This window comes from Pseudoxanthomonas sp. PXM03, assembly GCF_014852005.1.
Lineage (GTDB): Bacteria > Pseudomonadota > Gammaproteobacteria > Xanthomonadales > Xanthomonadaceae > Pseudoxanthomonas_A.
This window is the reverse complement of record NZ_JACVAU010000001.1, coordinates 327,672-443,014: the sequence shown is the minus strand read 5'-3', so window position 1 is coordinate 443,014 and position 115,343 is coordinate 327,672. Positions and strand designations below refer to the sequence as shown.

90 protein-coding genes and 2 pseudogenes (2 of these 92 cut by a window edge) are annotated in these 115,343 nt (G+C 65.2%); 37 read left to right on the top strand and 55 right to left on the bottom strand.

Going from position 1 to position 115,343, the window contains the following annotated elements:
- The 5 genes from IB223_RS01980 to IB223_RS01960 form a co-directional block, all read right to left on the bottom strand.
- Window positions 1-658 carry the 5' portion of a cupin-like domain-containing protein gene (locus IB223_RS01980; RefSeq protein WP_343227162.1) on the bottom strand. The gene continues 359 nt to the left of window position 1, outside the view, so only the first 658 of its 1,017 coding nucleotides appear in the window; it begins with the start codon at window positions 656-658; its stop codon lies off the left edge, out of view.
- On the bottom strand, window positions 645-1,352 hold the full coding sequence (locus tag IB223_RS01975) for a SapC family protein (RefSeq protein ID WP_192200013.1): 708 nt from the start codon (window positions 1,350-1,352) through the stop codon (window positions 645-647). The genes IB223_RS01980 and IB223_RS01975 overlap by 14 nt, the downstream gene beginning before the upstream one ends.
- An 11-nt stretch (window positions 1,353-1,363) precedes the next feature.
- Window positions 1,364-2,917 (bottom strand): tryptophan halogenase family protein, encoded by a 1,554-nt coding sequence (locus IB223_RS01970; protein ID WP_192200012.1) that lies wholly within the window; start codon window positions 2,915-2,917, stop codon window positions 1,364-1,366.
- 129 nt (window positions 2,918-3,046) lie between these two features.
- On the bottom strand, window positions 3,047-6,091 hold the full coding sequence (locus IB223_RS01965; protein WP_192200011.1) for a TonB-dependent receptor: 3,045 nt from the start codon (window positions 6,089-6,091) through the stop codon (window positions 3,047-3,049).
- A 352-nt stretch (window positions 6,092-6,443) separates the two neighbouring features.
- Window positions 6,444-7,454: a LacI family DNA-binding transcriptional regulator gene (locus tag IB223_RS01960; RefSeq protein WP_192200010.1), complete on the bottom strand. Its 1,011-nt coding sequence runs from the start codon at window positions 7,452-7,454 to the stop codon at window positions 6,444-6,446.
- Window positions 7,455-7,863: 409 nt separating this feature from the next.
- Here IB223_RS01960 and IB223_RS01955 point away from each other — a divergent pair, with 409 nt between their 5' ends.
- Both IB223_RS01955 and IB223_RS01950 read left to right on the top strand, forming a co-directional pair.
- Entirely contained in the window at window positions 7,864-9,273 is a 1,410-nt protein-coding gene (locus IB223_RS01955) for a glycoside hydrolase family 30 protein (protein ID WP_225590892.1), read from the top strand.
- A gap of 24 nt (window positions 9,274-9,297) precedes the next feature.
- Window positions 9,298-10,134, top strand: coding sequence for a polysaccharide deacetylase family protein (locus tag IB223_RS01950; protein WP_192200008.1), 837 nt, complete (start codon window positions 9,298-9,300; stop codon window positions 10,132-10,134).
- 38 nt (window positions 10,135-10,172) lie between these two features.
- Here the strand turns inward: IB223_RS01950 and IB223_RS01945 are convergent, their stop codons facing one another.
- Together IB223_RS01945 and IB223_RS01940 are read right to left on the bottom strand one after the other, a co-directional pair.
- Window positions 10,173-11,189 carry a hypothetical protein gene (locus tag IB223_RS01945; RefSeq protein ID WP_192200007.1) on the bottom strand — a complete coding sequence of 339 codons (1,017 nt, stop codon included), beginning with the start codon at window positions 11,187-11,189 and terminating at the stop codon, window positions 10,173-10,175.
- 58 nt (window positions 11,190-11,247) lie between these two features.
- Window positions 11,248-11,451 carry a hypothetical protein gene (locus IB223_RS01940; protein WP_192200006.1) on the bottom strand — a complete coding sequence of 68 codons (204 nt, stop codon included), beginning with the start codon at window positions 11,449-11,451 and terminating at the stop codon, window positions 11,248-11,250.
- Window positions 11,452-12,012: 561 nt separating this feature from the next.
- On the opposite strand from IB223_RS01940, the gene IB223_RS01935 reads away from it, so the two are divergent.
- Entirely contained in the window at window positions 12,013-12,732 is a 720-nt protein-coding gene (locus IB223_RS01935; protein ID WP_192200005.1) for a response regulator, read from the top strand.
- Window positions 12,729-14,141 (top strand): ATP-binding protein, encoded by a 1,413-nt coding sequence (locus tag IB223_RS01930; RefSeq protein ID WP_192200004.1) that lies wholly within the window; start codon window positions 12,729-12,731, stop codon window positions 14,139-14,141. Before IB223_RS01935 ends, IB223_RS01930 begins: the two co-directional genes overlap by 4 nt.
- Window positions 14,142-14,165: 24 nt before the next feature.
- On the opposite strand, the gene IB223_RS01925 is transcribed toward IB223_RS01930, so the two are convergent.
- The 4 genes from IB223_RS01925 to IB223_RS01910 all read right to left on the bottom strand — a co-directional run bounded on the left by IB223_RS01925 (window position 14,166) and on the right by IB223_RS01910 (window position 18,449).
- Window positions 14,166-16,292 (bottom strand): TonB-dependent receptor, encoded by a 2,127-nt coding sequence (locus tag IB223_RS01925; RefSeq protein ID WP_192200003.1) that lies wholly within the window; start codon window positions 16,290-16,292, stop codon window positions 14,166-14,168.
- A gap of 95 nt (window positions 16,293-16,387) precedes the next feature.
- Complete coding sequence (locus IB223_RS01920; RefSeq protein ID WP_192200002.1) at window positions 16,388-16,594, bottom strand: hypothetical protein; 207 nt, start codon at window positions 16,592-16,594, stop codon at window positions 16,388-16,390.
- 182 nt (window positions 16,595-16,776) lie between these two features.
- Window positions 16,777-17,370 (bottom strand): cytochrome b/b6 domain-containing protein, encoded by a 594-nt coding sequence (locus tag IB223_RS01915; RefSeq protein WP_192200001.1) that lies wholly within the window; start codon window positions 17,368-17,370, stop codon window positions 16,777-16,779.
- Window positions 17,367-18,449 (bottom strand): catalase family peroxidase, encoded by a 1,083-nt coding sequence (locus tag IB223_RS01910; protein ID WP_192200000.1) that lies wholly within the window; start codon window positions 18,447-18,449, stop codon window positions 17,367-17,369. Before IB223_RS01910 ends, IB223_RS01915 begins: the two co-directional genes overlap by 4 nt.
- A 153-nt stretch (window positions 18,450-18,602) precedes the next feature.
- Between IB223_RS01910 and IB223_RS01905 the strand changes: the two genes are divergently transcribed.
- The gene (locus IB223_RS01905) at window positions 18,603-19,127 is read left to right on the top strand and encodes a sigma-70 family RNA polymerase sigma factor (protein ID WP_192199999.1); all 525 of its coding nucleotides are present in this window, start codon (window positions 18,603-18,605) and stop codon (window positions 19,125-19,127) included.
- Window positions 19,124-19,882: an anti-sigma factor gene (locus IB223_RS01900; protein WP_192199998.1), complete on the top strand. Its 759-nt coding sequence runs from the start codon at window positions 19,124-19,126 to the stop codon at window positions 19,880-19,882. Before IB223_RS01905 ends, IB223_RS01900 begins: the two co-directional genes overlap by 4 nt.
- Before the next feature lie 87 nt (window positions 19,883-19,969).
- Here IB223_RS01900 and IB223_RS01895 read toward each other — a convergent pair whose 3' ends face one another.
- From IB223_RS01895 to IB223_RS01815, 17 genes are all read right to left on the bottom strand, one after another.
- The gene (locus IB223_RS01895) at window positions 19,970-21,370 is read right to left on the bottom strand and encodes an ATP-binding protein (protein WP_192199997.1); all 1,401 of its coding nucleotides are present in this window, start codon (window positions 21,368-21,370) and stop codon (window positions 19,970-19,972) included.
- Between the two features lie 82 nt (window positions 21,371-21,452).
- A complete protein-coding gene (locus IB223_RS01890) occupies window positions 21,453-22,472 on the bottom strand; it encodes an OmpA family protein (protein WP_192199996.1) in 1,020 nt (339 codons plus the stop codon).
- A gap of 11 nt (window positions 22,473-22,483) precedes the next feature.
- On the bottom strand, window positions 22,484-25,894 hold the full coding sequence (locus IB223_RS01885) for an Ig-like domain-containing protein (RefSeq protein ID WP_192199995.1): 3,411 nt from the start codon (window positions 25,892-25,894) through the stop codon (window positions 22,484-22,486).
- Complete coding sequence (locus tag IB223_RS01880; RefSeq protein ID WP_192199994.1) at window positions 25,891-35,409, bottom strand: SdrD B-like domain-containing protein; 9,519 nt, start codon at window positions 35,407-35,409, stop codon at window positions 25,891-25,893. Before IB223_RS01880 ends, IB223_RS01885 begins: the two co-directional genes overlap by 4 nt.
- A 239-nt stretch (window positions 35,410-35,648) precedes the next feature.
- Window positions 35,649-36,356, bottom strand: coding sequence for a response regulator transcription factor (locus IB223_RS01875; protein WP_192199993.1), 708 nt, complete (start codon window positions 36,354-36,356; stop codon window positions 35,649-35,651).
- Window positions 36,357-36,510: 154 nt separating this feature from the next.
- Window positions 36,511-38,046 (bottom strand): PepSY-associated TM helix domain-containing protein, encoded by a 1,536-nt coding sequence (locus tag IB223_RS01870; protein WP_192199992.1) that lies wholly within the window; start codon window positions 38,044-38,046, stop codon window positions 36,511-36,513.
- Entirely contained in the window at window positions 38,043-38,318 is a 276-nt protein-coding gene (locus IB223_RS01865; RefSeq protein WP_192199991.1) for a hypothetical protein, read from the bottom strand. Before IB223_RS01865 ends, IB223_RS01870 begins: the two co-directional genes overlap by 4 nt.
- Complete coding sequence (locus tag IB223_RS01860) at window positions 38,308-38,586, bottom strand: hypothetical protein (protein WP_192199990.1); 279 nt, start codon at window positions 38,584-38,586, stop codon at window positions 38,308-38,310. Before IB223_RS01860 ends, IB223_RS01865 begins: the two co-directional genes overlap by 11 nt.
- A gap of 36 nt (window positions 38,587-38,622) precedes the next feature.
- Window positions 38,623-40,908 carry a TonB-dependent receptor gene (locus tag IB223_RS01855; RefSeq protein ID WP_192199989.1) on the bottom strand — a complete coding sequence of 762 codons (2,286 nt, stop codon included), beginning with the start codon at window positions 40,906-40,908 and terminating at the stop codon, window positions 38,623-38,625.
- 261 nt (window positions 40,909-41,169) lie between these two features.
- Window positions 41,170-42,198, bottom strand: coding sequence for a carbohydrate kinase (locus IB223_RS01850; RefSeq protein ID WP_192199988.1), 1,029 nt, complete (start codon window positions 42,196-42,198; stop codon window positions 41,170-41,172).
- A gap of 3 nt (window positions 42,199-42,201) precedes the next feature.
- Window positions 42,202-43,434, bottom strand: coding sequence for an L-fucose:H+ symporter permease (fucP, locus tag IB223_RS01845; protein WP_343227125.1), 1,233 nt, complete (start codon window positions 43,432-43,434; stop codon window positions 42,202-42,204).
- A 129-nt stretch (window positions 43,435-43,563) separates the two neighbouring features.
- Window positions 43,564-44,721 (bottom strand): LacI family DNA-binding transcriptional regulator, encoded by a 1,158-nt coding sequence (locus tag IB223_RS01840; protein WP_192199986.1) that lies wholly within the window; start codon window positions 44,719-44,721, stop codon window positions 43,564-43,566.
- Window positions 44,722-44,797: 76 nt separating this feature from the next.
- Entirely contained in the window at window positions 44,798-47,245 is a 2,448-nt protein-coding gene (locus IB223_RS01835) for a GH92 family glycosyl hydrolase (RefSeq protein ID WP_192199985.1), read from the bottom strand.
- A 221-nt stretch (window positions 47,246-47,466) separates the two neighbouring features.
- Window positions 47,467-50,553 (bottom strand): TonB-dependent receptor, encoded by a 3,087-nt coding sequence (locus IB223_RS01830; RefSeq protein WP_192199984.1) that lies wholly within the window; start codon window positions 50,551-50,553, stop codon window positions 47,467-47,469.
- 345 nt (window positions 50,554-50,898) lie between these two features.
- Window positions 50,899-54,051 (bottom strand): GH92 family glycosyl hydrolase, encoded by a 3,153-nt coding sequence (locus IB223_RS01825; protein ID WP_225590889.1) that lies wholly within the window; start codon window positions 54,049-54,051, stop codon window positions 50,899-50,901.
- A gap of 199 nt (window positions 54,052-54,250) precedes the next feature.
- Window positions 54,251-55,534, bottom strand: coding sequence for an AGE family epimerase/isomerase (locus IB223_RS01820; protein WP_192199982.1), 1,284 nt, complete (start codon window positions 55,532-55,534; stop codon window positions 54,251-54,253).
- Window positions 55,531-58,245: a glycoside hydrolase family 2 protein gene (locus IB223_RS01815; protein WP_192199981.1), complete on the bottom strand. Its 2,715-nt coding sequence runs from the start codon at window positions 58,243-58,245 to the stop codon at window positions 55,531-55,533. Before IB223_RS01815 ends, IB223_RS01820 begins: the two co-directional genes overlap by 4 nt.
- Window positions 58,246-58,596: 351 nt before the next feature.
- Here IB223_RS01815 and IB223_RS01810 point away from each other — a divergent pair, with 351 nt between their 5' ends.
- Entirely contained in the window at window positions 58,597-60,951 is a 2,355-nt protein-coding gene (locus IB223_RS01810; RefSeq protein ID WP_225590755.1) for a GH92 family glycosyl hydrolase, read from the top strand.
- On the opposite strand, the gene IB223_RS01805 is transcribed toward IB223_RS01810, so the two are convergent.
- From IB223_RS01805 to IB223_RS01790, 4 genes are all read right to left on the bottom strand, one after another.
- Window positions 60,948-61,679, bottom strand: coding sequence for a copper homeostasis protein CutC (locus IB223_RS01805; protein WP_192201200.1), 732 nt, complete (start codon window positions 61,677-61,679; stop codon window positions 60,948-60,950). The genes IB223_RS01810 and IB223_RS01805 overlap by 4 nt on opposite strands.
- A 14-nt stretch (window positions 61,680-61,693) precedes the next feature.
- A complete protein-coding gene (locus IB223_RS01800; protein ID WP_192199980.1) occupies window positions 61,694-62,704 on the bottom strand; it encodes a N(4)-(beta-N-acetylglucosaminyl)-L-asparaginase in 1,011 nt (336 codons plus the stop codon).
- Window positions 62,701-63,711 (bottom strand): glucokinase, encoded by a 1,011-nt coding sequence (locus IB223_RS01795; RefSeq protein ID WP_192199979.1) that lies wholly within the window; start codon window positions 63,709-63,711, stop codon window positions 62,701-62,703. Before IB223_RS01795 ends, IB223_RS01800 begins: the two co-directional genes overlap by 4 nt.
- 423 nt (window positions 63,712-64,134) lie before the next feature.
- On the bottom strand, window positions 64,135-65,070 hold the full coding sequence (locus tag IB223_RS01790; RefSeq protein ID WP_192199978.1) for a LysR family transcriptional regulator: 936 nt from the start codon (window positions 65,068-65,070) through the stop codon (window positions 64,135-64,137).
- Between the two features lie 99 nt (window positions 65,071-65,169).
- On the opposite strand from IB223_RS01790, the gene IB223_RS01785 reads away from it, so the two are divergent.
- The 4 genes from IB223_RS01785 to IB223_RS01770 all read left to right on the top strand — a co-directional run bounded on the left by IB223_RS01785 (window position 65,170) and on the right by IB223_RS01770 (window position 68,925).
- Entirely contained in the window at window positions 65,170-65,499 is a 330-nt protein-coding gene (locus IB223_RS01785) for a nuclear transport factor 2 family protein (RefSeq protein WP_192199977.1), read from the top strand.
- Complete coding sequence (locus tag IB223_RS01780; protein WP_192199976.1) at window positions 65,496-66,278, top strand: SDR family oxidoreductase; 783 nt, start codon at window positions 65,496-65,498, stop codon at window positions 66,276-66,278. Before IB223_RS01785 ends, IB223_RS01780 begins: the two co-directional genes overlap by 4 nt.
- A 145-nt stretch (window positions 66,279-66,423) precedes the next feature.
- Window positions 66,424-67,215 (top strand): alpha/beta hydrolase, encoded by a 792-nt coding sequence (locus IB223_RS01775; protein WP_192199975.1) that lies wholly within the window; start codon window positions 66,424-66,426, stop codon window positions 67,213-67,215.
- A gap of 120 nt (window positions 67,216-67,335) precedes the next feature.
- Window positions 67,336-68,925 (top strand): GMC family oxidoreductase N-terminal domain-containing protein, encoded by a 1,590-nt coding sequence (locus IB223_RS01770; RefSeq protein WP_192199974.1) that lies wholly within the window; start codon window positions 67,336-67,338, stop codon window positions 68,923-68,925.
- Window positions 68,926-69,316: 391 nt separating this feature from the next.
- On the opposite strand, the gene IB223_RS01765 is transcribed toward IB223_RS01770, so the two are convergent.
- Together IB223_RS01765 and IB223_RS01760 are read right to left on the bottom strand one after the other, a co-directional pair.
- A complete protein-coding gene (locus IB223_RS01765) occupies window positions 69,317-69,667 on the bottom strand; it encodes a VOC family protein (protein WP_225590888.1) in 351 nt (116 codons plus the stop codon).
- 20 nt (window positions 69,668-69,687) lie between these two features.
- Window positions 69,688-70,257, bottom strand: coding sequence for a TetR/AcrR family transcriptional regulator (locus IB223_RS01760; protein WP_192199972.1), 570 nt, complete (start codon window positions 70,255-70,257; stop codon window positions 69,688-69,690).
- A gap of 106 nt (window positions 70,258-70,363) precedes the next feature.
- Between IB223_RS01760 and IB223_RS01755 the strand changes: the two genes are divergently transcribed.
- The 3 genes from IB223_RS01755 (at window position 70,364) to IB223_RS01745 (ending at window position 75,085) form a co-directional block, all read left to right on the top strand.
- Complete coding sequence (locus IB223_RS01755) at window positions 70,364-71,071, top strand: hypothetical protein (protein WP_192199971.1); 708 nt, start codon at window positions 70,364-70,366, stop codon at window positions 71,069-71,071.
- Between the two features lie 38 nt (window positions 71,072-71,109).
- Window positions 71,110-71,607, top strand: a complete 498-nt coding sequence (locus IB223_RS01750) for a GrpB family protein (RefSeq protein ID WP_192199970.1) — start codon at window positions 71,110-71,112, stop codon at window positions 71,605-71,607.
- A 304-nt stretch (window positions 71,608-71,911) separates the two neighbouring features.
- Window positions 71,912-75,085, top strand: a complete 3,174-nt coding sequence (locus IB223_RS01745; RefSeq protein ID WP_192199969.1) for a sensor histidine kinase — start codon at window positions 71,912-71,914, stop codon at window positions 75,083-75,085.
- 12 nt (window positions 75,086-75,097) lie between these two features.
- On the opposite strand, the gene IB223_RS01740 is transcribed toward IB223_RS01745, so the two are convergent.
- Entirely contained in the window at window positions 75,098-75,727 is a 630-nt protein-coding gene (locus IB223_RS01740; protein WP_192199968.1) for a response regulator transcription factor, read from the bottom strand.
- 2 nt (window positions 75,728-75,729) lie between these two features.
- On the bottom strand, window positions 75,730-76,512 hold the full coding sequence (locus IB223_RS01735) for an alpha/beta hydrolase (RefSeq protein WP_192199967.1): 783 nt from the start codon (window positions 76,510-76,512) through the stop codon (window positions 75,730-75,732).
- A 151-nt stretch (window positions 76,513-76,663) separates the two neighbouring features.
- On the opposite strand from IB223_RS01735, the gene IB223_RS01730 reads away from it, so the two are divergent.
- Together IB223_RS01730 and IB223_RS01725 are read left to right on the top strand one after the other, a co-directional pair.
- Complete coding sequence (locus IB223_RS01730; protein WP_192199966.1) at window positions 76,664-77,518, top strand: VOC family protein; 855 nt, start codon at window positions 76,664-76,666, stop codon at window positions 77,516-77,518.
- Between the two features lie 45 nt (window positions 77,519-77,563).
- Window positions 77,564-77,989 (top strand): putative quinol monooxygenase, encoded by a 426-nt coding sequence (locus IB223_RS01725; protein ID WP_192199965.1) that lies wholly within the window; start codon window positions 77,564-77,566, stop codon window positions 77,987-77,989.
- A 355-nt stretch (window positions 77,990-78,344) separates the two neighbouring features.
- Here IB223_RS01725 and IB223_RS01720 read toward each other — a convergent pair whose 3' ends face one another.
- From IB223_RS01720 to IB223_RS01710, 3 genes are all read right to left on the bottom strand, one after another.
- Window positions 78,345-79,019 carry a L,D-transpeptidase gene (locus tag IB223_RS01720; RefSeq protein WP_225590887.1) on the bottom strand — a complete coding sequence of 225 codons (675 nt, stop codon included), beginning with the start codon at window positions 79,017-79,019 and terminating at the stop codon, window positions 78,345-78,347.
- Window positions 79,020-79,182: 163 nt separating this feature from the next.
- The gene (locus IB223_RS01715; RefSeq protein WP_192199963.1) at window positions 79,183-79,452 is read right to left on the bottom strand and encodes a hypothetical protein; all 270 of its coding nucleotides are present in this window, start codon (window positions 79,450-79,452) and stop codon (window positions 79,183-79,185) included.
- A gap of 407 nt (window positions 79,453-79,859) precedes the next feature.
- Window positions 79,860-80,789 (bottom strand): LysR family transcriptional regulator, encoded by a 930-nt coding sequence (locus IB223_RS01710; protein ID WP_192199962.1) that lies wholly within the window; start codon window positions 80,787-80,789, stop codon window positions 79,860-79,862.
- Between the two features lie 98 nt (window positions 80,790-80,887).
- Here IB223_RS01710 and IB223_RS01705 point away from each other — a divergent pair, with 98 nt between their 5' ends.
- From IB223_RS01705 to IB223_RS19005, 11 genes are all read left to right on the top strand, one after another.
- Entirely contained in the window at window positions 80,888-81,757 is an 870-nt protein-coding gene (locus IB223_RS01705; RefSeq protein WP_192199961.1) for an NmrA/HSCARG family protein, read from the top strand.
- Window positions 81,758-81,790: 33 nt separating this feature from the next.
- Window positions 81,791-82,264 carry an AtaL-like protein gene (locus IB223_RS01700; protein WP_192199960.1) on the top strand — a complete coding sequence of 158 codons (474 nt, stop codon included), beginning with the start codon at window positions 81,791-81,793 and terminating at the stop codon, window positions 82,262-82,264.
- Between the two features lie 128 nt (window positions 82,265-82,392).
- The gene (locus tag IB223_RS01695; protein ID WP_192199959.1) at window positions 82,393-83,814 is read left to right on the top strand and encodes a hypothetical protein; all 1,422 of its coding nucleotides are present in this window, start codon (window positions 82,393-82,395) and stop codon (window positions 83,812-83,814) included.
- Between the two features lie 442 nt (window positions 83,815-84,256).
- Window positions 84,257-85,114: an MlaA family lipoprotein gene (locus tag IB223_RS01690; RefSeq protein WP_192199958.1), complete on the top strand. Its 858-nt coding sequence runs from the start codon at window positions 84,257-84,259 to the stop codon at window positions 85,112-85,114.
- Window positions 85,092-86,381, top strand: a complete 1,290-nt coding sequence (locus IB223_RS01685) for an efflux RND transporter periplasmic adaptor subunit (protein ID WP_225590754.1) — start codon at window positions 85,092-85,094, stop codon at window positions 86,379-86,381. Before IB223_RS01690 ends, IB223_RS01685 begins: the two co-directional genes overlap by 23 nt.
- Entirely contained in the window at window positions 86,378-89,473 is a 3,096-nt protein-coding gene (locus IB223_RS01680; RefSeq protein WP_192199957.1) for an efflux RND transporter permease subunit, read from the top strand. Before IB223_RS01685 ends, IB223_RS01680 begins: the two co-directional genes overlap by 4 nt.
- A gap of 98 nt (window positions 89,474-89,571) precedes the next feature.
- Entirely contained in the window at window positions 89,572-90,558 is a 987-nt protein-coding gene (locus tag IB223_RS01675) for an aspartyl/asparaginyl beta-hydroxylase domain-containing protein (protein WP_192199956.1), read from the top strand.
- A gap of 77 nt (window positions 90,559-90,635) precedes the next feature.
- A complete protein-coding gene (locus IB223_RS01670) occupies window positions 90,636-91,316 on the top strand; it encodes a response regulator transcription factor (RefSeq protein ID WP_225590885.1) in 681 nt (226 codons plus the stop codon).
- Window positions 91,309-92,649, top strand: a complete 1,341-nt coding sequence (locus IB223_RS01665) for a HAMP domain-containing sensor histidine kinase (protein WP_192199954.1) — start codon at window positions 91,309-91,311, stop codon at window positions 92,647-92,649. The genes IB223_RS01670 and IB223_RS01665 overlap by 8 nt, the downstream gene beginning before the upstream one ends.
- Before the next feature lie 158 nt (window positions 92,650-92,807).
- Window positions 92,808-93,602 carry a MipA/OmpV family protein gene (locus IB223_RS01660; RefSeq protein WP_192199953.1) on the top strand — a complete coding sequence of 265 codons (795 nt, stop codon included), beginning with the start codon at window positions 92,808-92,810 and terminating at the stop codon, window positions 93,600-93,602.
- Window positions 93,603-94,108: 506 nt separating this feature from the next.
- Complete coding sequence (locus IB223_RS19005) at window positions 94,109-94,432, top strand: tyrosine-type recombinase/integrase (RefSeq protein WP_343227124.1); 324 nt, start codon at window positions 94,109-94,111, stop codon at window positions 94,430-94,432.
- A gap of 725 nt (window positions 94,433-95,157) precedes the next feature.
- On the opposite strand, the gene IB223_RS01645 is transcribed toward IB223_RS19005, so the two are convergent.
- From IB223_RS01645 to IB223_RS01590, 12 genes are all read right to left on the bottom strand, one after another.
- Window positions 95,158-95,589 carry an ester cyclase gene (locus IB223_RS01645; protein ID WP_192199951.1) on the bottom strand — a complete coding sequence of 144 codons (432 nt, stop codon included), beginning with the start codon at window positions 95,587-95,589 and terminating at the stop codon, window positions 95,158-95,160.
- Between the two features lie 237 nt (window positions 95,590-95,826).
- Complete coding sequence (locus tag IB223_RS01640; protein ID WP_192199950.1) at window positions 95,827-96,387, bottom strand: ester cyclase; 561 nt, start codon at window positions 96,385-96,387, stop codon at window positions 95,827-95,829.
- A complete protein-coding gene (locus tag IB223_RS01635; protein WP_192199949.1) occupies window positions 96,384-97,337 on the bottom strand; it encodes a zinc-binding dehydrogenase in 954 nt (317 codons plus the stop codon). Before IB223_RS01635 ends, IB223_RS01640 begins: the two co-directional genes overlap by 4 nt.
- Window positions 97,338-97,455: 118 nt before the next feature.
- A complete protein-coding gene (locus IB223_RS01630; protein WP_192199948.1) occupies window positions 97,456-97,899 on the bottom strand; it encodes a DoxX family protein in 444 nt (147 codons plus the stop codon).
- 41 nt (window positions 97,900-97,940) lie between these two features.
- The gene (locus IB223_RS01625; RefSeq protein ID WP_192199947.1) at window positions 97,941-98,711 is read right to left on the bottom strand and encodes an SDR family oxidoreductase; all 771 of its coding nucleotides are present in this window, start codon (window positions 98,709-98,711) and stop codon (window positions 97,941-97,943) included.
- Window positions 98,708-99,256 carry an ester cyclase gene (locus IB223_RS01620; protein ID WP_192199946.1) on the bottom strand — a complete coding sequence of 183 codons (549 nt, stop codon included), beginning with the start codon at window positions 99,254-99,256 and terminating at the stop codon, window positions 98,708-98,710. The genes IB223_RS01625 and IB223_RS01620 overlap by 4 nt, the downstream gene beginning before the upstream one ends.
- A gap of 34 nt (window positions 99,257-99,290) precedes the next feature.
- On the bottom strand, window positions 99,291-99,725 hold the full coding sequence (locus tag IB223_RS01615) for an ester cyclase (protein ID WP_192199945.1): 435 nt from the start codon (window positions 99,723-99,725) through the stop codon (window positions 99,291-99,293).
- A 62-nt stretch (window positions 99,726-99,787) separates the two neighbouring features.
- Window positions 99,788-100,387, bottom strand: coding sequence for an NAD(P)H:quinone oxidoreductase (gene wrbA, locus IB223_RS01610; RefSeq protein WP_192199944.1), 600 nt, complete (start codon window positions 100,385-100,387; stop codon window positions 99,788-99,790).
- Between the two features lie 71 nt (window positions 100,388-100,458).
- Complete coding sequence (locus tag IB223_RS01605; RefSeq protein WP_192199943.1) at window positions 100,459-101,121, bottom strand: hydrolase; 663 nt, start codon at window positions 101,119-101,121, stop codon at window positions 100,459-100,461.
- Window positions 101,122-101,266: 145 nt separating this feature from the next.
- Entirely contained in the window at window positions 101,267-101,932 is a 666-nt protein-coding gene (locus IB223_RS01600; protein WP_192199942.1) for a response regulator transcription factor, read from the bottom strand.
- Between the two features lie 73 nt (window positions 101,933-102,005).
- Window positions 102,006-104,960: a sensor histidine kinase gene (locus tag IB223_RS01595; RefSeq protein ID WP_192199941.1), complete on the bottom strand. Its 2,955-nt coding sequence runs from the start codon at window positions 104,958-104,960 to the stop codon at window positions 102,006-102,008.
- A gap of 95 nt (window positions 104,961-105,055) precedes the next feature.
- Window positions 105,056-105,943, bottom strand: a complete 888-nt coding sequence (locus IB223_RS01590) for a LysR family transcriptional regulator (protein WP_192199940.1) — start codon at window positions 105,941-105,943, stop codon at window positions 105,056-105,058.
- Between the two features lie 95 nt (window positions 105,944-106,038).
- Between IB223_RS01590 and IB223_RS01585 the strand changes: the two genes are divergently transcribed.
- Genes IB223_RS01585 through IB223_RS01570 form a run of 4 tightly spaced genes read left to right on the top strand, consistent with a single transcriptional unit; the run spans window position 106,039 to window position 108,823 of the window.
- On the top strand, window positions 106,039-106,899 hold the full coding sequence (locus IB223_RS01585) for a pirin family protein (RefSeq protein WP_192199939.1): 861 nt from the start codon (window positions 106,039-106,041) through the stop codon (window positions 106,897-106,899).
- A gap of 59 nt (window positions 106,900-106,958) precedes the next feature.
- On the top strand, window positions 106,959-107,378 hold the full coding sequence (locus tag IB223_RS01580; protein WP_192199938.1) for a DoxX family protein: 420 nt from the start codon (window positions 106,959-106,961) through the stop codon (window positions 107,376-107,378).
- A gap of 51 nt (window positions 107,379-107,429) precedes the next feature.
- Window positions 107,430-108,023, top strand: coding sequence for an NADPH-dependent F420 reductase (locus IB223_RS01575; protein ID WP_192199937.1), 594 nt, complete (start codon window positions 107,430-107,432; stop codon window positions 108,021-108,023).
- 11 nt (window positions 108,024-108,034) lie between these two features.
- The gene (locus IB223_RS01570) at window positions 108,035-108,823 is read left to right on the top strand and encodes an SDR family NAD(P)-dependent oxidoreductase (RefSeq protein ID WP_192199936.1); all 789 of its coding nucleotides are present in this window, start codon (window positions 108,035-108,037) and stop codon (window positions 108,821-108,823) included.
- Window positions 108,824-108,932: 109 nt separating this feature from the next.
- On the opposite strand, the gene IB223_RS01565 is transcribed toward IB223_RS01570, so the two are convergent.
- The 4 genes and pseudogenes from IB223_RS01565 to IB223_RS01550 all read right to left on the bottom strand — a co-directional run bounded on the left by IB223_RS01565 (window position 108,933) and on the right by IB223_RS01550 (window position 110,678).
- Window positions 108,933-109,334 (bottom strand): carboxymuconolactone decarboxylase family protein, encoded by a 402-nt coding sequence (locus IB223_RS01565; protein WP_192199935.1) that lies wholly within the window; start codon window positions 109,332-109,334, stop codon window positions 108,933-108,935.
- A 26-nt stretch (window positions 109,335-109,360) separates the two neighbouring features.
- The gene (locus tag IB223_RS01560; RefSeq protein ID WP_192199934.1) at window positions 109,361-109,648 is read right to left on the bottom strand and encodes a DUF1330 domain-containing protein; all 288 of its coding nucleotides are present in this window, start codon (window positions 109,646-109,648) and stop codon (window positions 109,361-109,363) included.
- 33 nt (window positions 109,649-109,681) lie between these two features.
- A pseudogene (locus IB223_RS01555) lies at window positions 109,682-109,912 on the bottom strand (Atu4866 domain-containing protein); the annotation flags it as partial.
- A gap of 28 nt (window positions 109,913-109,940) precedes the next feature.
- Window positions 109,941-110,678, bottom strand: coding sequence for an SDR family oxidoreductase (locus tag IB223_RS01550; RefSeq protein WP_192199932.1), 738 nt, complete (start codon window positions 110,676-110,678; stop codon window positions 109,941-109,943).
- 273 nt (window positions 110,679-110,951) lie between these two features.
- Here IB223_RS01550 and IB223_RS01545 point away from each other — a divergent pair, with 273 nt between their 5' ends.
- The 6 genes and pseudogenes from IB223_RS01545 to IB223_RS01520 all read left to right on the top strand — a co-directional run.
- Complete coding sequence (locus IB223_RS01545) at window positions 110,952-111,914, top strand: AraC family transcriptional regulator (RefSeq protein WP_225590752.1); 963 nt, start codon at window positions 110,952-110,954, stop codon at window positions 111,912-111,914.
- A gap of 5 nt (window positions 111,915-111,919) precedes the next feature.
- Window positions 111,920-112,828 (top strand): helix-turn-helix domain-containing protein, encoded by a 909-nt coding sequence (locus IB223_RS01540; protein ID WP_192199931.1) that lies wholly within the window; start codon window positions 111,920-111,922, stop codon window positions 112,826-112,828.
- Window positions 112,829-112,949: 121 nt separating this feature from the next.
- Window positions 112,950-113,696, top strand: a complete 747-nt coding sequence (locus tag IB223_RS01535; protein ID WP_192199930.1) for an SDR family oxidoreductase — start codon at window positions 112,950-112,952, stop codon at window positions 113,694-113,696.
- Window positions 113,697-113,756: 60 nt separating this feature from the next.
- Window positions 113,757-114,089 (top strand): putative quinol monooxygenase, encoded by a 333-nt coding sequence (locus IB223_RS01530; protein WP_192199929.1) that lies wholly within the window; start codon window positions 113,757-113,759, stop codon window positions 114,087-114,089.
- Window positions 114,086-114,649 carry a flavin reductase family protein gene (locus IB223_RS01525; RefSeq protein WP_192199928.1) on the top strand — a complete coding sequence of 188 codons (564 nt, stop codon included), beginning with the start codon at window positions 114,086-114,088 and terminating at the stop codon, window positions 114,647-114,649. The genes IB223_RS01530 and IB223_RS01525 overlap by 4 nt, the downstream gene beginning before the upstream one ends.
- Window positions 114,650-114,790: 141 nt before the next feature.
- Window positions 114,791-115,343 (top strand): annotated as a pseudogene (locus tag IB223_RS01520) (IS30 family transposase); it runs 608 nt beyond the window's last position.

The following is a 115,343-nucleotide window of genomic DNA, read 5'->3' as shown; positions in this document are numbered from 1 at the left end:
TCGCCTCGGCGAAGCGCGGGAAACGCGCCAGGTCCGGCGCTGCGAAATCGACCAGGCTGACGGCCTGCCCGGCAGGCGTGAAATCCAGCGGGCCGATGTAAAGGTTGCGCAACTGGTCCGGCGGGAACAGGGTGACGCGACGACGCCCCGCCACCACGCACGCGATGTTGTCGGGTACGTCCTGGTGCGCGGCGATGCGGGTGCGGTTGCCGATCCATATGCTGGCCAGAGGATCCCGTCCTGCGAGGAACAGGTCGTTGTGGTCACGGAAGCCCGGCAACCACGTGTCGAGCGTGGTCGATGCGACATAGATCATCGGCGGCGACGCGTGCCCCGCGTACTTGAGCAGCGTATCGAGCACCGTGCGCAACGGAATCTGCTCCTGCCGGAAATTGAATCCGCTCAGGTCATCGTTGTAGAAGACGCGGCCCGCGGCCTCGGGCGCCGCCACCGTGGCGACGACCGGCGGCGCATCGGCGCGCTCGAAGCCATGCAGGTACGCCACCGCCGCCTGCATCGACTCCCGCGCGGCCGCGACCACCGGCCAATGCGCGACGAGGCCCCGCAGCACGATCGGTCCGGACGATGCCGGCAATGCGCCGGACAGCGCATCGCCCACATCGCCGCGACACTCCCGGATGGGGTTAGCGTCCGCCAGCACGGCTCCGATTCATCCTGTCGATCAGGGCACGGAAGTTCGAGATCGATGCCACCGCCATGAAGATCGGCTCCAGGTGGCCATCGGCATGCAGCTTGCCCAGCGCCGCGGGGTCGAGGCCACGGAGCCGGTCCTCGTTGATGGTGTAGTAGCCCGCCAGCCGGTTGAGCGAGCCATCGTCCAGTTCCACGTCGAGCGCGAAGGATTCCAGCAGGTCGAGCGCAAGCAGTGCGTTGACGAAAGCCGGCACGCGCTCCAGGCCGTTGTGCAGGGTGAGGAGCACCGACGCGACCCGGTCCAGGTAATCGGTGTTGCCGCCGTGCTCGCGGAACAGCGGCTCGCCCGTGTCACCCGCTACCCTGGGATGGTCGAGGTCGATGTGCACCGTCATCTCGTCCCCAGCTCGCCCGATCAGGAACGGATGCCGCTCGATGGCCAACGGCAGGTAGTGCGCATCCCAGCGATCGCCATCGAGGAACAGGTTCCGTCCTTCCTCGAACCCAAGCAGGGCAACCGGCGACAACGCGCCTACTGCATCCTTGCGGAAGACGATGGGATAGTACGCCTGCAGGTTGCGGAACTCGGCGGGAAACGTGGCCGCAAAACCGACATCGTCGCCCAGCCGGGCGCCGCGACGCGTATCGATTCGCAAGTCCTTGTGGTCGATGTTGTTGACCTGGGCGTGTCGGGGCATCGTGGGTCGTCCTAGATGCGCGGCATTCCGCGCGTCATCACATGATCGAGCATCTCGCGATGCCCAGGCAATGCCGACAGCATCTTCCTCGCGATATCCGCGGACTCGTGGAAATACGCTTCGGCGCGACGGACATCATCCATCCGTCGCGTGGTCGGCCGCACATCGGGCATGAATCCCATGCCGTAGAGGATGAACTGGTAGCTCGCCGAGGGAAACACTTCCTCGACCCGGCTGAGGTCGTACCGGGAAGGCGGCTGGTGACGCCAAAACTCAAGCAGGTCGAGCAGGCGGTCCGGAATGGTTTCAGGCCGGCGGTTGTCGTGCCAGTACGCGCTGTCTTCCCGCCTGCTCAGCACGTAGTGCAACTTGAGGAAGTCGACGATGCGATCCCAGCGGTAGCCGAAGGTGTCGTTGTAACGCTTGGCGACAATATCCACGGCGGTGCGCGTCGCGGGCATCTGGTCTGCGAGCATGCCCGCGGCAAGCTCCACCATGACCAGCGAAGAAGCCTCGAGCGGCTCCATGAAGCCACTCGACAATCCGATGGCCACGCAGTTCCGGTGCCAGGCGCCCCGCCTGAAACCAGGGCGGATCACGATCTTCGGCAACGTGTCGATGTCCTGCTCACGCCCCCCAGTTGCCACGATGTAGCGGCGCAGTGCCGCCTCGGCGGCATCGTCGGTGGTATGCGTGCTGGAGTACACGTGGCCGATGCCGCGACGGCTCTGCAACCCGATGTCCCAGATCCAGCCCGCTTCCTGCGCCGTCGAGATGGTCTGGCAGGCGATCTCGATACCGGGGTCCGCATAGGGCACCCGCGTGGCGATCGCGCGGTCGTTGAACAACACATTCTTCTGCGATTCGATCTCGACGCCGTAGTGCTGGCCGATCAGCAGCGCGCGCATGCCGCTGCAGTCCACGAACAGGTCGCCTTCTATCACGCCGTGTTCGCGCGTCCGCAGCGCGGCGATGTCGCCGTTCTCGTGCGCCACCACCTCGACCATGTGGTCTGCCACGTGGCGCACGCCGAGCTTCTCGACGCAATGCCGGCGCATGAACACGCCGAGCTTCGCAGCATCCAGGTGATAGGCATAGTTGGCCACGGACGCCCATTCCGGGGTGGCGAACTGCTTGGGCGATTTGCCCGCCTCGCACAGGTGCGCCTGGAAGCACGTCAACATGCTGAAGGGCACGTCGCGGTGCGCCATCCAGCCGGCGGCCAGGTGGGTCTCCAGGAAACCCGGGGGCAACACGAAGGGATGGTGGTAGTAGTCGCCGTCGACCTCTTCGCGCCAACGGACGAACTTCGAGCCCTGCTTGAATGCCGCATCGCACTCGCGGATGAAATCGGTCTCGCTGACGCCGGTCCTGCGCAAGGTGTCGCGCATCGTCGGCCATGTGCCTTCGCCCACGCCTACCGTCGCCACGTCCGGCGATTCGATCAAGGTCACCCGCAATCCGGTTTGCAACGCGGTCTGGTGCTCGGCCGCCAGCACGGCGGCCGTAAGCCAGCCGGCTGAGCCGCCTCCGAGAATGACTACATGTCTGACAGGAGAATTCACGCCGCTACCTCGTCTTGGCAGTCGCCTGGCGGGACTTGCGGGTCCGCCCCGAAAACCAAAGCCGCTGGAAACCAGCGGCTTGGGCGATGCTGCACGGGTCCGTGCCGGACCCGGGCATGTCGTCGAACGTCAGCGGAAGTTGTAACGGAAGCCGAGCATGTAGCGCGGGCCGGTCTGCGTGCCGTAGAACAGGGTGTTCTTGTTGCGCTCGCTGAGCCGCGCGGTCTCATCCGTGAGGTTGACACCCTCGAACTGGACCGTGAAGCGGTCGCTGAACTTGTAACCCACGCTCAGGTCCCACTGGCCGTATTCTTCCACGTACACCGGGTTGTTCTTCGCAGGGTCGGCCGCATCGCCGTCGTACTGGCCGTTGAGGAACTTGTCGCGCCAGTTGTACGCCAGTCGCACCTGCCACGGGCCCTTGTCGTAGAAGCCCACCAGGTTGGCCGAGTCGCTCAGGCCGATCAGCACCTGCTGCGGGCCCTTGGCGTTGTTGTCGTAGGACAGGCTGTCGCTGTCGACGATGGTGTAGTTGGCCGCCACACCGAAGCCGCTGTCCCCGAACATGTGCTGCACGGCAAGCTCGAAGCCGTTGAGCTTGTGCGAACCCGCATTGCCCGGAATGGTGACGTTGTACACCGTCAACGGATCCCCGGCGATGCCGGTGATCTCGCCGTTGGATCCTGCGGTGCTGTCCACGCCCGGCTGGCCATCGAAGTTGTCGAAGATGAACTGGCGGATGCACCCCACGTCGGCGCTGCCGCAACCGCCGGCGATGGCCGCATTCCAGTACGCACCCCCCACCGGCGTGGGCAGGCTGAACAGCGTGTCCTGGAACGAACCGGCGCCACTGTCGATGTAGTTGGAGATGTTCTTGCGGTAGTAGCCGACCGAGAAATAGCTGGCGTCGGCGTAGTACCACTCGTACGACAGGTCGATGTTCTTGGACAACAGCGGCTTCAGGTTCGGGTTGCCCGAATTGCCACTGCCTCCATTGACGCGCAGCAGCGGGCTGACCGTCTGCCCGCCCTGGATGTCCTGCCAGCCGGGGCGACCGAGCGAGTGGCCATAGCTGGCGCGCAACACCATGTTCTCGGTGATCTCGAAGCTGGTATCGATGCTCGGCAGGAAGTAGTCGTACTCACCGGTCATGGTGGTGAACGTCTTGTCGCCCATGTCGGTGAAGAACTCGTTGTCCGCCACCCAACGCACGAGCACCGGGGTATCGACCTGGGCCGCGGATTCGATCTCGGTCTTTTCGTAACGCACGCCTACGGCCAGGTTGACCGGGATCCGCGTTTCCCAGCTGGTGCTGTACTGCAGGTAGGCGCTGCGGGTCTTCTCGGTGGTCCGAAGGTCGGCGCGGTTGTAGTTATCCGGGCGGCGGGCCAGGTCCGGCCGGCCGGTGAAGTTACCCACGGCCTGGCGCATGCGCTCGTAGTCGAACACCAGGAACTGGCTGCTGAAGCGCGGATCGTTGTGGCCCGGGAACGCGTCGAAATACCGCGCCATGTCGTCGATCTGCCACAGGCTGTCGTCGAAGTCGGACGCGAGCCCGATGCCACCCCAGTCGGCGGCTTCGTTGATGCCCCATGCAGTGCGGTTCTTGACCTCCGTGTTGGCCACGCCGAATTTGAGGTCGGAGTAGTCGCCGAACTTGAAGGTACCGCTCAACTGGCCCTGATCGACTTCACCGCGCGAATAGCCATTGACGAACTGCCGCCCGGTCGCACGCGCCTGTGACGGGTCGACACCCGTGACGCCCGGCGCCAGCGTGTAGTTGAGGATCGGCAGCTCGCCATCGAAATACACCGTGGTGTCGCCACGGATCCACGCGGCGGTACCGATGTTGCCCTGCGAACCCCACTCGCTGTCCGGCGACAGCTCGGCGGTCGAGCGGTGGTAGTCGAACGCCAGGTCCAATGCGTCCGAGACTTCCCATTCGACATTGAAGCCGACCGACTCGTTCTCGGCTTTCGTCGCGCTGATGCCACCGGCCATCGCCAGGTCGCTGCAGCCCTCGTAAGTGCCGTTCGGGTTCTGCGTGCCGGTGCACGGGATGAGTTCGCGGTAGAAGATGGGCCCGGCGGCGGGACCATCGGTCCACGCACTTTCCACGCCGACGAAGTTGAACCACACCGACATTTCGTTGCGGCGCTGCTGGATCTTGTTCTCGGAGTACGTGTAGTCCAGCGTCGTGGTGACGCGATCGGAGGGCGCCCACTGCAGCGTCACCTGGCCATTGGTCCGTTGGCGCTGGATGCCGTTGACGCTGTAGTTGAGGTTCTGCGGCACCGAGTACAGATCGGTCGGGCCCGGCAGGTTGTCGTTGCCCGGCGTGCCGGGTGCGATCGCACCCCAGCCGCCTTCGCCACCGAAATGGGTACGCCAGCCGGCGGTCACGCCGACCTGGCTGAAACCGCTGTCGCGTTCCTGGTAGCTGCCGTTGACGGCGATACCGAACTTTCCATCGGCGAAGGTCTGGCTGAAGATGCCCGACATCTCACCGGTCCAGTCATCGCCCTGCATGATCTTGGGCAGGTTGCCGTTGGACGTGTCGTGGACGGTCTTGACGCCCAGGTTGAGGAGTGGCGCGCTTTCCAGCGGCCGTGCCGTCTTGATGTTGATCGTCGCGCCGATGCCGCCGGTCGGGTTGGACGCCAAGCCGGTCTTGTAGACCTCGATGGCCGACACGGCTTCCGACGCTAGGTTGGCGAAATCGAACGCACGCGAGTTGGAAGCGGAGAAACCATTCAACAGCGCGCCGGGCATCTGGCGACCGTTGAGGAGCACCAGGTTGTGATCGGGGCCGATGCCGCGCACCGTGACCTTCGAGCCTTCACCACTCGGTGTGCGATCGATCGACACACCGCTGATGCGCTGGAGCGATTCGGCCAGGTTGGTATCGGGGAACTTGCCGATGTCCTCGGCGACGATGCCATCGACGACGCCCTGCGCATCGCGCTTGAGGTTCATCGACGATTCCAGGCTCGCGCGGATGCCCTTGACCACGACAGTGTCCAGCGTGGCGGGATCCACCTCACCGGTGGTTGAGGGCGCCGGATCGGCATTGCCCTGGGGCTCGACCTGCTGGGCCCATGCGGGTCCTGCGAGTGCGAGCAACAATGCGGATGTAAGCACCCGCTTCCTTGGAACGGATTGCACTTGCTTCATGGACTTTCCCCTCTCCGGAAATTCACGAATGGCGTTGGTGTGTGTGCTCGAGGCCCCTGTCCCCTTTCACGCTGGGCCGAATTGGACGCGCGATTGACAGCGTTGTCAACTTTCTGTGATTCCACGATTGATTTGAAGAAAAAGGCTTGTTTCAAGCACTATTCTTCATGCTGCGTCGCAGCTGAAACCGTTTTCTTTCCTGCGGGTCGCCGCAAGGAAACTGAAAAAAATTCCTGCGCAACCACACGGAAGGTTTTCTATTGGTATGGAATGCGCGCGCGGCATCCATCCTTCCGGACGCGCGTAGCGCCACTGGAATCCAGGGCCGATGCAAATGAGGAACTCGCCCGCTTCAGCGGCGCGCGGGTGGCTGTGTCGATTCGCGGAACAGCACTTCATGTTCGACGTGCACCATGCTCCCCGCGTCCGCCGTGCGGATGCGCGCCAACAGCTGCAGCGTGGCCAGCCTGCCCATTTCCGACGTGGGCTGACGCACCGTCGTCAGCGCAGGATAGATGTGGCGCGCGATGGGCGTGTCATCGAAGCCGCACACCGAGATGTCGCGCGGTACCGCCAGCCCGCGCTCGCAGGCCGCACGGATGACGCCGGCGGCCATGTCGTCGTTGGCCGCGAAGATGGCGGTCGGTGGCCGGCGCAGGTCGAGCAGCCGATTGCCGGCCTCGATGCCGGACTCGAACGAGAAGGCACCCTGCACCACCAGATCCGCGTCGTACTCCAGGCCCGACGCACGCAACGCGTCCTTGTAACCCTTGTAACGCCACTGGCAGGCGCCATGCGCAGGCGGGCCTTTGATATGGCCGATGCGGCGATGGCCCTGTGCCACCAGCCCTGCGATGAGTTCGCGCACGGCGGCGGTCTCGTCCATCATCACGCCGATGCGATCGTCCGGGTGCTTGGGCGCGATGCACGCGAACGGCACCTCGTGCTGTTCGAGGAATTCCAGCACCACGGGGTCGTCCGTCAGCGGAGGAATCAGCACCACGCCGTCCGGCGCAAAGTGCTCGAACACCACCTTCAGGTCGTCGGCCTTGCGCTGCTTCGGTGCACCGACGGGCGCCAGCACCAGGTTGTAGTGATTGTCGCGACAGGCATCCAGCATGCCGCTCTGGATCTCCATCAGGTAGTTCCGCGACGGGTTGTTGTAGACCAGCGCGATGACATACGAACGCTGCCCGGCCAGGCTGCGCGCCGACAGGTTGGGGCGGTACTGCAGCTGGTCGACCGCCTTCATGACCCGCTGGCGCATTTCTTCGCGGACGTTCGGCTCGTTGTTGAGCACGCGCGACACGGTCTTCATGGACACGCCTGCCACCGCGGCCACGTCTTCGATCCGACTACGCATTGGGATGCTCCTGATCCACTCCGCCCACCCTCCCGGCACGACGCCGGATTCTGACAGCGATGCCCGCCGCTTGGATACCGCACGGTGCGACCCGCTGCAGGTACGACATGCCACAAACCTCACGGGTAGACACCAGCGGCTGCCGACGATCACGCGCAAACCGTTGCTGCATGGCAACACACATCCGATGCCCACGCACAAGGAACGCGCTATGCATCCCGTCTTTCCGGCAACCGACGCACAATCGGTTGACAGCAAGATGTAGCAACGCTATGACAGCGCTGTCAACTACCGTGCATCCGATGCCGTCCAGCGGGGCGCCCGGCTGCACTCTTCTCCAAGAGGCACCGACATGCATTCCATCCGATTGTTCTCCGCCGCCACGCTCGGCGTTGCCATGGCTGCCGGAATGGCGGGCGCAGGTGCCGCCGGACCCCGGGAGACCTCCATGCAACCCGCCTCCAAGGTGACCATCTACACGACCGCCCAGGACTCCCGCCAGCGCCTCAGCGAGACGGGCACCGCCGTGCTCAAGCCGGGGCACACGCTGACGGAAGTGGAGACATCGGTCTTCGTGGATCCCGCCGTGCGGTTCCAGTCATTGCTGGGCATCGGCGGCGCCATCACCGACTCCACCGCCGAGGTCTACGCCACGCTCCCGCCCGCGAAACAGGCCGAGTTCATGCGTGCCTACTACGACACGCGGGAAGGCATCGGCTATTCGTTGGCGCGCACCACCATCCACAGCTCCGACTTCAGCTCGGCCAGCTACACGTACATCAAGGAAGGCGACAAGGCGCTGGAGACGTTCTCGATCGATCATGACCGCCAGGCTCGCCTGCCGATGATCAAGCAGGCCATCGCGGCCTCCGGCGGCAAGCTGCCCTTGTTCGCCAGCCCGTGGAGCGCGCCCGCCTTCATGAAGACGAACAACCACATGCTGCGCGGCGGCGCGCTGCTGCCCGAGTACCGGCAGGCATGGGCGAACTATTTCGTCAGGTTCATCCAGGCCTACGAGAAGGAAGGGGTGCCGATCTGGGGCATCACTGTGCAGAACGAGCCGATGGCCACGCAGACCTGGGAATCGATGCTGTACACGGCCGAGGAAGAGCGGGATTTCCTCAAGCAGCACCTCGGCCCGACCATGCACGCGGCCGGCTATGCCGACAAGAAGATCATCGTGTGGGACCACAACCGCGACATGATGCTGTACCGCGCCCAGGTGATCCTCGGCGACCCGGAGGCGGCGAAGTACGCCTGGGGCCTCGGTTTCCACTGGTACGAGACGTGGGCGGGCTTCGACCCGATGTACCGCAACGTGGCGGCGGTGACGCAGGCGTTTCCCGACAAGCCGGTGCTGCTGACCGAGGCGGCGGTCGAGAAGTTCGACCCCGCGCGCTACCAGCACTGGCCGAATGCCGAACGCTACGGGACCTCCATGATCCACGATCTCAACAACGGCGCCGTCGGCTGGACCGACTGGAACATGCTGCTGGACGAGAAGGGTGGCCCCAACCACGTGGGCAACTACTGCTTCGCCCCGCTGCATGCGGACACTCGCACCGGGGAGCTCATCTATACGCCCAGCTACTACTACATCGGCCATTTCTCGAAGTTCATCCGGCCGCAGGCGCGCCGCGTCAGCGTCGCCACCAGCCGCAGCACGCTGCTCGCGACCGCCTTCGTCAATCCGGACGGGCGATTGGCCACGGTGGTGATGAATCCCACCGACAAGGAGATCACGTACAACTTCTACGTGGGCCAGGCATCGGCGATGGTCACCATCCCGGCACGCGCGATCCAGACACTGGTGAACTGACCACACGGCTGCGGGGAGTCCGACATGCGTCCGTTGCTTGTCCTGTTGTTGCTGCTGCCGGGCGCACCCGCCTCCGCCGCAGATGCTTTCGCGTGGCCCGACGGACGTCGTGCCGCCGTGAGCCTGGCTTACGACGATGCGGCTCCGTCGCAGTTGGACAATGCGATCCCCGCACTCAACCGCCACGGCCTGAAGGGCACGTTCTACCTGACGCTGTCTTCCGACACGGTGCGTACGCGGCAGCAGGAGTGGGTGTCCGCCGCACGCAACGGCCATGAGCTCGGGAACCACAGCCTGTTCCACCAATGCTCGGGCGCCCGCCCTGATCGCGGCTGGGTGGAGGCACACCGCGATCTTGACAGCGTCACCGTGGCGCAGATGCGCGACCAGGTGCTGCTGGCGAATGTCATGCTGACCGCACTGGATGGCCGGCACGAACGGACCATGACCGTGCCCTGCGGTGATACGCAGGCGCGCGACGGAAACTATGTCGACGCCGTCGCATCGGCATTCGTGGCGATCAAGCTGGGACAGGGCGGCGTGGTCGCGGACATGGCGACACTCGATCCGATGGCGGTGCCGGTCGACGTCCCGGTCGAGGTGACCGGCGAAGCGCTGATCGCACGCGTCGAAGAGGCGGCGCGACGGGGCACGATGGTCAACTTCACCTTCCATGGCATCGGCGGCGACCACCTGGCCGTCTCCAACGACGCACACGAAGCGTTGCTGCGGCACCTGGCTGCCCATCCTGACGTGTACTGGGTGGCGCCCTTCATCGACATCATGCGTCACGTCGCATCGGAACGCCCATCGCCTGCGCATGCGTCGCGATCCGGCAGCACGCGGGCTGCCACGCCATGAACTTCCGCCTGCAATAAACGCTCGACGAGGCATCCCGTTCAGCGCGGGCATGACGACAACATCACGCGCGCATGCCAAGCGGCGCGGCGCGCCAGGTTGTAGGCCATGTCGGCCTCCCGTGGCAGCAGGTGTTCCGCGCGTGTCGGATCGGCTCCGTTCGCGAACGCATGCTCGACGCGCTCCAACTGCGACAGGTGCTCCTGGATGGGCCGCAGCAGTTCTGCATACAGCGACTGCCGGCAATGCGGAAAATCCGCACCGAGCGCCGCCAATTGCGTCCTGATCGCGCGGCTCGCGGCCCCCTCCAGGCCAGGAGCCGGTTCGGACGCGATGGGCGCCGCCTTGTAGGCGTCCCCTGTTGCTTCGCTGCCGAGATCCGCCACTCGCTCATGGTATGCGGGATTGAAGCGGACCTCCGGCGGTGGGCGCGCGCGTGCGGGCTGGTCGCGCGTCCCCAACGGAATGACCACCGTGCCGGTGACGGTTCCGTGCGCGTTCTCCAGCAGGCTGTCTCCGGCGGTGCCTTTCCCGAGCCAGGCCTTGTCGAACCGGGTCTCCCGGTAATCAACGGGATTACGACGGTCGAAGGGACCCGGCGCGTTGTTGCGCGCCGCACCTTCGGCCGTGCCGGGTGGCGGCCGCACCGGCACGGCGCGCCCTGCCGCATCTTCCGGCAGAAGCAAGCGTCCATCGCGGCCGTACAGCACGAGTGGGGCGCGCTGGTCCGCATGGACCCGCACGGAGGACGTGACCGGTGACGCAGTCCCTTGCAGTGCAGACGGCAGGTCCTGCTCGTCCTGGTCCGGGCGGAACGGACGCGCTGACACGTGCGGGGTCCGTGTCACGGTCGCGCGTGCAATGAAGCGTATCTGCAGCGTGGATTCGGATGCCTCCGCACGCACAACAGGACGGTGCAGCATCAGCACGCGTGCGGTCAGCGCCAGGACGATGACGCTCACCAGGCAGGCAATCAGGCGGTCCTTGGCATCTTCCGGCGCCTGCCACACGCGACCCGCGGCGCGCGGGCGCGGACCTGTCGCGGTTGCGCCAGTCAATGCACGAGCTCACGCGGTGGTGTCCGGGGCATGCCGGACAGCCTATGCGGCGGCAGGATCAAACCGGGTCGTCCCCGTGACTCTTTGCCGGCGGGAGTGGTGGATACCCTTGGTCTTCCAGGCATGCGTCCAGCAGGTCGTGCTGCTCCGGATCAAGCAGGGGCGGTTCATGCGAGGCATCTGCGGCGGGTAACGGCAGGTCGAGCTCGTCGGCGCAGCGCGCGATCGCGTCCCTGAGCTCCGGATCCGGCATCGGCGGCATGCCATATCCATCCGCATGCGGATGTGGCGGTCCGTCGTGACCGAAAGGTGCGGGCGGCGGTGGACGATGCAGATGCGGCGGCGAGCAGCAGGCGGCGAGGCCGAAGGCCAGCAAGCCCAACAGGGCGGCACGAGAGGGCGTGGCGTGCAACAAGGAACCTCCTTGAGAAGGGTGGTTGGCGGGCATGGTGCCTGCAGGCTCCACAGCGGATGAATCCGTCGCATGAATGGAACAGCGGCCGCCGCCACAAGGCCCTGCAAGGCGCAAAGATGGCATGGGCGAACACCGGCGGCGGGGAGTGGTGAGGATGGACGCGCCGTGTCGCTTGCCTATGTCGTCGTGTGTCGCCCCGTGCCGGGGGCAGTGCCACGTCGCGACACACGACGACATACCGGCGCGAAGAACGCGCTGCACCCTGCGGTGGCGTTGGCGACAGACCAACCTTGTACTCTCCCCTGGAAATCCCCTGCCGCCATCCCTCATGGCGGCTCTTTTCCCCTGTGTCGGGAAGAACCGGGGAATGACGCATACTTCTCACGGACGCTGCACGCCCCCCGCGCCATGGACCTGAGCTCCCACATCCTGGTGGTCGACGACGACCCCGAACTGCGCACGCTGATCGGCGGCTTCCTGCGCGAGCACGGTTATCGCGTGGACGAGGTGGGCGATGCGGCCGCGATGCGGGATGCCATTGCGCGGCGGCGACCCGACCTGATCGTGCTGGACGTGATGATGCCGGGCGAGGATGGCTTGGCCGCCGCACGCCGGTTGGCCAGCGAGTCCGGCCCTCCGGTGATCATGCTCAGCGCGCTCGGCACGGATACCGACCGCATCATCGGCCTGGAAGTCGGCGCCGACGATTACCTCGCCAAACCGTGCAATCCGCGCGAGCTGCTGGCCCGCGTGCGCGCCCTTCTGCGCCGTCGGTCGCCCGCCGGCGATGGCGGTACCGGCACCAACGGCGCTACCGTTTTCGGTTTCGATGGCTGGAGCCTGGATGTGGCCCGCCGTGAACTGCGCGATCCTGCGGGCACCTACATCAATCTTTCCGATGGCGAGTTCGCGCTGCTGCGCACCTTCATCGAACATCCGCAGCGCGTGCTCAGCCGTGACCAGTTGCTGGACTACGCGCGCGGCCACAACGTGGACGTCTACGACCGGGCCATCGACAGCCAGGTCAGTCGGCTGCGCCGGAAGCTCAACGAGCGTGGCGGCACGGAAATGATCCGCACCGTGCGCAACGAGGGCTACATGCTGCTGCCTTCCGTCGTGCGCCGATGACGAACCGTCGGCGCCTGCCGCTTTTCGCACGGACATTCCTCCTCCTGCTTGTCGCGCTGGTGGTCGCGTATACCGTCGGCATGGCGGTACTGCTGTACCGGCCGCCCGCGGATGGCATCGCCTTGAGCGAGCTGACGGCGTTGCTGTCTTCGCGCATGCCCGCAACCAGCCCCGACCTGCAGGTTTCCTACGCCGACCAGGCGCCGTTACCCGACGCTGCGCGCTACCGTGCCTCGCCGCTGTTCTCCGCACTGCTCGCCCAATGGCTGGGCAGCGAAGTGGAACGGGTGCGCTTCTTCCACCTGCAAGGCCCCCGGCCACCCTTCTCGCTCGCGCCGTTTCCCGCGCCGCCTGCGGCAGAACTTCCCGTTCCTCCGCCCGGAGGCATGCCAGGGGAAGGACGAGCGCAGGGAGCCGTCGACGTGAAAGGCGGACCGCCGCCGTTCCCGCCCAACTGGCGCCCCGACGCTCCCCTTCGCGGCGATTTCGTGGCGGCCTACCGTCAGGCTGACGGGCGCTGGCGGGTCGTCGAGAACACGCGCAATCGTGCTTCCTTCATCGCAAGGCTGGGCACCTTGTTCCTCGCGGGCGTGCTGGCGCTGACGCCGCTGGCATGGTGGTTCTCGCGTGCACTGGCGTCACCGATCCACCAGTTCACGCGGGCTGCCAACCGGATGGGCCGTGACGCCGATGCCCCGCCCCTCCCCCTCACGGGTCCCAGCGAGATCGCCAGCGCCGCCACCGCCTTCAACGCCATGCAGGCGCGACTGAACCGCCTGCTGAAGGAACGCAGCGAGATGGCGGGCGCCATCGCCCATGACCTGCGCACACCACTCGCACGGCTGGCGTTCCGGCTGGATTCGCTGCCTTCCGATGCGCGCGTCAAGGCATCCGCCGACATCAACGAGATGTCGCAGATGATCGATGCCACGCTGGAGTTCATCCACGACCAGAATCGCCTGCGCACGCACGAATCACTCGATCTTCGCCTGCTGGTGGAAAGCGTGGTCGACAACCTGCGCGATACCGGGCACGACGTGCAGCTTGCGGACGGATCGCACGCGCCGATGAAAGGCGACCCGTTGTCGCTGCGGCGCATGGTCGCCAACCTGGTCGACAACGCGCTCAAGTACGGACAACGCGCGCAGCTCACGCTGACGGCGGAGCCCGAAGGTTATCGCCTGCAGGTGGACGACGAGGGGCCCGGCATCGATCCCACGCAGGAAGAGCAGTTGTTCATGCCCTTCGTGCGCGGGGATGCCTCACGCAACCGGAGCACGGGCGGCATCGGGCTGGGCCTGGCATCCGTGAAATCCACCGTGCTCGCTCACGGTGGCGATGTGACGCTGTCGAACCGCAGCAACGGAGGCCTGCGCGCCAGTGTCCATCTTCCCCATCGATCGGCGTAGGCGCGCCAGGAGACCGATGCGCCGTCAGCGGTCCGCCCAATGCCAGCGCAGCCCCACGGTGAACGTGCGCCCGGCACCGGGCTCGTAGAAGCGGCCGTTGCCTTCGTTGACGATGACGGAACCGATATGGAAACGGTCCAGCGCGTTGTCGATGCGGGCGAAGCCCTGCAGGCGCCCGCCGCCCGCCGGCCAATCGCGCGCGAGTTCGAGGTTCAGCAGGCCATGGCCGGGGGCGCGTTCGCTGCCGGTATCGTTCACCGTGACGGAGCCGACGCCCAGCACCTGGACGGCCGCGCTCCACTGCTCGCCCTGCCAGCCCAGGCGCACCGATGCCTGCTGCCGGGCGACCCCGGGGATGCGCGTGCCGGCCGCAACCTGCACTCCCGGCGTGGTGCAACCGCTCGAGGTGCAGATGGGGAAGCCGTCGCGGAACGTCGCGTCCAGCCACGTGTAGGCCAGCTGCAGCTGCCATGCGGCGTGCAGCTGCAGGCCTGCCTGCAGTTCCACGCCCTGGCGCCGTGCAGCGCCGGCGTTGCGGTAGCTGCTCCGGCCGCCCACGTTGCGTGCGACCGCCAGCTCGTCGTCCGTATCGGCGCGGAACAGCGCAGCGTCGATGCGCGCGCCTTGCCCGCCCCGCCACTTCATCCCCAGCTCCATGTTGCGGCTGATCGCCGGCCGCAGATCGAACGCCAGCCCGGCCCCGCCATCGGCGCGATAGCCGATCTCGTTGAACGTCGGCGTCTCGAAGCCGCGCCCGGTCGATGCGTACAACCGCAGCGCATCGACTGGCGCGTACACCAGCCCCGCCACCGGCGTGGTGCGCTCGTACGTCACCTGGCCACTATCGTCGGGATTGGTAGCCGTGATGTAGGCATCCCGCGAGCGGAATGCGATGCGGCTGTGGCGCGCGCCGGCCAGCACGGACCAGCGGGATGCGAACTGCCACCAGGCTTGCGCGTACTGGTCGACATTCCACACCTGGTTGCGCTCTTCGCGACGCAACGCGCCCCGCACGCCCAGCGCCGGGCCGACGAAATTCTCGTAGCCGCGACGACGCTGGCGCTGCCGATCGGCATTCGCGCCTGCGCTGACCTCGAACGCACGCCCGGCAAGCTCGCCGGTCCATGACCAGCGCAGGTCGGCTCCGCCGTAGTCGTTGTCGAGATCGATCACGCCGCCGGCGTTGAGGGGATTGGCCTGCGCCGCGCCCGGCAACGCGAGATACTGCTCGACGTCGCGGCGTCCACCATAGGCCATCGCCCGCAGCAGGTGTCCGCTGGCGAAAGGCCATTCGTACACTGTACCCAGCTGGTCCTGCCGGACGGATTTGCGCGTGTCGAACTGCGTCGCCACCGATGTTGCCTGGCGCGGATCCTGCCAAGCCTGCGCGCGTGTGAGGCCGAGCGGGTCCTTGGCGTTGGGCGCGTCGAAATGATTGAGGACCAGGTCCAGCGTGGCACGGCCGGGCTTCCACCGGACTTTCGCATTCAGCGATTCGCGGCGCGCGGCGCTATGCGCGCGGTAGCCGTCCGTCTCCAGCATCGACGCCGCCACGCTGTAACCCGCGACATCGCCGGCACCGCGCACCCGCGCACCCAGCACGCGGTTGCCGTGGCTGCCCGCGCTTGCCTGCACCCGGGCCTCATGGCCCTCCCCGGGAATGTCGCTCCACAGTTGGATCACGCCGCCTGAAGAGTTGCCATGCAAGGCGGAGAACGGACCACGCAGCACTTCCACGCGATCCGCGCCCTGCATGTTGAAATGGGATACCTGGCCCTGCCCGTCGGGCATGGTCGCGGGCACACCATCGGCGTACAGGCGCAGTCCACGCACGCCGAAGGTGGAGCGCGCGCCGAAGCCGCGGATCGAAAGCTGCGTGTCCTGCGCCAGATTCTGCCGTTCGCGCGCACGCAATCCGGGGATGCCGTCCAGCGCTTCCGACAATGCGGAAAGAGGTCGCGCACCACCATCGCCCAACACCACGGTATCGACGGAGGCCGGCACGTCGAAGGCATCCACCGATTCGAGGCGCGTGGCGGTGACCACGATGCGGTCAAGCGTCTCCGCAGCCATCCGCTGCTCATCCGCCGCCACGGCGGCGGCCCACGGCATGAGCAGCAGGGTGCCGGTTTTCCAACGGATTCGCGACATCGCTTGCATGCATGGACCGGAAGGCGGGGCGATGGCGCGGGGCACAGGCCAGCGAAAAGTCCGCTCCGCCAGCGCCAGGCGCGGAATACGCACGTTCAGCCCATCCTGTCGCTGCTGACCATCCACCAGGGATTGGTAGGCCTGCAACCGGATGAATCTGGCAGGCCGTTGCGTGTTCCGACATTCATCCGCGCATGAGACGTCAGTGACTCGCTTGCGGACGCACTTTCTGCTTGAGAAGGATCACGCGGAACATCTTCGTACAGCCCCACGCCTTCCTGCAACAAGGCGGTCTCATCCATCCATTCAATCCGCACACAAGGGCAGACACCGGCGTGTACCTGCCATGCCGCGCATGGGCATCAACGCGTGATGCCCGGTCTGCTGTTCCGGAGAGCATGCGAAGCATCGGGGCCATCGCCAGCGTGCTGGTCATGAATCCCGGGCCTGCGCTGCCCTCCGGATGGCGGCGCCGTGCGGGAATTCAGTCTTCCGCGACATCGGGTTTCCGCATCGCCGTCGCGACCTGTGCCGGCACCGTCCGTGGCGCACCACTCCGCGCCATCGCGTCGAATACGCCATCACGACGTACCCAGGCGTGATACAGGGCGGCGCCCAGGTGCGCCATCACCAGTGCGAACAGCGCGTAGCCGAGCACGCCATGCGCGCCGCGCAACCAGGCGTAGAGCGTCGGGTCGTGCGGGATGAGCGCAGGCAGTGCCAGCGCGCCGACCATCTGCACCGGATAACCGCCTGCCGACACCGTCGCCCAGCCCAGCAGCGGCATGGCCAGCATCAATGCGTACAGCAACCCGTGCGAGGCCTTCGCGGCGATCGCCTGCGGACGTGGCAGGTCCGCAGGCAGCGGGGGCGGCGGACTGCGCCAGCGGTGGTACAGCCGCACCAGCGCCAGCAGCAGGATGGCGATGCCGAGCGGCCGGTGCAGATCGATCAGCACGGGGCGCAGCGCCAACGAGGCGACCATGCCCACACCGATGAACAGCATCGAGAGGATCAGGACGGCCATGCCCCAATGCAGCAGGCGGGCAAGCGCATCGAAATGTCCGTGGCGATTCATCGCGCGGCCTCCCCGGCATCGCCCCGGGCGGTCTCGCGCTCTCGACGGTCGAACGACACCGCATAGGCCGCCGCGCGCGCCGCGAGGATCGGATCGCCGGAAAGCGCGATGCCTTCCGGCACCACCGTCGGATCGTAGTTCACGTCGCGGCACGGGCCGGTGGCCTGCGGCTGGCTGCGCTCCAGCACCAGGACGCCGGCGACGTGCTGCGGGCGGTCTTCGGGCCAGGCCTGCGATGGATCGTCGACCGGATCGCCGGCTGCCGCCTCGGTGACGACCAGGTTCCAGCGCAGCGGACCTTGCTGCAGGCGCGCCTGGAGATCCTCATGCAGATAGTCCGCATCGGCGTGCTCGCGTTCTGCATCGCCCAGGCGCTCGAAGGGCGCCTGTGGCTGCATCGACCAGCGCACGAAGCGTTCGCGTCCGGCCGCATCGATGAAGCGGAACGCGTTGACCCCGTTGTAGGCCGTGTTCGCCCAACTGCTCGACCAGGCGGCGGATTTCGCCCACGCCTGGAACCGCTTCGCCTCCGGATACTCGGCAAGGAACGCCGCCATCCTGGCCGGATCCGGCTTGCCCGTTGCAGGATCCGGACGCGATGCCAGCAACTGCGCGTGGAATCCGGCCGGCGTGGCCACGGCGAAGAACGGGAAGCTGTTCATCGCCATGCGCCACTCCTGTCCATCGTCGGTCTTCAGCAACAGCGCCAGGCTGCGTACCCGCGCCTGCGCGTCGAGCGCATGCGGATCGGCGCCCCCGATCGACAGCCGGCCCTGCACCGCCGTGCGTGGCTGATGGAACACCCGTGCACGCGACAGCCGCGCGGCTTGCGCTGAAGGTTCGAAATAGCCGGCCACGCAGACGCCTTTGCTGTGCGCGCGACGGAAGCCGGGGTATGGCTTGCCGCCCTCGATGGCGTCCACCAGGCGCGGCGCTGTCAGGCGATCCCTCCCGATCCAGCCTCCCACCCATGCGAACGCCGTGGCCAGTATCAGGAGGAGCGTGGCGATGGCGACCAGGGCCGGCCACGGCGCGGTGGAGGTTGTCGGCGGGAGCGGATCGGGGGGAGGGCTCGACATGGGCAGTTCCTGCAGCGTGGGATGGCGGTAGGACGCCGCGTGGCGCGATTTATTCCCGCTGCCGCTGATGACGCACACCCCTGTCACGGGCCATGCGGAATAATCCGGCCTGCCCATGCGTCCCACCCCGGACCCCGCACCCCGTGCTTCCCCATGCCTGCTTCGCCACCACTGGATGATGACACCCTGCGCGTGCTGATCCCGCGCCTGCGCCGGTTCGCACGCTCGCTGGCGACCGACCCCGCGGCGGCCGACGACCTGGTGCAGGCCACGCTGGAACGCGCGTTGACCCGCGGCGATACCCGGCGCGACGAAGCCGCCTTGCAGCCCTGGCTGTTCTCGGTGCTGTACCGCCAGTTCGTCGACGACCATCGGCGCGCGGCGCGCTGGAAGCGCATCGCATCCCTGTTCGCGACCGAAGACGCGCATCGCCCGCCAACGCCGGATCAGGTCTTCGACGCTCGCACGTCGCTGTCCGCGTTCACCCGCCTGCCAGCGGACCAGCGCGCCCTGTTGATGCTGGTGAGCGTGGAGGGCCTGGGATATCGCGAAGCGGCCGAAGTGCTCGGCATCCCCATCGGCACGGTGATGTCGCGCCTGTCGCGAGCGCGGCAGGCATTGCGTGCGATGGACGACGAACACGAAGCTGCCGCTCCCGTGCTGAGGGCCCTGCGATGAACATCGATGCACTGCACCCCTCCCCCGACGACAGCGAGCTGCACGCCTACGTGGATGGCAGGCTCCCCCCTGCACGCCGGGCCCAGGTCGAAGCCTGGCTCACCGCCCACCCGGCGCATGCCGTCCAGGTGGAAGGCTGGAAGCAGGATGCCGAGCGGCTGCGCACCCTGCATGCACACCCGGAGCACTGGAGCTCGAACGCGGCGCTGGAACCGGCCCAGGTGCGCCGCCGTCTCGGCGCGCGCAGGCGTGCCCGCCTGGGCATCGCGGCGGCGATGCTGCTGGCCTTCGGCCTGGGCGGCGGCGCGGGCTGGCAGGCGCGCGACATGCGGCCGGGGCAGGCCGCGTTGCCGATGGCGGATGCCGTCGCCGCATATCGCCAATACGTGGATGCCGATGCGCCGCCGATGGAGTTCGACGCCAGCCGCGCCGACGATCTGCAGCGCTGGCTGCACCGCCATTTCGGCGAAGCGGGACGGGTGCCCGACCTGAGCGCGGCCGGCTACCGGTTGATGGGCGGGCGATTGCTCTCCACCGAACAGGGCGCCGCCGCGATGCTGGTCTATCAGGATGGATCGGGCGCACGCGTGGGCTTCTACCTGCGTCCGCGCGGCCAGTTGCGTGGCCAAGGCCAGCGCCGCGATGGCGACCTGCTGGCGCGGTACTGGTCGGTGCGCGACACCAGCTTCGCACTGGTCAGCAATGCAGCCGACGCCGCGGCCTCCGGATTGCCCCGCCTGCTGGACAACGGATGAAGACGTTCCGCAGCGTCTAGGGGCGACGTCCGGCCCGGATTCCACTGGCCGGGGCCAGCACCTGCCGGGATCGCCCCGGCAGGCGTTTCATCGTGCCGCTGCGGGGAGTACGACCCTGAACGTGGTCCCGACGCCCACCTGGCTTTGTGCCGTGATCGCACCGCCTGCCCGTGTCACCAGGTCGCGGATGACGGAAAGGCCAAGGCCGGTGCCCTCGCCTGCCGGCTTGGTGGTGAAGAAGGGGTCGAAGACACGCGCCAGCACCTCTTCCCCCATGCCGGCGCCGGTATCGGCGAACTCCAGCACGCTGCCACCGTCGTCACCTTGCGCGACGCCGATGGAGAAGACGCCGCCATGGGGCATCGCATGATCCGCGTTGGCCGCGATGTTGAGGACCATGAGCTCGAACCGGTCCCTGTCCATCCGGATCGGCGATGGGGCATCGCCCAGGGCGAACCGCAGTTCCACCTCGGGCTTGAGCAACTGGCGCAGCATGGACTGGACGTCCGCCAGGGCGCTGGCGGCATCGAAGGTCTCTTCCGCGTAGTCATCCTGCCGCGCGAACGTCATCAGTTTGTGGGTCAGCAGCGTCGCCCGGCGCGCCGCCGCCTCGATGCCTTCGAATGATGTCCTGCCGTCTTCGACCTGGCCCGCCCTGAGGCCCTTGCGCGCATAACCGCTGATCACGGCCATGATGTTGCCGAAATCGTGCGCCACACCTCCCGCCAGTCGACCCACCGCCTCGACCTTGCGCGCGTGGATGAGTTGCTCCTGTGCGAGCTCGCGATCGTTGATCTCCTGCAGCAGGCGCTGGTTTGCCGCCGCGAGCTGGTTCCCGCGCTCCGTGGCTTCGCCCAGGCTCTGGCGCAACGTGGCCGAACTGCGATCGAGCACGATGGCGATCATCAGGAACATGGCGGCACTGAACGCGGCGTCGCCGTACAGCGCGGCGGCGTCGCCCTGGCGGGACACATCCACCGAGATGCCCAGGAAGAACGCGGCCACGATGCAGGCGAACATCAACCAGAGCGCCGCCCTGCCCACCACGAGCCCCGCGATCGCCATCCAGATGACCAGCACGGGCTGTTCGAAGCGTTGGGCACCGAACCCGGTGGCCAGGTAGGCGGGCACCACGGAGGCGGCGAACACCACCAGCAACAGCCGCGAAGCCCACGCGAAACGTCCATGCCGGATCAGCGCGAAGCTGATGGCGGCGGCGGCGCACACCGACAGGCTCAGCGCCATGCTGGTCAATTCGCCCGGCCGCCACGGGATATCGACCGCAACGGCGCGATACGCCCACGCCAGCGCAGGAAGCACCGCCAGCAGCGACGAGATCAGTTGCAGCATCGGCGCATTGCGCCTGTCGACCGGGTCGGCGATGGGTACATCGCGCCACCAGCCCATGGGCGCGCGCCACAGGCGGGCCAGACGCGACGCCGGAACACCCTGGCGCTCGCGGGCGACGAGGATGTCGCCCTCACTCATGAATCCGCTCTCCGGACGACCGGACGACGCGCAGGTTTCCCATCACTCCACTCCATCCACGAAGACGGGTGAAGTATAGGCGTTACTGTGAGTCGACCCGAGCGGACTGGACGAGCAACCGCACCTCGACGCGGCGATTGGGGATCAGGCATTCGCGCAGGGCCGCCTGGGGCTTCACACCGTCGCACTGCTGGACCTGCTCCACGTCACCCTTGAAGGTGTACGCGATCATGGACGGATCAATGCCCCGCTCCATGAGCAAGGCCTGCACGGTCTGGGCACGCCGTTCGGAGAGCGCCTGGTTGTAGTCGAATCCGCGCCCCTGCAGACGGTCGGCGTGGCCAACCAGTTCCACGCCCGTCAGCGTCAGTCCTTCCTTGGGCAGGCGGGCCAGTTCGCGATCGAGGCTCCACAGCGAGTAGACCCGGATGTCGTCGCGACCGGAGCGGTCGAACTCGAACAGCACGTTGACGGTCAGCGCGGTGCCGGCGGGCACTGCGGCGGGTGCGTCGGGAGCGGCGCCGCATTGGCGCGCCATGGCTTCGGCGTCGCTGATCCAGTCCTCGGCGATCTGGATGTAGGGCTTGGCGTGGCGCCACTGCTGCTGGTTGAACTCGTTGCCCGCGTGCACCAGTTCCACTTCGCCACAGGCCACGGCCTGTTGCGCGCAGCTGAAGCCCGGCGTGCCGTGGATGGCACGCAGGCGTTGCCACAGGTCCTCGCGCACGCGTGCGGCACCGTTCACCAGCGGGGTGTCGGTCGGCAGCGGTGACACGCCCTGTTCCATGCCGACGATGAGCTTCTCCGATTCGGTCAGCGCTTCCTGCGGGAAGTCGCTGCGGTCGTTGCGGCTGTATTCGTGGAAGGACACGTCCAGCCAGCACTGCGCCTTGGACAGGTGGTAGTCGCGCACGGGGCGGCCGGCATCGTTGAGCGCCTTGATGCGCCCCTGCGTGTGCTCGTAGCCGGACAGATCGGCGTGGATGGCCTCGTCGGTGATCCGGTCGCGTTGCGGGGTGAGCACGGTCTGTTGCGCGCTGGCGCCGATGGCCAGGGTGGCGAGGACGGCGGCGGCGAGAAGGGTGGGCTTGGTGATGGTCATGTCGTGTTTCCTCAGCGCACCGGGTCGCGGTAGCGGACGTCGTCTCTACGGAAAAGGTCTTCGTCGAACTTGAAGCGCAGGCGGATGAACGCGCCCTGCTGCGTGTACTCGTAACCGGTCAGGTCCTCGTCGCCGCGGAAGCCGGTGGCGTTGTAGCCCGCCGACAGCCAGAGGTTCTGCCGCAGCAGCCGCCCCACTTCCACGCCGAACGCATACTGGTTGGCGCCGTCCTGGCCGCGGAACGCGGAACCCAGCACGCCGATGTCCCAGTTCTCGGTGATGTCGTAGACCACGCGGCCGGAGACCAGCACCGCGTTGAAGTCGTCATCGACGCGGCCGGTGTCGGCGTAGAAGAAGCTGTCCTGCTGCCACTTCGCGGCCACACGGCCGGTCAGCCACCACGGCCGCGACGGATGCCAGTCGGCATGCGCCGAGACGATGTGCGCACTGGTGCGGATGTCCTGGCCCGTATCCGAACCGAAGCCCGAACCGTCCATGCCGCTCTCGTCCTTCTCCAGCTTGTACTCGTAGCGGGCCAGCGCATTGACGCGGTTGGTGTCCGTGTCGCGGTACGCCGCGCCGATCTGGAAACGGTCCTGCAACACGTCGCCGCGCGCGTCGTACTCGGTGCGCAGCAGGTAGTTGCGTGCCAGCAGCGTCCAGTCGCGGCTCAGCTTGCGGGCCGCCAGGAACTGCAGCAGCGTGGTGCTGTAGCCCTCGTTGGTCGGCGTGCCGGCCACGTCGTCGGAGATACGATGCTCCACGCGCACGCTGCCCCGCCACATCGGATTGGCGGTGTAGTCCAGCGCGACGCCGATGCCGGTCGAATCGCCGACATTGCCGGAGATCACGTTGGTATGTTCCAACGACGTATCCAGGCGCAGGCCCTCGCGCAGGTCCCAGCGGTTGCGGATGCCCGACGCGGCCTGGATGTCGCGGCCCGCGATGGCGTCACGCAGCCGGTACTCCGAGAACAGCTGCGTATCCTTGATGAAGCTGGTATCCACGCCCAGCGCGAGCGTATCCGCCTCGCGGCCATCCTGGGTCAGGCCGTTGACGCCGCTGATGCCGGTCTGCTTTTCGTAGCGGCCATACACGCGACTGCGTTCGCGCAGCTGGTAGTCCATGCCGAGCGCCACGCGGTTGCGGTCCTCGCCATGGATGTCCTGCTCCACTTCGCCGCCCAGGCTGAAGCGGTCGCTGGCGCGATAGCCCACGCCGATGCGCAGCATGTCCGAGGACAGTTCGGTGCCCACCGGCAGGCCGCTGGCCACGTCGTTCGGATTGCCGCTGCTGATGATCGGCAGGCCGGTCAACGGATCGAGCGGTTGCTGGCCATAGCCCAGCGCACCGCCGCCGGCGCCGGTGGCATAGCCGCCGGACAATCCGCCGATGTTGCCGTAGCCGCTGTTGGTGGCCCAGGTGTAGTAGGCGCCCACAGTCTCGCGGATGGCGCGGTAGCCGACATCCAGCGTCAGCTTGTCGGTGAGCTTCACCCGCGTGCCGGCGCTGGCGGCGTTGCGTTCGCCACCATCGGGATTGCGGTCTTCGCTGCGCAACCCTTCGGCATACAGCTCGAACCGGTCGTTGAGACGCCAGCGCGTGGTCAGGCTGTACTCGCCGCGGCCGCCGTACAGCGGCGAAGCGGGATTGTTGAACTCCGGATCGGACTGGCCGGCGAACAGCTTCAGGTCCACGTCCTCGCTGGCGTGTCCCAGTTCCACCCGCCACGCGTTGCCTTCCACCAGCCCGCTGAGGCCCTGCAGCGCGGGCGTGCCGTACTGGTTGACCGCGTTGGTGTTCACTTCGCTGCGCGTGCGCGCGGCTTCGGCCACCAGCCACGTGTTCGCGCCCAGGCGGTAGCCGATGTTCGCGCTGCCCATCTCGAAGGCGGCGAACGGATTGCGGTCGTCCACGTACGAGCCGCCGATCTCGCCGTGCTCGCCCACGCGCAACTGCGCATCCGCGCCCAGTACCAGGAACTTCTCGGTGCCCTGGTCCAGTTCGTAGGTGATGCGCAGCGAAACGGGATTGAGGTCGCTGTCGAACGACGGCAGGAAGCTGTTGAGCAGGATGCGGCCGGAGAACGGCTCGAAGCTGTAGTCCACCAACCGCCCCAGCGGACGCACCGAGACGATGCGCGAAGGCTGGTTGCGGTCGCGCACGACCACTTCCACGCGCTCGCTGCCTTCCAGCACCGCGTTGTTGCGCAGGCCGTAAGGACCGCTGCCGGAAGCGGGAAGCTCCTCGATCACCTGGCGCAGCGAATCCTCGATGGCGAAGACGTTGCCGCGCACGCGTGCATTCTCGAAGTGCCAGCCCAGGCCGGTGGCGGTGCGGTTGTAGGTGCCCAGCACGCGCGGCGCGCTGCGGGTGCCGGCATCCACGCCGGTCTGCGTCGCGAGGTTGTCGCCGGTCTGGAAATCGCCGTACAGCAGGTAGCTGCGGCCCTTGTCCACGCGCACGTACAGGCGTTCGGCCGAACGCGCATCGAAGCCTCGCAGCGAGGCGTCGCCGTATACGGGGTAGAACTCTTCCGGCTGGATGTCGCGCAACAGGCGGGCACGCACCTCCTTGTCGGAATCGTAAGCTGCGGTGAGAAGGTATTCACCCTTGATGGTGCCCTTGGCGAAGAACGCCGCACGCGCCGCACCGTTGGCCTTGCCGCTGTTGAACTGCTTCTCCCAGCGACGGATCTCGCGCTCGAAGCCATCGCCGCGCTGGGTGCCGTTGATCAGCCCGTCGCCGTTGCGGCGGAAATTGATCACGCCTTCGATCAGGCCGGTGGCGATCATGTCGCGCATTTCCGGCACGAAGCCGACCACGCCTTCGGCACTGTGCGCGCCCGACGTCACCCGCAGCAGCACGTCCTGCGGATCATGCGGCGCAAGCAGTTCGAATTCGGCCCTGCCATCGCGCACGGGAAGCTGCACACCGGGCGTGACCTTGTCGGCATCGAGCCGGCCGGGACCGAGTTCGTCGGTGCGTCCGTCCGGCAGCTTGATGCGCCCACCGGTGTGCTCGATGGTGGCGAACGCGTCACCCGCCATCGGCTTGCCGTCGGCATCGAACAGCTGCACCACCACGCGCACCGGCGACTGGCCGTCGGCCGGGACGCCGTCGCGGTCGACATCGACCACCACGCGGTCGACGCCCGCATTGACGCGGTAGTCCACGTTGCCCGGCTGCGCGTACAGCGGTTGCGATGCGGTGTCCTGCAGCTGCGGGGATTGCGGGAACAGTGGCGCGCCCTGCCCCAGCACGGGCGTGAAGCGCTGGTCGCCGGACACGGTCTGCGCCGTCGCCAGCGTGGGCACGAGGGCCAGCGCGAGGGCGAACGCCAGCGGATGATGGGAGTGACGCGTGACACGCATGGGCTTGGCTTCCGACAGGGATGAGGGGCGGGAGGGAATGCGGCTCATGGCTGCACCTCCTTGCCTTCATCCCCATCCGTGGCGGTCGGCCTCGGCGCGACGATCGGCTGCTGGTTGGCCGAATCGGTGGCCTGCTGCGGTGCGCGCGCCGGCTTGCTGTCGAAGCGCAACGGTTGCTGGTTGCGTTCGGTCTCCGGCGCGCGGATCTCGCCCTGCGTGCGGCGCGCCTTCACCTGTTCCATCACCGGGTTGGAGCAGCTGCCCTCGATGAAGTCCGCGCGGTGCAGCTCGCCGTTCTTCAGGTCGATGAAGAGGCTGTCCGCATCGCCCAGGTTGCGGTTGCTGCTGGTGGTCAGGCGCGAGCCGACCGGCAGCGTGGACGCATCGACCTTCAGCGTGTGGCTCTTCGGCGGCAGGCCGCAGTAGCTGTACTTGCCTTCCGAGTCGCTGACCATCCAGGTGCCGTCCTCGAAGTACATGCGTACGCCGGGGATGCCGATCTCTTCGCGGTCCTGCACGTGGTTGACGTTGCAGTCCACGAAGATCTTGCCCAGCACGCAACCTTCGTCGGTGAACACGCCACCGCTGACGATCACGCGGTACTCCGCCGGATTGGACGGCACCACGCCGCCGTTCGGGTACGGCGCCAGCGTGGTCGGATCCACGCAACCGCCGTCGATCGAGCAGCCGTAGGCACGCGCCCGGTTGATGCCATCGCCCTGCATGCTGCCAACGCCAACGCGGACGCGATAGCTGAGCGTCTTCTGCGCGCCGACGGCGAGCGGACCGACATCGAACACCAGCGTCGGGCCGGGCTTGCCCAGCGGATTGGCGATGCCCGCACCATCGACACGCGCGGTGCCGTCGATGAAGGTGAACCCGTGCGGCAGGCGATCGACCACGTTGACCGTGCCCATCGACGCACCTGCCGTCTGGCGGATGGTGATGGTGTAGACCAGGCTGTCGCCCACTTCCACCGTCTTGCGGTCGCCGGTCTTGGTGATGACCAGGCCCGGTGCGACCTGCGGGTCGAGCGGGATGTGGTTGTGCACCGGCACCGCCACGCCCGAACCCAGCGTCAGCTCCAGGTAGTAGCGGGTTTCCGTGCCCACCGGCGCCGTCGGCGCGGTGGCATTGGTCTGCACCGGATGCCCCACGCCCGGCGTGGACGGCGGCGACAGCGGCGCGGTTTCCGCCGGGATCATGCCGGACTCGAACGTGTAGCCGGCCGGCGGCGTCACTTCCAGCTGGAAGCGGCACGAGGCAGGCGCATCCGGACCGAGCAGGAACTGGTAGAAGCCTTCCGCACCGACCGTCATCGACACCGACGTGCCCTGCACGGTGTAACCGCCCAGCGCGGCGTTCAACACGTGCTGCTCGGGCGCATAGCCCGCGCACGTACCCACCGGCGTGAGCGTGACGCGTGAGCCGGGCACCGGCGTGCGCGTAGTCGCGTCGTACACCACGCCACCGGGATTCAGCGGCAGGCTCTGCTGCGGCAGGTTGGCGCCCGGCGCCAGTACCACCGCCAGATGCGTGAAGCCGCTGTCGCTGCTGCGGCACGAACTGGCCGTGCCGTTGGCGACGGCACTGCCCGCATCGCACGGCACCGGCGGACCGGTGACGGTTTCGCCACTGACCGGCAGGCCCCAGACCACGCCCGTCGCCGGGTCGCGGAAACGGATGGCCAGCGGGATGCCCGGCACCTGGTCGGCGATCGAGTACGTACCGTCCGCGCCCGTGGTCGCCGTGCCGACGACCTGGCCGCTGCCGTTCACTACTTCCACCACCCAGCCGGACAGGCGACGGTCGCCGCCATCGATCAGGCCGAACTCGCTGCCCTGGTCGAACCACACCGTGCCCGACACCGACGCAGACAACTGCACGGCGGTGGGCAGGCGGCATGCGTTCTGCGTGATCGCCGGATCGCACACCGGCAGATCGGCCGGATTGCCTTCGAAGTCGGCGCGCTCGTCGGTGGTCGGCGTGCGGAACTCGTTCTCGCCGCCGCCTTCCACCAGCACGGCGTTGTTGACCGGCGAACCGGTCGCCGCCGACGCATCCACGCGGACCTGCGCGACGATGGCATCGGCCAGCGTGGCACCCGCCGCGATCACCGCGCTGCTGCTGCAGCGGAAGCGGTTGTCGCCGGAAGCGCCGGTGCAGGTCCAGCCGTTGCCGGTCGGCGTGGCCGCCAGCGTGAGGCCGGCAGGCAGGCGGTCTTCCACCACGTATTCACCCGCACTCGGCTGCTGGCCGATGTTGCGCACACGGATGGTGTAGCTGCCCGGGTTGTTGACGGTGAACGTGGTGGGCGTGGCGGTCTTGCTGACCACCAGGTCCGGCGAATCGCCGATCTCGCCGAAGTTGTTGTCGATGGAATCGCCGCCCGGCGGCAACACGATGCCGCTGATGGCGGACGGCGTGGTGCTCACCGGCGTGGCGACGCCCACCGACGTGCCATCGAGGGTACCCGGCGTGGTGATGCCGTTGAGGGTCTCCGCCGGCTGGGTGGGCTCGGTCACGGTGTAGGTGCCCGGGCGCAGGTCGTCGAAGCGGTAGCGGCCTTCGCTGTCGGTGGTGACGGTGACGTCGACCGTTTCGCCCAGCTCATTGGTGCCGGTCAGCACGACCTGCACGTTGGGGAAGCCGCCTTCGCCGGCATCGATCACGCCGTTGTTGTTGCCGTCGTTGTAGACGCGGCCGGCGATGCTGCCGGAAGGCACTTCACCGAAGTTGTTGCCGCTGGCCTCCTCGCCCACGCCCAGCACGACAGTGCTGATCACCGACGGTGTGCTGGTCGGCGGCGTGGCGGTGCCGCCACCCGTGCCGGGCACGGTGGTGCCGTTGAGCGTGCCGGCCGGCTGGTCGGGTTCGGTGAGGGTGTACGTGCCCGGCGGCAGCTCGGTGAAGGCATAGCTGCCATCCGGCTGCGTGGTCACCTCGCGGGTGATGGTGTTGCCGGCCAGGTCGGTGCCGGTCAGGCGCACGACCACGTTGCCGATGCCCTGCTCGGACGGGTCGATGACGCCGTCGTTGTCGGTGTCTTCCCACACGCGGCCGCTGATTGCGCTGTTCAGCGGAATCTCGCCGAACAGGTTGTCGACCGATGCGCTGCCCGGCGTGGTCAGGTCGATGGTGCTGATCGCGCTGGGTACGGTGGTGATCGGCGTGGCGGTGCCGGTCGACGTGCCGCCGACGGTGCCCGCGACGGTCTGGCCGTTGCTGGTGCCGGTGGGCTGCTGCGGCTCGGTCACCGTGTAGGTGCCGGGACGCAGGCCGTCGAAGGCGTAGTCGCCGTTCGCATCTGTGGTCGTGGTTACCGACACCGACGCGCCGGTGTCATCGGTGCCGGTCAGGGTGAGGGTCACGCCTTCGATGCCGGTTTCGGCCGCGCCCGACTGCACGCCGTCGTTGTTGGCGTCGAAGAACACGCGTCCGGACAGCGACACGCCCAGCGTTTCACCGAAGTTGTTCTGTACCGAATCGCCGCCTGCGGGCAGGACGATGCCTGCGATGGCGCTGGGCACGGTCGTCACGGGCGTGGCGGTGCCGCTGCTGCTGCCACCGACAGTGCCGGCCACCGTGATGCCATTGAGCGTGGTGACGCCCCCCACGACGGGCTGCGCAGCCTGCTCGGTCACCGCATAGGTGCCGGCCAACAGATCGCCGAAGCGGTACTCGCCATTGGCGTCGGTCACGGCGGCAGCGACGGCATTGCCCAGCGCATCCAGCGTGCCGGCAGGCAGGCTGACGCTGACTCCGGCGATGCCGTTCTCACCCGCTTCGCGCACGCCGTTGTTGTTGGCATCCAGCCACACACTGCCGGACAGCGATGCCGCCAGTTCGCCGAAGTCGTTGCCGCTGGAACCGGCGGCCGGCAGGTTGGTCAGCGTGATGCGGTTGGAGGTGTTCTCCTGCCCATCGGCCAGGCCGGTAGGCTGTGTCTCGACGATGCGGTAGTTCTGGCCCGTGATCGCGCCGCCGTAGCTGTAGCCGCCATTCGCATCGGTGGTCAGCGTGACCGGCGGCAGATCGTCGCCGGTGCCGAACACGCCATCCGGGCCGGCGCCTTCGATGACCACGGTGACGCCGGGGATGCCGGGTTCGCCACCGTCCTGGTCGCCGTTGTCGTTGCGGTCCAGATAGACCGTGCCGCTGATGACGGCATTGGCGAGTTCGCCGAACAGGTAGCCCGTGGCCGCCTGGCCCGCATTGATCGCGATGCCGTCGATGACGTTCGACGTGGTGGCGCTGCCCGGTGTGGCGGCATTGCCCGGCGTGTGCCGGCCATCGATGTAGCCGGTGGGCTGGGTCTCGGTGATCGTGTACGTGGTGCCGGCCTGTGGCGGCAGCAGGTCGCGGAATATGTACGCACCGGCCGCATCGGTCTGCGCGGTGACATTGACCGCATTGCCCAGCACATCGGTACCGGTCAGCGTCACGGTCACGTTGGCGATCGGATTCTCGCCACCGTCGAAGGTGCCGTTGTTGTTGTTGGCGGCAGTGGCCGAGAAATCCTCGAACACCAGGCCCGCCAGCGAACCCAGCGTTTCACCGAAGTCGTTGCCGGCGGAACCGGCCGGCGGCAGGTTGGCGATGTCGATGGCGTTGGTGGGATTTTCGGTGCCATCGGCATAGCCCGCGGGCTGCGTTTCGCTGACGCGGTAGTCCTGCCCGACCACCAGATCGGCGAACTGGTAGGCGCCATTGGCATCGGTCTGCACCGTCACCGGCGCCGGATCATCGCCATTGCCGAAAATGCCGTCGGCGCCCGCACCGGTCAGCGTGACGCTGACGCCCTGCAATCCGCCGTTGGGACGCGAATTGACCGTGCCGGCGTCACCGCCGTCGAAGTTGCCGTTGCCATTGCGGTCCACGTAGACGCTGCCGGAAATACCGGCCACGGCGTCTTCGCCGAAGTTGAACACGGTACCGTCGGTACCCGCACCCAGATCGATGCCGCTGATGCGGTCGGTGGTGGCGGCATCACCCGCCACACCGGTGCCCGGCGTACAGCCCGTGGCGCACGGCGCGCCGCCGACCTGGCCGGGATTCACCGCCGTCGGACGGTTCTGGTAGCTGCCGGTCGGCAGCACTTCGCGCAGCGTGTAGACGATCAGCGGATCCAGATTGCTGAAACCGTAGGCACCGCTGCCATCCGTCGTCGTCGTCGCGATGACGGCACCAGTGCCAGCGTCGAGCAGTTCGACCGTGGCGCCGCTGATGGGCGCATCGCCCGCGTCGCGGATGTCGTTGAAGTTGCCGTCGATGTAGACGAAGCCCGACAGCGCCGGGCGGCGCACTTCAGGGAAGTCGTAGCGCACGCCGGCCTGGTCGGCGCCGACCGGGATGGCGGCGATGACCGAGTTGGGCGAACCGGCGGTGTAGGTGCCACCCAGCGAAGGCTCCGCGCCGCCGCTGGTGGGCAGGGCCACGGGACTGTTGACGAAACCGGCAGGCTGCGTCTGCGTCAGTGTGTAGCCGGCGGCATCGGCCGGCGACAGATCGGTGAAGCTGTAACTGCCGTCGGCAGCGGTGACGGCGCTGCGATTGACGGCGTTGCCGTACGCATCGATGCCGGTCAGGGTGATGGTCACGCCCGCAATGGCCGGCTCGGTGGCTGCACCCTGGTGGGTGCCGCCGTTGGCGCCGGTGCGGTCACGATCTTCGAACACCACGCCCGCCAGGCTGGAGCGCGTGATGCCCAGCGGCACGGTGGTCGTGTTGTTGCCCGGGACCGGATCGACCTGTTCGGTCGCGATGGTCGCGGTGTTGTTGCTGGTACCGCCCGCGGGATACGCATCCCAGCGCGCGGGCACGATGATGCGTGCGCGACCGGTGACCGTCATGTCGCCCAGGTTGCAGGTGACGGTATTGCCCGCCTGGCTGCAGGTGCCGGTCCCGACGGGCTGTTCGTCGCCGCCCGGATCGGGGCCGTCCTTCCGCCAGGTGATCGGACCGGTGACGATGAGGTTCGCCGGCAATGTGTCGGTCACCACCGTGCCGGTGCCATTGAGCGGACTGGTACCCGTACGGTCGCGCGAGAGACTCGCACCCGGACCGTTGTTGACCCCGCCGATCACGTAATAGAACGGCTGTCGCAGCGACACCGAGCCGATGGTGGGCGGCAGCGCCACGGCGGGATCCGGGTCGGGTGCCAGCGCGACCATGGTCTTGGTGACGGCCAGGTCGGCGCGCGACCGGATCGTCGTGTCCTGGTCCGCGGTGTTGTTGGCGAGGTTGGTGTCGGTCTCCGCCGAGCTGGCGGTGGCCGAGTTCAGCAGCGTATCGCCGGAGGCGCCGGGCGGCGTCTCGTAGGCATAACGCAGGTAGAGCGTGCTGGTCTGGCCGGACGCCACCACACCTGGGAGGTTGGTGGAGAAGCCGATGCCGGGCATCACGCAATCCAGCACCAGCGGCGCCCCCGTCGTGGGGTTGCTGCCCGCAGTCACGCTACAATCCGTGTCGACGAACGGCCCCGTCGTCGACGCGGACACGCCCAGGAAGCGCACGGTACGGCCCGCGAGCGGCGTCAACGTATCGCTGATGCGGACGTTCGTCGCCACCGACGGTCCGTTGTTGCGCACGGTGACGCGATACGTGATGGCGTTGTTGGCCGGGGTGACAGCGTCGTAGCCCAACGGATCCACGCCGCCGGTGAAGCCGGTATCTACCTTGTTGGTGATCAGGTCCACGCTGCCGCTGTTGAACGGCAGGCTGGCGCTGCGCTGGTCGTCGCCGGCGCTGTCGTCGGTATTGAAATCGAAGCTGCCATTGGCGTCCGAACCGCTGGCGGGATCGGGCGTACCGTCGTTGTTGCGGTCGAAGAAGAAGTCCGCCACGTTGGTGAACACGCGTCCGGTGTTGCCGACGTTGACGTTCGGACGAATCACCACGGTCAGGCTTTCGGTCTGGCCATTGGCCAGCGACAGCGGCACGCAGGTCAGCGTGACCTGTGCGGTGCCCGCCGTCGGATTGGCATACGACACGCCACCTGCGGCAGGCGCCGTGGTGATGCCGGGACCGGGCGTAGCCGTGCAAGCGGCGGTGCCGCCACCGGTCCGGGTGGCCGACATCAGCACGAAGCCGGCATCGTCGGCGGGCAGCGTGAACACATCGCGGAACACCACGCCCGGTACCGTCGACGGCCCCTGGTTGCGGAACGACATCACGTAGGTCGTGTTGACGCCGGCCTGGCCGGTCGCGCCCGAGGTGATGCTCTTCGCGGTGGTCTGCACGTTGGCGACACGATCGATCTGCAGCCAGTCCGATGCGTTGTTGTTGGCCGCGTTGATCTCGCCGACCGACCCCGCCACGGCGGCATCGATGCCGACCCCGGCGGTATTGCAGAACGCATTGGTCGTGGGCACGCCACCACAGGTTCCTGCCCCAAGGCCGGCACTGTCGAAGAGCGCGCGCTGCACGGTCAGCACGATGCTGGCGCTGGCGCCATTCGCCAGGGCCGTGGTGCCGGAACGGCACACGACCGACGCGCCGGTCGTGCAGTTCCAGCCCGCGGGTGCATTCGCACTGACGGTGGTGCGGCCGGCCACGAAACCCGGGATCGCATCATTCACCACGATGCCGGTGGTGCTGTCCGGGCCGTCGTTGGTGATGGTGAGCGTGTAGGTCACCGTGTCCTGCGCGGCAGTCAGCACGTTGTCCGCATCGCCCGGGCCATTGGTCTGCTTGGCGATGCGCAGGTCGGCGCGCTCGTCGGTGGTGCGGGTGCCGGCGCCACTGCAGTCGTTGCCGGTTTCCGGATCCTGGTTGATGCCGCCGGCCGTCAGCGGTTCGACCGAACCGTTGGAGCCGCCGGTGCACGCGGTATTGGTCAGCGCGCCCGCGGCACGCGCGCGGCTGATGATCTGCAGCTGCGGCGAGTTGGTGTTCACCGCCAGCGGAAGCGAACCGGCATTCAGGTCGCAGGTCACGCGTTGCCGCGCGGGCGGCACGGCGTACGGATTGTCGACCGCGCAGGTCCACGGACCGGACGCGGACACGAACTCTTCACCCGCTGCGAGTTCGTCGACCACCTGCACCTGTCCGCTGGCGGCGCGCGGCCCCAGGTTGCGCACGCGGATCAGCGAGGTCATTCGACTGTCGGTGTCGGCGCCGATGCCATCCCACACCGCGACCAGCGCCGGCGACTTGCTCTTGGTCATCGACAGGTCGGCACCGTCGGCCAGCACGGTGAAGGTGACGCTGCCATCGTTGTTGTTCACGCCCAGGACGGGACCGTTCGGATCCGGCGTGGTGGAGGTGATCGTCGCCGTGTTGGTGACGTCGCCGCTGCTGTTGGCGCCCGTGGAGGGCACGGTGGCGACGATGGTGAGTGTTTCCACCGCGCCGACCGGCATGCCCGCCGCGCGCGTGCATGTCCGCGTGCCGTTGGCGCCATCGTTGCTGCAGTTCCAGCCACCCGGCTGGGTGCCGCCGGTGATCACGAAGCCCGCCGGCAGCGCGTCGGTGAGGCTGACGTTCTGCGCCACGCTCGGGCCGAGGTTGCGCGCGGTCAGGGTGAAGGTGACGGACTGGCCCGCGATCGCGGGCGCGGGTGCCGCGGACTTGCTCAGTGCCAGGTCGGCACCCGGCGTGATGCTGGTGGTGACGTCGGCATCGTTGTTGCTCGGGTCAGCATCCGGCGTGCCGATGGCTTCCACCGTCGCCGCGTTGATGATGTTGCCGCTGCCGGCATTCACGCGGGCACGGAAGGTGAAGCTGCTGCTCGACCCCACCGCCAGCGTGCCGGCGTGGGTCGCGGTCATGGTGCCGCTGTTGAACGTCCAGCCAGGGCCATTGAAGCTGCTGGCCACGTACGTCGTCGCCGCCGGCAGCGTGTCCACGACACGGAAGTTGGTGGATGCGCTCGGGCCGTCGTTGAAGACCGTCAGCGTGTAGGTGACTTCGGCACCGCCCACAACGGGATCCGGCGTGGCGCTCTTGGTCAGGCGCAGGTCGCCGGCAGTCGTCAGCGTGGTGGCTTCGTTGCGCTGGTTGTTGGCGGTGTTGGTATCGCTGGCGAAGAACGCATCGCCCGGCGTGAGCGCCGTGATCGGTGTGCCGGCCGGCGGTACCGCGGAACCGAATCCGATGGCGCCCCGCATCGTCACCGTGCCCGGCGCCTGGCCGCCCGTATCGACGCCGAGCTGGAAACTGACCGGCGCGCCCTGCGCCGTCTGCGTACCCACCAGTTCGCCCACCGCGCACACCACGCGCGCGGGCACGCCGGCGTCGGCGCTGCAGAACGCCGGCAGCGTGCCGGCCACGGTGCCGGCAGGCAGGTCGAAGATGACCACGGCGTTGGGCACCGTGTCGGCGGCACCGTTCTCGACCGTGACGTTGTAGACCACCTCGCCGCCAGCCGGCGTCGGATCGTAGCCCGTGTCGGACAGGTCCGTGATCTGCAGATCGGCGGCCAGTGCGGCAGGTGCCAGCAGCCATGTCGCCAGGGTCATCCAGCGCCACGCCCGGCTGCGATTCCGCAGCGACCACCCTGTCGAACCCGCGCGCGCGCGCGCGCATCCGCCGATCAACGTCGGCTCACCCTGCTTGTTCACTGACTTTCCCCTGTTCCGGCCGGATCGAATCCGGCAAGCCATCAGGACGGCCTTGCCCGCGTCACGGCGTAAACCGTGGCGGGGGGGCGACCCTCGGGATGGCGAGACGACATCACCGCTCGCGCGGTGCGGTTCCGGTACCGATGTCGGCACCGGATGTGAGAAAAGTCTCTATTGCGCCGGGACGCGCATCAATGACGGCGGCTCACCCAAACTCACCGTTTCTCACCGAAAGGGCATCAGGGTGCGAATACGTAGCCGATTCCACGCACGGCGCGCAGCGGCAGCGGCTGCGAAAAACGGCTGTTGACCTTGCCGCGGAGACGATGGACCAGAACGTCCAGCCGATGGGGATCGAAATCCCAGGGCTGATCGGTCAGCACGTCGATCAGGGCCGTTCTCGATACGGGTGTGCCAGGCTGCTCCAGAAGCCGTGCCAGGATCGTGCGCTCGGCCTCGCTGAGCGGCAGCGTCCTGGCATCGGGTCCACGCAACGTCCAGCCCGCATCGGACAACGACCAAGCCAGCGCGCGCGGGCCATGCGATGGCCCGCCATTCATGGCAGGCGCGAGCCGGCGATGGAGATTGGCCACGGCCACAGCCAGCACGTCGTAATCGACGGGCTTGGTCAGGAACAGATCGGCACCTACCGCAAAGCTCTGCGCCATGAGCTTTTTGCCGCCGCGACCAGTCAGCAGGATGATGCCCACCGACGCAAGCTGCCGCAGGTGCGATGCGACCCCCAGCCCACTCTCGCCAGGCAGGCCGATGTCCAGGACCACGATGTCGAGCGCCTGGACACTCATGTGGCGATACAGGGCTTCCGCACTCGCCAGCCCTACGACGTCATAGCCGCGCTCGCTCAGCTCCTCAACGATCAGGCCTCGCAGTTCGTCTTCATCTTCGACAACGGCAACGCGTGGAGACGGCAAGTCGTGTTGGCTCATGGAGGGGGAAGTCGACGGCTCAAATGTAGCGTAACTCACATTTCACGGGCGATGTCGACCCCCACGGGAGGAAATCGCGCCCGGTAGCCTCCCCGCGCAACGCGGACCAGGCTGACGCCTGTCCCGAGTCCAAGCGCGCCAACGGCGCGCGCTCCTACTGCAACGACCACACGCTATGGGGATCGCCTTCACGGCCCCGTCGCAGCGTCGCCGCCGCCATGCGCTGGAACGCCAGCGCCATGGCCAGCGCCGTTGCATCGGTCAGGGCGCGGTGCCAGTGGCCGTTCCACAGGGCGCCGAACAGGTGTTCACCCGACCCGATCCAACCGGCGACCGGGATGGCGGCGGTCAACAACGCGCACAACCACAGCAGTTCGTGCGCTGCGCGTGCCGGCGGCCTCAGGAATGCCCATGCGATGGCCGCCACGAAGACAACGGCATAGCTGCCCGCGATGGATACGCCTGGCAGCAGCGCGGCGACCAGGAACACCGCCGATATGCCGGCGACGCAACCCAGGCACACGCCGATGGTGAGGCCGGCCACGAAGCGCGTTCGCCCGGGTTGCTCCACCTGCCGCCGCTTGCGCCGTGCCTCGATCCACAGCAGGTTGCCGCTGTAGAACAGGAACGCACCGGCGAGACCGAGCAGGAAGTACAGCCACTTCACCGCGAACCCGCCGAAGTTGCCGTAATGCAGCGTCTGCAGGCCACGCAACATCGACATGCCGGGCGGAAAATCCTTCGGCCCGACGGCCGCGATGACCTCGCCGGTCACCGCGTTGACGGCCACGCCGCCGAATCCGTTGAGTCGACGTTGCGGCGCTTCGCCGTACGCCGTCACCTGGGCATTGGCATCGCCTGCGTCATGGTAGAAGAGACTTTCGGCGGTCATGCCGGGCAGTGCCGTCTCGACCCGCCGCACCAAGTCCGCGACAGGCAGGAAGGGTCTGGCGACCCCGGCCGGCTCGACATGCGGGGCGATCTCGAAATCCTGCTCCAGCACCGTCATCAATCTGTTGTCGAACACCAGGAACTGGAACGGCGCCAGCATCAGGAAGCCGATGGTCAGCACCGCCCCGCTCCAGGCGAAAATCACGTGGAAAGGCAGCGAGAGCACGCCGACCACGTTGTGCGCGTCCTGCCACAGCCGCTTGATGTTGCGGCCCACGCGCAGCGCGAACAGATCCTTCAGGAACACCGGCGCATAGATCACCACGCCGCTGACCAGGGCCAGCCCGTACAGGATGGACACCACGCCGAAGAGATACGTCCCCCAGGTGCGAGGCAGGCCGGCGGTGAAGTGCAGATCGTAGATGAACTGGACGAACCCGCTGCGCCCGGGCATCTGTTCGAGCTCGCCATCGTCCCTGAACACGAACTTGTGCTGCGTGTCCGTCGCCGTTTCGTACCAGTACGCCGAGGGTCGTGGGCCGTGGTCGTCGGGGAGCACGAGCGTCAGTCCCTCCGCCGCCTTCGGTTGCTCGCGCAGCACGCGTTCGACCAGCGCCTGCGACACGTCCATGGCCTCGGCATGCGAAAGCGTCGTCTGCGGCGCGCGTTCCCACCCCTGCAGCTCGTGCACGAAGACGGTGATGGCGCCGGCATAGAACGCGATGAACAGCAGCATGCCCGAGGCAAGCCCGACCCAGGTATGCACCGAGAGGAAGATCCTCAGCGTCGTCGCCTTCATGCCGGCAACTCCGCCGCCCAGCCCACGGACTTCGCCACATGGATCAGCGCGAAGCACAGAAACGTCGCGCCTCCCATCCACATCCAGGCGCGCCAACCGGACCTGGCCAGGAACGCCAGCGACATCACCCCTACCCAGAGCGGGAATGCCAGCAACAGCCACGGCAGGGTGATGCGTTGCAGTTCCCCCGGCCATACCAGCACCAGCAGACCGATGACGCCAACGGTCAGGGGCAACCCCAGCAATGCTGCGGCGAACGACTTACCCCACATGGGCCACCCCCTTGCGCGTGCGGCGCCAGGCATCCAGATAAGGCAGCGCCACGACGCCGGACATCCAGGCGGTCAGCGCGGAAAACACGCCAGCCCAGACCCCCAGCGCCGCGATGCCCATGGCAAGCGCCAACACGGCGGACAGCCAGGCCGTTGCGCGCGCCAGCGTGCGGTGCGCCGACATGCGCGCCCACAGCTGCTGGTGCGGGCTCGCCAGATAGAAGGCGCTCGCGGAGAACAGCGAAAGCAACAGGTAGAGCAGGGTCATCGCAAATGCCTCGTCGTCATGTCCGGATACCGCGCGCTACCAGCGCGCCTCGAATCCGATCCCCAGCACACGCGGTGCGCCGAGGATGCCGTGGGTCAGGTCCAGGCTCTGGTCGGTGTACCGGTACTGGATGTACTCCTCTCCGAACAGGTTCTCGACGAACAGCCAGGCGCTCCAGTCCAGCGCTTCGTAGCCGAAACGGCCGTTGACCAGCGTGCGTGATCCAAGCTGGTCCTGCACGGTGCCGGTGGTGCCATAGATCGCGCTGCGGTGATTGGCATTGAGGTTGGCCACCCAGTTTTCCGCGAAGCGCCAGTTGGCGCCGACGGCCAGCGTCCAGTGCGGTGCATACGCGAACTCGCTGCCGGAGTAGTCGTAGATGTTGCCGCCCAGGACCGGTTCGAAGTCATCGAACTGCGTGCGCGAATGACCGAGCGAGGCGTACCAGTCGAAACCGTCGGTGGGACGGTGCGTCGCTTCCAGTTCGAAGCCGTACAGGTGCGCGCGCCCGGCGTTGACGGTGTGGTAGTCGAAACTGCCCTGGCCGAAGTTGACGCTGACCTGCTTGTCCTTCCAGTCGATGTAGTACGCATTGGCATTGGCCGTCAGCCGGCCATCGAGCCATTGCGAACGCAGCGAGACTTCGTAGTTGTCGGTGTATTCCGGGTCGTAGGCGACCACCATGCTGCGTGCCAGATTGAAGCTGGAACCGCCCGACCGGTAACCCCGCTGCGCCACGAAAGCCAGCGAAACATCCTCGCTGATGTCATGGCGCAGGCCCAGCTTGGGCAGGAACGTGTCGAACGTGCGCGTGGAGTACGGTGAGGTGCCGTTGGCCGCGCCGACGAAGCCGAGCACGGCCTGGTTGATGCCCGCGATCACCGGCGCAAGCTGCGAGCCGAACGTCGCCGGATCGGGCAGCGTGCCGGTGAAGACAGCCGAGGTCCGGCTGCCGAAACCATAGCTCTGGCGGTCGTAGCGGAAGCCACCCAGCAGCGTAAAGTGCGGAGCCAGGTCGAACTCGACATCGGTGAACAGCGCCTTGTTCTCCGAATGCGAGGGGGACGCACTTCGGTAGTCCACCGGGATCACGGGCAGCGCGGCGACATACTGCTGCGCGATGGCGCCGGCCGTTGCCGGATCCAGCCCGATCGATTGCAGAAGGCCGGCGATGGTTTCGCCGGGCGTGTCGACGTTGGTCAGGCTGGCCGTGGCGTTGCGGGTGTCGCGCTCGGAGTAGTAGAGCCCTGCCAGGGCGCGCAGGCGCGCGCCTTCGTAGCGCACCCGCAACTCCTGCGACAAGGCTTGGGAATCGAGTTCCGCGCCACCGGCCGCACCGGGCGTGGCGGTGTAGTCGTTGTCATAGCGCCGATGGCTGTCGGCATCGCTCCAGGCGGTGACGGAATTGAGCGACCACCGGTCACCGAGACCGTAGTCGACTTCCAGCGTGGCGCTGTTGGTGCGGGTGTCGTCGATGTTGGGTGCGTCGGAAAGGTTCACCCGGTTATCGAAGTAGTCCGGCACATCCAGGCTGCTGTAGGTGAACGAATACGGGCCCGTGCGATCGAAGTGGTTGAGACTCAGCCGTGCCGTCAGGCCCGGGATTCCCGCGGGCGTCCACAATACCTTGGCGCGCACCAGCACCGACTCCAGCGCATCCTCGCCGACACCGCGGGTCGGGTTGTCGACGAAGCCGTCGAAATCGCGCCGCTCCACGGCCAGGCGCACACCGAGCTCATCCTCGACGAGAGGTCCGCCGACCGCGAAAGCGAGCCGCTGGTCGGAGGGGTCCGACAACAGCAGGCGGGCCCGCCCACCCCACGCGTCGAGGTCCGGGTCCTGCGTGCGGAGCACGACCGCACCGGCCAGCGCATTCTCGCCCTGGATGGTCGATTGCGGGCCGCGGAAGATCTCGACCTGGGACAGGTCCCACAGCGTGCTCGGACCGGTGGCCGTCATGAAGTGCGACATCGCCGCCCCATCCAGGTAGATGGTGGACAGCGGCGATCCTTCGCCGTCGTTGTTGTTGATGCCGCGCAGGGTGAAGCCCGAATCGCCATAGGTCTTGCTGACATTGGCGGTGCGGTCGAACACCTGGTAGAGGCTCACCAGGTTTTCCTGCTCCATGCGTACGTCCGTAGTGACCGCCACGCTGGTGGTGGTGTCCTGCAGGTCGCGATCGGACTTCTCGCCCTTGACCACGATGGTGTCGAGCGTGGCAGGGCCGGTACCGCCGCTGTCGGGAGCGGACGTCTGGGCGTGGGCGAATGAAGCAGGCAACAGGGCCGCGCACAAGGCGGCGGCCAGGCGTGTGACGCGCATGCGAATCTCCGGCAAGCAGGTGGGAGGATTGGCATGGCGGCAGCTGTGCCGGCCGCGGAGCGGCCACGACCGATGGGATCGTGGCGGGGATTCTAGACGTGTTCAACGTCGTGATGAAACCCCGGTGCACGCCAGCGGTGTGATTCGCCGGGTGTGCACGGGTCTTCCTATGGTCCGGGCGACTGTCCCTGACGGGCCGGCCGCCGACATGGATCTACGTACCGCCGCAGGGAATCACGACGCTGCTTTCCTGGAGGCGCGTCAGCCTTCTTCTCTCAGAGCGAGGGCGGCGGGTTCGTGGTGCTGCTCCTGGAGAAGCTGGTTCACTTCGGCCAACGACGGCATGGCGGCGAATGCGCCCTTCCGTGTCACCGCCAGCGCGCCCACGGCGGCGCCGAAGCGGATGGCGTCTTCGAGACCTTCCTGATGCTGGCAGAAGGCATGGAAACCCCGGCCATCGCCACCGAGTTCTCCCAGCCGGAACAGCAGCCCGCCCACGAAGGCATCACCGGCCGCCGTGGTGTCGCGCGCTTCGACGCGGAAGCTAGGCGCGTGTCCGGACGCCTGCCGCGTGAACCACCGGATCTGCGCGGCGCCATCGGTGACGATCAGCCAGTGCGCCTTGCCTTCGAAGATGCGCGCCCGCACGGCCGCCTCGCCGTCGGCGCCGCCACCCAGCGGCTGCGCCAGGTAATCCAGTTCCTCCTGCGAGAGCTTGACCAGGTCGGCAGCCGACAAGGCCTGCCACAGGCGCGGACCCGGATCCACGCCTTCGGGCCACAGCGCCGGACGCAGGTTGAGATCCAGGCTCACCATCGCCCCCGCATCCCGTGCGCGTGCCATGCCATCAAGGGTCGCTTCGGCGACACCGGCTTCGGTCAGGCTATTGGAGCAGACATGGAAACTGCCGGTGCCACCAAAGCAGGCAGGCAGGAAATGCGCGCTGCGGAACAGCAGGTCGGCGGCGGGCGGCCGGTAGAAACTGAAGCTACGTTCGCCGTGTTCGTCCAGCGCAACGAAGGCCAGCGCGGTCTTGGCGGCGTTGGTACGCACGATGCAATCCGTCGCCACGCCGGCAGCGATGAAACTCTGCAGCAGGAAGTCGCCGAACATGTCGTGACCCAGCATGCCGGCGAAGTGCGCATCGGCGCCCAGCCGTGCTGCGGCCACGGCCACGTTGGCGGGCGCGCCGCCGGCATACTGCAGGAACGCGCGCGGTGTATCGGCGGTGGCGGGGGGCTGGGCCAGCAGATCAATGAGGGCCTCGCCGAAACAGACGATCTTCGACATCGCTTACGCTCCCTGCGCCTGCGTGGCCGGTGCCGGGTGCGAACCCGACAGGCCGTAGAACACGATGTAGCCATAGCACAGCAACGGCAGCAGGAAGGAAGCCTGCACGCCCACGCCATCCGCGAGCACGCCCTGCAAATAGGGCACCACGGCGCCACCGACGATGGCCATGATCAGCAGGCTGGAGGCCTTGTTGGTCAACGGTCCCAGGCGTTCGATGCTGAGCGCGAAGATGGTGGGGAACATGATGGAATTGAACAGGCCCACGGCGACCACGCTGTACAGCGATACCTTGCCGCTGCCCAGCAGGGTGGTCGCCAGCAGCACCACATTGATCACGGCGAACAGCGCCAGCAGTTTGCGCGGCGAGAAACGGACCATGATCGCCGATCCCGCAAAGCGGCCCACCATCGCCAGCGTCCAGTACGCGGCGACGTAACGCGATGCCTCCTGCTCGCTGAAGCCGCCGATGGCCGGCATCGACAGGTAGTTGATCAGGAAGCTGCCGATGGCCACTTCCGCGCCGACGTAGAAGAAGATGGCGAGCACGCCGAAGCGCACATGGCGGTGGCGCAAGGCTTCGCCCAGCGTATGTCGCACCGGACTGGCCTGCTCGGTGGTCTCGCTCAGCGTGGGCAGGCGGAACAGGAACACGAACAGCGCCAGCAGGAACAGCACAACCGCGAGCCCCACATACGGCCCCTGCACCGCCTGCGCCTCCTGCGCGCGATACGCGACCTGCTCGACCGCCGGCAGCGCCGCGATCTGATCGGCGCTCTTCACCGTATTGCCCAGGATCAGCAGGCCGCCAACCAGCGGCGCGATGGCGGTGCCCAACGAGTTGAGCGCCTGTGCCAGCGTGAGGCGGCTGGAACTGGTCTGTTCGGGCCCCAGCAACGCCACGTACGGATTGGCCGCCACCTGCAGCACGGTGATGCCGGTGGCCAGCACGAACAGCGCGCCCAGGAAGGCTTCGTACACGCGCAGTTCCGCCGCCGGCCAGAAGCCCAGGGCGCCCACGCCGGCGATGGCCAGACCCGCCACGATGCCTTTCCTGTAGCCCAGGTGCGCGACCAGCCGGCCGGCCGGCAGCGACATGAGGAAGTACGCACCGAAGAAGGTGAATTGCACCAGCATCGCGCGTGCGAAATTCAGTTCGAACACGGCCTTCAGGTGCGGGATCAGGATGTCGTTGAGGCAGGTCAGGAAGCCCCACATGAAGAAGATCGTGGTCACCACGGCCAGCGCCGCGCGCGGCGTGACGGCCGAGGCGGACCCGCGGGAGGTCACTGTGGGTGGGGATGATGCGATCGGCATGCGGTCGTAGACCTCAACGGGCGTATGGGAAAGAAGAATGGGGAAGCGTCATGGGCGCGGTACGCCGCTGCTTTCGCGGATGCACAGACGCACGGGCGCGATCGTGCGCATCGGGGCAGCATCGGGATCGGCCACGCGCTGCAGCAGCATGCGCGCCGCCTGCCGGCCGCGCTCGCGCGGATCGACCGACAGCGTGGTCAGCGGCGGCGTGGTCATCGCCGCTTCGGGAATGTCATCGAAGCCGGTGACGGCGAAGCCCCGGCCCGGCTGGATGCCGCGCGAGGCCAGGCCCAGCATCAGGCCCAGCGCCACCGTATCGTTGTAGCAGACCGCGGCGGTCGGACTGGCGCGCTCACCGAACAGCGCACCGGTGCGCGTGGCCGCTTCCAGCCGGTTGGGCGCCGATTCGATCAACCATTGCGGCTCCACCGGCAAGCCCGCCGCGGCCATCGCCTGCGCGAAACCCGCGCGCCGTTGCCGGCACGAACTGGAATCGGCATGGCCGCCGAAGAACGCGATGCGGCGGTGGCCCAGGCCGATGAGGTGTTCGGCCGCCATGCGTGCGCCGCGTTCGTTGTCCAGCGCCAGGAAGTCCCATGCGTCCGCGCCGGCCAGTTCCCGGTTGAACAACAGCACGTGGCTGCGCGCATCCAGCACGGTGCGCAGTTCGGCGGCATCACTGCCTTCGGCGGGGGACAGGATCACGCCGGCAGGCGTGTGCTCCATCAGCGACGCAAGTACCGCCTGCTGGCGCTGCGGCGATTCGCCCGTGCTGCCGAGCAGGGTGACGTAGCCCTGCCCGCCCAGGGCTTCATCCACGCCAGCGGCGAACTCCGCGAAGAACGGGTTGGACAGGTCATTGATCACCAGCGCGACGCTGGATGACGTGCGCCTGCGCAGGTTGGCCGCGCTGCGGTTGTAGACGTAGCGCTGGCGCTTCAGTTCGGCCTCCACCCGGGCGCGCGTGTCGGCATGCACCAGCGGACTGCCACGCAATACCAGCGACACGGTCGCGCGCGACACTCCGATGGCATTGGCGATATCGGTGACGGTGACCACGCGCTGGTTTTCACGCTTGCGCTCGGGTGCGGCCGGCCTGGCTTCACCTACCTTCTTCGCCGTCTTTTTCACCGGCTTGCCCGCCTTGGGCGACGAAGACCCGGCCTTGCCGGTGGCACCCGTGCGCGAGGGACGCTTCTGGCTCATATGGATCGATTCATTCCAGAGAAAGTCCGCAGCGTAAACCATTGCACCGGCACGCTCGCCAGGGCGGCAGGAAGACTCATCGACCCGCCCCGGGCAGCGTGGCCGGATCCGCGGCGCAGGGCGATGCGGGCAGGTCGTCCGGCCGCGTACCCCAGCCCTGCTGCGGCGGCGTGCCGGTCAATTCCACGTGCAGGCGACCGCCCTGCTGCAGGCTTTCCCAATCCATCCACACGGACGGATGCGCGCGTCCCCGCAACGACACGTTGCCGATGTACTGCAGCTTGTCGCCGTCCGCCTGCGGCGCGTCGATGCGCAGCGTGCGGCCCTGCCCCAGATCGATGTCGATGCGCGCGAAACGCGGAGGATGCAGCACGAACTGGCCCGTGCCCGGCACCACCGGATACAGGCCCATGGCACTGAAGAGGTACCACGCCGACATCGTGCCCAGGTCATCGTTGCCGGTGACGCCGTTGGGCGCATTGGTGAACAGCCGCTGCGCCGCATGCAGCACCGTGGCGGTCTTCCACGGCTGGCCGATCAGCGTGTACATCCACGGCGCGTGCAGGTCGGGTTCGTTGTTGGGGTTGTAGCGGAACTGGTTGTAGTAGCTGTAAGGCCCCACCACCCATTCCTTGCGTGCAGCACCGGCGGGATCGGCCAGCAGCGCATCGTAGGCAAAGAACGTATCCAGGCGGCGGGCCGCCTGGTCGCGCCCGTGCATCGCCTCGACCAGGCCGGGGACGTCCTGCTGTGCCAACCACTGGTACTGCCAGGCCGTGCCCTCGTGGAAGCCATGGTGCGAGCGCGGGCCATAGCGGCCGTCCGCCGGCGTGTACCACTGGCCGTCCTCGGTGCGCGGGCGCGGAAAGCCGCTGAACCCGGCTTCCTCGTCGCGGATGTCGGCATCCCAGAGCGTGCGCCAGTTGCGGCCCCGCCGCTTGAGCACGGCAGCGTCATCGCCATGCCCCAACGCATCGGCCATCAACGACAGGGAGCAATCGGCCAGCGCGTATTCCAGTGTCGCCGAGCCGCCATGGTGCGGATCCACGTCCATGCCCTTGGACGGGAAAGCGCGGTCGTACTGCACGAAGCCGTGCTCGAGATAGTGGGGATTGCCGGAACGGCCGGCATGCCGCGAGTTCAACGGCGGCACGCCGAATGCGTTCTCGCGCAGCGCCGCATATGCATCCGCTTCGCGGCCCTTCATCGCACCGAAACGCCACAGGTCGACGAGGAACGGCGTCACCGGATCGCCGGTCATGATGTTGGTCTCGAAACTGGCGTAACCCCAGCGCGGCAGCCAGCCGCCCTGCTCGCGTATGGCCAGCAACGATCGGCCGATGTCGGCGGCGCGCTGCGGTCGCAGCAATGCCACCAGTTGGTTCTGCGAACGGTAGGTGTCCCACAGCGAGAAGTATTCGTAGTAGGTCCAGCCATCGGCACGGTGGATGCGGTCGTCGTAGCCGCGGTAGCGGCCGTCGGCATCGCTGCCGGTCAACGGCTGCAGCAGCGCGTGGTACAGCGCGGTGTAGAACACGGCACGGTCGTCGGTACTGCCGCCATGCACACGCACGCTGGCCAGCTCCTTGTCCCACACCGACTGCGCGCGCTTGCGCATGGCGTCGAAGCCGAGCAGCCGTCCGCCCTGCATGCCTTCGCTGCGCAGGTTGTTGCGCGCACCGTCCGCATCGACATGGGAAATGGCCGAGACGGCCGTGACGGAAGGATTGCCTTCCAGGTCGAAGGTCAGCCATGCCCCGTTGGGCTTGCCCTCGCCTTCCATGCTGTGGCGCGCATTCACTACGCCTCCGGCTTCGCCCCAGGTACCGAACGCCTTGAACGGGCGATCGAACTCCAGGCGGAACCAGGTGGTGTACTGGTGGCCACCGCAGAAACTCTTGGTGACCAGCTTGCCTTCCACCACGCGGTCGCCGACCACGTTGATGGCACTGCCGGTCACCGCATGGCGTTCATTGGCCTGCCCCACGTTGACCAGCACGTGGCCCTCGCCGCGGTTGGAAAAGGTGTAGCGTTCGGCGGCGGCGCGGGTCAGCGCGGTCGCCTCGGCATCGATGCCGCCGTAGTCGGTCAGCCGTACCTTGTAGTAGCCCGCCTGGCCGTTCTCGCCGTCATGCCGGTAGCGCGAACCGTAGCGCTTGTGGTCGAACGTCTTGGCACCGGCCGTGTCGAATTCGCCGCCCGGACCGATGCGTCCGGTGACCGGGAGCACCGATACCTGGCCCCCTTGCTCCCAGCAGCCCGCGCCGGAAACGAAGGAGTGGCCGAAGCCGCGGATCTGCGGGTCGTCGTAGCGCCAACCCGAGTAGTGCGAACCGATCGGGCTGACCTGGATCTGGCCGAAAGGCGCGGACGCCCCCGGAAACGTGTTGCCGTCGTCCTTGCTGCCGATGAAGGTGTTGACCTCTTCGGCCAGGCTTCGCGGCGCCGCTTCGGCCGCCCATGTGGTCGTTGCCAGGAGCAGGAACAGCGAGCGGAATATCGCGTTGATCGTCATGTCTTTCATGCGTTCACTGGTCGTCGTGGGTCAGCAAGGGTGGCACAGGCGAGAAACAGCATCTGCACGACGTCGACGGGAGCTGACATCGTGCAGGTCTCACCGGATGTGGCGGCGTCCATGCCCGCCACGATGAATGGAAAAGTGGCCCGGCCGTAGCCGGGCCGTCGGCCCCAAGCCGCCTGTCGCCAGGCGGGAGAGAAGGCAAGGGGCGAACAGGGGACACGTCCTCAGAACTTGTAGGTCAGGCCCAGGTAGGCGACGCGGCCAGCATAACCATTGGTGTAGAAGCGATCCTTGGTGTCGTTGCCCAAGTGCGAGCGCGTCTCTTCCTCGGTCAGGTTCAGCACCGATGCGCTGATGCTGAGGGCGGGCGTGATGTTGTAGGCCGCATTCAGGTCGATCTGATAGTACGGCTCTTCGTAGACGTTCAGACCATTGACCAGACCCTGCACCACTTCGCCACGCCGGTTGTACGAGGCACGCAACAACAGCTTCTGCGCTTCGTAGAATACGGTGAAGTTGGTCTGGTTCTTGGCACTGCCTGGCATCGAAGTCTTGCCGAGTTCGGTGCCGTCTTCGAGGGTCACGGCCGCCTCGCTGGCGTCGTTGTAGGTGTAGTTGAACTGGAAGCCGAGGCCGAAATCCAGCGTATGCTGCGCATACAGTTCAACGCCCTGCGAAACCGCATCGCGACCGCCGGCCTGGGTGCTGTAGTTCTGCACCGTGACGGTCTGGCCGTCGACGATCATGTCCACGTCGTTGATCACGCCCACCGCGAAGTTCTTGACGTTCTTGCGGAACAGGCCCACGCCGGCGACCGAACCCGGCTGGAAGTACCATTCCAGGCCCAGGTCGAACTGGGTCGCCTTGTAGGGTTCCAGATTCTTGTTGCTGCCAGAACCGTACCAACCCTGCTCGCCCGCGCCACCCGTCAAGCGCCGATCGGCCACATACTCGGGGCTGAAGTACTCAAGACTGCCGGGAGCGGCGATGTCGCTGTAGCTCGGGCGCGAGATGACCTTGGACGCTGCTGCACGCAACACCAGGTTTTCGGTCAGGTCGTAGGCGAGGTTGAAGCTCGGCAGCACATCGGTGTAGTTGCGGTCCAGAGCGCTGACGACGAACGATTCGGCTCGTTGCTGGCTGTCCGAAAGCCTCCAGTACCCTTCGGTGCCGCAGTACGTGTCGGCTGGCGCACCAGTGGGTGCCGCAGCGCCTTGTTGGCATGCCAGAGGATTGCCATCGGCACCATCGAAGAAGTAATCGTTGTACGAAGTGACCTTGTCCGTGGAATCGGCATGCTGCTTGGTGCGCGCGATGCGTACGCCGACATTGCCGCGCAGGCGATCGGTGCGGAAGTTGGCCTGCAGATAGGTCGAGTAGATCTTCTCGTCGACGTTGTAGACGAAGTTGTCTTCCTCGCGGGTCAGCATCGGACCGTATGTGCTGTTCAGATAGGCGATGTATGCCGGATAGTTGATCGCCGGGTAAGCGCTGGCGTCGATGCCGCCGGCCAGGTTGCCCAGAGAACGCAGGAAACTCGGCGAGAACTGGGTGGCGACATCGTTGCAGCGGCCGTTCCAGTAGCGATTGTTGTAGTCGCTCGGGTCGGTGCCCGGGCACACCCAGTAGCTGTTGCCGGTGCTGCGATGGATGCCGCCGTCGCGGCCCTTGACGCCGAACTGGAGCGATTCGAAGAAGTCGCCGTCGAAGTGCCACGTGCCGTCGGCCTGCGCATACTTCTGCTCGGTGTCGTTCCTGGTCCAGGATGAGCCGGTCGAGCCGAGGTCGACCTGCAGGATGCCGTTCTGAAGGTTCTGCATCAGTTCCGGCGAGAACGTCATCGTCGGCGTGCCGGTCAGATTCCACGAACTGGCGAAGTTGCCGTTCGTCCAGCTGCCGTCCGCGTTCTGGCGGCGCGGCTTGAGCGGCACCGCGAACTGCAGTTCCGGACCACCCTCGGCCCACGTGCGGCCGCCCTTGAAGCTGATGTCCAGCTTCTCACCGCGCCACTCGCCGCCGAAATCGACGGTCTGTGACAGCGACTTCTCGATGTTGTAGCTGCCGGTGATCTGCGGTGTCGGCACGGTGCAGTCGTCCGAACCCCAGCCGCCCGGCGCCATGCCGGCGGCGGCCGCCTCGTCCTCGCTGCAGTAATACGTCTTGCCCGGATGCAGGCTGTAATCCGCACCGGTAACGATGGTGCCGCTCGGATCGAAGCTCAGCCCGTCGAGCAGACGGCCACCCCGCCAGTTGCCGTCACCGAAGTAACGCGCGATGTTCCATTCCGGAACCTTGAGCGTATTGGTCTGCGAATTCTGCGACAGGTCGAAGCGGAAGTAGTTCGCCGTCAGGGTCAGGTTGTCGGTGGGTTTGAACTGCAAGGTCAGCTGGCCGCCCTTGCGCTCGCGCTCCTCCTCCTTGACGTTGAGGTTGACCGAGGTCGGCATCATGAAGCCGGTGTAATAGTTGCCGTTCTGGTCCCAGAAACCCGTGCCGCCCCACCAGTTCGAGTTGAAGTCGGAGGGCTGTCCATTGACGTCGACGGCGGTGCCGCCTTCGTCGCGGCCGTACCACTGCCAGCCCTCGGTGCTGGCGCCCATCGTGCGCGTGGTGCGCTTCTGCTGTGTGTAACCGACAAAGACGCCGAACCGGTCATCCTTGTCGTGCCAGGAATACGAACCGGAGAACTGTCCGTCGGTCTTCTTGGTGGTGTCGGCCCAGGTGCCTTCGATGGAAGCGAAGCCGGAATTCGGCTCCAGTTCCAGCGGACGGCGGGTGTGCAGGATCACGGTGCCGCCGATGCCGCCTTCGTCGATGCGCGCTTCCGGCGTCTTGAACAGCTCGGCACTGCCCAGCATGTTCGACGGCAGCAGGGTGTAGTTGAACGAACGGGTGGGGTCGCCATTGGATTCGGCGCTGGCGATGTAGTTGCCGTTCAATTGGGTCAGGACCAGCTCCGAAGACAGGCCACGGACGCTGACGTTCTTGCCCTCGCCGCCGTCGCGGCTGACGATGACGCCCGGCACGCGCTGCAGCGCGTCGGCCACGTTCTTGTCGGGGAACTTGCCGACATCCTCGGCAGTGATCACCTCGACGATGGCGTTCGCGTTGCGCTTCTGGTCCAGGCTCTGCTCGATCGAGTAGCGGTAGCCGGTGACGGTGACCTTGTCCAGGTCCGTGGCGGCGGAACCACCCTGCTCCGCCGTCGCCTGTTGCGCGAGCGCGATGCCCGGCAGTACGGCGGTGGCCAGCGCGACGGCGATGGCGGTGGATAGAGAATTGCGGATGCGTACGTGTGGCGTGCCTTTCATTTCAATCACCCTCTCCCAAGATTGATTAGCTGCTGACGCGAGATTGTTTGGATCGATCCAAATTTCTGCTGCGATGAATCTGTTTTCAATGGAAGGCAGTACGTCCACACAAACCGGCAAGCGCACCCTTCCGCTGCGCCACCCCTTCCCACCTGCCAGTAATCCCAAAATTAGATCGTTCTAATTCCGCCGCGCGAATAATTACCATAATGTTTCAGCGCATGCATGCTGCCGCGCAGCATCCTGTTCCGCCTCGTGGATAGCGCATGCAGGGCGCCCATGCACAACGCTCGCACTGCGCCCTTTCCGTCCCTCATCGGTGCACGACAAGGGACGGTGACCACCCTATCGCGCGGATACGCTCAGGACCGTGGTCGGCGTCAGCAGTTCCAGCTCCGCAACGTCGATCGCCGCACCGTTCGTGAACTGCAGCCGGTACTCCCGGTAGTCCCCGGGCTTGCCGATGCGGAATGGCCGAAGCTGCCGCACCCACTTGAAGTCCTCGGCATCACGTTCGTCCAGCGTCGTCCATGAACCGGCTCCGTTGCGGCCCTGCAGCGCCCAGGCCAACCCCGCCAACGGCGCGCCGCCACTGGTGATGGTGTAGTGACTCACGCGGGTCGCCGCACGGAACCGGACATCGACCGCCGCCTGCGCGGGCAATGGCAGCGAAGTGGCGGCATCGTCGTCGAACAATCGCGGCGATGCTTTCCCGGCCAGCGCGATGACCTCCGCGTTGCGCGACGCATCCGTCAGGCCCGCAGGCGCCGTACCAGCCGCAGTCATCGAGGGAGGAAGCGCGTCGGCCTCGCTTCCCCACGTGGACGGCGTGCTGCCCATGACGAATTCCAGGACGCCGCCGTTGGCGATGTCCTCATGTCGGAGCCAGGCGCGGTCCCACGGGCGACCATTGAGCTTCAGCGACTGCACATAGACGTTGCGGTCGTCGTTGCCATGCGCGATGACGGTGAGCGTTCGCCCGTTCTCGAGCTGCACGTCGACGCGCTTGAACGCCGGCGACCCGATGACGTACTCCGGTGCTCCCATCCGCAACGGGTACAGGCCCAGCATGCCGAACAGGTACCACGCCGACATCTCGCCGTTGTCTTCATCGCCGGGATAACCCTGACCGATCTCGCTTCCCAGATACAGCCGGCGCAGCACGTCGCGGGTGATGCGCTGCGTCTTCCAGGGCTGGCCGGCGGCGGCATACATCCAGGGAATGTGGTGCGAGGGCTGGTTGCTGTGCGCGTACATGCCCATCCGCACGTCACGCGCTTCGGTCATCTCGTGGATGACATTGCCGTAGGTGCCTGCGAACTCGCGGCCTGCGGTTTCCGGCGTGGCGAAGAATTCGTCCAGCCGATCCGCCAGCGCCTTCTCTCCGCCGAGCAGCGTTGCCAGCCCCGCAGCGTCGTGCGGCACGGTGTACGCGAAGGTCCATGCATTGGCCTCGGTATAGTCGCCCCCCCACACGCGTGGATCGAAGTCCGCCGCCGACTGCCCCCACGCGCCCTTCGCATCGCGCCCGCGGAAGAACCGGGTCGCAGGGTCGAACAGATGGGCATAGTCCGTGGCGCGGGCCTGGAAGTACTCGGCCTCCTCGCGATAGCGCTGCGCGCGCACCGGGTCGTCTTCCCGGGAGGCCAGTGCCTGGCCGAACTGGGCCAGGCCGAAGTCGTTGATCGCGCCTTCGAGGGTCCAGGACAGTCCCTCGTGCACGGTGTTGTCCGCGTAGCCGCGATACATCGAGTGCACCAGACCCTTGCGCCCGACATTGGACACGGGCGCAACGACGGTGGCGTTGCGCAGTGCGGCCTCGTAGGCTTCATCGGCGTCGAAGCCACGCACGCCCTTGAGCCAGGCGTCGGTGAACGCGACATCGGAACTCGTGCCGACCATCAGGTCCGCATAGCCGGGCGACGACCAACGGGCGATCCAGCCGCCGTCGCGGTACTGTTGCAGGAAGCCGTCGATCATCTCGCCCGCGCGCCCCGGCGCGAACAGTGCGTACGCGGGCCAGCTGGTCCGGAACGTGTCCCAGAAGCCATTGTTGACGTAGATCCTGCCGGCCTTGATGGATGCGGAGGTGCGCACCGCGTCGCCGCCGGCTTTGTCCTTTGACCAGCTGTTCTGGTCGGCGTGCCGCCAGTCGGGGCGCTCGACGCTGCCCACGTTCTCGTGCGCGATGTTCGGATACAGGAACAGGCGGTAGAGATTGGAGTAGACCGTCGTCAATTGGTCTTCGCTCGCGCCCTCCACCTTCACCCGACCGAGCAGCGCATCCCATGCCGTCTGCGCACGCTCACGCACGGTGTCGAAACCCTCGGCCCCGATCTCCTGTTCCAGGTTGCGCCGCGCCTGTTCCACCGAGATCAGCGACGTGGCAATGCGCATGTTCACTTCATCGCCGCCGCCACGCGCGAACTTGATGTAGTGCGTGGGGCGTCCGGTCTCGATCGCACCGCTGCCGGCCCACGGCCGGTCGAACGTCGCGTAGACGAACATCCGGGTGGCGCCATTCGACAGGCCGCTGCGGGTCTCGGTGTAGCCGTGGAGTGTCTGCGTGCGGGAATCCAGCGTCAGGCCGGCGCGCGCATCGACGTTGTCGAACAGGAGATTCGCGTCCCCGCCTTGCGGGAACCGGAATCGGAAGATCGCCGCGCGCTCGGTCGGCGCGATCTCGGCCCGGATGCCGTTGTCGAAGTCGACGCGGTAGGTGTGCGCCCTGGCGAGCTCGTTCTCGTGCGAGAACGGCAGCGCCCGGCGCTCCCGGTCGGCTTCGGGCACGCCGCGCGTGGAGGACGGCATCACCTGGAAGGTCTGGCGGTCGCCCATCCACGGGCTGGGTTGGTGGCTGATGGACAGCGCCTGCAGGCGCGGCCGGTTGTCGGCACCGTTGTGCTCGCTCCAGCGATAGAGCCATGCCAGCGTGCCCGCATCGGTGACGGGCACCCAGAAATTGAAGCCATGCGGCATCGCGGTCGCGGGGATGTTGTTGCCGCGCGAGAACGTACTGTTGGACTGCGTGCCGCGGTTGGTCAGCACCAGGTCGCTGGGGCGCCGCGCCGACGTGCGTGGTGCATCTTCGATGGCGATGTCGTCGATCCAGCCGCTCGCGCCAGCGCGCGGGCCGGGCTGCAGCTCCAGCTCGATGGCCTTGATGCGTCGCCCGTGCAGGGCAGGCAGGTCGCCCAGGCGGACCTGCTTCCGCGCCCACTGCTGGGGATACAGCGTCATGGAAGCTGCCTGGCCGGTCGCACCAATGGCGGCTCCGTGCTGATCACGCGCGCCGGCATCGGTCAGCCGCGTGCCGTCGTCGAGCACGAGGTCTAGCGAAACGCCCGTGGACGTGGAGACATCGCCTTCGACGATCTCGGGCAACACCATCCACGACAGGGTCGTGTCCGTGCCGATTCCGATATCGACGGTGTAGAGATGCGCACGACCTGCCACGTCGCTGCTGTATTTCAACGCATGCATCCCGCTGTAACCCATGCCGCGCTTTGCCGCGTACGGTTGGTCGGGTCCGTTGCCCACGGCCGTGCGGACGCCGCCTGCTTCCGTCAGCACGGGGGCGGGCTGGCCAGGTTCGAACGATGTCGAAAACTGCGCCTCGCGCGCGCCCGCGGCGCCGGAAGCCAGGAGCAGCAGGGTGGCGAGCACGCCGGAGGATCCTCTCCGGTGGCGGGCAGCGTCAGACATCGCGGCGCAGCACTGACAGGACGTCATGGCAAGCCCCCATGGTGTGGTAGTCGGTTTTTCCGGCGGGACTCTTGTCGTCGTCGTACTTGCGGTTCTCCCGATCGAGGATGCGGAACCACGCACCATGCTGATGGTCGATCATGTGCCGCCAGGCGTAGTCCCACAGCCGGTCGTACCACCCCCAGTAGCGCGCCTCGCCGGTGGCGCTGGCCAATCGCGCCGCACAGGCGAGCGATTCGGCCTGTACCCAGAAGTACTTGTCGTCGTCGCAGATGAAATGGCGGCCATCGGGCAGCGACGGGCCCGCGATGTCCTTGCGCAGCGACTCCGGTGCGAAGCCATAGACCAGTCCGCCGAACTCAGGATCCCACGATGCTTCCATCGAGCGGTCGAACAGCTCTGCGGCACGCGGCACCAGCCAGTCGGCGGCCGTCGCGCCTGCGTCGCGCAGGTGGCTATCGAGGATCAGCAGCAGCTTGGCCCATTCGGTCTGGTGCCCGGGCTGGAAACCCCACGGGCGGAACAGGTGCCTGGGATCGTCGCGATGGTAGTCGGTGTCGACCTGCCAGTTGGTGTCGTAGTGCTCCCAGACCAGGCCTTCGCTCTGGGCGGCCTGGCGCCGGGTCATGTGGTCGGCCAGCTGCCGTGCGCGCTCCAGGTAGCGACGCTCGCGGCTGGCCTCGTACGCGGCCAGCATGGCCTCGCACATGTGCATGTTGGCGTTCTGTCCGCGGTAGGGGCTGAACTGCCAGTCGCGCGTGGCTTCGTCGCGGTACAGGCCGTGCTCCGGTTCCCAGTAGCGCGTTTCCAGCAGGTCCCAGTGGGCGTCCATCCAGGTCCGGCACTCTTCCACGCCTGCGCGCAGCGCAATGGAGTACGCCAGCAGGACGAAGGCGGCGCCGTAGCAGTGCTGCGTGGTGTCTTCCGGCACGCCGTCCCGCAGCGTCCAGAAGTAACCGCCACTCTGCGGATCGAGGTGCCGTTCGCGCAGGAAGGCAAGCCCGTGACGCACGGCCTTCATGTACGCATCGCGCAGCGCAGGATCTTCCTCGCCGAACTCGCGTGCCGCGGTGGCGTAGTTGAAGACGAACCGGGTGCTGCTGACCAGGTGGCGATGAGAAGCGTCGTAGACGCGCCCGTCGTCCTTGAAGTAGTGAAAAAAGCCGCCTGCCGGATCGATGCAGCGGGGATTGTAGAACGCCATCGTCCTGCGGATGTGGTCGCGCAGGAAGGTTTCGCTGCGGAAGTCGTCGTGCACGGGAACGGACTGCGTCATGGCGTCGGCATGCTCCGGGGAATGGGGGAATCGGAGGGAAGCGCATCGGCCAGCGAACGTATCCGCAGGGCGCTGCGCAGGGTATCGGGATCCGCATCGGAGGCCACTTGCAGCGAGATGCGTTCGCCGGGAAGCAGGATCAGCGCGTTGTCGGACACGTCGGCGTCGACCTGGCCGAAGTCGACCCACACCGCGCGGGCCAGCGCCGCGGCGGTGATATCGAGCACGTGATGGTCGCCTTCCTGGCGCATGTGGGTTTGCAGGCGGGGATCGGGCCACCGCATGTCCTTGGCCGCCGCGGGATAGACGACCTCGCGCGCGGCGGGTTCGCCGTCGGCGGCCAGATCGAACACCGCGACAGCTGCCGATGCCGCCGCGCCACCGAACAGCTCTGCATCATCGTAGGTTGCGATGCGCGACGCCGACAGCGGCGCGATCTCGACACGCCGCGTCTCATCCCACAGCACGCGCCCGTCCAAGGTCATGACGCGCAGGCGCAGGGTGCCGCCACGCGGCGTGGTCCGGTCGGAGACGATGCTGACGGTGGTCTTTCCTTCCTTGCGCAGGGCAGCAACGGTGACCGGCGCGAAGAACCGGCGCGCATGGAACTGCAGCGCCTTCCAGCGCCCGAACCAGTCGATGCCCGACCACGAAGCGCCGGGCCACACATCGTTGAGCTGCCAGTACAGCGAACCCATCGTGTACGGCCGGCTGGCGCGATGATGCCGCGCCGCCAACCCGATGCCTTCCGCCTGCATCACCTGGCTCAGGTAGACGAAGTCCGCGAAGTCGCGCGGCTCGCCGAATTCCATCCGTACATAGTGCAGCAGGCGCTCGTTGCCCTTACCCGCCATGAACTTCTGGTGGGCCTCGATCACCGGTGCATCGACACGCTGTTCGTCGCGCGCCGCGAAGTGATCGATCGTGCGCTGCACCGGCCACGCCTGCAGGCCGTACTCGGACACGAAGCGCGGCGTCACGTCCAGGTAGGCCGAGGGCGGGCGCGCAGGATTGCCCCAGACCTCCCAGTAGTGCATGTCGCCGCTGGCCGGCGTGTTGGCCGCCTCGGCCATGTCGTCGCTGGGCGAACTTGGCCAGTAGGCGATGCCGCCGGCCTCTTCCTCCACGACCTTGCGCAGGTCATGGCCGAAAAGTTGCGCGTAGCCGTCCCAGACGCGTTGCGCGAACAACGGATCGGCTTCCTTCAGCGTCTTGCCGTGGCCCCAGTATTTCCAGGCGATCTCTTCCTCGTTGTTGCCGCACCACAACACGATGCTGGGATGATTGCGCAGCCGCTGCACCTGATCGCGCGCCTCCGCCACCACGTTGGCGCGGAATGCGGGGTCATAGGCGGGCTGCATGCCGCCGCCGAACATGAAGTCCTGCCAGACCAGCAGGCCGAGTTCGTCCGCGATGTCGAAGAACGCATCGCTTTCGTAGTAGCCGCCGCCCCAACTGCGGATCATGTTCATGTTCGCATCGACTGCCGACTGCAGCACGCGCCGCAGCTGCACGGTGGTCACCCTGGGCTGGAACATGTCGAACGGGATCGCGTTGGCGCCCTTGGCGAAGATTGCGATGCCATTGACGTTAAAGGCGAACCCCCTGCCCAGCGCATCCGGGTCGCGGCGCAACGTCACGCTGCGCAGACCGGTCCGTTCGCCCCGCGCGTCGATGACCTGCGTGCCGTCGAGCAGTTCCAGATCGAAGCGGTACAGCGGCTGCGATCCATAACCGACCGGAAACCAGCGCTGCGGCTTTTCGATGTGGATCTCCTGCGAAATGCGATTGACGCCGGCCGCCAGCGACACGCGCTGCGTCGCCGCGAGCACGCGTTCACCTTCGGGCGCGGTCCGCCACAGGCGCGCGAGATAGTGGCCGGCGCGCACGGCGTCGACGGTCGCCACCGCGGTCACGTCCGCGCGCGCTTCCGTCACATGGTCCTGCCGTAGCTGCAGATCGTCGATCCGCGCGCGGTCCCAGCTTTGCAGGCGCACCGGCTTCGAGATGCCCGCGGTGACATAGCGCGGCCCCCAGTCCCAGCCGTAGTGATAGCCCGGCTTGCGCACGAAGTTCGCGGTCATCGCGTCCTTCGGTTCGTCGCCGTAGGGCGAGGGATAGTTGCCCGCGATCCGGTGCGGCATCGCCTGCACCTGGGGCAGCAGCTTCGCGATCGCCGAGCGCAGGATCACGCGCAGTTCGTTCCTGCCCGTGCGCAGCCGACCATGGACGGGCACGCGCCATGTCCGGAACGCGTTGTCGGCATCGAGCACCTTCTCGCCATTGAGGAAGACCTCGGCGAAGGTATCCAGTCCTTCGAACACCAGGTCGCTGCGCGTGGCATCCCGTGTGTCACGGGAGACGTCGAAGTTCGTCCGGTATTCCCAGTCGGCGAGGCCGATCCATTGCAGGCCGGCCTCCGGTGCACCCTTGTAGGGGTCTGCAATGAGGCCGTTAGCGAGCAGGTCGGTGTGCACGGTGCCGGGCGTCGTGGCGCGATGCCATTGTCGTGCCTGTGCGGGACCGCTGCCGGGCGTGACCGTGCCATCGGTCAGTTGGCGGAATTCCCAGCCGCCCTCCAGCGTGCGTTCGCTTGCCGCCTGCGCCATGGCGGGGACGGCTCCGGCGACCAGCGCAAGCACGAAGAGCACATGCACCTGCCATCCGCGGCACAGGATGCGGCCCGTGTGGTGCGTGATGAAGTGCGGCATATGGACTCCCCGGTTGATGATCGATGCGTGCATTGTTCGACCCCTGCGCGGCCAGCCGCACACGCGGGGCCTTCCCTGGAACGATGTTCCGGAATTCCGACGGCTGACCATGGCGCGCGTGCGGCGCCGATGGCGTTCCGTGCGAATAAGCCCTACTTGGATCGATCCAATTGCGCAGCTAAGATGTAGCATGCCGGGCGCGACGACGCATGCTGCTGCGCAGCAGGAAGCGATCGGCACCCATGTCCGGCGCGCGGCGCGTTCACGCCGCCAGCCACGGGGAGCCCGGGTGACCGGTCTCGCGGGCGTGTGCTAGCTTCGCCGAATTCGACCGATCCAAAAGGGTGCAGGATGAACACGCGGTACGCGACGAAGGTCTTGATGCTGGCCGGTTTCGCAGCGTGCGCGATGACGGTGGCGGGAAGCGCGCGGGCGGCATCGGCAGACGTCGGCGAGGCCGCGTACAAGGCGGTGGATCCCTTCATCGGGACGGGGGGTGAAGGCCATACCTACCCCGGCGCCACTGTTCCGTACGGCATGGTGCAGCTGTCGCCCGACACCCGTATCCAGCCACGCAAGGACGGTTATGGCTGGGCCGCCGGCTACCGCTACGACGACACGACCATCGTCGGCTTTTCGCACACGCACTTTTCCGGCACCGGTCATTCCGACCTGGGCGACCTGCTGCTGATGCCCACCACCGGCGAGCTGAAGCTCGAACGCGGCGACCCCGACAAGCCCGGCAGCGGCTATACCTCGCGCTTCCGCCACGCCACCGAAACCGCCCAGCCCGGCTACTACGCCGTCACCCTGGACGACTACGACGTGCGCGCCGAACTCACCGCCAGCGCGCGCGTGGGCATGCACCGCTACCACTTCCCCGCCGGCAAGCCCGCGCATGTGGTGCTGGACCTGCGCACCAGCATGTACGACTACCCCGGCAAGGTGTCGTGGTCGCGCGTGCGCGTGCGCGCCGACGGCACGGTCAGCGGCTTCCGCGAAACGCGCGGCTGGGCGCCGGGCCGCCAGTTGTATTTCGCCCTGCGCTTCTCGCAGCCGGTCACCGGTCACGCGCTGCACAACACCGAGCAGGACATCCCGTACAAGGGCTTTCCGCCACCCGGCGAAAAAGACCCGCGCCAACGCGCGCAGATCGAAGGCAGGCAGCTGGTTGCGGCATTCGACCTCGCCCCGGGCGCCGGCAAACCCGTGCTGGTGAAAGTGGCCATTTCGCCGGTCAGCGAAGACAACGCCATCGCCAACCTCGATGCCGAATCGCCCGGCTGGGATTTCGACGGCATGCGCGCGTCCGCCAAACAGCAATGGAGCGAAGCACTGGGCGCAGTGGATGCCCAGGGCGACCCGGCGCAGCGCACCCGCTTCTACACCGCGCTGTACCACACGCTGCTCGGCCCGACGCTGTTCATGGACAGCGACGGCCGTTACCGCGGCCCGGACAATGCCGTGCACCAGGCGAAAGGCTGGACAAACTACTCGACCTTCTCGCTATGGGACACCTATCGCGCGCTGCATCCGCTGGCCACACTGGTGCAACCGCCGCAGCGTACGAACGACTTCGTCAATTCGCTGCTGGCCGCGCGTCGCGAGAGCCCGTACGGCGTGCTGCCGGTATGGTCGTTCCATGGGCAGGAAACGTGGTGCATGATCGGTTACCACGCGGTGCCGGTGATCGCCGATGCGTACATGAAGGGTATCCGCGGCTACGACGCCGAGGAAGCGTTGCAGGCGATGGTGGCCAGCGCCAATTACGGGCCGTATGATGGCATCGCGCAGTATCGCGAGCTCGGCTACGTGCCCATCGACGAGGAAGGCGAGGCAGCCAGCAAGACGCTGGAATACGCCTTCGATGACTGGACCGTGGCGCAGATGGCGCGTGCGATGGGCAAGGCCGATGTCGCCGCAACGTTCGACAAGCGCGCCGCCAACTGGAAGCATGCGTTCGACGCCGACACCGGCTTCATGCGCGCGCGCAAGCGCGATGGCGGCTTCCGCACGCCGTTCGACCCCAGCGCCAGTGGCTACGGCACCGACTACACCGAAGGCAATGCGTGGCAGTACTCATGGTACGTGCCGCAGGACGTCGCCGGCCTGGCGGTGGCGCATGGCGGCGACGAAGCGCTGCTGGCGCGACTGGATGCGGTGTTCGATGCGAAGGTGGATGCGTCGGTGTTCGCGCACATGGAGGACATCACCGGCCTGATCGGCTGGTACGCGCACGGCAACGAACCCAGCCACCACGTGGCCTACCTGTATGCCTACGCGGGCCAGCCGTGGCGCACGCAGGCACGGTTGCAGCAGATCATGTCCAGCCAGTACGCGGCGCGTCCGGATGGCCTGGCCGGCAACGATGACCTGGGGCAGATGTCGGCGTGGTACGTGTTCACCACACTCGGGTTCTATCCGGTCACGCCCGGCAGCAACCAGTACATCATCGGCCGGCCGTTCCTGCCGCGCGCGACGCTGCACCTGCCCAACGGCAAGCGCTTCACCATCGTTGCCGACGGCCTGGACGATGCGCATGCCTACGTGGGCAGCGCCAGCCTCAACGGCAAACCGCTGACACGCGCGTACCTGACCCATGACGAGATTCTCGCCGGTGGCGAACTGCGCTTCGTGATGCAGGCGAAACCGGACACCACCTGGGCCACCGATCCGGCCCAGCGGCCGTACTCGATGTCCCGCTAGCGCCGGCTCACGGCATCCAGCGCTGCACGAAGTGCGCGGACGCGCGCCGGATCGGTTTCCGACCAGTCCGGCGCCAGCCCTTGCAACGCCGGATTGCGGAACCCCATCGAGGAAGCGCGGGACCCTTTCGCCGAGGCATGGAACTCGCGTGCACCGGTCTGCATCGCCAGCGCGGTGACGTTGCCGGCATCGATGCCGGCGCCCGGCATCACCGTCACGCGGCCCGCGGCCTGCCTTGCCAGCGCCGCGATGCGGTCAGCGCCCTCAACCGCCGTGGCCTGCGCGCCCGACGTCAGCACGCGTTGGCACCCCAGGGCGATCACCTGTTCCAGCGCCTGCGCCTGGTCACGCGCCGCGTCGAAGGCGCGGTGGAACGTCACCTGCAACGGCCCCGCCGCGGCGACGAGTCGTTCGCATAACGGCAAGTCGATGCCGCCATCGGCCTGCAGCGCGCCGATCACCACCCCGTCGCAGCCCAGGCGCACGCACATCTCGATGTCACGCAGCATCACATCGACTTCGCGTGAGTCGTAAAGGAAATCGCCCGCGCGTGGCCGCACCAGTACGAACAGCGGAATCCGCACGCGTTCGCGCGCGAGCGCCAGCGCGCCGTAGGACGGCGTGGTGCCGCCGGACGACAGGCCTTCGCACAGTTCCACCCGGTCGGCGCCGGCCGCCTGCGCCGCCAGCGCGGAGCCCAGCGAGCCGGCAGCGATCTCCAGTGCCAGCGGCGGGGATGCACTCACGCGCCTTCACCGTAGACGGCGTCGGAGGCGAGCAATGCGTCCTGCCGCTGCGCATCGCAGACCGCGTAGACGAAGCCCTGGTGCAGCGCGAACGCCCCCACTTCGCCGTGCTTGTTCAACGCCAGGAAACAGACCTGCAACGACTTGCTGGCTTCCGGCCGCTTGCTCACCACCCGCGCGATGGCTTCGCGGCACGCCTCCATGGGCGAACGGCCCTGCCGCATCAGTTCCACCACCAGGAAGCTCGCCGCGTTGCGGATCATCTCCTCGCCCACGCCCGAGGCCGTGGCCGCGCCAACATCGTTGTCCACGTACAGGCCTGCGCCGATGATGGGACTGTCGCCCACGCGACCGTGCAGCTTCCACGCCATTCCGCTGGTGGTGCAGGCGCCCGCCAGGCGCCCGTGGCGGTCGATCGCCAGCATGCCGAGCGTGTCGTGGTTGTCGCGGTCGCCCGGTCGCTGCCTGCGTTCGGCATTGATCTCCGGCTTGTATTCGGCGCGCGCGCGCCATTCGCGCCACGCCTGTTCCGCCTGCGGCGTCAGCAGGCGTTGTTTCGTGAAGCCCTGTTCCATCGCGAACTGCTGCGCGCCGTCGCCGACCAGCATCACGTGCGGCGTTTTCTCCATCACGCGCCGCGCCACACTGATGGGGTGGTCGATCTCCTCCAGCGCCGCCACCGCGCCACAGCGGCCATCGCCATCCATGATGCTGGCATCCAGGGTCAGGATGCCGTCGCGATCGGGGTTGCCGCAGCGCCCGACCGTGGAGTTGCACAGATCCGTCTCGGCCCAGCGCGCGCCCTGCTCCACCGCGTCCAGTGCGCCACCGCCCGCCGCGAGGATCTTCCACGCCGGCTGATTGGCCTGTACGCCGAAATCCCAAGTGGACACCACGCGCGCGCCCATCGGCGTGCTGCCCGTCGGCTGGCTCGCCAACCGGCCGGACAAGGCCAGCGCACCGGCCGACAACGCCGCCTGGCCCAGGAATCTTCTTCTGCCGTTCATGCCTGCTCCTCATGTGCTGGTTCGGCGCGCGCGGGTCGATGCGTGCGCGCATGCATCGCGGCGCCCACCAGGCCCAGTTGCCCGTGGTCGATGCGCCACAGCGGTGGTGGCGTACGTGCGCCGGTGAATCTTTCCGCATACCGCCGCACAAAGTCGCCCTGGTGCAGGAACGGCGCGATGTGGCGGGTCACGCCGCCGGCCAGGTAGACCTGGCGTGCGCCGACGGTGAGCACCAGATCGCCGACCAGGCTGCCGAGCCAACCGCAGAATACCTCCAGCGTTTCCCGCGCCAGCGCATCCTCGCCGCGGGCGGCCTCCACCAGCGGTGCGACCTGCTTCCACTGCGGCACGGCGCCGCGCACATCGGCCAGCGCGTCGTACAGATGCATCAATCCGTTGCCGGACAGCACGCGTTCGTTGTCCACGTGTGGCCAGCGTCGCGACAGGCGCTGCAGCACATCCAGTTCGACGGCAGTGTGCGCGGCCAGCGCCGCGTGGCCGGCTTCGCTCAGCAGCACTTCACGGCCCAGTGCATCCAGGCACAGCGCCGCGCCCAGCCCGGTGCCCGGACCCAGCACGAGAGCCGGCGACTGCATGCCGGGGTCGTCCTGCGCAAGCAGTGCCACCAACGCGCTGCGCTGCACGCCGGGGATGGCACGTGCGACGGCTTCGAAATCGTTGATCACCTCCAGCGACGCCAGCCCGGCTTCCTGCGCCGTGCGCCGCACGGACACCTTCCACGGCAGGTTGGCGTTGACCAGGCGGTCGCCATCGAGAAAACCGGCGATGGCGACAACACCGGACGCCACCCGCAGGCCCGGCCGGGTCGAGTGGAGGCGCAGCAGGTAGTCTTCCAGGATGACGGCAAGCGACGCGTGCTCCGCGCAGCGGTACATCGCCATGTCCCGCACATCGATCGGATCGTCCTCGGTACACCAGCCCAACCGGGCATGGGTGCCCCCAACGTCGGCCACGAGGCAAGCGATCCGGTGCTGCGAAGAATCCATGGGAAAACTCGGCCGATGCCGGGACCACGTTTGGAGACGCAGCACTATACGTTCGATTTGGATCGTTTCAAAAGGGAAGGAAGGCCGCGCCCGGACTCGCCCGGACTCGCCCGGAAACATGCTTGCGCGCAACGGCCGGCTCGTGGATCGCCGCCTCATCGGAGGGCGAATGCCGCCGTGTCCGGCGAGGAGGTCCCGAACGGAGTTGGGGTGCCGATCAAACAGGGACGCGATCCGATGCAGGGACCTGCCCAGTTGCCAGCGATCCCGCCTCCGCGCCTTCCGGCCGTCGGTGCCATGGGTCCTCTTCCCGAGCCTCATCTGCAACATGCCTGCTGCCTGCGCAGCCTTCAGTGTGTTGCATCGACCATTTGAATCCGCGGCCGTAGACGGGCATGGCGGGGCAGCATTTCCCTGGACCTGTCAGCTGGCACTTCCTGATGCTGGTTGACCCTCGCTGCCGAGATCGCGATCCAGCAGGCAATCGATGAAGGCGCGGAGTGCCGGCAGCATGTACCGTCGACTGGAGTAGTACAGATACAGGCCTGGCACGGTCGGCGACCAGTCGGAAAGGACCCGCTTGAGTCGTCCGTCCTGCAGGGCATCGGCAATGCCCTCGTCGTTGTAGGCGTAGAAGATTCCAAGCCCCTGGAGCGCCGCGGGCACGACGATGTCCTGGTGATTGCCGATCACGGTGCCTTCGCCCAGGAACTCGACCGCTTTTCCCTTCTTCCGGAACTCCCACCCGGCCACTTTCCCGCTGCCCGGGAATCGCCAGTTGATGCAGGCGTGATGGCCCAGGTCGGCAGGTGTCCTGGGCTCGCCGTGCCGGGCGAGGTAGTCGGGCGACGCTACCGCCAGCAGTTCGATGTCGGGCGTGAGCCGCACTGCGACCATGTCCTTCTGCAGGCGACCGCCCACGCGGATGCCCGCATCGAAGCCTTCTCCCGCAATGTCGCTCAGGCCATCGTCGACCACGATGTCGAGCACCACATCCGGATGCGCGTTCGCGAATCGGCCAAGCCGGGGTGCGATCACCTTCTTCGCCGCCATGCTCAGTGTGTTGATCCGCAGCGTTCCCGCAGCGCGCGCATTCACGCCTACCGCCTGCGCAACGGCCTCATCCATGTCGCGCAGCATCGGGGCGATCCGCCCATGGAGACGCCGCCCCGGTTCCGTCGGCGAGACGCTGCGCGTGGTCCGGTTCAACAGGCGAACGCCCAGCCGTGATTCGAGTTGTCGAATGATCTGGCTGAGAGCCGACCGGGACAGCCCCAGGTGATCGGCCGCCCGGGCGAAGCTGGCCCGGTCTACGACGGCCACGAAGGCCTTGAGTTCGGCAAATTCGGTGCCGCGCATTGTGTGCTGATCTCTACATAGCCTGATCGGATAATAGGCGATTCTCTTATCTGCCAGGACGGATCAACCTAGCTCCACAGACCCCACCGGAGCATTGCGATGAAAGACCTGAACCTGCCCGAGCCCATCGCGGCCTACTTCGATGCCGACCGCCAGGACGCCCAGGCCGTTGCCCGCTGCTTCACCAGGGACGGACGGGTGCTGGACGAAGGGAAGACCCACGCCGGGCTGGCGGCGATCGAGGCGTGGAAGGCGGACGCATCCGCCAGGTACACCTACACCGCCACGCCTCATGCGTGGGAGAAGCAGGGGCGCAGCTGCACCGTGACCTGCCACGTGTCGGGCAACTTCCCCGGCAGCCCCGTGGACCTGCGTTACACCTTCACCCTGGAGCGCGGAAAGATCGCCACGCTGGAGATCGTCCCATGAGCTTCGACCTGCAGTTGGCCGGCAAGCGTGTCCTGGTCACGGGCGGCACGCGTGGCGTGGGTGCGGCGGTGGTCGGGCTGTTGGCCCGACTCGGTACACGGATCGTGGCGACGGCGCTCTCGCGCCCGGAGCACGCCATCGATGATGTCCGCTATGTCACGGCAGACCTTGCCACCGCCGAAGGCGCTCGCCTGGCGGCAGCCGCAGCGCTGCACCACCTCGGCGGCATCGATGTCCTGATCAACGTGGTGGGCGGATCGTCGGCACCCGCAGGTGGGTTTGCCGCACTGGATGACGCGCAATGGGCGAGGGAACTCGACCTGAACCTGATGTCGGCGGTGCGGCTGGATCGTGCCCTGCTCCCGACGATGATCGCGCAGGGATCCGGGGTGATCCTGCACGTCACTTCGATCCAGCACACGTTGCCACTGCCCGATGCCACGACCGCCTATGCCGCCGCCAAGGCGGCGCTGTCGACCTACAGCAAGGCGCTGTCGAAGGAAGTCACTCCGAAAGGCGTGCGTGTGGTCCGTGTATCGCCCGGCTGGATCGAGACCGAGGCATCGGTGGCGCTGGTCGAGCGCGTCGCCGCACAGGCCGGCACCGACTATGAGGGAGGCAAGAAGCTGGTCATGAACGAACTGGGCGGGATCCCGCTGGGACGCCCGGCCAGGCCGGGCGAGGTGGCGGACCTCATCGCGTTCCTGGTGTCGCCCCGCGCGGCCTCCATCTCCGGTACGGAGTACACGATCGACGGCGGGACCGTACCGACCGCGTGATGGCGCCCCTCAGGCTGCCCGGCGAGTCAATAGCACGATTGATCAAGTTTTCAGGACTTTAGGCAACCGATAGTCCTGCCGTGCGTCGCACAGTAGCCCTGCCGGCCGACACGCCGCACACCTACCAACGCCCGAGGATACGACCATGTTCAAGCTGATCCCTGCAGTGCTCGCGGCCGCTCTCGCGGCCACCATCTCCCCCTCCGCACAGGCCCACGACGCTACGCCCGGCCACCACGGCGCGCAGGTGAAGAATGTCGTGCTGGTGCACGGCGCCTTCGCCGACGGTGCCGGCTGGCGCCCGGTCTACGACGACCTCACCGCGCGTGGCTATCGCGTCTCGATCGTGCAGAACCCGTTGACCTCGCTCGCCGATGACGTGAAGGCGACCCAGCGCGTGCTCGACCGCCAGGACGGTCCCGCCATCCTGGTCGGACATTCCTGGGGCGGTACGGTCATCACCGAAGCCGGCGTCCACGACAAGGTGGCCGGCCTGGTCTACGTGTCCGCCCTGGCGCCGGACGCCGGTGAAACCACCGCCCAGCAGTACACGGGCTTCGCACCCACGCCCGAGTTCGTGATCGAGACAGGCAGCGACGGCTACGGCTTCATCAGTCCCGCCAAGTTCAAGGCCGGCTTCGCCCACGACACCACCGATGCCGACGCGGCATTCCTGCGCGACTCTCAGGTGCCGATCAACATGTCGGTGTTCGGCACCACGCTGACCCACGCCGCCTGGCGCACGAAGCCCAGCTGGGCCGTGATTGCCACCGAAGACAAGGCATTCGATCAGGCCATGCTCATCCATATGGCCGAGCGCATCAACGCGCGCATCACCAAGGTGTCCGCCAGCCACGCGGTCTTCATGACGCAGCCCAAGGTGGTCGCCGACACGATCGATCGCGCCGCCAGGGAGGCCGGCCAACCGGCCAGGTAAGCGTCGCTCACGGGCGCGCCGGACGGCGCGTCCGCAGCTTCCCCATCGCACCTCCTCCCCACGACGGGCGGCCGCACCCGGCTGCCTGGACGCCCCACTTCGTCCTGAGTATCCGCTGCCATGTCCCGCTCTCACCGTCCTTTCCATGCTTCTCACGCGACCGACGCACGACATCCGGGTCGTTATGACTTCATCGTCTGCGGCGCCGGTCCTGCCGGCTGCGCCCTGGCCGGCAGGCTCGCGGAAAATCCCGCCGTGCGCGTGCTGTTGATCGAGGCGGGCGGATCCGATGAGCTGCCTGAGGTGCTGGAGCCCACGCAGTGGCCACTGAACCTCGGCTCAGATCGCGACTGGGCCTTCGTGGCGCAGCCCAATCCGCACCTCAATCACCGGGCCATTCCGCTGAACATGGGCAAGGTGCTGGGAGGCGGATCCAGCATCAACGTGATGGTGTGGGCGCGGGGGCACCAGAGTGACTGGGAGCACTTCGCCGAAGAAGCCGGCGACGAGGCGTGGGGCTATCGTGCAGTCCTCGACATCTATCGACGCGTCGAGGACTGGCGCGGTGTGCCCGATGCCGTCCGGCGCGGCACCGGTGGTCCAGTCCACGTGGAAACGCCACCGCACCCCCAACCGGTGGCGATTGCCATGATCGAGGCCGCGAAAACCCTCGGACTGCCGACGTTCGACAGTCCCAATGGCGTCATGATGGAAGAGCGCGGCGGCGTCGCACTCAACGACCTGATCGTGAAGGCGGGCCGAAGATCATCGCTCTTCCGCTCCTACATCTTCCCGAAGCTGGGGCAGCCCAACCTGACGGTGATGATCAACGCCCAGGTCAGCAGAATTGTCCTGGATGGCACCACGGCCGTCGGCGTCGAGGTCATGCAGGGCGCGCGCAGCATGCGCATCATTGCCGACCGAGAGGTGATCCTGTCGATGGGCGCGATCAATACGCCCAAGGTCCTGATGCAGTCCGGCATTGGTCCGGAAGAGGAACTGACGCCTCATGGCATCAAGGTGATCCAGCACCTGCCCGGCGTCGGACGGAACCACCAGGACCACGTGTCCTTCGGCTGCATCTTCGAGTCGGGCGTGCCGGTGGGCGTGGGCAACGGCGGGTCGGAGGCCACGCTGTACTGGAAGACCGATCCTGCGCTGGCTGCTCCGGATGTATTCCATTGCCAGCTGGAATTCCCGGTGCCGACACCGGAGACCGCGCATCGCGGCGTGCCGGCACATGGCTGGATGACCTTCGCCGGGCTTTCCCATCCCAAGAGTCGGGGTTCGGTACACCTGACCGGCGCGGACGCGGGCGCACCCTGCCGGATCGAAGCCAATACGCTGTCGCATCCCGACGATGTGCGCAGCGCCGTAGCGACCATCGCGTTGGCACGCGAAATGGCGCACGCCTCGCCGTTCAAGAAGCTGTTGAAGCGCGAGGCCATGCCGGGAAGCCTGGATGCGTCCGGGATGGAAACCTACATCCGCGACTCGGCAGTGACCTTCTGGCATCAGGCCTGCACGGCGAAGATGGGGCGCGACGCGATGTCGGTGGTCAACGGCAACCTGCAGGTCTACGGCATCGACCGGTTGCGGCTCGCGGATGCATCCATCATGCCCAACGTCCCGAGCGGGAACACGATGGCACCCTGTGTAGTGATTGGCGAGCGGGCCGCAGAGATCATCAAGAAAGCGCATGGACTTTGAGCAATGATGCGATCCCTGCTTGAGTCCAGGGCCGCAAGCGGACCGGCGAGTTGTCGTTGGCCGGCGAGTATGGAGCGTTCCATGGCGGACAATCCTGCCGGACATCCGTCATGGTTTGGCCATCCCGGAAACCTGTGCTCAATCGCACACCGAGACACCGACCATGTGGCCACCCACAACCGGATTGAACCGCTACGCCACTGTCCTTGCTGAAACACAAGCATCAAGAAAGCAGCGACGACTCACTTCCTGGCTCACTTTCCGGCTGACTGTCCCTGGACTGCCCAGGGCATCCCAACGTGTCGAGCATTTCCGTCGGCTCCCTGCCAGAAGCGGACATCATTGAACCCGTGGATGCGTTCCGATGAACGCTGTACTCCATGCGGGAAGCTCAGTTGCCAGTCCGCTGCCCGATCCACAGCCGATTGCCGTCGGGGTCTTCAATGCGGAACTCGCTCATGCCGTAGAAGGGATGACTGATCGAAGGCACGTCCAAGCCGCGCCTCCGCACGTCACGGTGGTAGGCGAAGATGTCGTCGGGGTACAGGTAGATCACCGAAGTACGTGGTGCATCCGGCGGCTGGTTGATCGATTCGTCCACCATCAGCCGGCACTCGTCCAGCACCAGCGTCGCCCAACGCCATTCGTCGTTGCGCTTTTCCACCGTAAAACCCAGCTTTGCGTAGAACTCCACGCTCGTCGGCATATGGCGGACGGGCAGCATCGGGATTGCGCGCTGCATCTTCACCCTCTTCTCCTCGGCTAGTCGTCGGCGGGAACGCCGGTCTGCAGTGCGCGCGCGGCCGCCGCCGTGGACAGCTGCAGGGCAACGGCGAGTTCCTGCGCACTGCACTTGGCGTCCCCCAGCAACCACGCCACTACCGGCGAGAACAGACCATCGGCGAGCCCATGTGCGGCAAGGCGCACGGGAATGCGCAGGCGGCTGCGCTGCGCCGGAGACAGCGTGTTCTCCACGTGCATGACCAGCGTGTACCGGACAATACGTAGCGCAGCGCCCTGGAAGAGGCTGCGTGCGAGTGCGCGGTTCTGCCAGAAGTGGTCGAGGATCGCGCGCACTTTGTTGACGTCCGCCTGCCCTCCCACCAGATTGGCCAGTGTCTGGAACGGCCCCTCCAGGCTGGCGGCAAGCAACTCGTCCTTGTTGCGGAAGTGCTCGTAGAACGTCGAGCGACTGACGCCCGATCGCGCCAGCACATCGCCGACGCGGATCTCGTGGTAGCGTTGACTGAGTACCAGCGAGAAGAACGCCGCCATCAGGTCCTGGCGCGTGCGCCGCCTGCGGGGATCCTCGTTGGGCTGAAGCTGCGTCATGAGCGGGATCATCCCACGAACCCTGCCGGACATTGGGTCGCGATTGTCCGGAAACCGGCGGCGATCGCCTCGCTAGCCTGTACGCTCTTCTTCGCAAGGGCATCGCATGACCACGACTTCCTCCCGCGCGCCGAGCGCTGTGCTGCCCGGCGTGCTGCTGATCGCGAGCGGTGTGCTGGCGCCGCTCATCATGATCTTCCATCCCACCGCGCAGGGCGCCGACATGGCGGCGCGGCTCACCCGCCTCACGGAGATCTCGGCACTCAGCCGGCACGTGCACCTGGCGATGATCGTATGCATCATCGCCCTCTGGCTGTCGCTGGCCCACCTCGCTCGGCGCTGGCCAGGCAACGGCTGGGTGTGGGTCGCGATCCGCCTCTACGCCCTCGGCGCCGTCGCCATGCTGGGTGCGGCATTGACCAGCGGGTTCCTCATCGGCGATTACCTGCAGCGCGTCCTGCCGCTGATCCCGCACGCCGAGGACGCGTTGCCTTCGGTGCTGCTTGCCTTCTCCGCCAATCAGGTGCTGGCAGGATTCGGCACACTGGGCATGTCGGCGGGAATCGTGCTGTGGTCTGCCGCGATGCTGCGCCAACCCGGGCGGCTTGCCATCCCATGCGGCACCTACGGCGTGATCGCGGGCCCGCTGTGCCTGATCGGCTATGCCACGGGATTGATCTCGCTCGACGTCCCCGGCATGACCTTCGTGGTCGTCGCGCAGAGCCTCTGGTACTGCCTGCTGGGCCTGTGGGTCGTGCGGACTTCGCCGGACGTCACGACAACGACATCCCCCGATGACGGCCAGCGCATTTGACGCCTGGTCCATCTTCCCCCGCTCCACGGACCCGCATCATGCTCGTACCCTACTCCCCCACATGGCCGCTGGCCTTCCAGTATCTCCGGCAGGAACTGCTGCCGGTTTTCGCCGGTGTACCCATCGAGATCCTGCACATCGGCAGTACCTCGGTACCCGGCCTGGCGGCCAAGCCGGTCATCGACCTCCTGCTGGGCGCGCCAACACTCGCCGAGATCGAGGCCCGCGTCGCGGACATCGTGAGGCTGGACTACACCTACCGGCCGCACTACGAAGCCGCGATCCCGCAGCGTCGCTACTTCGTCAAAGACATCGCGGGCGACCTGCGCATCCACCTGCATGGCGTCGAACAAGGCGGTCGACTCTGGCGGGAGCATCTCCGCTTCCGCGACCTGCTGCGCGTCGACGACGCACGCCGATCCGAGTACGAGGCCCTGAAGCGACGGCTCGCCATCGTGCATGCCGGCGACAAGGCTGCGTATACGCTGGAGAAGGGTGCCTACATTCGATCCCTGTTGTCTTCCATGGACGACTAGATCCTCCGACAATGCAACGCCGCATGGACGCCTGCCAAGACGAACCAACCCGGTTCACCCTTGCAGAACGACTCTTGCGATGTCCGCTCCGGCTCGGAAGCAGATCTTTCGAGGCTGAATTCTGGTATCCACATGACAGGGCCAGTGCATCGCTCGAGCGCCAGCGCTGGTGCATCCATCAATCGGCTCCGAACACTCATCGTGGCCGGAAACGTCGGAATTCCGGTAGATTTGACCATGGCAGGCCGCTGGATTGCCTCTGGAGTTCCGTCGTTCCCACCTTTTCGCCTGGTGGCGCATGTCGATGATCGGATCCACCTCGCTTGAGCGACGACGCTTGCTGACGGGTCTGCTGGCGACCGTCCTGGCATGTCTTTCAGCCTCGCTGATGGCCAACCCGCTACCACAGGGACCCATCACCACCGTGTGGCGACCCATGACAATCGTCGAGGGCGATGACATCGCTTTTGGCCGCGTGGAGAACGCGCAGGAATTCCTTCCCGCACGCGTGGGCCAGATCAGGCAGGATGACAGGGGCTTCATGTGGTTCGGGACCCAGTACGGCCTGTACCGCTTCGATGGCTATGGCCACATCGCCTTTTCCGCGGATCCAGACGATGCGAATCAGCCGGGCGGTGTCTTCGTCTACGCCATCCACAAAGACCGCGCTGGACGACTCTGGATTTCCACCGATCAGGGTCTGGACGTTTTCGAGCCTCGCACAGGCACCTTCAGCCGTACCCGTTACGCCAACGCATCCACGATGCCGCTGGTCCAATCACTCTATGAAGACCCACAAGGACTGATGTGGCTCGCCACGACGGGCGGCCTGTACGCGCTCGATGCAACAGGCACCTTGCGGGCGCATTTCCAGGCCAACCCCGCCGATCCCGGCTCGCTCGCGAGCACCGACGTGAGATTCGCCACCCAGGACCGTGCGGGCACGTTCTGGATCGCCGGCTCCGCGGGGCTTGAAGCCATCGATCCAACCTCGGGCCACGTGCTCGTGCGCATCGCCTTGCCGGAGCCGCGTGAGATCAGCTTCGTGGAAGACCGCGCCGGCATCCTGTGGATCGCGCATGCCGGCGGCAACGGCCTTTCCTCGTTCGATCGCGCGACCCATACGCTGACGCACTATCGGTTTGTCGACAGCAAAGGCGCACCCGTTTCCCGCTTCGGCATCTTTTCCGCGCTCGAGGATCGCGACGGCAGATTGTGGTTGGGCACGGGTGGTGCCGGCCTGCTGCGGCTGGATGTCGAGCGGCGACGTGTTGTCCGCTATCGCAACAACCCGGGCGATCCGCAGAGTCTCAGCGGTGACGACGTGGTCGCGCTGTTCCAAGACCGGGACGGCGATATCTGGGTGGCCCTGCATGGCGAGCGGCTCAACCTGTTCTCGCCACGCACGGCGCCTTTCCGGAAGCTGCCACCTAGGCCCGTGGCTGTCCCCTCGCGCAGCGAGAGGATGGTCAACGCGATCCTGGAGGTGGACGAGCGATCGCTGTGGATCAGTTACCTGGGCATGCTCCTGGGCGTCGATCAGGAAACCGGACAACGCGAGGACCTGCACCGGAAACTGGGACTGCAGTCTGACGTGATCGCGATGGCGAAGGATGCGCGCGGACGTATCTGGCTGGGCACCGTGGGCACCGGTATCGTCATGCGGGAGCCCTCCGGTCGACTGGCGCGTTACCGGCACGACCCGGGCGACCCGCGAAGCCTGGCGAACGACGTCGTAAACGACGTCCTGGTGGACCGTTCGCAGAACCTGTGGTTCGCCACATGGGGAGGCCTTGTCCGATTCGACGAGCGCACCGGCACCTTTGAAACCTACAAGCCCTCGGGAATGGACCCGAAGTATCTGACGCTGACCGAAGACGACGACGGGAAGATCTGGCTGGGCACCCACCGTTACGGTCTGCAGCGGTTCGATCCGGCGACCAGATCATTCACTACCTATCCACCGACGGGTGCGCCGCGCGGTGTGAGCAACGGTCGGGTGAATGCGGTGCACGTGGACCGTCGAGGCGCGGTGTGGGTGGGAACGCAGAACGGCCTGGACAGGCTGGACGCTGCCACGGGCCGCATCCGTAGCCATCACGCGCAGGATGGGCTGCCGGGGAACGCCGTGAGCTGCCTGCTTGAAGATGCGCGGGGCGGTATCTGGCTGGGCACGGACAATGGCATTGCACGCCTCGATACCTCGACGGGGAACATGCAGAGCTACTCGCGCAGCGATGGGCTGCCGGGCCTGGATTTCACGGGTTGGGGTTCCTGCCACCAAGGCCCGAGCCACACGATGTACTTCGGCGGATTCTCGGGAGGAACCGTATTTCATCCGGACGAGGTACGCGTGAAGGGGCAGGTGTCTTCTGTGGAGCTGACGGACCTGATGATCGCCGGCCGTCGATTCCCGGCCGGAACGACGCCGTCGCAACCACCAGTGCAACCGGTGCCGGAAAAGCTGACGTTGTCCTACTCGCAGAACTCGTTGACCGCCGGGTTCGCCGCCTTGCGCTATGCCAATCCCACCGCAGTCGACTATCGCTTCCGCCTCGCGGGTCTGGAGGAGACTTGGCACGTGGTGGGTAGCGACCGGCGGGTGGCCGCCTACAACTCGCTGCCGCCTGGGGACTATCGGCTGGAAGTCCAGGCCTCCGTCGGAGGTGGCGACTGGTCCGCCAGCAAGAGTTTGGCGCTGACGATCCAGCGACCCTGGTGGCAAGCCATGTGGTTCCACGTGCTCATCGGGCTGCTCCTGCTGGGTGCGGTGCTGCTTGCCTACCGGCTGCGCGTGCGCCAGGTGATGCAGCGCTTCGAGATCCGCCTGGACGAGCGCGTCGCCGAGCGCACGCGCATCGCGCGCGAACTACATGACTCCCTGCTGCAGGGCTTCCATGGTCTGATGTTCCGGTTGCAAGCCGTGCGGAACCTGCTTCCGGCACGGCCCGATGAGGCAGCGGTGGTGCTGGACGAGGCGCTGCGGCGGGGGGACGAAACCGTGGAGATGGCTCGCGAAGCCGTCACCGATCTACGCACCTTCGGCGCCAGCGGTCTGGACCTGGAAGCGGCACTGCAGACAATGATCGAGGACGTGGCAGCACCGTACCGGGACGATCCTACCGAGTGCCACATCACGGTGGAAGGGATACCCCGCCCCATGATTCCACTCGTGCGGGACGACGTCCTGCAGATAGCACGCGAAGCGGTCCGCAACGCGCTGCAGCATGCACGCGCGAAACGGGTGCGGGTGGAGGTGCAGTGGGGCACGCAGCGGTTCGTGCTGCGCGTGTATGACGACGGCATCGGCCTGAACCCCGGATTCGCCGAACACGGTCGCGAGGGCCACTGGGGCCTGCACGGCATGCGCGAACGGACGCGCGAAGTGGGCGGCAGCCTGGAGATCCGCAGCGAAGGCGACGGCACGAGGGTGGAGCTAGGGATTCCCGCGGGCCGAGCCTACGCCCGCCCCGGCTGATACGTGCCGGCTTCACTCGCTCATCGACGGCAGGATTCCCCGTGCCAGCGCCAGTGTCACGGCGTGGGTACGATCGCTCGCACCCAGCTTGGCCATGATGTGTTTCATGTGGGCCTTCGCGGTTTCCCTGCTCACCGACAGCAGCTGGCCGATCTCCTCGTTGCTGTTGCCCGCCGCAGCAAGCCGCAGCACGTCAATCTCGCGTGGCGACAGGCGCTCCTCGCCCCGGTGTGCGGCAAGCGCCTTCGCCACGCCGGCGGTGACATGCCGGCGCCCGGCGTGGACCGAACGTATTGCGTCCAGCAGATCCACGCGTACGTCCCCCTTGAGCACATACGCCTGCGCGCCCGCGTTGAGTGCGCGCTGCGCAAGCGCATCGCCGCCATAGGTCGTCAGCACGATGACGCGCGCACCGGGAAACTCGGCGCGGATGGCCTCCAGCGTCTCGATGCCGTCCATGAGCGGCATCTGGATGTCGAGCAGGGTAATGTCCGGCCTGAAGACACGAAAGCGCTCCATGGCCTCCAGGCCCGTGGAGGCCTCCGCAACCAGCTCAATGTCGGACTGGCCCGCGATGAGCGCGGCAATGCCGCCCCGGAGCAGGGGATGATCGTCCACGGCGAGGACTCGGATGGCACACATGGTCACTCGTTGATGTACTCGATGCCGATACGGCGGCGGGCGCCGGCCCCAAGTTGTCCTTCGATCCACTGACACACTTTCTCGCGAACGAGCGCATAGCAGCGACCATTGATCAGGTCGTGATCGCAGTCTTCGAACATCTGCAGCGTCTTGTCCCCGGAGCCAGCGTACCGGTGAAGGTACTCGCTGCCCGAGGGTGGCGCCATCACGTCTTCCGATCCATGCAACAGCAGCAACGGCAAAGACAGTGCGCCGACGGCCATGCGCAACCGTCTGTCGGCACGGACAAGCGCCATGCGGGGTACCCGGAACACAGGTCCGAGCCGGCGGCACTGCCGGAAGATCGCAGCTCTCCACGGTGGGTCCAGCAAGATGGCTTCGCCGATGATGCCGTCCAGTTCGGTCGGGTGCAGCAGCGCGTGGCAGCAGACTGCAAGTGCACCGGTTCCATGGCCGAACCCGTACAGCGGCCGCGTCGGATGGCGCTGGCGCACGCACGCCGTCATCGTACGGATGTCGGCCAGGTAGCGCGCCAGCGTCGGCTCCCTCACGCGCGACACCGGCGACCCGCTCCATCCATCCAGATCGACGGCATAGCTGGCGATGTCCTGCATGGCCAAGGTTCGGGCGATGCCCTCGTAACGCGCGCCGTCCGATCCCGGCTCATGCACGAACGCCACGACGGCACGCATACCGTCGGGCCGCCAGGAACGCAGGAACAAGCGCCTCCGTCCCTGCGACTCCACGTACTCCTTCGAAACCGTGGGCTCCGCTCGCGACGTCATGCGGCCCTCCTGGCGGCAGAGACTGCGTAGATACCAGACGGACGCAGCGCACCGGTTCCCCGTTCGGGGAATTCGGCTCGCAAGAACCGGGTGCATGCTCCGGCCGTTTGCAGGCGCGCAGACGCAAGCCCATTCGCGAGGAGAGAACGCCATGACGCACAAGACCCATCCCGACCATACCGATCTGCAGAGACGCGGGGTACTGCAGGCAGCGGGCGCCGCCATTGGCGGTGGCATCGCCGCATCGGCACTGCCATCCGCCTTCGCGGCACAGGGGGCGCAGACATCGGGCGTCGCAGGAAAGCCGCTGGGTTCGATCGGAGGGCGCCTGCGTGGGGTCCAGCACTTCGGGCTGACCGTCCAGAACATGGATCGGGCATTCGCGTTCTATACCGAAGTCCTTGGCGGTACCGAGGTGATGCGCGATGGCGACTTTCACGGCGAGCGCATCCACAACACACTGCTGACTGACCAGGTGATCGAATCGAATGTGCGCAGGGTCAATCCCGTCACGATGGGGATCCCGGATCTGAGAAGTGGCGCGCAACGCCTCGATGTCCGCTTCATCCAGTTCGACAACGTCGTGATCGAACTTCTGCAGTACCGCGATTCGCAGCAACCTGCGGGCAGCGGCGCCGCTTTCGCCGAGCCACTGGACCACATGAGTCCTGCCTTTCCCAGGATGATGCACATCTGCTTCCATATCCGCGACGACGTCGACTTCAACCAGTTCATCGCGGACCTGGAAGCAGAGTCGGCGCGCCGCGGAATGATCCACGTCCGCGCCAACCGGGTCCTGACAGTCACCTCCGAGGCAGAACGCAGGGCGGCGCCACTCGATGCCAACAGCAATGGCATCACCGAAGGGAAGTCGAACGGCTGGCGGCTCATCTACTGCAAGGGCTCAGAGGGTGAACAGCTGGAGTTCGTGCAGGCGCTTGGGCCGGTTAAACATGTCTTCGACACCGCACTCGAGGAACGCAGGCGCCTCGTGTCCGGCGCCTGACGCAGAAAAGTCGCGCGTGCTACCACCTACGAAGGAGAGAATCCAATGAAGTCTTCATTGCCGTTCCGCTTTCCCACCCTCTTTGCCGCCCTTGCGCTCTGGAGTACGCCAGCGATCGCCGGTAATGCCTCACCCATGCAGTACGACACCCTCCCGGCGGGTGCGTACGCCGTCGTCGCGGAAGTCCGTGCCAAGGCCGGCAAGGAGGACGCACTACGCGAGGTTACGCTGCCGCTCGTTGGGCAGGTTCGCGCGGAGCCCAACAACCTGCTCTATTTCCTCCATGAGGACCGACAAGCGCCGGGCCACTTCGTTTTCTACGAAATCTTCAAGACGCAAGCCGACTTCGAGGCGCACAATGCGACGCCGCATGTGCAAGCCTGGTTCGCCCGATTGCCGGAACTCGCCGAAGGAGGCGTCAAGGTGATCCAGATGGAAGTGCTCGGCAACCAAGGTGGGCGGGAGCCCTGAGTCCAGCATCGCAGAGGCGAGCGTCCCACCTCGGTAGTTCGCCGGCTTGGAAGCAACAGGGACATCCGTTACGAGAGCCCGTTCCTGCATCAGCGTGTACGAGGTCGGCCTTGTACCCGATCCATCCTGGGCGCTGCTCCCACTCGGCATCCGCCCTCGTCCATGTCGGCTACCAGCAAATGCGGACATGGACGAACGCCAGCATCAAGCTGGCCCGCGAAGCCGCTCCGGCTTGAATGATTGTCAGACCTGCTCACTGGGCAAACAGGACGGAGCAATGGCGAGGAAACGAATGTCTGGGTTAAGGGCGTATGCGTCTGGACCTTGATGGGTCAAGGACACGCCAACGCGCCCTTCACCGGCGGGCGGGTCGTGCGCGTCTTCTGTCGTGGCGTTCCGTGGTCTCGCGACTTTGCGCGAACTCCGGGAAGGTCTCCGCCAGCGGCGCCTTGTCCGGGAGGATGTAGAACACCCCGCCCTTCTCGAACGTAGGCTGCATGATCCGCTCGTAGAACTCCGGCGAGACGTTGATGCAGCCATGCGTGATGCGATTGTCATCGGGCGTCGGCGATGCCAGGCGCTCTTCACGTTTCTCGGCGGGGACACCGGTAGCGGTCGGGTGGATGGAGACTGCGGAATCGTAGTCCACCCACAGTACGCGTCCAGCGTCGATGGACGGGCCGAAACCGCCCACGAAGCGACCCGCAGGCGTCGTGCGATCGCGGCCCGGAATCTCGCGGAGCGCGACACCGGCGACACCGGGGGCCGTGTGGTCGCCGACCGCCGATCCGAAGAGTCCGGGTGCCGCCCCGCGAGGCCGGCCGTCACCGCCGAACACCAGGATCTGGGCAGAGGCCTTGTCGATGATTGCGAAGGGATAGCCTTGGCTGTCCTTGGTCGCGACGATCCAGCCTGCGAGCTCGATCACCGTGTCGGACACCTCTTGCCCTTCCGGAAGCTGGTCGGCAACGGTCACCGCTTGTTTGTCGACATTCTCGGCACGGGACGCCCCGAAGCTCGCGAACGCCAGCGCCAACAGCAGCGCGCCAGAGGCTGCGCGGATCGCAGGGTGTATGGACGTACGAATGGTGCAGATCCTCGGAACAAGGTGGGGTCAAGAAAGGATCCCGGTGGCCAGCAATGGCCACCGGGTCCCGGGTTCACACTGTGCGTAACGAATCGTGCAAGCGCGATCAGCCGCGCGGCACGCGGCGCGGCGCAGCTTCGAGCTGCCGCACGCGGCCTTCGATCTGATCCAGGCGCTGGTTGGCCTGCTGCGCGGACTGATTCGCAGCGTCGGCGCTCTGGGCCGCGCCCTGCACCTTCGTATCGAGCTGATCGAGACGCGAGTTGATCCCGGCAAACTCGTCGTCGTAGCTGGCGCAGCCGCCAAGAGCCACGGCCGACACCATCGCCACGCCGAGCACGCGCGCCGTCTTCAGATATCGCTTGTTCTGGAACATTCCAATTCTCCTTCGTCTGGGGGACTCGGAATATAGCGGCCTTTCTTGCCGGCGCCGCAACATATCTTCAGCTAACGTTGGAGTACGTAGATGGAGCGTGAAAATGCGGAAATTCGTGAGCATCCCGGCTCGAATCTGCCAGTCGCCGGGACGAATCGCAGTTTGTGATCCAGGATCACACCCTATCTGCGGCACCGATCCCACCTGAGGTAGACCGCAGGCCGCAACATGCGGGCGGTCTTTGCACCGACTGATCTTCAAAGACGCCCCCGACGCCTGCCATTCATCGGCAAGGAAGCCACGCCGTCACTCACATGCCTCCGGATGATCGAGGTAGTGTCGCCCTGCATCACTGCCTCACTGCGCGCGATGTCCACTTCGATCGATAGTGGATATCGGGGCACGTCCTACGGCAAGCCAGTCTTCACCGTCTGCGTCGTGACGTCCTCACCCGTGAGATAGGCCGTCAACTCTTCTGGTTGTCCCTGAGGGAATGCCTCCTTCAGGAACTCCAGGAACGCGGATACGCGTGCGCTCAGCAGACGCCGGGATGGGTACAGCGCCCAGATCTCGATGGGTCGTCCCTTCACATCGCCCCACTGCACGAGCGCGCCTGAATGCAGATCGCCGGCCACCAGCGACAAGGGCAGCACGGCGGCGCCTATTCCCGTACGAACCGCATCGCGGATCATGATCAGCGACGCCAGGCGCAGGACCGGTTCGATGGACACGCGCACATCACCGCCCTGTGTCGCCAGATCCCACGCGGATTGATTGCTGGATGCACGCACCACCGCACGCGCAGCAACCCCTGACTCCGGCCTCCCAAGGTCAGGGACGGCCACCGCAACCAGGCGATCACGGAGCAGGACGCGCCCGATCAGGCGTTCGTCGGGATCGGGATTGACCCGGATCACCAGGTCATAGCCCTCCTCCACCATGTCGACGGCGCGGTCCTCGGTCGTGATCTCCAGGCGCACCTCGGGATAACGCAATGCGAAGCGGGCGGCCAACTTGCCGAGTGCCATCTGCGAGAACAGCAGCGGCGCGCTGATGCGCAGCCTGCCACGTGGCGTTTCGCCACCCGAGGCAACCGCCGTGGCGGCTTCGCCGATCTCGGCCAGCAGGGTTTCAGTGCGCTCGAAGAGCGCACGCCCTTCCTGCGTCAGCTTCAGGGTATGGGACCCGCGCTCGAACAGGCGCACGCCCAGGCTCGCCTCCAGGTCCGCTACCCGCCGCGACAACGTGGCCTTGGGGCGTTCGGCCGCCCGGGCCGCCCGCCCGAAGCCGCCATGACGTGCCACCAGGTTGAAGTCGGCCAGGGCCAGGAGGTCCATGTGTTCCACCAACGAGACGGGCGGTCCAAGTATATGGCCTATCGGCCCGTGTCCGGATCAACAACCATGGAGCTTCCTCACCCACCCGGAGCACTCCCATGACCATCCTCGTAACCGGCGCCACCGGAACTGTCGGCCGCCACGTCGTGAAGCACCTTTCCCAGCGTGGCGCCAAGGTGCGCGCCCTCGTCCGCAACCCGGCCGGCGCCACCTTCCCCGCCGGGGTGGAGGTCGTCCAGGGTGACCTGCTCGATGTCGATGCCCTGCGCCAGGCCTTCCAGGGCGTATCCACGCTTTTCCTGCTCAACGCGGTGGTGGCCGATGAATTCACCCAGGCGCTGATCACGCTCAATGTCGCCCGCGAAGCAGGTGTGAAGCGGGTCGTCTACCTCTCGGTGATCCACAGCGACCGCTACGTGAACGTGCCCCACTTCGCCGGCAAGTTCGGCGTGGAACGCATGCTCGAACAGATGGGCTTCAACGCAACGATCCTGCGCCCGGGCTACTTCATGGACAACGACCTGACGATCAAGGACGTGGTGCTCGGCCATGGCGTGTACCCGATGCCGATCGGGAGCAAGGGCTTGGCGATGATCGATGCGCGCGACATCGGCGAGATCGCGGCGATCGAGCTGCTGTCCCGCAATCAGGCACCCGATGGCAGCGCGCTGACCCGCATCAACCTGGTCGGCCCGGACACGCTGACGGGCGCGGATGTCGCGGGCATCTGGTCCACGACGCTGGGCCGCGACATCGCGTACGGCGGTGACGACACGGCGGGCTTCGAGCAGAACCTGCGCCAGTTCATGCCGGCATGGATGGCCTATGACATGCGCCAGATGGCCGAACGCTTCCTCACCGACGGCATGGCGCCCGAACCCGGTGACGTCGCGCGACTGACCCAGCGGCTGGGCCGCCCACTGCGCTCGTATCGCGACTTCGCTGCTGAAACCGCCGCGGCCGGCTGACCTCTTCCAACCTCGTCCATCACGGAGTCCACCATGATCTACTCGACCGCCACCCTGCCGGTGAACGCGCCCGGCCAGACACCACTCACCCGTTCCCAGGCATGGGAGGGGCTGGTGCAGAAGGCACGCGACGCCAGGTTCTTCTTCCCGCCAGACGAATGCACCCGCAGCGAGATCGTCGAGGAGAGCCCATCGCACCTGGTGCGCGAAGCAACCATCCTTGGCAGTGATCTCACCGAGATCATCACCTTCGAGGCAAACACGAAGATCACCTTCTTCCAGGCCATCAGCCCACGCGAAGGCGCGATCATCAACGAGTTGTTCGAAGACGAACGGGGCGAGCTCCAGCTTCGCTTCTATGGCTACCTGGGACTGCGCGGCAAAGTGCCCAACGGCCCGGAAGAACAGGCAGCCCAGGCTTGGATGGATAGCGATAAAGGATTCAAGGCCGCGATCCGGTCGACGCTGAAACGCACTCGCGAACTGGTCGCGGAAGGACGCATCTGAGCAACCTTGTGCGAAGGTGTCGCCTGGTATTCGCTTCCGACCCATAGCGGACACCCCACGACTTCAGGCACTGATACAATTCCTGCTGGACGATACGGATGGGTTCTTTTCTAGTTCATGGAGGACAAATGAATCGCAAGATAACTGCAGTGCTGACGCTCGCAGCTGTTGTTTCCGTGCCTCTGATTGCAATTGCGCAAGTGGCGAAACCCACCGGGACCTTCGCCTTTCTCAGTAGAGCGGACAGCTGTGCAGATGGAAGTAGTAGCTGCTTTTTGACGAGCCCGCAGGACGCCACCCAAGCAGTGAATTCGCTTCGCCAGATAGGCGTCACTGATTTCTTGTTACCGTCATCTACTTTGGCCGAAATGCAGACGATCGGTGCAGCGGTGCAAGCCCAGAATCTCAGGTTCTACACCTACGAGCGTTGGGAGTGGGAGGCCGCCAAAGGGTCGTGCGAAGCCTACAAGAAGGACAGGGTCGACGCTGAGTTGATCCCCCTCAGGAACCAGTTCGGCGGGGCCTTCGCGGGCGTACAGTTCAAGGACGAGCCTGGAACGACCGAGATCGACAGTTACAGAGACTTGCGCAACTGCCTGGCTCAGGTGCCGCAGCTTTCAGATTTGAAGGTGTTCGTCAATCTGGTGCCGCTTAACGCAAATGCTGCTTCGCTAAGCGGCTCAGCACCGAAGGATGCCGATTCGCTGGACCCGAGCGCATACGGCGTGGACTGCAGCAGCAACCGACTCATTTCGCGGCCACTGGCTCAAGCGATGGTGGATAACTACTCCAACTACGCGCGACGCGTGGCCGAAGAGATTGTTCCAGATTACCTGGCCTTCAATTTCTATCCCGTCACAAACCAGATGGCAAATTGCTCGGCAGCACGCGAACTGGTGATGAGCGAGAACATGGCCATCATCTCACTGCTGACGCGTATAGGTGGTACGACGTCGGTCGCGTACCTCCAGAACGTCAAAGTCGGCGTGTCGGCGCCGCGGAATCCAGAAAAGGCATTGCGCTACGCAAACTTCCATAGTTTGCGCTGGTACGCGGCATGGTTCTTCGCCTTCGGTGGTGATCGCTTTAGTAACTTCCTGAGCCATGACAACACGAAGGATATAGGTAACGAGTTCCACTACGGCTTGCTCAACGCGGGCAACGCCCCCGGCCTGCTCGCGTCCGATCAACAGAGTACTTACGGGTTCACCTCGCAGGTGGCAAGCAAGCTCGACGGATTCACGTATCAAGGTTATGTCGCCCCTTGGCTGGGCGTTCCAACCGGCGGCGTCGTCGGCTGGCTGCCCTCGCAAGAAGTCACTATTGGAGAGTACGGCGTCAACACAGACCACCAGGCGCTGTTGTTCGTCGCCCGACGCCCCATGGTTGGCACAGTGGACACAGTAGTGGGCCTGTCCCACTGGTGGGACAAGGTCGAGATGCTTAACTTCAACACCGGTCTATGGGAACTACAGGCCACCAGTACCAACGAGATCAACGTCAGCCTGGGTGCTTTTCCGGGTGCGCTCTATCGCTTGACGGTGAACTGAAGTTTGGCCACAGGGCCACTTGATAGGCCCCGGCCCTGATAGGAGGTTTTTTGGCCTCCAAGCAATACGCCGGGTGACCGCTTCTGGCCGGAAGCTGACATCGAGTCTTGGACACCCGCTGCATACTAGACGCGAAATCCGTGATATGTCCGTAGGTCTCAGGCTGATGCACCGCTTCAGGATCCACACCCGAAAGCACTAACCCTCGGCGTGCCGACACTCTAGGCCGAGAGGAGGAGTCGAAATTTCCGAGGGCAGTGCTCCATCGCGCAATCATCAGAAGCGGTAGCGAACTGTCTCTGCGTATTCTCGGCTGCTGTGGAGAGTTGTCCTCATCGAGGACTGTCTCGGCTCAACTTCCTACATTGCAACGACATCGACACGTCACGCTGGGACAACGCAGATTCGGTCCCACAGCCGGGAGCGTACTAGGTGACTGTCCATGCACGCTGTCAATATCGGCCTCCTGCTCGTCGCCATGCTCGCAGCCGGCGGCTGTGCGAGTCACTCCGCGCAGGTACGTCCATCGCCTGACGACACGCAGTTATTTGCGGCGAGTGGAGTACAGGCGTCGGACGCCGTCGCGCTAGCGGAAGATAAGCCGCTCGGTGACGCGTATGCTTTGCCGCGGCCAGACGAGGACGCAGTGATCGTTGAGGAAGACCTCGCGCTCATCTATGGCAGCGCTGCGGCGTGGGATCCGTGGGAGAAGCAGAACCGTCGAGTCCACCGCTTCAATCTGGTGATCGATGCGCACGTCCTGCGTCCGCTGGCACGCGCATATGTCCGCGTGGTGCTGACGCCGGTCCGCACAGGCATTACCCGAATATTCCGCAATCTCGGCGAGCCCGCCAACGCATTCAACCACGTTGTGCAGGGCCATCCGGGGCATTCGCTCGCGTCCCTTTGCCGCTTCGTGCTCAACACCACGCTCGGCATCGGCGGCATATTCGATCCCGCGACCCGAATGGGTCTGCGCCGGCGTGAGGAAGACGTCGGCCAGACCCTCGGCACGTGGGGATGGCGGCGCTCGCGCTATCTCGTCCTGCCGCTGCTGGGGCCGCGCACCGTGCGCGACACGCTCTCCCTCGTGGTCGACCAGCGCCTGTCACCCCTGCACTACGTCAAAGACGGTGCCACCGTGATTGCGCTGCAGTCGCTCGAGGTGGTGGACGGCCGTGCGCAGCTTGCGGCCTTTGACGACGCCCGCGAGGACGTCTACGACGACTACGCCTTCGTGCGCGATGCCTGGTCGCAGCGACGCGTGCACCAGATCGATGGCGACGCGCCGTCCGAGTGAGCGGTCGCCCGACATTTGGACGACACCGCGATTCCATCCTTCCCGCGCCGGGCGCAAGCCCTTCCCGATCATGCCCCTCCGGATGCCCATGCCTTTCCTCAATCGCCGTCGCCCCCTCGTCGTCGTGGCTATCGTCGCTGGCCTCGCCGCCGTCGCGATGGCCCTCGCATCCTGGCGCGCCGACGAAGCGCCGGCGTCCCGCGCGCTGACGCCGGTGATGTCGGTCACCCTGACTGCTCCGCGCGCCGCGCCGTTGGCGCTGCAGGTGCCGGCGACAGGTCACGTGATGGCGTGGCAGGAGGCGAGCATCGGCGCCGAAACTGAAGGCCTGCGCCTGACCGAGGTGAATGTCAACGTCGGCGACCAGGTGACGCGCGGCCAGGTGCTGGCCGCGTTCAACGCCGCGCTCGTGCGGGCCGATGTGGCGGAAGCGCATGCGGCGGTCGCAGTGGCCGAGGCCGAGGCACAGGAGGCGGACGGCAACGCGCGCCGCGCGAACCTGCTCGAAGGGTCGGGTGCCATGTCCGCGCAGCAGATCAGCCAGTACCTGGCCGTCGCCGCCGTAGCACGCGCGCGCTTGGACGCCGCCCGAGCCGCGGCCCAACGCCAGCATGTGAGGCTGTCGCATGCGCACGTACTCGCGCCTGCCGATGGCATCATCACCGCGCGCACCGCGACTGTCGGCGCAGTGGTGCCGGCGGGCCAGGAGCTTTTCCGCATGATCAAGGACGGGCGCCTGGAATGGCGTGCACGCGTGGCGCTGTCCGACCTCGACGCGCTGGCCCCGGGCCAGGTCGGGCTGTTGCGTGTGCCCGGCCAGGCGCTGATCCGTGGCAAGCTGCGCATAGTCTCGCCGGATATCGACACGCAGACCCACAGCGGCCAGGTGTATGTCGATCTACCGCGCGACAGCGGCGTGCGCGCGGGAACCTTCGTTACCGGACACATCGAGTTGGGTGAAGTCCCCGCGCTCACCCTGCCGCAAACGGCGGTGCTGCTACGCGACGGGTTCCATTACGTGATGCGTGTTGGCACCGCATCGAACGTGGTGGCGGTGAAGGTCGAGGTGGGTCGTCGGATCGGCGACCGCATCGTGATCACCCGCGGCTTGGCGGAAGCCGATCGCGTGATCGCCTCCGGTCTGAGCTTCCTCAGCGAGGGCGACACGGTGCGCGTGGTGGAGGCGTCGCCTCAGGCCGCCCCCGTGGTGCGTAGCGCCAACCCCGCGCGCACTAACGCGGAAGCGCTCGCCCGGAGCGGGTCGTGAACCTCAACGTCTCCACTTGGTCGATCCACAACCCGATCGCCACCACGCTGCTGTTCATCCTGCTGACGCTGGCCGGCATCGGCGGCTTCATGGCGATGAAGGTGCAGAACTTCCCCGACATCGACTTCCCCGTCATCACGGTGACGGCGGCCTTGCCCAGCGCCTCGCCCGCGCAGCTGGAGAACGATGTCGCGCGCCGGATTGAGGATTCGCTGGCCAACGTGCAGGGCCTCAAGCACATCATCACCACGCTGACCGACGGCACCGCCACGATCACCGCCGAGTTCCAGGTCGGCAAGCCGGTGCAGGAGGCGATGGACGACGTGCGCGATGCCGTCTCCGCCACCCGCGCCAACCTGCCCGCGGACCTGGAAGACCCGATCATCAGGAAGCGCGAACTGGCCTCCGCGCCGGTGCTGACCTACACCGTGTCCTCGTCGACGCGCGACGACGAAGCGCTGTCGTGGTTCGTCAACAGCCAGGTCAGCAAGAAGCTGCTGGCGGTGCCCGGCGTCGGCGCGGTGTCTCGCGTCGGCGGCGTCGACCGCGAGGTGCGGGTCGATCTCGATCCGGTCCGCCTGCTGGCGTTCAACGCCACCGCCGCCGACCTCTCGCGGCAGTTGCGAGAACTGCAACAGGAAGCCTCCGGCGGCCGTGTCGATGTCGGCGGCACCGAACAATCCGTGCGCACCATCGCCACGGTCGAAGCGGCGCAGGACATCGCGCGCCTGGACGTGTCCCTGAGCGACGGTCGGCGGTTGCGCGTGGACCAGGTGGCCGACGTGTCCGACACCTTCGCCGAGCCGCGCTCGCTCGCGCTGATGAACGGGCGGCCGGTCGTGGCCTTCGACGTGCTGCGCTCGCGCGGCGCCGGCGAGCTCGACGTGGCCGAGGCCTCGCGCGCGGTGATCGACGAGTTGCGCCAGGCGCATCCGGAAATCGTCTTCGCCGAGGCAGTGGACCACGTGATGCCCATCGCCGAGAACTACCACGGCTCGATGATGCTGCTGTACGAAGGCGCAGCGCTGGCCGTGCTGGTGGTGTTCTGCTTCCTGCGCGACGGCCGCGCCACGCTGATCGCCGCGGTGGCGCTGCCGCTGTCGGCCATCCCGACCTTCGCGGTGATGCACCTGATGGGATTCAGCCTCAACACGGTGTCGTTGCTGTCGCTGTCGCTGGTGGTCGGCGTGCTGGTCGACGATGCCATCGTCGAGATCGAGAACATCGAGCGCCACCTGCTGATGGGCAAGACGCCGATGCGCGCGGCGACAGAGGCCGCCGACGAGATCGGGCTGGCGGTGGTGGCCACCACGTTCACCCTGATAGCGGTGTTCCTGCCCACCTCGCTGATGGGCGGCGAAGTCGGCATGTACTTCGTGCAGTTCGGCTGGACCGCGGCGGTGGCGGTGTTCTTCTCGCTGGTGGTCGCGCGCATGCTGACGCCGACCATGGCGGCCTACCTGCTGAAGGCGCCGAAGAAGGCGCACGCGCCGCCGCGCTGGCTGGCGCGGTATCTGCAGCTCGTCGAGACCTGCCTGCGGCATCGCGCCGCGACCGCCGCCGCGGCCGCGCTGCTGGTGATGCTCGGGCTCGGCGTCGCCGCGCTGCTGCCGGGCGAATTCATTCCCGCCGACGACGGCAACCAGGCGCAGGTGATGCTGACCCTGCCGCCGGGCAGCACGCTGCAGGACACGAGCGCGCTGGCAGAACGCGCTCGTGCGTTGATCGCCGCGCAGCCGCAGGTGGTGTCGGTCTATACCGCCATCGGCGCGAGCAGCGGTGGCGGCGAGCCCGGCGAAGATGCGCAGCCCGGCACCGTCACCCGCGCCACGCTCACCGCCAACCTGGCGCCGCGTGGCGAGCGCGAGCTGACGCGGCAGCAGATCGAAGCCCGCCTGCGCGAGGACCTGCTCGACCTGCCTGGTGCGCGCATCCGCGTCGGCGCTGGCGACGACGAGGGCTACGAACTGGTGCTGACCTCCGAGGACGGCGCCGCGCTCGCGCGCCATGCCGCGGTGGTCGAACGCGAGCTGCGCGGCATTCCCGGCGTCGGCGCGGTGACCTCGTCGGCCAGCCTGGTGCGGCCGGAGCTGGTGGTGCGGCCCGACTTCGCGCGCGCCGCCGACCTCGGCGTGACCTCGGCCGCCATCGCCGAAACGCTGCGCATCGCCACGGCCGGCGATTACCGCCAGGACCTGGCCAAGTTGAACCTCAGCGAGCGGCAGGTGCCGGTGGTGGTGCGGCTGGCCGACCGCGGCCGCGACGACCTCGACACGCTGCGGCGCCTGCCGGTGCCCGGCGCACGCGGACCGGTGCCGCTGGAAAGCGTCGCCGACCTGCAACTGCTGACCGGCCCGTCGGAACTGACGCGCTACGACCGCATGCGCAACGTCGAGTTCGCCGTCGAGCTCAACGGCCAGCCGCTGGGCGATGTCGAGGCCGCTGCCGACGCGCTGCCCAGCCTGCGCAACCTGCCGCGCGGCGTGGCCCACGCGGCCACCGGCGAGGCCGAGGTGATGGGTGAACTGGTGGTCGGTTTCGCCGTCGCGATGCTGGCCGGCATCTTCTGCGTCTACGCCGTGCTGGTGCTGCTGCTAAAGGATTTCGCCCAGCCGCTGACCGTGCTGGTGGCGCTGGTGCTGGCGATTCCGGGTGCGTTCCTGGCGCTGTTCCTCACCGGCGCCTCGCTGTCGATGCCGTCGATGATCGGGCTGATCATGCTGATGGGCATCACCACCAAGAATTCCATCCTGCTGGTGGACTACATCGTCATCGCGCGCCGCGACCACGGCATGGACCTGCGCGACGCCACCGTCGACGCCTGCCGCAAGCGCGCGCGTCCCATCGTGATGACCACGCTGGCGATGGGCGCCGGCATGCTGCCGGTCGCGCTCGGCATCGGCGCGGACCCGAGCTTCCGCGCGCCGATGGCGATCGTCGTCATCGGCGGGCTGATCACCTCCACCGTGCTGTGCCTGCTGGTGGTGCCGGTGGTCTACAGCCTGGTCGACGACGTGCTCGGGCGCGTGCGCATGGCGATCGCCGCGCGCCGGCGGCCGGAAGCATTGCCGGCCGCCGGGGCAGGGGTATGAGAACGATGGGCGGGACGCGCATCGGTGCAGGTCCTTTTTTGCGCGGCGGGGGTCAGGCAAGCGCCCCCGTCCGCGCCTTTTTCTTCCGCGGATCTCCCATGAACTTCAGCACGCTCGCGCTGGCGGCGGTCGGTCTTTACGCGGCCGCGTCCATCGCCTATGTCTACCGCTGGCGCGGCCGGCGGCGCTATGCCGGCTTTGGCGACTACCTGCGCAAGAGCTGGCCGATCTTCGCACCGCTCAACTGCCTGCTGTACCTGGCCACGCACCGCGTCGCGCGCCGGCCGGTGATCGACAGCCGCTACCTCGACGGCATCTCCATCCTGCGCGCGCACTGGCCGCGCATCCGCAGCGAGGCGCTGGCGCTGTACGCCAGCGGCGCGCTGGAAGCGACCAGCCAGCCCGGCTCGGCCGGCTACCACGACCTCGGCTTCCGCACGTTCTACAAGCGCGGCTGGCAGAAGTTCTACCTCAGCTGGTACGGCACGCCGCATCCCTCGGCGCAGCGCCTGTGCCCGGAAACGCTGTGGCTGCTGGCGCAGGTGCCGGGCATCCGCGCGGCGATGTTCTCGGTGCTGCCGCCGGGCGCGGAGCTGACGCTGCATTCGGATCCGATGGCGTGTTCGTTGCGCTACCATCTGGGCCTGGTCACGCCGAACGACGATGCCTGCTTCATCGACGTCGACGGACAGGCGCTGTCGTGGCGCGACGGCCAGGACTTCGTGTTCGACGAGACCTATCCGCACTCCGCGCGCAATGACACCGACACGCCGCGGCTGATCCTGATGTGCGATGTCGAGCGGCCGATGAATCCGTTCGGCCGCGCATTCAACCGGCTGTACTCGCAGCTGGCGCGCGCGCTGGCCGTGCCCAATACCGACGAGGACCGGCGCGGCGCCCTGACTGCGCTGTTCGCCGCCGTCGCGCCGTTGCGCACCCGCGCCGTCGTGCTGAAATCGCAGCGCCGCGGCATGTACGTGCTGCTGAAATATTCGTTGAACACGATGCTCCTGCTGCTCGCCTTCCTGCCCGTTTACGCCGTGCTACAGTGGATTGAGCGCGCGGGCCTGGCGGCGCTGTACTGATCCCGTGCGCACGTCCGCTCCCTGTGTTCCCGCCTGTCCGCGCGTTCCGAGGCGCACGTCCCATGAGTCGCGATTCCCTGTCGATCCTGATCATCGAGGACAACGCGCAGCTCGCGGCCAACCTCTACGATTACCTGGAGAACTGCGGGCATACGCTCGATGCCGCGCCCGACGGACTGTCCGGCCTTCACCTGGCCTCGTCGAAGGATTACGACGCCATCGTGCTGGACTGGAACCTGCCGCGCCTGGACGGCCTGACCGTGCTGCGCCGCCTGCGTGGCGAGGCGAAGAAGAAGGTGCCGGTGATCATGCTGACCGCGCGCGACCAGCTGGACGACAAGATCGACGGCTTCGAATCCGGCCTGGACGACTACCTGGTCAAGCCGGTGGCATTGCCCGAGATCGAGGTGCGGCTGCGCGCGCTGGTCGCGCGCCTGCGCCAGTCGGCGACGCTTGACGACGTGCTGAGCGTCGGCGACCTGCAGTTCCACATGGGCACGATGGAGATCCAGCGCGGCGGGCGCCGCATCGTGCTGACGCGCACCGGCCGGCGCCTGCTGGAGCTGCTGATGCGCAAGAGCCCGCAGGTCGTCTCGCGGGCGAAGCTGGAGCGTGCGGCGTGGGGCGACGAGGTGCCCGGCACCGACCTGCTGCGCTCGCACATGTACGTGCTGCGGCGCGCGCTGGAACAGGCGCCGGAGACCACGCTGCTGCACACCGTGCCGGGCGTGGGCTACCGGTTGTGCGTCGTTGAATAGGGTTTTCGCCCGCATCCTTAAACCGCGCGGCGTGCACGGCGGCATTACCGTCGCGCTGGTGGTGTTCGGCCTGATCATGGCGGCTTCGCTGGCGTTCCAGAACTTCAGCAGCCAGGGCCTGATCGAACATCCCTACTGGGGCGACCTGCTGCGCTCGATCTCGGCCGACCACGCGGCGCGCGTGCGGGCGGGCGAGGCGGACACGCTGCCGCAGACCGGACTCGTGCGCTCGTGGTACATCGGGCCGGGGCAGGCCGCGACCGCGGCGCCGTCGTACCTGGCCGAGCTGCCGCCCGGTTTTTATTCCACCGAGAACGGGTTCCGCAATTTCGCCGAGCTGGAGAACGTCCAAGGCCGCGGCAGTTTCCACGCCGCCGTGGTCGACTTGCCGCCGGGGCGGCTGATCACCCGGGTGGACATCGACGCGATCGAGGACCAGCAGAACCGCACCTCCTGGTGGAGCGTGCTGTGGGCCTTGTCGTACGCGCTGATGATCTGGGCGGTCGTCGCGTGGCTGCACGCCAACCTGGTCCGCCCGGTGCGCGACCTGGCCGACCGCATGCAGGCCATCGACCCGCGCGACAGTGCCGCGCGCCTGCCGACGACCTACCTGCGCGAGGAGATCCAGGTCATCGCGCAGGCCAGCAACGTGCACCTGGACCGTGTCGGCCAGTTCATCGAACGCGAACGCAGTCTGCTCGACCAGGCCAGCCACGAGTTCCGCACGCCCATCGCGGTGATTGCCGGCGCGGTCGACGTACTCAGACAGATGCCATTGCCCGATACGTCGCAGCCGGCCCTGGCACGTATCGAGAGCGCTGTGGAAGGGCTGTCCGAAACCATGGTGGCTCTGCTCTACCTGGCGCGCGAGCCGGAAGACGGCAGCGAACCGGCCGAGGTCACTGCGTTGCACGAGTGTCTGCCGCGGCTGGTGCAGGACCATGAGTACCTGCTGCAGGGGCGTGCGGCGCAGTTGCGTCTCAGTGATTTGCCGCCGACCTATCTGGCCGCGCCCGAAGCGATGGTGCGCATCGCCGTGAGCAACCTGATCCGCAACGCCATCGAGCACACCGAGGCGGGGCATATCGACGTCACGCTGGCGAACGGGGTGGTGTCGGTGATCGATTCCGGCAGCGGCTTCAATCCGGTGGAAGCCGCGCGGCGGTACCGCGACAGCCTGCGCCAGGCGTCGCCTCCGCGCGGGCAGGGGCTGGGGCTGTTCCTGATCGGCCGCATCTGCGAGCGCTTCGGCTGGTCGCTGGCCATCGATGCCGGCGACTTCAGCGGCACGCGTGCGCGCCTGGACGTGTCCGCCAGCGTCATCCCGCTGTAAACAGCGCCGACAGCCGGCATTCAGCGCGTCGCCGCCGCGTACGACATTGCGGCGACATCGCCCCTCCATCCTGCCGTGGCCGTTCGCCGCCACGCATGACCGCATGCGCTGACCACGCCGCGAACCCGGCATCCCACCCAGACGAGGTCGCGCACCCCATGAAGAAGCTCTTGTTGTCATTGTTGTTGTCCAGCCTGCCCTTGGCGGCGTCCGCGCAGGAAGACGGAGATGGTCCACCGGAAGGCGGCCCGCCGCGCTGGAGCGTCGGCCTGGGCGCAATGATCAAGGACAGTCCCTACGCCGGCGAGGGAACCGATGTGCAGCCGATTCCATTGGTGTCCTACGAGGGCGAGCGATTCTACTTCCGCGGCATCACCGCCGGCTGGCGATTCATCGATACCGATGCATTTGAACTGAGTGCGCTGGGCAAGTTCCGCTTCGATGGCTTCAAGATCGACGATCTCGGCCGCGTCGAACTGGCTCGGAACGGCCTCGACTACCGCCTGCTGGAAGATCGCGACATGGGGTTCGACTTGGGGCTGGGCATGAGTTGGAAAGGCCGCGGCGGCGAGCTGGAGCTCGAGCTGCTCGCCGATGCCACGGGCACCAGCGAAGGCCAGGAGTTGTCGCTGCAGTACGGCTATCCCATCGAGATCGGTCGTGGCCAGCTGACCCCCAGCATCGGCGCTACTTGGCAGTCCAAGGATATGGCGAACTACTACTACGGCACGCTCGACGAAGAAGTGGCGCGCGGCGTAGTGGATTACAACCCGGGCTCGGCCACCGTTCCGCACGTCGGCGTGCAGTACTTCCGCCCGATCGGAGAGAAGTGGTCGATGATGGCGTTTGCGCGCTACAGCAGCTTGCCGGACGAGATATCTGACAGCCCACTGCTGGAGCCGGATACCGACGACGCGACGTCGCTCTTCATCGGCTTCTCGCGCGGATTCTGACTAGCGCCAACCATGTAGCTGACGGTGGGGAGGCGCGTCATTCCCCACCCATTCCGTACCTGAGACGCTGTATCAAAAAGGAAATCGGCCCTGAGTCTGACGTAGCCCCAACATGCCAAGCTTTGGCCTCATAAGAGGGGCGTGCGCATGCGTAAAGCCTCTCCTCCCATCTCACGATAGGGGAAAGCTGTGAAGCGAAGCCCAAACCGCTGTGTGGTACGTCCTGCCTGGAACTTGGGCAAAATGGTGGGGCAGAAATCGCCACTCAAACTGAAGGAGATCTGGTCGATTCGGGTCCGACTTCAACTCAGTGGCGACAAACGCCAGTTGGCGCTCTTCGATCTCGCAATCGATAGCAAGCTACGTGCATGTGATCTGGTCGGACTCCGCGTCCGAGACATTGCACATGGCGTGCGGATTGGTTCGAGAGGATGCCTTATACAGCGGAAGACAAAGCGTGCTGTCCAGTTTGAAATCATGCCACACACCAGGGAGGCTTTGACTTCGTGGATCGGCAGCCGGCAGCCGGCAGCCGGCAGCTAGGGCTAGATGATCATCTCTTCCCAGGTGGTTCGCAGGGCTATTCTCATCTATCTACACGTCAGTACGCCCGTCTAGTGAAGGCTTGGGTCTGCAGTATCGGCCTGGATCCCGTGAGCTACGGAACACACTCCATGCGCCGGACGAAGGCATCACTTATTTATCAGCGCACCAAGAATCTGCGCGCCATACAGCTGCTGCTCGGGCATAGCAAGATTGAGAGTACCGTCCGCTACCTTGGGGTAGAGGTGGACGACGCCCTGCTACTAGCCGAGCAAACCGAAGCGTAGCTCTTAACCTAAAGCAGCCTTGGCATGACTGCTTCCGACCCAAAGCGGACATCCTCTGGAGTGCTTCCCCGCGCTCGTTTGTCGGAGGCGGGAGAGCAGACAAGTGGTTGAACTGCTTCTGTGACAAGGTAGGAGACCACAAATGCGGAGTCCTAGAGATCAGAAAGCTGGATCTAAGAGAACTCAGTCCTTCTTAAATACTCTGAAGGCGTCAATCCCACAACGTCACGAAAGCAACGACTGAAATGACTTTGGTCGAAGTAACCGAGCTCGGCTGTCAGCTGTAGAAGAGATGACTCTCCTTCGCTTAGACGCCTCTCGGCCTCCTTCACTCGACGCCATCTCACATACTCAAGCGGGCTCATTCCGACTTCTTCGCGGAACACTCTCGCGAAGTGAAATCTACTGATGCAGGCGATCTTCGCAATCTGGCCCAGACTGAGCTGTGAGCAGAAGTTGCTTTCTATGTAGGCTAGCGAGCGATTGACGCCTCTCGTCCTGGCGGCATGTCTTGGATCTTGCTCACGCCTGATCGTGAGGCCAAGCGTCGCCTTTAAGTCAGTCTGGAGAGAGAGAATTTCCATAAGAATGAGGTCGCTAAGCCCTTGACATGTCTTCGGCTATTGCTTCAGATCGTATGGCCGAACTGCACTTCAAACCCAAGTAATCGTTTGCTTTCGTACGAGCAGCTCCAAGGGCGAGTGATCGCCCCTGGAGCAGTTGGATCAGCTGAGCTTCTCTGGGGCGAGCTGCTCCAGCAGGCCATAGAAATCGAAGTACGAATCTGCGCGAACGATCTTTTCGTCCTTGAGGCGGTACACATCGCAGAAATTGACCTGCATTGCTCGGCCAGTCGGCTGCAGCACACCTGCGGGGGAGTTGAATACGCCCTGGTGCGTGCCGCGTCCGATGCCTTGGGCAATGACGTAATCGTCAATCGCGACCAGGCTACGGACTTCGCAGGTCGCATCGGGGAAGATATTGAACCAGCTCGCCCAAGGGTCGATGATGGCGTTCACTCCATAGGTCGTGAAGTCAAACGGCACATCCAGCCACTCGCTCTCGGTCGCGCCGAATCCAGCGATGGTCTGCAGATCCTTCTCGTTGACAGCCTTGTACAGGCTGCGAATCAGGGCTTCATTCGTTTCGTTCTTCATGTCATGTACTCCATGGTGGCGGGTAATAGGTCGTGCTCCGACCGTGAGTTCATGCTAGGTCGACAGCGCGAAGCTGCTAATGCCGCTTCCTTTCGAACCCTTGCCAAATCCTCTAAATTCACCGTCTTTCCGGGGGCAACTGCTATCGGTCAGAAGCAATCAGCGGTGGGTGACCTCGCAGACGCCTCAGGGGGCCCGAACGCGTTCGTACCGGCATGGACATCTCGATCGCTGCGTTCAGGAACCGCTCTTCTTCCAACAGTCAGCGTTTTCCGTCGCCGTACCAAAAAGCTGTGGATCGCTTGGTGACGGACTTGGGATGACGCCCAGCTGGCGAAGACCCGTCATCCAATCCTCCGAATGCCATGTATGGACTATCTTTCCGTCTTTGAACTCGTGGATGTCGATTGCCTGGATGGAAAGCTTTCCATGGCGAGGCTCGAATCCGAGAAATGATCCACAGTGAGTACCGGTGATGTGGGAACGAACAACGACCTTGTTCCCTTCCTGAATCATGTCTTTGACTTCAATATCGAAGTCTGGGAAAACGGTCGTAAGGTAGACGAGCAAGTTCATCCCAGTCTGCTTACCACCTCGTTCCTCGGAAGGGGTCTCATACCAGTCATCCGCCAGGACCGTGCCGAGCAACTCCGGGTCATGAAGGCTGAAGGCCTGGTACCAGATGGCAGCACCCGGTCTGTTATCAACTTCTTGAGCATTCCCGGAAAAGGCTGCAAGAAGCGTAGCTAGTGCGAGCGCGAACCTACCCAACGGTTGCCATGTCCTCTTGTTGTTCACGGTAACAACACCATGGGTCCAATCTTTCGACGGGAGGCAATCTCGGAGTGCGCCAATGCGGCGGCCTCCAACGGATATGTCGAAGGCGTGTATTCCCCGAACGTGCCCTCTCTGAAGGCTTGGAACACGTCGGCAACTGCAGCTCCAAGACGGCCTTGTAGGTGTTGCGCCATGGGACCCCCAACGAGGTGTACGTTGCGTTTGGCAAGCTCGGCCTGATCGACCTCTGGAGAACCAGAGGCTGCGCCGACAGTTACGATCGTGCCACCGTCTTTCACCGAGGCGGCTGACGTAGCGAAGGTGACCCTTCCGACAAACTCATACACCACATCGGCCCCGGTCGGAAGGAGCTCACTCAGTTGCCTTTGAAACCCGGAATCGTTCGATAGCAGAGCATGATCCACCGAGCCGCTTATAAGCTCGAGCTTGTCCGGCGAGCCGGTGGTGCCAATCACAAAGGCCCCCTTTGCTCGCGCCCACCGCGCGACGAGTAGCCCCACGTTGCTCGAGGCGCCTTGGATAAGGACCCTATCTCCGGACTGAAGGTTGTAGAACCCATTCAAAGCGGCCCAAGCGGTCAGACCCTTGGTGAGAATCGTCGCCACTTGCAAGGCAGTCAGATCGTCGGGAACGGCAATGAGGTCTGCGGCATTGATCAGGCGCACGCCAGCGTAACTGCCAGGCGACAGGAAGTAGGCCACGCGGTCGCCCACTTGCACGGACTCGACGCCAGGACCAAGCTCTTCAACGACTCCCGCCCCCTCTACACCCGTTACGCCCGGCAGAGACATGGGAAACACGCCCTTCCGGAAGATCGTGTCGATGAAGTTCACCCCGACGGCCTCTTGGCGCAGCCGTACTTGTCCTGCTTGTGGAGCTCCTACGCGCTCCTCTTCAACAACTAGAACTTCCGGGCCGCCATACTGGTGAAAGCGAATTGTGGTGCTCATCTTGTTGTCCGGTTTGCTTGGCAAAGGATCGAGCGCAAAGACTAGGCGTCACCAAGACGGCTTTGAAGCCTATGTCTATCGATGCGATCCATCTTATGACTCGATAGGTGAGCTCTGGCTAGGTGGCCCCGCGCGTCTGCGCTAGCTTCGCATCTACGCTCAGGAAGCCCGGACCGTAAGCAAGGATCTGTAGGAATCCTCCGGCCATGGTGAGGTTTTTGAAGAAGTGGATGAACTGGTTCTGATCGATGAAGTTCCGATGGAAGCTCACGGCAGTGACAAGACAGAATATGGCGAGAGCACCCGCGACCAGACGGGTTCGATAGCCCAAGACGAGCGCTATACCACCCGCGATCTCAATCACGATGGCAATGAGCAGCGCTACTTGCGGCAGCGGCAGACCAGCCGCAGCTATGAAGGCCGCGGTTGCACCAGGATTCGTGACCTTTCCCACGCCCGAAATAATGAAGATCGTGGCCATGAGGAGGCGCCCGGATAGTGCGAGCGCCGAGCCGTAGAAGCTGGCATCGACAAGCTTATTGCTAGTGATGGGGGTGATCATTGTGCAATCTCTGATAGTTGACGCACGCTGTGCTGGCGCGCTTACAGCACTGACAGCAAGCCGCCGTCGACGAGTAGGGGAACGCCAGTCACGTAGCTCGACATGTCGGAACCGAGCCACACCACTGCATCAGCAATCTCCGAAGGTTTTCCAAGGCGGCGTAGAGGTGTTCTCTGCCTAAAGCCTTCCGATGCTTCGGCCACCCCTGGGGTATTCCGCAGCAGGGCTGTGTCGATAGTGCCAGGGCAGACCGAGTTGACCCGAATGCCAGACGGGCCGAGTGCATCAGCCAACGCCTTTGCCATCAGTACAACGCCACCCTTGCTGGTCGAGTAGGCTACGGTCATCCCCGCGCCTGAAACCCCGCCCATGCTGGCCATCAACACAATACTTCCTGGCTTGGAAAGCGCCTGCATCTGGCGTGCCGCCGCTTGAGCGCTGAACAGGACGCCATCAAGGTTGACGGACATCAGTCGACGGTAGTCGTCCTCAGCAACATCAGCGCCATCCGAGCGTAGCGTTATCCCGGCATTGCACACCATGAGATCAACCCCGCCAAACTGCTCGGATTCGGCGAGAAGCGCATCGACTTCGGCGCGCTGGCTTACATTGGTGCGCACAAAAATTGCAGGAACACCCAACGACTGGATCTCACTTGTTGTGGTTGGCCCGCCTTCACGCGGAGCCTCCACCAGGTCTGAGACAACGACAGCCTTCGCGCCGTGCTGTGCCACACCGACTGCGATCGCGCGTCCTATGCCGCTTGCCGCGCCCGTTACGACGACCACTTTACCTGCAAGCAAGGCCGTCATTTCTCACTCTCCTTGGCTGGCGCCAGTTCTCGCTGAAACGACTGAAAGGCGGACTCTTTTGTCTTTGCCTCCAACTGCGCCTGGAAAGTTGCGAAATCAGCGACCTCCCAGTGCTCGGCGAGCTTTCCCCGCTCAATGCGATAGATCTGGAAGGCGCGAAAGTCCACCTTGTTACCCGTCGCCTTCAGGCCACCGAAGTCAGCCCTGTGGGTGCCTGATACCCGGTTCATGACCGCGACGCGATCACCCTCGGCAACGATCTGCTCAATCGTCCAGGTGAAGTCGGGGAAGCTGGCCTTCAATCCTTCGAGATAGCTCTTGATCACGTGGATGCCAGGAGCCTGCCCCTCGAGCCGGTCACCGTAGTCTGCAGTGACTATCTGATCGAGCTGACTGAAGTCGGCTCGATTAAAGGCGTCAAAGTATCTGAGCACTACCGCCTTGTTGGCCTCGATGTCAGTATCTGGCTGTCTGGCTTCTGCATGCTGAAGAGAGCCAATGACGATAAGGAAGATGGAGCCTATTGCTGCAATGGACGATTTCATCTGGCTCTCGGGTTTAATGTGCACAAGGATTTGATCAGGGAATCAGAGGAAGTCCGCCGAGTTGCTGCATTAGCGAGAAGAGGTTTGCCACGCCCCAGTGGTCTGTGATCTTCCCGTCGCGTACACGCATGGCATCAACCGTTTCGAACTGGATCTTCCGTCCTGTGGGCGCGATTCCGAAGAGTGGGCCCCGATGAGTTCCGTGGTACGTTTTGAACGTGGTCACGATGTCGCCATCCACGGCCTGCCAATGAATGACGGGGTTGAAGTCGGGGAATGCCTCGCGAAGGCGGTGATACAGAATCCGGACGCCATCCTTGTCGGGTGTGGTGCCAGGCTGCGGGGTATGGTCGACAAAGTCATCGGCGAAAAGCTCTTCGAATAATGCGAAGTCGCCTTGCCCTTGCACCCGCTCAGTGTTGGTCCGGACAATGACCTTGATGGCCTCGGCGGTGATCATGTTGGTCATACGATGACTCCAATAGTTGTCGACAAGACGCTCGCTTGCGAGCGCCCCGCACTGCGCGGTTGTCAGTCAAAAAGCTTGGCCGCCGTTCGTGCAACCAGTTCGCCCTGATGGCGCGCACCTGCCAGATCGATTTCAGTCGGCTGCCGCGATCCGTCTCCGCCGGCAACCGTCGTCGCCCCATAGGGTGCACCTCCGACGATTTCATCCACGGTCATCTGTCCCTGATGGCTGTAGGGCAAACCGACGATCGTCATGCCGAAATGAAGGAGATTCGTGATGATCGAGAACAGCGTAGCTTCCTGGCCCCCGTGCTGGGTGGCCGTAGACGTGAACGCCGCGCCGACTTTGCCATTGAGTGCACCGCGGGCCCACAGGCCGCCGGTTTGATCCAGAAACGCCGCCATCTGGGAAGTGATCCGTCCGTAGCGCGTGCCCGTGCCGATCACAATGGCGTCGTAGTCTTCAAGCTCGGCAACCGTGGCGATCGGTGCCTGCTGATCAAGCTTGTAGTGGCTCTTGCGCGCGATATCTTCAGGAACCGTTTCCGGAACCCTCCGGATATCGACGGTAGCGCCAGCACTTTGTGCGCCTTCCGCCACGGCCTGGGCCATCTTTTCGATATGGCCATAAGAGGAGTAGTAAAGAACGAGAACTTTTGCCACGTGAATCTCCACTGTTGTACCGCGACACGTTGACGGCCACTGTCTGCGGCCGATGGGGCGTCAAACTGGAGTCAGACGCCTGGACCGGACATGCCTGCGAGGAGCTGGAACTCCCATGCCAGGTTGGTAGCGGTAGCGCCCCCGTGCTCCAGAAGTGCGGGGATCAGCTTGGCTGCGGACTCTTCGCGCGCCCAGTCCCGCTGTAGCTCCGACGCGAACACGATCCAGGTCATGGGCACTGCACCAGCCTGAATCATGCGAGCGATGCCCATCTCGTGAGCTTCAACGCTCGTTCCGCCTGACGCGTCAGTGACGAAATAGACTTCATAGCCATCGCCAAGCGCGTGGATGACCGGGAACGCAAGACATACCTCAGTCCACAGAGCGGCGATCACTACTTTCTTTCGACCGGTCTTCCTAACCCATTCGACACAAGCAGGGTCTTCCCACGTATTGATCGTGGTGCGGTTGATTGGCTTCTGCTCTGGAAATACGTCCAGAAGCGGCTTCACGATGTACCCGCCACGATCCTCTACTACGCTGGTCAACAGGGTGGGAACATCGAAGACCTTTGCGGTCTTCGCCAAGGCAACCACGTTGTTCATGAGCAGTGCGGCGTCAATGTTCTTTACGCCACTGAACTGAAACGGCTGATGATCGATCAACAGCAGGACGCAGTTGTCCGGAGTGATAAGGGCTTCTTTACCGACCTTGCCCTGGGTTGAGCTGCTCATATGCGCCTCGTGCGTGGGTGTGAAGCCCACGTTACGGCGCTATCTCGACAACGGTAATCCGTCATAGGCGTAGATTGTGGTTACGCCTTTTGGCTAATGGCTACCCATACTCGTGCAGCAGGGAGAGGGAACCACTGCTCGACCATCAATCGAGATGGATGATGCCCCGCTTGAGTGCGATCACAACCGCTTCCGTTCGATCTTGTGCTCGGAGTTTACTTAGCAAATGGAGGACATGGACCTTGACCGTCGCCTCTGTCCTGTGGATATGAGATGCGATTTCCTTGTTCCGAAGTCCTTTTGCCATCAGTTGAAGAACTTCAAGCTCTCGGTCGGTCAGTTCAACCCGAGGAACGTACTGAGCGAGCCTCCGCGCCACCGCATCCGGGAGAATCCAGCCTTGGGTCCAAACCGCCCGTACAGCGTCCGCAACCTCGTTCCTTAGGACATCTTTGAGGAGGTAGCCTCGTGCACCCGCCTCCAGGGCCCGATGTATGTCTGTGTCGCCCTGGTACGTGGTCAAGGCGATGATCTTCGCTGCCGGAGACTCTTCCAGTATCTTCGTGATGGCTTCCACGCCACTCATCACGGGCATGCTCAGATCCATCAAGGTTACGTCGGGTTGATGAACGCGGTACGCATCAAGTGCAGCTGCCCCATCTCCCGCCTCGCCCACAAGCTCTAGATCCGCATGCAACGCCAACACCGCTGCCAGCCCATCTCGGTAGATAGGATGGTCATCGACCGCCAGGATGCGAATCCGCTGGGGTCTTCCATTGACGGCCAGTGGCTGCTTGGTTGTGACGGACATAGTCTGATGGTGTTCCAGTTGGGGCCTGACGGCAATTCACCGATTGGTTAAATTTTTAGCCCGAAAGGCCCTGCTAAGCCCGGCTGCCGGGTAGGAGGCCCCAGCGAAGCCAGCGCCGGCGGGGTACCTGAATGCCTATAGTGGTGCCCACGCCCGGCTGGCTTTCCACCTCGACGTGAGCGCCTATAGCTTTGGCGCGCTCCTGCATTCCCTGGAGACCCCAATGGCCGTTGCGCCGCCTGGCCTCGTCCACATCAAACCCCGCACCATCGTCGGTCACGGTGATATAGAGCGCTTGCCATGTGTACACCAGTTTGATTACCACGATAGAGGCGCCGGCATGCTTGCGTACATTGACGAGTGCCTCTTCAACCATTGCCAGACACTGCTGTCGTACGCTTAGAGATAGCTCGTACGTTGTTCCCTGTGCGGGCGCAAAGTTCACTACTGCTCCAGTGTCCGCCAGAATGCGGTGAGCGCTGAGTTGTAGAGAGGCTGCGAGATCGTCAGCCTCATTGGGAAGCCGGATATCCCAAACAACCTTTCGTGCATCGGTCAACGTTCTGTCCACCAACCCCAGGATGCGATCAAGGCTGGCTCTCTCCGGCGAGTGAGTACCCAATCGTTGGTCAACTGCATGCAGCTGAAGGGCGATTCCTCCGAAGCCCTGAAGGAGCGAATCGTGAATATCGCGGGCGAGACGGGTTCGCTCTTCCATGATCGCAGCACCGCGAATGCGAAGTGCCGCGCGGTGATACATCCAAAGCACCAGGGTTAGGCTCAGTATCACCAAGCCTATAAACCAAGCGGTGAGATAGAACGGCGCCAGTACGCGAAGAGAAATACTGGCTTCTGTCGGCGACCATTGTCCTCGCACGTCCTTTGCAGACACGCGGAACTTGTAAGTTCCGGGCGCAAGACGTGTGTAGGAAGCCACCCGCTGTGTGCCCGCATCGATCCAGTCAGGATCGAATCCGTCCAAACGGTACCGAAAGCGGACATCTGGCCCATGAGTGAGGTCAACACCCGTATAGCGGATATCTATGCGACGGCTTCCCGGCTCAATGACCAAGCTGTCTAGATCGCTTTTCCGTGTGCCGTCGACAAAAGCTTCATCGATGTAAACCTTAGGCGCTGCGCCTATAGGCTTGGCCGTTTCTGGATTCAGCGCCACGATGCCGTGGCCCATGGCAAACCACAATTTGCCGTTCGGATCTCGATAGGACCATGGATGTGGCCATGCAGCGGGATCTCCGCCTGGCAGACCGTCAAGGGGTTTGAAACTACCCACGTCAAGAAGACTGGCAAGTTTGCCGTCAGCTACAGAGATCAGCTCTTCAATCTTGATGCGGGTGAGGCCACCCAATTGCCCTAGCCAAAGCCGGCCTACTCCGTCGGTTTCTCCCGCACCAACCCAACTCTCAGGCAGACCTTCTTCAACCGCGACGATGGTCGTGCGACCGCCTCCCACGCGGACTAGACCTTCGTCGGAGCCAACCCAAACCGTTCCCTTAGGTGCTTCGAAGATGACATTCGGCCTGATACCCGTCTGCTGAGGCATCGGCCATTGGGTAAAGGTCTGATGTCCGGCAGGGTCGATGCGGGTCACGCCAGTCAAACTTGCGACCCAGACTGCTCCGGCAGCATCCTGAAAAAGACGAAGGATGAAGTCATCCTTCTGCTCGATAGGCTCAAGCTGCCCGTCGTGCCCGCGATAGAGGCCGCGCCACGTCGCGATCCAAAGGGCACCGGATGTGTCCTCGAGTAGATCTGTAACTGGTGGCAGTCCTTTGACCCCCCCCAAAACGCTCGTGTTGCCACCCGAATAGCGAGAGACGACACCGTTCGGGCGTCCGACCCATACACCACCTTTTCGTGCCGGCGCCAGGGAGAGCACCAGATCGGCCGGGCTTTTGCCTACACGGCGGAAGGACGAGGCTGCATCTCGGATGTGCCCATGGAACAGCCCCCCGGTGGGCGGCGCCAACCAGACCCCTCCCTCATTGTCTCGTACCATTCCGCCGGGCATGTCACTGGGCAGCCCCGTTCGCGCGGTGAAAGCTTCCACCTGCAGTGGTCGGAATCGATTCAAACCATCACGGGTTGCGACCCACATATTGCCTTGGTGATCGGGCAGGATGTCGATGATTCGATCATCTGAAAGTCCGTCTGCCCTGGTGAAAGAAGAGAACTCCTTGCCATCAAACCAATGCAGGCCGGCACCATATGACCCCACCCACATCCTGCCGTCGGTGTCTTCTGCCAAGGCAGTAACAGCACCGAAGCCATTAGTCGTTGGTAGCGGAAAGTAGTCGATGCGATCTCCCTTCCATCTTGCAATCGCCGTCTGCGTGCCGAACCAAACAGCGCCATCGCGAGTAGCGTAAACGCGACTTGGATCTTGCACTTGGGCCCCATCTGGCAGCCGGATACGCTTCAGTTGCCCGTCGCGTATTCGATAGATTGCCCCCTCTCCAGCGGCGATCCAGATATCACCATTGTTGTCCACCGTCATGCTACTGCCCGAGTAGCTCACAAGCGTCCCCTCAAGTTCGCGTTGCTTGCCACTTCGATCGATGACAAATACGCGACCGCTTCGGGTCACCGCCCACAACCTGTTCTGCGGATCGACGGCGGCGGCGTTAACGATGTCTGACTTGAAAGCAGCGTTCGTCGCAATCAGCTTGACGTTGTCACCAGCGACGCGAAAAAGGCCGCTACCACTCCCAACCCAAAGGCCGCCGTCTCGGTCCTGGGCAAGTGGAATGGTAATGAGGCGCGTATGTCCTCGGAGAGCGGGCGAATTCTCTGCCGTGAATGCCTTGAACCGAACGCCGTCAAATCGGACCAAGCCTGATTGCGAAGACAGCCAGAGGTAGCCTTCTCGCGTCTGTACTAGGTTTGACGTGAAGGCCAGCCTTACCTCTTCCTGCGAGCGCCAGGTATCGACCTTATAGCGATCAACGATGACTGAGGCTTGCTGTGCGCAAGCTTGTTGAGCAGGCACGGTCAAGAACAGCGCCTTCAACACAAGGTATAGAAACAACTTCCTCACAGTACTACTTCTCATCTAAGGACCTTACTCCCACCCTGATCAGGGTGGGTACGAATACGAATGCAGTACTAGTGCTTGAGCGCCTCAATGAATGCGCGCCCTATGGGACCTGGCGGCGCATCCTTTCGATATACCGCCTGCATCTCAAGGCTGGCGCGTGTCTTTGCGTTTGCATGCGTTCGAATCTCGATGAGCAGCCCTTTATCCAAGTCGTCCTGAACCATGTGCACGGGCATATGACCCCAACCAAAGCCGGCGCGCAGAAAGGCGTGCTTTGCCCCGAGGTCCGCCAATCGCCACACGAGTGGCGAGATCACGCCAAATGACCGGCCGGACGTTAGCGATGTACGGTCCGTCAGTACAAGCTGAACATGCTTGCTGAGCTCGGCATTTGGAAGCGGCTTCTTGCTTGTAGCCAACGCATGCTGTGGCGAAACGACGGTAGCAAATGGAACCAGGGCCAGTGGCTCGGCAGTCAGTTCCTCCGGCACCGTTGGGAGGGATCCAATGACACCGATGCGGCAGGATCCGTCCAGAACAGGCTGAACCACGCCACCTAGCGCCTCAACGTAAAGCCGCAATGGCGTTTTCGGAAACAAATGCTGACATTGACCCATGGCGTGGGTAATGGCAGACATGGGGTACATGACGTCCATCACCGCTGAAAGCTCGGGCTCCAAGCCCTCTCGCATAGACCGCGCCCTGGCTTTGAAGTCATCCATGTGATCGGCGACGGCACGTGCATCACGCAACAGGAACTGCCCCTCTTCGGTCAGCTGTGGATAGCGCCCGCTGCGATCGAATAGGGCAACGCCCAATTGGCCCTCAAGATTGGCCAAGGTATGACTGACTACCGACTGGGCTCGCCTGAGCTTGCGTCCGGCCGCTGAAAAGCTGCCCTGCTCTGCAGCTGCAATGAAGGTCCGTAGCTGGTCCAACGTGACTCCGTCGAGCATGTATCTACCCCTTGGATGGATTACATCTTTAAATATAGGCTACCAACATACATCCGACGAGCCTAATTTGGCGGCACCTCCACTGAGATGCCGCCATGACCCGCTTGACACTCAAGACACCGAAGCCCGAGACGCTCTCCCCCGCGCGCCGGATCGTCTTCCAAGGCCGCGGCAATACCCGCGGCCCGATCACCAGGTTGGTCAACCCGTCCGACTTGGGCCAACTTATCAAGCCGTTTGTGTTCCTGGATTACGGCGAGCTTCCCCCTACCGGCGACACGTTCTTCGGGATCCATCCGCATTCGGGTATTGCCACGCTCACTGTTGCGCTCAGCGGTGGCCTCCAGTACGAGGACACCACCGGCCAAGCCGGTCAGGTACCGGCCGGCGGCCTCGAGTGGATGAAGGCCGGTGCTGGGGCCTGGCATGACGGAAGGGTCTACACCTCCGACCCGCTAAGGTTCTTCCAACTGTGGTTGGCGCTGCCGGCAGCTCTTGAGAACTCTCCTGCCGAGGGCCAGTACATCCCTCCCGAGCAGGTGCAAAGCGAAGGGCCGGTCACGGTCGTGCTAGGACAGTACGGCCAAGCGCGCAGCCCCATCCGCGCGCCCGAGAACATCAACTACTTCCATGTCCGTCTCGAAGACGGCGAAACGTGGCGTTATCAGCCGCCTCAAGGACACACCGTCGGTTGGATTTCCGTGTATGAGGGTGCGGCACATACGCCTGATGTCATCAACGCTGGAGATATCGCGGTCTTCGACGAATCTGACGCAGCGCTGGAGTTCACCGCGCACGGAAAGACTTCCTTCGTGATCGGCACCGCGATCAAGCACCCACACGATCTGGTGACCGGGTACTACTCGGTCCACACCAATCCGAATGCTCTTGAGAAAGGCGAAGCCGAGATCAAGCGCATTGGCGAAATCCTTCGTGCAGCGGGTCGCCTTCGCTAAGTTCAAGCGATTCATAACATCTACTTACAAACCAAACACTATTCCACAGGAGATACAACATGTCCGCCATCGCTAACACAACGCCCAGCAGCCACACTTTCGCCCGCAATGGTGCCGAGTTCGTTGGGCGCATCCTTCTCGTCGTGCTCTTTCTCATGTCCGGCCTGGGCAAGATCAGCGCCTATGAGGCGACGGCTGGCTATATGGCCTCTATGGGCGTACCCGGAGTTGCACTTCCAGCCGTTATCGCTCTGGAAGTGTTGGGGGCGGCAGCCATCATCCTCGGCTTCAAGACGCGCATCATTGCCGCGCTTCTGGCTGGCTTCACATTGGTCACAGGACTGGTCTTCCACAACAACTTTGCGGATCAGATGCAGACGATCATGTTTCTGAAGAACATCTCGATCGCCGGTGCATTCCTGCTACTGGTAGCGAATGGCGCCGGCCGATTCAGCATCGATGCCAAATCCGGCAAGTAAGCCTCTCCTCCTGCGCGTCGGTCATACCCGGCGCCACTACTGAGCACTCTCATGAATTACGCAATCATTGGTTCAGGCGCTATCGGTAGCGCTCTCGCGACCCAGTTCGCTCGTGCTTCCATCCGCGTGAAAGTAGCGAACTCACGAGGCCCTACCTCGCTGCATGAACTCAGTCGTAAGTTTGGGGATTACATCGAGCCAGCCTCTAGCGAGCAGGCTCTGCGGGCAGACATCGTCATTCTCGCTGTTCCCTTCTCCGCAGCACCGCAAGTTCTCGCTAACTCAAGCGATTGGAAAGGCCGCATCTTGGTCGACGCGACCAATGCAATCGAGTTTCCTTCCTTTCGCCCTATCGATCTGGGAGACAGACTCTCCAGCCAGGTAATAAGTTCATTGGTACCGGAAGCGCAGGTTGTAAAGGCTTTCAACACCCTGCCTGCCGCCGTTCTAGCCCAAGACCCTGTCAAGAATGGCGGTCGACGGACGCTTTTCGTTTCCGGCGATCACGTCGATGCCAACCACCAGATCGCGTCCCTGGTCGAGCAGCTTGGTTTCAGCGCCATTGACCTGGGCTCGCTCAACCAAGGGGGACGGCTTCAGCATTTCGGCGGACCTCTTATGGTTCACAACTTGATCAAGTACTGAGGAAACCTGTCATGACCACTTATACCGAACGGTCCGACTTCAGCGGAAAGACCGTTCTCGTCACAGGTGCCGGCTCAGGTATCGGCCGGGAAGCCACTCTGGGGTTCGCACGCCGAGGCGCTTTGGTCTTCGCAGCCGACGTCAACAGTGAAGGCTTGAACCAGACACTCGTCCTTAGTGAAGCCCTGGCTGGCTCCGTGCGCACCAAGCAGGTGGACGTCTCTAAAGAGGCTCAGGTAGCGGGCCTGTTGTCATATATCGAAGCCGAGTCCGGGAGACTGGACGTCGCGTTCAACAACGCCGGGATCACTGGCGGGGCATACCGCATCGAAGATTACCCGACGGATGACTTCACGCGCGTTCTAGACATCAACCTCAAGAGTGTGTTCCTTGGCTTAAAGTACGAGGTCCCACTCATGCTGCGAAGCGATGGTGGCTCTATCGTCAACACCGCATCTGTCGCTGCCTTGACGGGACCCGGCGGCATGTCGGCCTATGCTGCCTCCAAGCATGGCGTCCATGGTTTGACACGGGTAGCCGCTATGGAGAATGCAGCGCGAGGCATCCGCGTCAACGCGATAGCGCCAGGCTGGACCGAAACCCCTATGGTCGTCGCAAACAGCCAGCAGAATCCCGCTTTCGCGGAGCTGGCACGAAAGGCCATCCCCGCTAAGCGTGGCGCCACTCCGGCCGAGATTGCCGACGCAGCGATCTGGTTGAGCAGCGCTGAAGCGAGCTACCTGCATGGGCATCTTCTGGTGGTCGATGGCGGCATGACGATTGGCGGCTTCGAGATCTAACTCATAAGAGACCCACCTCAAGAGGTCTCGTAATCTTAGTCAATCACCACGGCGTGGAGATGAGCGCTCTCCAGCTCCACTATTGGTGCTCAGTAGATTCATTCTCTTTTCACCCTGCCCCGGCTAAGGAAACGCCGCGTTCTTGAAACACTTCTCGCGCTACGGCGAGCCCGTTAATGGTTGCTGGAAATCCGGCATACACGGCCATCTGCAAGATGGTCTCGGTGATCGCCTGGGGCGTGCATCCAACATTCAGTGCACCGTTGATGTGGACCTTCAGTTGGGCGGCTGCAGTGCCCAAAGCAGTTAGGGCAGCGATGGTGGCGATCTGACGCGTCGGTTTGTCCAGTCCCGACCGGGACATGACATCGCCATAGGCGAATGCAACGATCCAGTCTGCAAAGTCGGGCGCTATGTCTTTGAGACTCTCGACCACACTTTGGCCGCTCTGACCGGTAATGCTTTGAATCGTCGCAAGACCGGTGGCAAGTCTATCTGTCTGGTTTGGCATCTTCGGTCTCCTTTTACTACTTCGATTTACTGTTCACTGAAAGCGACCAGGTCGCTATGCGTACTGGCTTGGCGCATGATGGCAAGCGGCGCGTACTCCTCGGACGTGAGTAGCCCACGAATCGCCGCCATGTTCGGAAACTCCAGAAGAATCATGTTGCGCGGGATCCAGTTGCCCTCGAAGTAGACAGGCGTGGCGTCGATGACCAGCGGCTTCCCGCCGAACTTCTCCACAAGGGGTAGCGCACGGCGACGGTACTCCTCGATCGTGTATTCGTCTTGAATCTCGATGTTTCCCACTAGATAAGCGGCCATTTTCAGCCTTCTCCTGTTTGGTTAGTTCATTTTTCATCGTTGACGGTAGAGCACCATGCCGGCGTGATAGAGGATGTCATCTACAAACTCGCCGTCTGCGGTGAAGCCCGTATCGTCGACGTAGTCGATGTGGTTGCCTGTGATGGAATAGCGGCCTTGGTAGGCGCTCTGCTTGCGGCCCCTCGCTTCGTCGTAGCGGCCATTGGGCAGCAGCTCGTGACGTATATACCCGTCCGCAGTCACCCACATGCCTGCATAGGGATGGTTTGTGTTCGTCGTCATGTTCATATGCTCAGTACGGGCTGGCGGTGGGTCGGACAATTAGTTCGCTGACATCGACATCGTCCGGTTGGTCAATCGCGTAGGCGATGGCACGAGCGATGGCTTCCGGCGAAAGCGCGATGCGGCGGAAGGACTTCATGGCGTCCCGGGCCTGTGCATCGGAGATGGAATCCGCCAGCTCCGACTCCACCACCCCGGGAGAAACCACCGTCACCCGGACCTTGTCCGTCTCCTGACGTAGCCCCTCGGAAATGGCGCGGACCGCGAACTTGGTGGCGCAGTAGACGGCGGCAGTGGGCGATACGGCATGGCCCCCAATGGAAGAGACGTTGATCACATGCCCGCTACCGCGGGCTTCCATGCCAGGCAGAGCAGCCGCGATACCGTGCAGCACACCCCGCACATTGACATCGATCATGCGGTCCCATTCGTCGACCTTGAGCGCACTGAGCGGCGACAGCGGCATCACGCCAGCATTGTTCACGATGACATCGGGCGGGCCGCAGAGGGATTCGGCGAATGCGATGAACGCTCGCATGTCCTCCAAGCGGGTAACGTCCAGTGCGCGATACTCAGCTTGGCCACCTGCCGTGCGGATCTCCGACGCGAGGGCCTCCAATCGCTCGGTGCGGCGCGCCCCCAGGACCAGGCGATGGCCTCGTGCGGCCAGCAGCCGCGCGGTGGCCTCTCCGATGCCACTGCTTGCGCCCGTGACCAGGACTACTTTGGAATTGGGAATGGCATTCATGTGTAGGGTTCCTTATTGGATGTGCGCTCTTTCGGCGCGGGAAACGGCTGCGTTGAAGAAGATCAGGACTAGCCATGCGACTAACCGAGTCATTAGGCGATCCTCAGTTGGTTCCGGGGTGGCCTTACTGCGACCAGATGGAGTCATCGTAGGAGCGTCCGCTGCCAGCGCTAAGACCGGATCTTCTGCCGACCTTGCCTATTCCTATCCGTTGGTTTTGCCCGCTAGCGCTCTGTGGTGATATATGGTCCGCACCCTCGGAAGGAGAGCTTTATGGGTTCGAATTTTTCTACACCGAAAGGCTTACTGCGCGCCGCGAGGATGGCCGAACTGATCGATCAGCTCGCACCAGCGGAGGGTTACACGCGGTCGGCCTTGGAGGGGGTGACGCTCATGCGCTCCAATCGCTCGCTGCCAAGGACACCCGCCCTCTACGAGCCAAGCATCGTCATCGTGGCGCAGGGCAGGAAGCGGGGCTTCCATGGCGGCAATGCCTACGTGTATGACGCGCAGCAGTACCTGGTCTTGTCGGTGCCGCTTCCCTTCGACATCGAGACTGAAGCTACACCTCAAGAGCCCATGTTGGGCGTTGCGCTTCGCATCGATCAGAGCGCTACCGCTGAGCTGGCCCTGGCAAGTGACGAGATCGAGCCGGAGCAGGTGATCGCGCCTCAGACCCTGTTCGCAACGGCGGTAGACGAGCGGATCGGCGACGCCACGATCCGGTTGTTGGAGGCACTGGCTCATCCCACCGATGCCCGGATACTGGCACCGGGCATCGTGCGGGAGATCACGTACAGGGTCTTGATGGGTAATCAAGGCGGAAGCCTGCGTGCGGCGCTGACGCAAGGCGGCCACTTCGCCCGCATCGGCAAGGCATTGCGGCGCATCCACGATCACTTCGACGAGGCGTTGGATGTGGCCACGCTGGCAAGGGACGCCAACATGAGCGTTCCTGCGTTCCATCTCCATTTCAAGGCCGTCACCCAGACCAGCCCCCTGCAATACATCAAGGCCATGCGCCTGCACCAAGCGCGGCTGCTCATGATTCGCAATGGACTGAGCGCGGCCAGCGCCTCCGAGCGCGTCGGATACGAGAGCAGCTCGCAGTTCAGCCGGGAGTTCAAGCGCCTGTTCGGTCGCAGCCCGCTGGAGGAAGCGCGATATCTCAAGGATGTGCTCAGTGTCTCCCCGCAGGCGGTCGTCGCCTCGCAACAACGCACTCTGAGCTCCTGACGATCATGTCAACCGACACCGGCCAAACTTCTGCAGAAGCCCTGGATGCACGGGTGCCCGGGATCCGGGTTGCCACGGCGAACGGGCGCGCCTGGAAGGACTTGTTGATCCAGGTGTTCCAGCGCAACAGCCACCAGGACTGCCTGCTGATCCCGGCGGTACCCGAACCCTTGATCGTCTGGGTGCTGTCGGGAGATGCGAACGTGGAAGAGCGGGAGCTCGACGGTCAGTGGGTCGCGCACCAGGTGACGGCCGGTGACTTCTTCCTGACAAACGCACCGCAGCCGTACGAGCTGCGGTGGCAGGCGAGAGGCGAACAGCCTTTCACGGTGATGCACCTGCACCTTGGGCTCACTCTTTTGCAACGCGCGACGATCGAAGTGCTGGGTGAAGGTGTGCACTTGGCACTGAGGGACGCGTCAGGCGAAAAGGACCCCGTCCTATCGGCGCTTCTTGAGCCGCTTCGGACAGAGCTCATGTCACCCGGGGAGCCGAGCCCATTGTTAGTGCAAGGACTGGCCCAGAGTCTGGCGGTACATCTCGTCCGCCGCTACGGAAGCGCCAGTGAAGCGGAGCCTCGTGCGCGTGGCGGCCTGCCCGCATTCAAGCTCCGTCGGGTGACCGAGGCGATGGAGGCGCAGTTGGACCAGGAGTTCCAGTTAGAGAAGTTGGCCAGGAGCTCGGGTTTGAGCGAATTCCATTTTGCACGCGCGTTCAAGAGGAGTACGGGCTATACGCCGTCGCAGTACTTCATCCGGCTGCGCATGGAACGTGCCCGCCAGTTGCTGCGTGAGACGGACCGCCCTGTCATCGAGGTTGCGCTCGAGGTCGGCTACACGAGCGCCAGTCATTTTTCACAGGTCTTCCGGAGAGAAGCAGGGGTCACACCCAGCGAGTACCGGGGCAGGAACTGACCGCAAGATCCCGACAGATTGAGCAGGATCGCCAGAGATCGCCCATAGGGAAAGGCGCAATTTATGCCTCGTGCTGAAACCGACCTCCCCATCGGTGGCACGTATCCCCAAGGTGAATCTCATGAATCTCAACGGAAAAATCGCACTCGTCACGGGTGCATCGAGTGGTATCGGTGCCGCCACCGCAATCAAGCTGGCAGCACAGGGCGTCAAGGTCGGCCTGGCTGCCCGTCGCGTCGATCGGCTGGAGGCGCTCGTGCGCCAGATCAAGACGGCCGGCGGCGAGGCCCTGGCCATTGAAATGGACGTCGTCGATCCCGCGTCGGTGCAGGCGGGTGTGGATGAACTGGTCAAGGCCTACGGCACCGTCGACATCCTGTTCAACAACGCCGGCCTGATGCCGATCTCCGATGTCGAAACCCTTAAGACCGACGAATGGGCGAGGATGGTCGATGTCAACATCAAGGGCGTGCTCAACAGTACGGCGGCTGTGCTGCCGATCATGCAGAAGCAGCGCTCCGGCCACATCTTCAATACCTCTTCGATCGCCGGTCGCAAGGTGTTCGCAGGCCTCACGGTCTACTGTGCCACCAAGCATGCCGTCACCGCCTTCTCCGAGGGTCTGCGCCTGGAAATCGGCAAGAAGCACAACATCCGCGTGACCTGCATCCAGCCCGGCGCCGTCGATACGGAGCTCTTCGAGCATGTCACCGACAAGGGTTACCGCGACCAGATGGAAGGGCTGCGGGATCAGATGGCGTTCCTCAAGGCCGACGACATCGCCGACACCCTCCTGTTCGCGCTGCAGGCGCCGGACTACGTCAACGTGGCCGAGCTGTTCGTTCTCCCGACCGATCAGCCCTGGTAATTCCACTACATCGTCACGATGCGGCCGCCGCAGCTGCGGCGGTCGCTTTCGAGGTTGAGCATGAAAATAGTCAGCAAAGTTGCATTCTTCGCCGCCAGCAAAGGTCGCGAACAACATCTTGGCGAGCGCCTGCTCCAGCTGGTTTCGCGATCCACGTCAGAGCCTGGAAACTTGCGTTACGAGGTACTGCAGGACACCAGCGATGACGGAATATGGATCGTTCTTGAGGATTGGTGTTCAGAGGCCGATTTTGACGCACATATGGCTACGCCCTACGTATGCTCGTTTCTAGCCGAGGTGCCGGACCTCTGCGATGGTGATCCCGACATTCGCACTTACCGTAAGTGCTCGCCCCCTCCGAGTGGGCATCAGGCCCTGGAGAACGAGCAATGAGCACTTCAGCAAAGAAGCGGAATTTTCCTCTTGATCAGGTAAGGCGCCACTTGGAGCCGGGGCCGATCGTGTTGGTTAGCTCAAGGTGGAGAGGTAACGAGAACATCATGGTAATGGGTTGGCACATGATACTTGGCTTTTCGCCGGCGCTCTTCGGCTGCTACATTTGGGAGGGCAACCACAGCTACGCGATGCTGCGTCAAAGCCGTGAGTGCGTGATTAACATTCCGACGCTAGACATGCTCGATGCGGTAGTCGGCATTGGCAACTCCAGCGCATCGAGCGGTATCAACAAGTTCCATGAGTTCGGTCTGACTCCTGAACCGGCGCTCTCAGTTAAAGCGCCATTGATTCGGGAGTGCTATGCCAGCTTCGAGTGCAGGCTTGTTGATGATCGGCAGATCGACGAGTACGGCCTCTTCATCTGGGAGATCGTACAGGCCCATGTGGCCGCCAATCCCAAGTGTCCGCAGACTCTGCACTACCGCGGCGAAGGCGAGTTTGTGGTGCCAGGGAGCTACGTGAGCCGTCATTCTGACTTCAAGCCCCAGAACTTATGAAGAGAGTCGGAGTGCTCCGCGCAAGATCATCGCGGCCCAACCTGGCGTCCCGTCGACAGGTTGGTATGGCCGCTCTTGGCCGCGGATTCATATGATCGATGCAACACACAGATAGCTGCGTAGGCAGCAGGAGTGTTGCAGATGAAGCGCAGGAAGAGGATCTACTACACCGACACCCAGAAGGCACTGATGTGGGATCGCTGGCAGCAGGGCGAGTCCCTACACCAGATCGCATCCTTGTTTGATCGGCACCACAGCTGCGTGCGGAACATCCTGGCCGAGCACGGCGGCATTCGTCCGCCGGTGAGGCGAAGGTCTCCAAGGATGCTGAGCTTGGCCGAGCGCGAGGAGATCTCCCGCGGCTTGGCGGCGGGACGATCGATCCGCACGATAGCTGTGTCGCTGGGGCGAGCCCCTTCCACAATCAGCCGCGAGATCGGGCGCAACGAAGGCCGTGAAGGCTATCGAGCCAGCCAGGCAGACCAGGCTGCTTAGGGCCGGGCGCGGCGTCCCAAGCCCTGTAAGCTGGCGCTGCATCGAGCCTTGGCTGCTCGCGTGGCAGAGAAGATCCAGCGGCAGTGGTCGCCTGAGCAGGTGGCCGGCTGGCTCAAACGCACCTATCCCGATGATGCGAGCCGTCAGGTGTCCCACGAGACGATCTATCGCACGCTCTACATCCAGTCGCGCGGAGCCT

Bases quoted from the DNA above. Each gene is read 5' to 3' on its own strand.
- IB223_RS01975 (WP_192200013.1), bottom strand. From the start codon at position 1,352: ATGCCCCGACACGCCCAGGTCAACAACATCGACCACAAGGACTTGCGA.
- IB223_RS01965 (WP_192200011.1), bottom strand. From the start codon at position 6,091: ATGAAGCAAGTGCAATCCGTTCCAAGGAAGCGGGTGCTTACATCCGCA.
- IB223_RS01960 (WP_192200010.1), bottom strand. From the start codon at position 7,454: ATGCGTAGTCGGATCGAAGACGTGGCCGCGGTGGCAGGCGTGTCCATG.
- IB223_RS01955 (WP_225590892.1), top strand. From the start codon at position 7,864: ATGGCGGGCGCAGGTGCCGCCGGACCCCGGGAGACCTCCATGCAACCC.
- IB223_RS01950 (WP_192200008.1), top strand. From the start codon at position 9,298: ATGCGTCCGTTGCTTGTCCTGTTGTTGCTGCTGCCGGGCGCACCCGCC.
- IB223_RS01940 (WP_192200006.1), bottom strand. From the start codon at position 11,451: ATGCCGCCGATGCCGGATCCGGAGCTCAGGGACGCGATCGCGCGCTGC.
- IB223_RS01935 (WP_192200005.1), top strand. From the start codon at position 12,013: ATGGACCTGAGCTCCCACATCCTGGTGGTCGACGACGACCCCGAACTG.
- IB223_RS01930 (WP_192200004.1), top strand. From the start codon at position 12,729: ATGACGAACCGTCGGCGCCTGCCGCTTTTCGCACGGACATTCCTCCTC.
- IB223_RS01925 (WP_192200003.1), bottom strand. From the start codon at position 16,292: ATGTCGCGAATCCGTTGGAAAACCGGCACCCTGCTGCTCATGCCGTGG.
- IB223_RS01920 (WP_192200002.1), bottom strand. From the start codon at position 16,594: ATGGATGAGACCGCCTTGTTGCAGGAAGGCGTGGGGCTGTACGAAGAT.
- IB223_RS01915 (WP_192200001.1), bottom strand. From the start codon at position 17,370: ATGAATCGCCACGGACATTTCGATGCGCTTGCCCGCCTGCTGCATTGG.
- IB223_RS01910 (WP_192200000.1), bottom strand. From the start codon at position 18,449: ATGTCGAGCCCTCCCCCCGATCCGCTCCCGCCGACAACCTCCACCGCG.
- IB223_RS01905 (WP_192199999.1), top strand. From the start codon at position 18,603: ATGCCTGCTTCGCCACCACTGGATGATGACACCCTGCGCGTGCTGATC.
- IB223_RS01900 (WP_192199998.1), top strand. From the start codon at position 19,124: ATGAACATCGATGCACTGCACCCCTCCCCCGACGACAGCGAGCTGCAC.
- IB223_RS01895 (WP_192199997.1), bottom strand. From the start codon at position 21,370: ATGAGTGAGGGCGACATCCTCGTCGCCCGCGAGCGCCAGGGTGTTCCG.
- IB223_RS01890 (WP_192199996.1), bottom strand. From the start codon at position 22,472: ATGACCATCACCAAGCCCACCCTTCTCGCCGCCGCCGTCCTCGCCACC.
- IB223_RS01885 (WP_192199995.1), bottom strand. From the start codon at position 25,894: ATGAGCCGCATTCCCTCCCGCCCCTCATCCCTGTCGGAAGCCAAGCCC.
- IB223_RS01875 (WP_192199993.1), bottom strand. From the start codon at position 36,356: ATGAGCCAACACGACTTGCCGTCTCCACGCGTTGCCGTTGTCGAAGAT.
- IB223_RS01870 (WP_192199992.1), bottom strand. From the start codon at position 38,046: ATGAAGGCGACGACGCTGAGGATCTTCCTCTCGGTGCATACCTGGGTC.
- IB223_RS01865 (WP_192199991.1), bottom strand. From the start codon at position 38,318: ATGTGGGGTAAGTCGTTCGCCGCAGCATTGCTGGGGTTGCCCCTGACC.
- IB223_RS01860 (WP_192199990.1), bottom strand. From the start codon at position 38,586: ATGACCCTGCTCTACCTGTTGCTTTCGCTGTTCTCCGCGAGCGCCTTC.
- IB223_RS01855 (WP_192199989.1), bottom strand. From the start codon at position 40,908: ATGCGCGTCACACGCCTGGCCGCCGCCTTGTGCGCGGCCCTGTTGCCT.
- IB223_RS01850 (WP_192199988.1), bottom strand. From the start codon at position 42,198: ATGTCGAAGATCGTCTGTTTCGGCGAGGCCCTCATTGATCTGCTGGCC.
- IB223_RS01840 (WP_192199986.1), bottom strand. From the start codon at position 44,721: ATGAGCCAGAAGCGTCCCTCGCGCACGGGTGCCACCGGCAAGGCCGGG.
- IB223_RS01835 (WP_192199985.1), bottom strand. From the start codon at position 47,245: ATGAAAGACATGACGATCAACGCGATATTCCGCTCGCTGTTCCTGCTC.
- IB223_RS01830 (WP_192199984.1), bottom strand. From the start codon at position 50,553: ATGAAAGGCACGCCACACGTACGCATCCGCAATTCTCTATCCACCGCC.
- IB223_RS01825 (WP_225590889.1), bottom strand. From the start codon at position 54,051: ATGGGTTACAGCGGGATGCATGCGTTGAAATACAGCAGCGACGTGGCA.
- IB223_RS01820 (WP_192199982.1), bottom strand. From the start codon at position 55,534: ATGACGCAGTCCGTTCCCGTGCACGACGACTTCCGCAGCGAAACCTTC.
- IB223_RS01815 (WP_192199981.1), bottom strand. From the start codon at position 58,245: ATGCCGCACTTCATCACGCACCACACGGGCCGCATCCTGTGCCGCGGA.
- IB223_RS01810 (WP_225590755.1), top strand. From the start codon at position 58,597: ATGAACACGCGGTACGCGACGAAGGTCTTGATGCTGGCCGGTTTCGCA.
- IB223_RS01800 (WP_192199980.1), bottom strand. From the start codon at position 62,704: ATGAACGGCAGAAGAAGATTCCTGGGCCAGGCGGCGTTGTCGGCCGGT.
- IB223_RS01795 (WP_192199979.1), bottom strand. From the start codon at position 63,711: ATGGATTCTTCGCAGCACCGGATCGCTTGCCTCGTGGCCGACGTTGGG.
- IB223_RS01790 (WP_192199978.1), bottom strand. From the start codon at position 65,070: ATGCGCGGCACCGAATTTGCCGAACTCAAGGCCTTCGTGGCCGTCGTA.
- IB223_RS01785 (WP_192199977.1), top strand. From the start codon at position 65,170: ATGAAAGACCTGAACCTGCCCGAGCCCATCGCGGCCTACTTCGATGCC.
- IB223_RS01780 (WP_192199976.1), top strand. From the start codon at position 65,496: ATGAGCTTCGACCTGCAGTTGGCCGGCAAGCGTGTCCTGGTCACGGGC.
- IB223_RS01775 (WP_192199975.1), top strand. From the start codon at position 66,424: ATGTTCAAGCTGATCCCTGCAGTGCTCGCGGCCGCTCTCGCGGCCACC.
- IB223_RS01770 (WP_192199974.1), top strand. From the start codon at position 67,336: ATGTCCCGCTCTCACCGTCCTTTCCATGCTTCTCACGCGACCGACGCA.
- IB223_RS01765 (WP_225590888.1), bottom strand. From the start codon at position 69,667: ATGCAGCGCGCAATCCCGATGCTGCCCGTCCGCCATATGCCGACGAGC.
- IB223_RS01760 (WP_192199972.1), bottom strand. From the start codon at position 70,257: ATGACGCAGCTTCAGCCCAACGAGGATCCCCGCAGGCGGCGCACGCGC.
- IB223_RS01755 (WP_192199971.1), top strand. From the start codon at position 70,364: ATGACCACGACTTCCTCCCGCGCGCCGAGCGCTGTGCTGCCCGGCGTG.
- IB223_RS01750 (WP_192199970.1), top strand. From the start codon at position 71,110: ATGCTCGTACCCTACTCCCCCACATGGCCGCTGGCCTTCCAGTATCTC.
- IB223_RS01745 (WP_192199969.1), top strand. From the start codon at position 71,912: ATGATCGGATCCACCTCGCTTGAGCGACGACGCTTGCTGACGGGTCTG.
- IB223_RS01740 (WP_192199968.1), bottom strand. From the start codon at position 75,727: ATGTGTGCCATCCGAGTCCTCGCCGTGGACGATCATCCCCTGCTCCGG.
- IB223_RS01735 (WP_192199967.1), bottom strand. From the start codon at position 76,512: ATGACGTCGCGAGCGGAGCCCACGGTTTCGAAGGAGTACGTGGAGTCG.
- IB223_RS01730 (WP_192199966.1), top strand. From the start codon at position 76,664: ATGACGCACAAGACCCATCCCGACCATACCGATCTGCAGAGACGCGGG.
- IB223_RS01725 (WP_192199965.1), top strand. From the start codon at position 77,564: ATGAAGTCTTCATTGCCGTTCCGCTTTCCCACCCTCTTTGCCGCCCTT.
- IB223_RS01715 (WP_192199963.1), bottom strand. From the start codon at position 79,452: ATGTTCCAGAACAAGCGATATCTGAAGACGGCGCGCGTGCTCGGCGTG.
- IB223_RS01710 (WP_192199962.1), bottom strand. From the start codon at position 80,789: ATGGACCTCCTGGCCCTGGCCGACTTCAACCTGGTGGCACGTCATGGC.
- IB223_RS01705 (WP_192199961.1), top strand. From the start codon at position 80,888: ATGACCATCCTCGTAACCGGCGCCACCGGAACTGTCGGCCGCCACGTC.
- IB223_RS01700 (WP_192199960.1), top strand. From the start codon at position 81,791: ATGATCTACTCGACCGCCACCCTGCCGGTGAACGCGCCCGGCCAGACA.
- IB223_RS01695 (WP_192199959.1), top strand. From the start codon at position 82,393: ATGAATCGCAAGATAACTGCAGTGCTGACGCTCGCAGCTGTTGTTTCC.
- IB223_RS01690 (WP_192199958.1), top strand. From the start codon at position 84,257: ATGCACGCTGTCAATATCGGCCTCCTGCTCGTCGCCATGCTCGCAGCC.
- IB223_RS01685 (WP_225590754.1), top strand. From the start codon at position 85,092: ATGGCGACGCGCCGTCCGAGTGAGCGGTCGCCCGACATTTGGACGACA.
- IB223_RS01675 (WP_192199956.1), top strand. From the start codon at position 89,572: ATGAACTTCAGCACGCTCGCGCTGGCGGCGGTCGGTCTTTACGCGGCC.
- IB223_RS01660 (WP_192199953.1), top strand. From the start codon at position 92,808: ATGAAGAAGCTCTTGTTGTCATTGTTGTTGTCCAGCCTGCCCTTGGCG.
- IB223_RS01645 (WP_192199951.1), bottom strand. From the start codon at position 95,589: ATGAAGAACGAAACGAATGAAGCCCTGATTCGCAGCCTGTACAAGGCT.
- IB223_RS01635 (WP_192199949.1), bottom strand. From the start codon at position 97,337: ATGAGCACCACAATTCGCTTTCACCAGTATGGCGGCCCGGAAGTTCTA.
- IB223_RS01630 (WP_192199948.1), bottom strand. From the start codon at position 97,899: ATGATCACCCCCATCACTAGCAATAAGCTTGTCGATGCCAGCTTCTAC.
- IB223_RS01625 (WP_192199947.1), bottom strand. From the start codon at position 98,711: ATGACGGCCTTGCTTGCAGGTAAAGTGGTCGTCGTAACGGGCGCGGCA.
- IB223_RS01620 (WP_192199946.1), bottom strand. From the start codon at position 99,256: ATGAAATCGTCCATTGCAGCAATAGGCTCCATCTTCCTTATCGTCATT.
- IB223_RS01615 (WP_192199945.1), bottom strand. From the start codon at position 99,725: ATGACCAACATGATCACCGCCGAGGCCATCAAGGTCATTGTCCGGACC.
- IB223_RS01605 (WP_192199943.1), bottom strand. From the start codon at position 101,121: ATGAGCAGCTCAACCCAGGGCAAGGTCGGTAAAGAAGCCCTTATCACT.
- IB223_RS01600 (WP_192199942.1), bottom strand. From the start codon at position 101,932: ATGTCCGTCACAACCAAGCAGCCACTGGCCGTCAATGGAAGACCCCAG.
- IB223_RS01590 (WP_192199940.1), bottom strand. From the start codon at position 105,943: ATGCTCGACGGAGTCACGTTGGACCAGCTACGGACCTTCATTGCAGCT.
- IB223_RS01585 (WP_192199939.1), top strand. From the start codon at position 106,039: ATGACCCGCTTGACACTCAAGACACCGAAGCCCGAGACGCTCTCCCCC.
- IB223_RS01580 (WP_192199938.1), top strand. From the start codon at position 106,959: ATGTCCGCCATCGCTAACACAACGCCCAGCAGCCACACTTTCGCCCGC.
- IB223_RS01575 (WP_192199937.1), top strand. From the start codon at position 107,430: ATGAATTACGCAATCATTGGTTCAGGCGCTATCGGTAGCGCTCTCGCG.
- IB223_RS01570 (WP_192199936.1), top strand. From the start codon at position 108,035: ATGACCACTTATACCGAACGGTCCGACTTCAGCGGAAAGACCGTTCTC.
- IB223_RS01565 (WP_192199935.1), bottom strand. From the start codon at position 109,334: ATGCCAAACCAGACAGATAGACTTGCCACCGGTCTTGCGACGATTCAA.
- IB223_RS01560 (WP_192199934.1), bottom strand. From the start codon at position 109,648: ATGGCCGCTTATCTAGTGGGAAACATCGAGATTCAAGACGAATACACG.
- IB223_RS01550 (WP_192199932.1), bottom strand. From the start codon at position 110,678: ATGAATGCCATTCCCAATTCCAAAGTAGTCCTGGTCACGGGCGCAAGC.
- IB223_RS01545 (WP_225590752.1), top strand. From the start codon at position 110,952: ATGGGTTCGAATTTTTCTACACCGAAAGGCTTACTGCGCGCCGCGAGG.
- IB223_RS01540 (WP_192199931.1), top strand. From the start codon at position 111,920: ATGTCAACCGACACCGGCCAAACTTCTGCAGAAGCCCTGGATGCACGG.
- IB223_RS01535 (WP_192199930.1), top strand. From the start codon at position 112,950: ATGAATCTCAACGGAAAAATCGCACTCGTCACGGGTGCATCGAGTGGT.
- IB223_RS01530 (WP_192199929.1), top strand. From the start codon at position 113,757: ATGAAAATAGTCAGCAAAGTTGCATTCTTCGCCGCCAGCAAAGGTCGC.
- IB223_RS01525 (WP_192199928.1), top strand. From the start codon at position 114,086: ATGAGCACTTCAGCAAAGAAGCGGAATTTTCCTCTTGATCAGGTAAGG.